The organism is Roseateles sp. (assembly GCF_049240545.1).
GTDB lineage: Bacteria > Pseudomonadota > Gammaproteobacteria > Burkholderiales > Burkholderiaceae_C > Paucibacter_A.
Window position 1 is genome coordinate 1 of sequence record NZ_JBMLSK010000049.1, and the last position, 114,564, is coordinate 114,564.

The 114,564-nt window shown below is 59.3% G+C and carries 95 protein-coding genes, 1 tRNA gene, 3 pseudogenes and 1 riboswitch (1 of these 100 only partly in view); of the genes and pseudogenes, 54 read left to right on the forward strand and 45 right to left on the reverse strand.

What is annotated here, in order from left to right; translation table 11 throughout:
• The 3 genes and pseudogenes from ACOVRJ_RS02885 to ACOVRJ_RS02895 form a co-directional block, all read left to right on the forward strand.
• Positions 1-618: pseudogene (locus tag ACOVRJ_RS02885) on the forward strand (hypothetical protein); the annotation flags it as partial.
• Positions 615-1,400: a S1 family peptidase gene (locus ACOVRJ_RS02890; protein WP_422042399.1), complete on the forward strand. Its 786-nt coding sequence runs from the start codon at positions 615-617 to the stop codon at positions 1,398-1,400. The pseudogene ACOVRJ_RS02885 and the gene ACOVRJ_RS02890, both read left to right, overlap by 4 nt.
• Before the next feature lie 103 nt (positions 1,401-1,503).
• Positions 1,504-2,703, forward strand: a complete 1,200-nt coding sequence (locus tag ACOVRJ_RS02895) for a glycosyl transferase family 1 (RefSeq protein WP_422042400.1) — start codon at positions 1,504-1,506, stop codon at positions 2,701-2,703.
• 104 nt (positions 2,704-2,807) lie between these two features.
• Here the strand turns inward: ACOVRJ_RS02895 and ACOVRJ_RS02900 are convergent, their stop codons facing one another.
• From ACOVRJ_RS02900 to ACOVRJ_RS02910, 3 genes are all read right to left on the reverse strand, one after another.
• Entirely contained in the window at positions 2,808-3,860 is a 1,053-nt protein-coding gene (locus tag ACOVRJ_RS02900; protein ID WP_422042401.1) for an EDSAP-1 family PEP-CTERM protein, read from the reverse strand.
• Between the two features lie 166 nt (positions 3,861-4,026).
• Positions 4,027-6,855, reverse strand: a complete 2,829-nt coding sequence (gene prsT, locus ACOVRJ_RS02905; RefSeq protein ID WP_422042402.1) for an XrtA/PEP-CTERM system TPR-repeat protein PrsT — start codon at positions 6,853-6,855, stop codon at positions 4,027-4,029.
• An 82-nt stretch (positions 6,856-6,937) separates the two neighbouring features.
• Positions 6,938-8,068, reverse strand: a complete 1,131-nt coding sequence (locus tag ACOVRJ_RS02910; RefSeq protein ID WP_422042403.1) for a nitroreductase family protein — start codon at positions 8,066-8,068, stop codon at positions 6,938-6,940.
• 94 nt (positions 8,069-8,162) lie between these two features.
• Here ACOVRJ_RS02910 and ACOVRJ_RS02915 point away from each other — a divergent pair, with 94 nt between their 5' ends.
• The 20 genes from ACOVRJ_RS02915 to ACOVRJ_RS03010 all read left to right on the forward strand — a co-directional run bounded on the left by ACOVRJ_RS02915 (position 8,163) and on the right by ACOVRJ_RS03010 (position 33,115).
• On the forward strand, positions 8,163-9,029 hold the full coding sequence (locus tag ACOVRJ_RS02915; RefSeq protein ID WP_422042404.1) for a ThiF family adenylyltransferase: 867 nt from the start codon (positions 8,163-8,165) through the stop codon (positions 9,027-9,029).
• A gap of 208 nt (positions 9,030-9,237) precedes the next feature.
• Positions 9,238-9,873, forward strand: coding sequence for an XrtA/PEP-CTERM system exopolysaccharide export protein (locus ACOVRJ_RS02920; protein ID WP_422042405.1), 636 nt, complete (start codon positions 9,238-9,240; stop codon positions 9,871-9,873).
• A 99-nt stretch (positions 9,874-9,972) separates the two neighbouring features.
• Positions 9,973-11,547, forward strand: a complete 1,575-nt coding sequence (locus ACOVRJ_RS02925; protein WP_422042406.1) for an XrtA system polysaccharide chain length determinant — start codon at positions 9,973-9,975, stop codon at positions 11,545-11,547.
• Position 11,548: 1 nt separating this feature from the next.
• Positions 11,549-12,532 carry an XrtA-associated tyrosine autokinase gene (locus ACOVRJ_RS02930; protein WP_422042407.1) on the forward strand — a complete coding sequence of 328 codons (984 nt, stop codon included), beginning with the start codon at positions 11,549-11,551 and terminating at the stop codon, positions 12,530-12,532.
• A gap of 160 nt (positions 12,533-12,692) precedes the next feature.
• Positions 12,693-14,192, forward strand: coding sequence for a TIGR03016 family PEP-CTERM system-associated outer membrane protein (locus ACOVRJ_RS02935; RefSeq protein WP_422042408.1), 1,500 nt, complete (start codon positions 12,693-12,695; stop codon positions 14,190-14,192).
• A 3-nt stretch (positions 14,193-14,195) separates the two neighbouring features.
• Positions 14,196-15,263, forward strand: coding sequence for an XrtA/PEP-CTERM system-associated ATPase (locus tag ACOVRJ_RS02940; protein WP_422042409.1), 1,068 nt, complete (start codon positions 14,196-14,198; stop codon positions 15,261-15,263).
• A gap of 158 nt (positions 15,264-15,421) precedes the next feature.
• On the forward strand, positions 15,422-16,288 hold the full coding sequence (locus ACOVRJ_RS02945) for an XrtA system polysaccharide deacetylase (RefSeq protein ID WP_422042410.1): 867 nt from the start codon (positions 15,422-15,424) through the stop codon (positions 16,286-16,288).
• A 6-nt stretch (positions 16,289-16,294) separates the two neighbouring features.
• Positions 16,295-17,341, forward strand: coding sequence for a FemAB family XrtA/PEP-CTERM system-associated protein (locus ACOVRJ_RS02950; RefSeq protein WP_422042411.1), 1,047 nt, complete (start codon positions 16,295-16,297; stop codon positions 17,339-17,341).
• A gap of 5 nt (positions 17,342-17,346) precedes the next feature.
• A complete protein-coding gene (locus ACOVRJ_RS02955; RefSeq protein ID WP_422042412.1) occupies positions 17,347-18,564 on the forward strand; it encodes a TIGR03087 family PEP-CTERM/XrtA system glycosyltransferase in 1,218 nt (405 codons plus the stop codon).
• 8 nt (positions 18,565-18,572) lie between these two features.
• The gene (gene xrtA, locus ACOVRJ_RS02960) at positions 18,573-20,171 is read left to right on the forward strand and encodes an exosortase A (protein WP_422042413.1); all 1,599 of its coding nucleotides are present in this window, start codon (positions 18,573-18,575) and stop codon (positions 20,169-20,171) included.
• Between the two features lie 48 nt (positions 20,172-20,219).
• Positions 20,220-21,395, forward strand: a complete 1,176-nt coding sequence (locus tag ACOVRJ_RS02965; protein WP_422042414.1) for a TIGR03088 family PEP-CTERM/XrtA system glycosyltransferase — start codon at positions 20,220-20,222, stop codon at positions 21,393-21,395.
• 1 nt (position 21,396) lies between these two features.
• Positions 21,397-23,343 (forward strand): XrtA/PEP-CTERM system amidotransferase, encoded by a 1,947-nt coding sequence (locus ACOVRJ_RS02970; RefSeq protein ID WP_422042415.1) that lies wholly within the window; start codon positions 21,397-21,399, stop codon positions 23,341-23,343.
• Between the two features lie 2 nt (positions 23,344-23,345).
• Positions 23,346-24,569, forward strand: coding sequence for a TIGR04063 family PEP-CTERM/XrtA system glycosyltransferase (locus ACOVRJ_RS02975; RefSeq protein WP_422042496.1), 1,224 nt, complete (start codon positions 23,346-23,348; stop codon positions 24,567-24,569).
• A 2-nt stretch (positions 24,570-24,571) separates the two neighbouring features.
• Entirely contained in the window at positions 24,572-25,678 is a 1,107-nt protein-coding gene (locus tag ACOVRJ_RS02980; RefSeq protein ID WP_422042416.1) for a glycosyltransferase family 4 protein, read from the forward strand.
• A gap of 217 nt (positions 25,679-25,895) precedes the next feature.
• Positions 25,896-27,035 (forward strand): phenylacetate--CoA ligase family protein, encoded by a 1,140-nt coding sequence (locus tag ACOVRJ_RS02985; RefSeq protein WP_422042417.1) that lies wholly within the window; start codon positions 25,896-25,898, stop codon positions 27,033-27,035.
• A gap of 24 nt (positions 27,036-27,059) precedes the next feature.
• Positions 27,060-28,370 (forward strand): putative O-glycosylation ligase, exosortase A system-associated, encoded by a 1,311-nt coding sequence (locus ACOVRJ_RS02990; protein WP_422042418.1) that lies wholly within the window; start codon positions 27,060-27,062, stop codon positions 28,368-28,370.
• A gap of 95 nt (positions 28,371-28,465) precedes the next feature.
• On the forward strand, positions 28,466-29,320 hold the full coding sequence (locus ACOVRJ_RS02995; protein ID WP_422042419.1) for a polysaccharide deacetylase family protein: 855 nt from the start codon (positions 28,466-28,468) through the stop codon (positions 29,318-29,320).
• Complete coding sequence (locus ACOVRJ_RS03000) at positions 29,317-30,480, forward strand: glycosyltransferase family A protein (RefSeq protein ID WP_422042420.1); 1,164 nt, start codon at positions 29,317-29,319, stop codon at positions 30,478-30,480. Before ACOVRJ_RS02995 ends, ACOVRJ_RS03000 begins: the two co-directional genes overlap by 4 nt.
• Positions 30,481-30,514: 34 nt before the next feature.
• Positions 30,515-31,807: a glycosyltransferase gene (locus tag ACOVRJ_RS03005; protein WP_422042421.1), complete on the forward strand. Its 1,293-nt coding sequence runs from the start codon at positions 30,515-30,517 to the stop codon at positions 31,805-31,807.
• A gap of 606 nt (positions 31,808-32,413) precedes the next feature.
• The gene (locus ACOVRJ_RS03010) at positions 32,414-33,115 is read left to right on the forward strand and encodes a glycosyltransferase family 4 protein (RefSeq protein ID WP_422042422.1); all 702 of its coding nucleotides are present in this window, start codon (positions 32,414-32,416) and stop codon (positions 33,113-33,115) included.
• A gap of 52 nt (positions 33,116-33,167) precedes the next feature.
• Here the strand turns inward: ACOVRJ_RS03010 and ACOVRJ_RS03015 are convergent, their stop codons facing one another.
• The 7 genes from ACOVRJ_RS03015 to ACOVRJ_RS03045 form a co-directional block, all read right to left on the reverse strand.
• Positions 33,168-33,998, reverse strand: a complete 831-nt coding sequence (locus tag ACOVRJ_RS03015; protein ID WP_422042423.1) for a glycosyltransferase family 32 protein — start codon at positions 33,996-33,998, stop codon at positions 33,168-33,170.
• Between the two features lie 292 nt (positions 33,999-34,290).
• Positions 34,291-35,757, reverse strand: coding sequence for an oligosaccharide flippase family protein (locus ACOVRJ_RS03020; protein ID WP_422042424.1), 1,467 nt, complete (start codon positions 35,755-35,757; stop codon positions 34,291-34,293).
• A gap of 2 nt (positions 35,758-35,759) precedes the next feature.
• The gene (locus ACOVRJ_RS03025) at positions 35,760-36,812 is read right to left on the reverse strand and encodes a glycosyltransferase family 4 protein (protein WP_422042425.1); all 1,053 of its coding nucleotides are present in this window, start codon (positions 36,810-36,812) and stop codon (positions 35,760-35,762) included.
• Positions 36,813-36,892: 80 nt separating this feature from the next.
• Positions 36,893-38,110 (reverse strand): GNAT family N-acetyltransferase, encoded by a 1,218-nt coding sequence (locus ACOVRJ_RS03030; RefSeq protein ID WP_422042426.1) that lies wholly within the window; start codon positions 38,108-38,110, stop codon positions 36,893-36,895.
• Positions 38,107-39,087 carry a glycosyltransferase gene (locus tag ACOVRJ_RS03035; RefSeq protein WP_422042427.1) on the reverse strand — a complete coding sequence of 327 codons (981 nt, stop codon included), beginning with the start codon at positions 39,085-39,087 and terminating at the stop codon, positions 38,107-38,109. The genes ACOVRJ_RS03030 and ACOVRJ_RS03035 overlap by 4 nt, the downstream gene beginning before the upstream one ends.
• Positions 39,088-39,151: 64 nt before the next feature.
• The gene (locus ACOVRJ_RS03040) at positions 39,152-39,817 is read right to left on the reverse strand and encodes a hypothetical protein (protein ID WP_422042428.1); all 666 of its coding nucleotides are present in this window, start codon (positions 39,815-39,817) and stop codon (positions 39,152-39,154) included.
• A 57-nt stretch (positions 39,818-39,874) separates the two neighbouring features.
• Positions 39,875-40,126, reverse strand: a complete 252-nt coding sequence (locus ACOVRJ_RS03045) for an acyl carrier protein (RefSeq protein ID WP_422042429.1) — start codon at positions 40,124-40,126, stop codon at positions 39,875-39,877.
• Positions 40,127-40,241: 115 nt separating this feature from the next.
• On the opposite strand from ACOVRJ_RS03045, the gene ACOVRJ_RS03050 reads away from it, so the two are divergent.
• Positions 40,242-40,988 (forward strand): GNAT family N-acetyltransferase, encoded by a 747-nt coding sequence (locus ACOVRJ_RS03050; protein WP_422042430.1) that lies wholly within the window; start codon positions 40,242-40,244, stop codon positions 40,986-40,988.
• 51 nt (positions 40,989-41,039) lie between these two features.
• Here the strand turns inward: ACOVRJ_RS03050 and ACOVRJ_RS03055 are convergent, their stop codons facing one another.
• Positions 41,040-42,713, reverse strand: coding sequence for an asparagine synthetase B family protein (locus tag ACOVRJ_RS03055; protein WP_422042431.1), 1,674 nt, complete (start codon positions 42,711-42,713; stop codon positions 41,040-41,042).
• A 229-nt stretch (positions 42,714-42,942) separates the two neighbouring features.
• On the opposite strand from ACOVRJ_RS03055, the gene ACOVRJ_RS03060 reads away from it, so the two are divergent.
• The 4 genes from ACOVRJ_RS03060 to ACOVRJ_RS03075 all read left to right on the forward strand — a co-directional run bounded on the left by ACOVRJ_RS03060 (position 42,943) and on the right by ACOVRJ_RS03075 (position 47,881).
• Positions 42,943-44,565: an acyl-CoA ligase (AMP-forming), exosortase A system-associated gene (locus tag ACOVRJ_RS03060; RefSeq protein ID WP_422042432.1), complete on the forward strand. Its 1,623-nt coding sequence runs from the start codon at positions 42,943-42,945 to the stop codon at positions 44,563-44,565.
• A gap of 63 nt (positions 44,566-44,628) precedes the next feature.
• A complete protein-coding gene (locus ACOVRJ_RS03065) occupies positions 44,629-45,906 on the forward strand; it encodes a pyridoxal-dependent decarboxylase, exosortase A system-associated (RefSeq protein ID WP_422042433.1) in 1,278 nt (425 codons plus the stop codon).
• Positions 45,907-46,006: 100 nt separating this feature from the next.
• A complete protein-coding gene (locus ACOVRJ_RS03070) occupies positions 46,007-47,551 on the forward strand; it encodes a glycosyltransferase family 39 protein (RefSeq protein ID WP_422042434.1) in 1,545 nt (514 codons plus the stop codon).
• 240 nt (positions 47,552-47,791) lie between these two features.
• Positions 47,792-47,881 (forward strand) — tRNA-Ser (locus ACOVRJ_RS03075).
• Positions 47,882-47,995: 114 nt separating this feature from the next.
• On the opposite strand, the gene ACOVRJ_RS03080 is transcribed toward ACOVRJ_RS03075, so the two are convergent.
• Positions 47,996-48,913, reverse strand: a complete 918-nt coding sequence (locus ACOVRJ_RS03080; protein WP_422042435.1) for an SPFH domain-containing protein — start codon at positions 48,911-48,913, stop codon at positions 47,996-47,998.
• Between the two features lie 34 nt (positions 48,914-48,947).
• Positions 48,948-49,397, reverse strand: coding sequence for an NfeD family protein (locus ACOVRJ_RS03085; protein WP_422042436.1), 450 nt, complete (start codon positions 49,395-49,397; stop codon positions 48,948-48,950).
• Positions 49,398-49,570: 173 nt separating this feature from the next.
• Between ACOVRJ_RS03085 and ACOVRJ_RS03090 the strand changes: the two genes are divergently transcribed.
• Positions 49,571-51,829 carry an Orn/Lys/Arg decarboxylase N-terminal domain-containing protein gene (locus ACOVRJ_RS03090; RefSeq protein ID WP_422042437.1) on the forward strand — a complete coding sequence of 753 codons (2,259 nt, stop codon included), beginning with the start codon at positions 49,571-49,573 and terminating at the stop codon, positions 51,827-51,829.
• Positions 51,830-51,933: 104 nt separating this feature from the next.
• On the opposite strand, the gene fabI is transcribed toward ACOVRJ_RS03090, so the two are convergent.
• Entirely contained in the window at positions 51,934-52,722 is a 789-nt protein-coding gene (fabI, locus tag ACOVRJ_RS03095) for an enoyl-ACP reductase FabI (protein WP_422042438.1), read from the reverse strand.
• Between the two features lie 330 nt (positions 52,723-53,052).
• Here fabI and rimP point away from each other — a divergent pair, with 330 nt between their 5' ends.
• From rimP to ACOVRJ_RS03160, 13 genes and pseudogenes are all read left to right on the forward strand, one after another.
• Positions 53,053-53,676 (forward strand): ribosome maturation factor RimP, encoded by a 624-nt coding sequence (gene rimP, locus ACOVRJ_RS03100; RefSeq protein ID WP_422042439.1) that lies wholly within the window; start codon positions 53,053-53,055, stop codon positions 53,674-53,676.
• On the forward strand, positions 53,673-55,151 hold the full coding sequence (gene nusA, locus ACOVRJ_RS03105) for a transcription termination factor NusA (protein WP_422042440.1): 1,479 nt from the start codon (positions 53,673-53,675) through the stop codon (positions 55,149-55,151). The genes rimP and nusA overlap by 4 nt, the downstream gene beginning before the upstream one ends.
• A gap of 68 nt (positions 55,152-55,219) precedes the next feature.
• On the forward strand, positions 55,220-58,252 hold the full coding sequence (infB, locus tag ACOVRJ_RS03110; protein WP_422042441.1) for a translation initiation factor IF-2: 3,033 nt from the start codon (positions 55,220-55,222) through the stop codon (positions 58,250-58,252).
• Between the two features lie 102 nt (positions 58,253-58,354).
• A pseudogene (rbfA, locus tag ACOVRJ_RS03115) lies at positions 58,355-58,717 on the forward strand (30S ribosome-binding factor RbfA); the annotation flags it as partial.
• A 96-nt stretch (positions 58,718-58,813) separates the two neighbouring features.
• Positions 58,814-59,782: a tRNA pseudouridine(55) synthase TruB gene (gene truB, locus ACOVRJ_RS03120; protein WP_263536546.1), complete on the forward strand. Its 969-nt coding sequence runs from the start codon at positions 58,814-58,816 to the stop codon at positions 59,780-59,782.
• 26 nt (positions 59,783-59,808) lie between these two features.
• Positions 59,809-61,632 carry a translational GTPase TypA gene (typA, locus tag ACOVRJ_RS03125; protein ID WP_422042442.1) on the forward strand — a complete coding sequence of 608 codons (1,824 nt, stop codon included), beginning with the start codon at positions 59,809-59,811 and terminating at the stop codon, positions 61,630-61,632.
• A 188-nt stretch (positions 61,633-61,820) separates the two neighbouring features.
• On the forward strand, positions 61,821-62,816 hold the full coding sequence (locus ACOVRJ_RS03130) for a DMT family transporter (protein ID WP_422042443.1): 996 nt from the start codon (positions 61,821-61,823) through the stop codon (positions 62,814-62,816).
• Complete coding sequence (locus ACOVRJ_RS03135) at positions 62,813-63,931, forward strand: enoyl-CoA hydratase/isomerase family protein (protein ID WP_422042444.1); 1,119 nt, start codon at positions 62,813-62,815, stop codon at positions 63,929-63,931. The genes ACOVRJ_RS03130 and ACOVRJ_RS03135 overlap by 4 nt, the downstream gene beginning before the upstream one ends.
• A gap of 95 nt (positions 63,932-64,026) precedes the next feature.
• On the forward strand, positions 64,027-65,703 hold the full coding sequence (locus tag ACOVRJ_RS03140) for a formate--tetrahydrofolate ligase (RefSeq protein WP_422042445.1): 1,677 nt from the start codon (positions 64,027-64,029) through the stop codon (positions 65,701-65,703).
• A 1,172-nt stretch (positions 65,704-66,875) separates the two neighbouring features.
• Positions 66,876-69,006 (forward strand): annotated as a pseudogene (locus ACOVRJ_RS03145) (diguanylate cyclase domain-containing protein); the annotation flags it as partial.
• Between the two features lie 117 nt (positions 69,007-69,123).
• Positions 69,124-70,140, forward strand: coding sequence for a tRNA dihydrouridine(20/20a) synthase DusA (dusA, locus tag ACOVRJ_RS03150; protein ID WP_422042497.1), 1,017 nt, complete (start codon positions 69,124-69,126; stop codon positions 70,138-70,140).
• Positions 70,141-70,301: 161 nt separating this feature from the next.
• Complete coding sequence (locus ACOVRJ_RS03155; protein WP_422042446.1) at positions 70,302-70,706, forward strand: methylated-DNA--[protein]-cysteine S-methyltransferase; 405 nt, start codon at positions 70,302-70,304, stop codon at positions 70,704-70,706.
• A 66-nt stretch (positions 70,707-70,772) separates the two neighbouring features.
• On the forward strand, positions 70,773-72,041 hold the full coding sequence (locus ACOVRJ_RS03160) for a DEAD/DEAH box helicase (protein ID WP_422042447.1): 1,269 nt from the start codon (positions 70,773-70,775) through the stop codon (positions 72,039-72,041).
• Here ACOVRJ_RS03160 and ACOVRJ_RS03165 read toward each other — a convergent pair.
• The 6 genes from ACOVRJ_RS03165 to ACOVRJ_RS03190 form a co-directional block, all read right to left on the reverse strand.
• A complete protein-coding gene (locus ACOVRJ_RS03165; RefSeq protein WP_422042448.1) occupies positions 72,027-73,904 on the reverse strand; it encodes a hypothetical protein in 1,878 nt (625 codons plus the stop codon). The genes ACOVRJ_RS03160 and ACOVRJ_RS03165 overlap by 15 nt on opposite strands.
• Positions 73,905-73,912: 8 nt before the next feature.
• On the reverse strand, positions 73,913-74,632 hold the full coding sequence (locus ACOVRJ_RS03170; protein ID WP_422042449.1) for a PilW family protein: 720 nt from the start codon (positions 74,630-74,632) through the stop codon (positions 73,913-73,915).
• A gap of 2 nt (positions 74,633-74,634) precedes the next feature.
• Complete coding sequence (locus ACOVRJ_RS03175; protein ID WP_422042450.1) at positions 74,635-75,063, reverse strand: type IV pilus modification PilV family protein; 429 nt, start codon at positions 75,061-75,063, stop codon at positions 74,635-74,637.
• The gene (locus tag ACOVRJ_RS03180; RefSeq protein WP_422042451.1) at positions 75,047-75,511 is read right to left on the reverse strand and encodes a pilus assembly FimT family protein; all 465 of its coding nucleotides are present in this window, start codon (positions 75,509-75,511) and stop codon (positions 75,047-75,049) included. Before ACOVRJ_RS03180 ends, ACOVRJ_RS03175 begins: the two co-directional genes overlap by 17 nt.
• A complete protein-coding gene (locus tag ACOVRJ_RS03185) occupies positions 75,505-75,924 on the reverse strand; it encodes a type IV pilin protein (RefSeq protein ID WP_422042452.1) in 420 nt (139 codons plus the stop codon). The genes ACOVRJ_RS03180 and ACOVRJ_RS03185 overlap by 7 nt, the downstream gene beginning before the upstream one ends.
• Positions 75,925-76,078: 154 nt before the next feature.
• Positions 76,079-77,755 carry a methyl-accepting chemotaxis protein gene (locus ACOVRJ_RS03190; RefSeq protein WP_422042453.1) on the reverse strand — a complete coding sequence of 559 codons (1,677 nt, stop codon included), beginning with the start codon at positions 77,753-77,755 and terminating at the stop codon, positions 76,079-76,081.
• Positions 77,756-78,137: 382 nt separating this feature from the next.
• Here ACOVRJ_RS03190 and ACOVRJ_RS03195 point away from each other — a divergent pair, with 382 nt between their 5' ends.
• Positions 78,138-79,358, forward strand: coding sequence for a sulfite oxidase (locus ACOVRJ_RS03195; protein WP_422042454.1), 1,221 nt, complete (start codon positions 78,138-78,140; stop codon positions 79,356-79,358).
• A 5-nt stretch (positions 79,359-79,363) separates the two neighbouring features.
• The gene (locus tag ACOVRJ_RS03200; RefSeq protein ID WP_422042455.1) at positions 79,364-79,705 is read left to right on the forward strand and encodes a c-type cytochrome; all 342 of its coding nucleotides are present in this window, start codon (positions 79,364-79,366) and stop codon (positions 79,703-79,705) included.
• Positions 79,706-79,735: 30 nt separating this feature from the next.
• Here ACOVRJ_RS03200 and xth read toward each other — a convergent pair whose 3' ends face one another.
• Entirely contained in the window at positions 79,736-80,500 is a 765-nt protein-coding gene (gene xth, locus ACOVRJ_RS03205; RefSeq protein ID WP_422042456.1) for an exodeoxyribonuclease III, read from the reverse strand.
• Positions 80,501-80,711: 211 nt separating this feature from the next.
• On the opposite strand from xth, the gene ACOVRJ_RS03210 reads away from it, so the two are divergent.
• Complete coding sequence (locus tag ACOVRJ_RS03210) at positions 80,712-81,599, forward strand: DMT family transporter (RefSeq protein ID WP_422042457.1); 888 nt, start codon at positions 80,712-80,714, stop codon at positions 81,597-81,599.
• 54 nt (positions 81,600-81,653) lie between these two features.
• On the opposite strand, the gene ACOVRJ_RS03215 is transcribed toward ACOVRJ_RS03210, so the two are convergent.
• Both ACOVRJ_RS03215 and ACOVRJ_RS03220 read right to left on the reverse strand, forming a co-directional pair.
• A complete protein-coding gene (locus ACOVRJ_RS03215; protein WP_422042458.1) occupies positions 81,654-82,937 on the reverse strand; it encodes a GAF domain-containing protein in 1,284 nt (427 codons plus the stop codon).
• Between the two features lie 185 nt (positions 82,938-83,122).
• A complete protein-coding gene (locus ACOVRJ_RS03220; protein WP_422042498.1) occupies positions 83,123-85,006 on the reverse strand; it encodes a GspE/PulE family protein in 1,884 nt (627 codons plus the stop codon).
• 850 nt (positions 85,007-85,856) lie between these two features.
• On the opposite strand from ACOVRJ_RS03220, the gene pcp reads away from it, so the two are divergent.
• Positions 85,857-86,504, forward strand: a complete 648-nt coding sequence (gene pcp, locus ACOVRJ_RS03225) for a pyroglutamyl-peptidase I (protein WP_422042459.1) — start codon at positions 85,857-85,859, stop codon at positions 86,502-86,504.
• A 19-nt stretch (positions 86,505-86,523) separates the two neighbouring features.
• Here the strand turns inward: pcp and ACOVRJ_RS03230 are convergent, their stop codons facing one another.
• Together ACOVRJ_RS03230 and ACOVRJ_RS03235 are read right to left on the reverse strand one after the other, a co-directional pair.
• Complete coding sequence (locus ACOVRJ_RS03230) at positions 86,524-86,736, reverse strand: zf-HC2 domain-containing protein (protein ID WP_422042460.1); 213 nt, start codon at positions 86,734-86,736, stop codon at positions 86,524-86,526.
• On the reverse strand, positions 86,733-87,311 hold the full coding sequence (locus tag ACOVRJ_RS03235) for a sigma-70 family RNA polymerase sigma factor (RefSeq protein ID WP_422042461.1): 579 nt from the start codon (positions 87,309-87,311) through the stop codon (positions 86,733-86,735). The genes ACOVRJ_RS03230 and ACOVRJ_RS03235 overlap by 4 nt, the downstream gene beginning before the upstream one ends.
• Before the next feature lie 169 nt (positions 87,312-87,480).
• On the opposite strand from ACOVRJ_RS03235, the gene ACOVRJ_RS03240 reads away from it, so the two are divergent.
• The 4 genes from ACOVRJ_RS03240 to ACOVRJ_RS03255 are packed head-to-tail and all read left to right on the forward strand — an operon-like array spanning position 87,481 to position 90,120.
• Positions 87,481-87,759 (forward strand): DUF2282 domain-containing protein, encoded by a 279-nt coding sequence (locus ACOVRJ_RS03240; RefSeq protein WP_422042462.1) that lies wholly within the window; start codon positions 87,481-87,483, stop codon positions 87,757-87,759.
• A 59-nt stretch (positions 87,760-87,818) separates the two neighbouring features.
• Entirely contained in the window at positions 87,819-88,814 is a 996-nt protein-coding gene (locus ACOVRJ_RS03245) for a DUF692 domain-containing protein (protein ID WP_422042463.1), read from the forward strand.
• A complete protein-coding gene (locus ACOVRJ_RS03250; protein ID WP_422042464.1) occupies positions 88,811-89,638 on the forward strand; it encodes a putative DNA-binding domain-containing protein in 828 nt (275 codons plus the stop codon). Before ACOVRJ_RS03245 ends, ACOVRJ_RS03250 begins: the two co-directional genes overlap by 4 nt.
• On the forward strand, positions 89,635-90,120 hold the full coding sequence (locus ACOVRJ_RS03255; protein WP_422042465.1) for a DoxX family protein: 486 nt from the start codon (positions 89,635-89,637) through the stop codon (positions 90,118-90,120). The genes ACOVRJ_RS03250 and ACOVRJ_RS03255 overlap by 4 nt, the downstream gene beginning before the upstream one ends.
• Before the next feature lie 6 nt (positions 90,121-90,126).
• On the opposite strand, the gene tolA is transcribed toward ACOVRJ_RS03255, so the two are convergent.
• From tolA to ACOVRJ_RS03350, 19 genes are all read right to left on the reverse strand, one after another.
• Positions 90,127-91,035, reverse strand: a complete 909-nt coding sequence (gene tolA, locus ACOVRJ_RS03260; RefSeq protein WP_422042466.1) for a cell envelope integrity protein TolA — start codon at positions 91,033-91,035, stop codon at positions 90,127-90,129.
• 8 nt (positions 91,036-91,043) lie between these two features.
• Positions 91,044-91,472, reverse strand: coding sequence for a protein TolR (gene tolR, locus ACOVRJ_RS03265; protein ID WP_422042467.1), 429 nt, complete (start codon positions 91,470-91,472; stop codon positions 91,044-91,046).
• A gap of 16 nt (positions 91,473-91,488) precedes the next feature.
• Positions 91,489-92,190, reverse strand: coding sequence for a protein TolQ (gene tolQ, locus ACOVRJ_RS03270; RefSeq protein WP_422042468.1), 702 nt, complete (start codon positions 92,188-92,190; stop codon positions 91,489-91,491).
• On the reverse strand, positions 92,187-92,636 hold the full coding sequence (gene ybgC, locus ACOVRJ_RS03275) for a tol-pal system-associated acyl-CoA thioesterase (RefSeq protein WP_422042469.1): 450 nt from the start codon (positions 92,634-92,636) through the stop codon (positions 92,187-92,189). Before ybgC ends, tolQ begins: the two co-directional genes overlap by 4 nt.
• Positions 92,633-93,820 (reverse strand): pyridoxal phosphate-dependent aminotransferase, encoded by a 1,188-nt coding sequence (locus tag ACOVRJ_RS03280; protein ID WP_422042470.1) that lies wholly within the window; start codon positions 93,818-93,820, stop codon positions 92,633-92,635. The genes ybgC and ACOVRJ_RS03280 overlap by 4 nt, the downstream gene beginning before the upstream one ends.
• A complete protein-coding gene (gene nusB / locus ACOVRJ_RS03285) occupies positions 93,817-94,359 on the reverse strand; it encodes a transcription antitermination factor NusB (RefSeq protein ID WP_422042471.1) in 543 nt (180 codons plus the stop codon). The genes ACOVRJ_RS03280 and nusB overlap by 4 nt, the downstream gene beginning before the upstream one ends.
• The gene (ribH, locus tag ACOVRJ_RS03290; RefSeq protein ID WP_422042472.1) at positions 94,356-94,829 is read right to left on the reverse strand and encodes a 6,7-dimethyl-8-ribityllumazine synthase; all 474 of its coding nucleotides are present in this window, start codon (positions 94,827-94,829) and stop codon (positions 94,356-94,358) included. Before ribH ends, nusB begins: the two co-directional genes overlap by 4 nt.
• Positions 94,830-94,841: 12 nt before the next feature.
• Positions 94,842-95,975: a bifunctional 3,4-dihydroxy-2-butanone-4-phosphate synthase/GTP cyclohydrolase II gene (gene ribBA, locus ACOVRJ_RS03295; protein WP_422042473.1), complete on the reverse strand. Its 1,134-nt coding sequence runs from the start codon at positions 95,973-95,975 to the stop codon at positions 94,842-94,844.
• Positions 95,976-96,015: 40 nt separating this feature from the next.
• Positions 96,016-97,131 (reverse strand): bifunctional diaminohydroxyphosphoribosylaminopyrimidine deaminase/5-amino-6-(5-phosphoribosylamino)uracil reductase RibD, encoded by a 1,116-nt coding sequence (gene ribD / locus ACOVRJ_RS03300; protein ID WP_422042474.1) that lies wholly within the window; start codon positions 97,129-97,131, stop codon positions 96,016-96,018.
• Positions 97,132-97,143: 12 nt separating this feature from the next.
• Positions 97,144-98,148, reverse strand: a complete 1,005-nt coding sequence (locus tag ACOVRJ_RS03305; protein WP_422042475.1) for a recombination-associated protein RdgC — start codon at positions 98,146-98,148, stop codon at positions 97,144-97,146.
• Between the two features lie 114 nt (positions 98,149-98,262).
• Positions 98,263-99,603 (reverse strand): type IV pilus modification PilV family protein, encoded by a 1,341-nt coding sequence (locus ACOVRJ_RS03310; RefSeq protein ID WP_422042476.1) that lies wholly within the window; start codon positions 99,601-99,603, stop codon positions 98,263-98,265.
• A 1-nt stretch (position 99,604) separates the two neighbouring features.
• Complete coding sequence (locus tag ACOVRJ_RS03315) at positions 99,605-100,906, reverse strand: pilus assembly PilX family protein (RefSeq protein WP_422042477.1); 1,302 nt, start codon at positions 100,904-100,906, stop codon at positions 99,605-99,607.
• Positions 100,903-101,640, reverse strand: a complete 738-nt coding sequence (locus ACOVRJ_RS03320) for a PilW family protein (protein ID WP_422042478.1) — start codon at positions 101,638-101,640, stop codon at positions 100,903-100,905. The genes ACOVRJ_RS03315 and ACOVRJ_RS03320 overlap by 4 nt, the downstream gene beginning before the upstream one ends.
• Positions 101,625-102,212, reverse strand: coding sequence for a pilus assembly FimT family protein (locus ACOVRJ_RS03325; RefSeq protein ID WP_422042479.1), 588 nt, complete (start codon positions 102,210-102,212; stop codon positions 101,625-101,627). Before ACOVRJ_RS03325 ends, ACOVRJ_RS03320 begins: the two co-directional genes overlap by 16 nt.
• Positions 102,197-102,730, reverse strand: a complete 534-nt coding sequence (locus tag ACOVRJ_RS03330) for a type IV pilin protein (protein ID WP_422042480.1) — start codon at positions 102,728-102,730, stop codon at positions 102,197-102,199. Before ACOVRJ_RS03330 ends, ACOVRJ_RS03325 begins: the two co-directional genes overlap by 16 nt.
• A gap of 118 nt (positions 102,731-102,848) precedes the next feature.
• Positions 102,849-103,385, reverse strand: a complete 537-nt coding sequence (locus ACOVRJ_RS03335; protein ID WP_422042481.1) for a GspH/FimT family pseudopilin — start codon at positions 103,383-103,385, stop codon at positions 102,849-102,851.
• 101 nt (positions 103,386-103,486) lie between these two features.
• Complete coding sequence (nrdR, locus tag ACOVRJ_RS03340; RefSeq protein ID WP_263536507.1) at positions 103,487-103,930, reverse strand: transcriptional regulator NrdR; 444 nt, start codon at positions 103,928-103,930, stop codon at positions 103,487-103,489.
• 21 nt (positions 103,931-103,951) lie between these two features.
• Positions 103,952-105,199: a serine hydroxymethyltransferase gene (gene glyA, locus ACOVRJ_RS03345; protein WP_263536506.1), complete on the reverse strand. Its 1,248-nt coding sequence runs from the start codon at positions 105,197-105,199 to the stop codon at positions 103,952-103,954.
• Between the two features lie 63 nt (positions 105,200-105,262).
• Positions 105,263-105,398, reverse strand: a riboswitch (ZMP/ZTP riboswitch).
• A gap of 48 nt (positions 105,399-105,446) precedes the next feature.
• Positions 105,447-106,325 (reverse strand): transglycosylase SLT domain-containing protein, encoded by an 879-nt coding sequence (locus ACOVRJ_RS03350; RefSeq protein ID WP_422042482.1) that lies wholly within the window; start codon positions 106,323-106,325, stop codon positions 105,447-105,449.
• A 264-nt stretch (positions 106,326-106,589) separates the two neighbouring features.
• On the opposite strand from ACOVRJ_RS03350, the gene ACOVRJ_RS03355 reads away from it, so the two are divergent.
• Complete coding sequence (locus ACOVRJ_RS03355) at positions 106,590-108,167, forward strand: UbiD family decarboxylase (RefSeq protein ID WP_422042483.1); 1,578 nt, start codon at positions 106,590-106,592, stop codon at positions 108,165-108,167.
• Positions 108,168-108,446: 279 nt separating this feature from the next.
• On the opposite strand, the gene ACOVRJ_RS03360 is transcribed toward ACOVRJ_RS03355, so the two are convergent.
• A complete protein-coding gene (locus ACOVRJ_RS03360) occupies positions 108,447-109,250 on the reverse strand; it encodes a YdcF family protein (RefSeq protein ID WP_422042484.1) in 804 nt (267 codons plus the stop codon).
• Between the two features lie 138 nt (positions 109,251-109,388).
• Here ACOVRJ_RS03360 and ACOVRJ_RS03365 point away from each other — a divergent pair, with 138 nt between their 5' ends.
• From ACOVRJ_RS03365 to ACOVRJ_RS03375, 3 genes are all read left to right on the forward strand, one after another.
• Positions 109,389-113,414, forward strand: coding sequence for a DUF748 domain-containing protein (locus ACOVRJ_RS03365; protein WP_422042485.1), 4,026 nt, complete (start codon positions 109,389-109,391; stop codon positions 113,412-113,414).
• 81 nt (positions 113,415-113,495) lie between these two features.
• Positions 113,496-114,053, forward strand: coding sequence for a peptide-methionine (S)-S-oxide reductase MsrA (gene msrA / locus ACOVRJ_RS03370; RefSeq protein WP_422042486.1), 558 nt, complete (start codon positions 113,496-113,498; stop codon positions 114,051-114,053).
• Positions 114,054-114,063: 10 nt separating this feature from the next.
• Positions 114,064-114,564, forward strand: the 5' portion of a protein-coding gene (locus ACOVRJ_RS03375) for an ABC transporter ATP-binding protein (RefSeq protein ID WP_422042487.1). Its footprint extends 189 nt past the window's final position; the window shows 501 of its 690 coding nt (coding positions 1-501); its start codon is at positions 114,064-114,066; its stop codon lies off the right edge, out of view.

The following is a 114,564-nucleotide window of genomic DNA, read 5'->3' on the forward strand; positions in this document are numbered from 1 at the left end:
GGGTTCTTGAAACAGGGATTTAAAGGGCGGCCGAGCAGGAGAAATTTGTATAAGTATTTTTATGAAATAATTTTTAACAATATATCCTGGCCGGCGAGAAAATACCACACGACCAATGATCCGGTCATGACGCCAGAACTTCTTGATTACTTTTTCAATAAAAGTTCAACTGTTCTTAATGACCTGGACGATCGAAGCAAGTCGCTGCTTTGGTCGATTTACGATCTGGCTGAATATCGCTCAGTGCTACCCATGCTCCAAGGGTCGGTAGATCATGGGCATCCTTTGCGAAAACATCAGCGATATTCATTGCGTTGCCCGGGAATCATTTCGATATCGACCGGTGGTGAGGTGAGGAAACTTATTATTGAGATCATTGAGGTTTCTATCTCAGGTTTCCAGGCGGAATGTAAGTTGCCAATTCCCGATGGGGTTGAAGGTCAAGCGGAAATAGACCTAGGACTTTTGCAAAGGTCTCGGTTGGAAGTGAAGTTGATGCGCCGCAGAGAAACAGATGCCGGGGTGTTTTTCGGTTTCCGGGTGATTGAGTCGGATCCGGTATGGCGTCAATGTGTCGCTTCTCTGGAGGTGGGAATCACTGCAGGAGACCTCAATTGAGCATTACACCTATGGCTGGGCTTTTTCTACGTGTCGCCTTTGGTTTTTTTGCTGTGTTTTCTGTCGGTGTTTCTGAAGCGCAGGAGTATCCGAAAGATTTGCCTGACTTGATTAGGAAAGCAAAGCCTTCGGTGGTGTTGGTTGGGACGTTTGGAGATTTAGATAGCCCACGTTTTACCTTCAGGGGTACGGGGTTTGTGGTTGGGGACGGTAGAAGAATCATCACCAACGCCCATGTGCTGCCGGAGTTCGAGAGCGCTAAGTCAAGATTTCTTGTGGTTCAACACAAGAATTATGCCGGGGATTGGCGTCCTCGAAGGGTCGAGCGAGTTGTTTCCGACAAGACCAACGATCTGGCTGTTTTGGATATCGAGGGGCCGCCATTGCAAGCACTGAGTCTGAAGTCTGGTGAAGTGGCGGAGGGAACTTCTGTTGCATTCATGGGCTTTCCCATTGGCGGGGCCTTGGGTTTTTCCCATGTAACCCACCGTGCAACCATTTCCGCATTGACTCCAGTTGCGCTACCGGCGCCTACCGGTTCGACCCTTAGTGCGCGAAACATTGCCCAGCTTCGCACTGGCGCCTTCAAAATCATGCAACTAGATGGGACCGCTTATCCTGGAAATAGCGGGGGACCCGTGTTTGAGATTTCAACAGGCGAGGTCGTTGGCGTTATCAACATGGTGCTGTTGAAGAGCACCAAAGAGTCTGCATTGAGTCACCCTTCAGGTATCAGTTACGCGATTCCCGTGGATGCGGTACAGCGAATGCTGATGCCTTGAGTCTGGCGTCATGGTTCTGTGCGGACTAAGTATTTGCGTTCAACGCATTGCGTTCCGCTGCCTTATTCGGCAGGAGTGGGCGCTGTGCCTCTGAGGTACTCAGATGAAAAAGATACTTTTTGTGGCGGAGGCGGTTTCTCTCGCGCATGTGGCCCGGCCCAGTGTTCTTGCTGGCGCATTGAGCACGGCGCGTTATGAGATTGTTTTCGCAAGCAACGGCGCGTATGGCTTGTGTACGGCGGGTTCTACATGGGCGAAATACAGGATTGAAGGCATTTCTTCCGAATTGTTCATGAAGCGTTTGGCCCAAGGGTCACCCGTCTACTCCGAAGAAGAACTACAGCAGTATGTTGAATCTGATCTCCGGATGTTGGAAGAGATCAAGCCTGATTTGGTTGTTGGTGATTTCAGGCTTTCGCTGGCGATTTCTGCCAGATTGTTGAAGATTCCATTGATTGTTATTGGCAACGCCTATTGGAGTGCATTTGCCAATGAACAACGAATGCTGGCCCCTGATTTGCCGGCCGCAAGACTGCTAGGCTTTACGGTATTCGACCCTATCTTCCGGGCGGCTTGGCCTTTCGCCAGTCGTTTGCATACTGCCCCCATCAATAGGGTGCGTAAGCGCTTCGGCTTGAAGCCTTATCGCTCGATCCGCGAGTATTACGGTGATGGGGATGTTGTGCTTTACTGTGACACGCCCGGCTTGGTGCCCTGTACGGCGGCGCCCGCATCGCATCACTTTATCGGTCCCGTGGTCTGGTCGCCCTCTGTTGAGCTTCCGATTTGGTGGGCAGAGGCCATGGCCGTCGACAGGCCTCGGGTCTACATCACTTTGGGTTCAACGGGCGATGTGGACTTGCTGCCCAAACTTGTCGAGGCCTGTGTCCGGCAAGGCTTGGTGTGTTTGGTCGCAACCGCAGGAAGAACGAAGTGGGTTTCCTCTTCGCAACTCGTCTTCAGTGCTGATTTTTTGCCTGGTAACTTAGCGGCAGCAGCGTCCAGTCTGGTCGTTTGTAATGGAGGCAGTCCAACTGCGCATCAAGCCTTGAAGGAGGGCGTTCCCGTGCTCGGAATTTGTTCGAATTTGGATCAAGTTCTGAATATGGTGGGTGTTTGCCGAGTCGGGGCGGGGCTGTCGATGCGGGCGGGCGAGTTTTCCGTGGAGCGAGTCAGCCGAGATATTGCATTGCTTCAAACGCAGGGCAGCTTCGCCTTGGCCGCTCAGCAGGTGCAAGGTCAATTCCGTGCCTTGAATGCGCTGGATGAGTTTCCTCGGCTGGTCGGTCAAATGCTCTGTTGAGTATTCTTGTCCCGCAAATAAAAAAAGGACCGCGAAGGTCCTTTTTTTGTTCGGCGGACGAAGATGGCAGGGATCAACCTGCCGTCTTTGTGCCGACTACTTCCTTACTTGCTGTTGCGAGCGCGGCGCTTGCCGGCCAAGCCCAGACCAGCCAAGGCCAAGCCAACCAGAGCCAGGGAGCCTGGCTCAGGAACGTATTGGCGGTCGACATACGAGCTGGTGGTCGAAGTCAGGTTGAGCGTGTACTCGCCACCGACCAGGTTCTTGATGCTCACGCCGAAATTCTTGAAGCCGCCCGACGAGAGGTCAAAAGATTCGGTGTTGCCGCCGATCTGGTTGCCGCCGCCCAAGTTCCAGGTGTCAGCGTTTTCCACGCAGGTGCTGCCGAAGCCAAAGCCACTGCCTGTGCAGCCAGTGGTGTTGTCGCCGTCAGGAGTCCAAGTCCAGTTACCGGTGGAACCCTTTTTGGTCAAGGAGACCAAAACATTGGAGTTGGCTTGCGATGTGTACAGGCCGCCAGGCAGTTCGCTGATGGCGCCGGTCATCTTCAGCAGGGCCTCAAAGCTGATGTTCAAGTCAGTCAAGCCGCTGAAGAACAAGTTGGTCACCAGGGTGGTGGTGGACTTGACTTCGGTATTGGCGAAGGCTTGGCCGTTGATGTTCAGCAAAGACTCGGCGATTTGCTGAGAGTTAGTCAGCTTGGTGGGGTCAACCAACTTGGCGGTGCTGATCTGCGAGTCTGCGTTCGAGAAGCTCTGTGTGCCGTTCGAACCCAGCTGGGCGAAATCATTCTCAGCGCGGGCGCTGGTCAAGCCTGGGGCGACCACGTTGGCCACGTTGGCATCCAAGACAACGCCGCCTTTGCCGCAGTTGGTTGTGTTGTCGCTGGCATTGCCCTTGCAGCCTTTGGAGCCGATAGCGCTGTAGGAGTTGCTGGCCTGATCGGAATAACCGGCGGTGTTGGTCAGGGTGAACGAATAGTTCGTTGCGGCGCTGACATCAATATTGGTGCCGGCGACCACGGAGGACACGTTCAGGTCCTTAATGTCCAGCTTGGAGACTGCATAGGTGTATGCCTGAGCAGAACCTGCGGCGAACAGAGCGGCGCAAGCGCCGGCGATGGCGCCGACCGCCTTCAGTTGTGTAAATTTCATCATGACTTTCATCCTTTTGCTTGGCCGAAGCGGACGTCGCCTCTGACACATCTCATTGTTAGCAGTAAGCGTGCCAAGTTTTTAAGTCTTTGATTTTGAAGGATAAATTTTGTTCTGATACTGGGGCGAGAGCTTGTGTGTAAAGTTTTCCGACAGTTTCTCCTGGGATTCACAAGGACTTGAGCAGCGCATCGACTTCGGACTGGGCGGGAAACTTAGCTCCCAGTTTCGCAAGTTCCTTCAGTTCGACCGAGGCTGCTTTTTTGTCACCGGCTTGGATATGCAGTTTGGCCAGGTGGAGACGGAGTGTTTTGTCGTCTGGCGCCAAAGCCAATGCCTGCTTTTGAATCGCCAGTGCTTGTGGAAGTTGCTTGTCGGCGGCCAGTGCTGTAGCGAGGGTGTCCATGAGTCCTGGATCCTTGGGGCGTAGCTTGAGTGCTTGCTCCGCAAAAGCGGTGGCGCCGGCCTTGTTTTGCTTGAACAGCGTGACGGCGATATTGTTCAGCGCGTCTGCGCTGTCAGGGCGAAGTGTGGCTACCGTGCGGAAGTGCTTTTCAGCGACGTCATATTGCTTTTGCAGCAATGCCAAGTCACCCAAATAGGCGGGGAAGCCGGCGTCTTTGGGGTGCTCGTTGATCCATGTCGCGGCGAACTTGTCTGCTTCAGCGTCTTGTTGGGCGCCTCGCAAAGCTGCGTGCAACTTGACGGCCATGATCGCGACGGGATACTTTTTGACTGCCCGGCGATAGACATCAACGGCAGCGGCCTTGTTGCCGCGGGTCATTTCAATCTCGGCTTCCAGGTCCTGGCCTGTGGTTTCATTTGGGCGTTGTTGCTGCACGGTGCGGGCCACCTGAATAGCAGCGTCGTATCGCTTGTCGGCCATGCTTGTTTTGATCAGCGCCTGCTGGGCAGGCAAGAAATTGGGCGACAAGGACAGAGCGCGGTTCAGGCTCTGCTCGGCTTGTTGGGTCGAGCCGTTGATCAGTTGTGCGGCGGCCAAGCGCATCAAGGGTCGGGTTGATTTGGGCTCGAGTGCGACCAGCTTATTGAAGGTTGAAATGGCTTGCTGTGTCTCTCCCGCTGCCATCTGGGTGCGTCCGAGTGCATCGACGAGATCCGGCTGATTCGCAATCTTTGCGTTGGCGTCTTGCGCGCTGGCCAAGGCACTCTTGTTGTCTTTGGTTTCGAGCTGGAGGTTGATCAGCATCAGGCGAGGTTCAGCTTCACCTGGGTTGAGTTGAACGGCTTTGGCCAAAAGGCTGGCGATTTCGGATGCAGGCGCGGCTTCAAGACCGCGGAGTTTGACCTGCGCCAGCAGGGCATCCAAGTTCCTTGGATCGGCCTTGAGGATGCTGTCGAACCGGCTCTTTGCCGAGGCGATGTCTTTGTTCAGCAAGTCCAGGTTGGCCAAGCTCGTTGCTGCTGGAATGAACAGAGGGTCAATTTTCAGTGCTTGCTCGTAGCTGGCGCGAGCCGCGGCGGTATCCCCTTGGAGCAGTTGAACATTGCCGCGCAAGTTTTTGGGCAGGGGGTTTTGAGGCAGCTTGACTTCGAGCGCCGCAACAGCCTTGACGGCACGGTCGTAAGCTTTTTGCTGGACCAAAACACTAATCAATGCCAAATCAGCACTTGTGTCTTTGTCTGTGGCGGCAATTTTCTGCAACTCGGTAACTGTGGCTTCAAATCCTACAGACGGCTGCTTGAAGACGGTCAGTTGCGACAAATTCTTGCTATTGCTTGGATCTAGCTTGACGGCTTTCTCGAAATTGTTCCGCGCTTGTTCAGTGTTGCCAGCCATTAACTGAGCTTCACCGGCCAAGGCAAAGTTCTGGGCGTTGTTGTCAGTGCCTGCGAGCAAGGGCTTCAAGACCTCCAGTGCCTTACTGGGTTGGCCCATGCGCATATGCAGGCGGGCAAGCTGGCGCCTTGTGACGGGAGCATTGGGGTTGATGTTCAGCGCTTGGCTGAATGACTTTTCAGCTTGAAGCAAAGAGCCGCTGGCCATCTGTATTTCACCGGCGAGTTGCAATACGCGCACCGTGCTGGGCATCGATTTCTGAGCGATCTCTATGGATTCAAGGGCCAACTTGGTGTCCCCCTTGAGGAGTCCGAGTTGCGCTTCAAAGTATTTGGTCAAGGGATGCTTGGGCTGTAGTTTGCTTAACTCCGCCACTTGTACCGTGGCACCCTTGAGGTCGCGCGCGCCAATCAGCAGTGAGATGAGTGCGTACCTGGCCTCGTGAAATCTGGGTTGTAGTTCAAGTGTTTTGCGGAAAGCCTCGGTAGCGCCTGCAAGTTCACCCTTGCTGAGCACCAGCAACTCACCTTTTTGAAACCATGCTTGCGCGTCGTTAGGTGTCGCCTTGAGCACCTTGTCCATGGTGGCCATCGCGGCATCGGGCTGCTTTTTGTAGCCTGCGATTCTGGCTATCAGAATCAGTGTCGCCGGGTAGTCTGGGACTGCTTTCTGTGCTGCGGCGATGGCTTCCTGCGCCAGATCGGATTTGTCAAGGTACTCGTAGGCGTAAGCCAACGAAGTCTTGAGTTGGGCGTTTGCGGTCGGTGTGGAGAGATTTTGCTTGGCGAAGTCATTGATCAAAACTTGGTACTGGCCAGTCGCCAAAAGTGCTTTCGCCAGTACGGGAACGGCCTCATCTATTGGGTGCCCCAACTCGATGGCCCTTCGTAGCTCAATGACTGCCAATTGCGCTTCGCCTGTGTCCAGAAGCAAAGCACCGAGGAGGTAACGGCCTTCCGAGATATCTGGCTGCTTTTGCAATGCTGTTTTCACTTGCAGCATGGCTGACTGATGTTCGTTCTTTGCCATGCGGGAACGAGCATCTTTCAGGAGCTCGTCCGGCGAAGATCCTCCGCAGGCGGTTAAGGCCATCAATGAAGAAAGAACGGTTGCAGCGATCGTGACTCGACGGTGAGCTTTCATGGGGTGAAAAAGTCCGCAAGGGATAAGGAAGCGTTGTTGGATGGTGTCGGGCACCTCAAGCAGTGCTTGGGCTACCTGATTTCGAAAAATATGTGCCGACGGTCGCAAAGAACCGGTTTTCTAGGCGCCGCGGCGCTTATGTCTTGTTGATTCTCATAAGGCTTTCCAGAGGGCGACGAAGCGAACGAGCGAAGGGTTGTTTGCCTTGTCCAATGCGCCCCATGAACACTGCGTTCTCGGCAGTGTGTCGACCAACTAAATGAACTAAACGCGTTTGCACCTCGTGAGCTAGCGGCATGGCTTGGCTCACTGTCGAAAACTGCACATTTCGTCGTGCGTATCGGCTGAAAACCAGGGGGGTAACTTCTGGCTGCATTAGCAGTCCGAGGTGGGTGCAAGTCAGCCAAAAGCGCTGCATCGCACGTCCAGCCGCGATGTAGTCGTCAATGGTGGCTGGGGGCTTATCGGCGACCAGCACGAAGTGCGAGGCGCAGGCCAGGCTGGGAATGAAGTCAAGTTGGATGCGGGGTGCCCAGGTTCCGGCGAGAAAGCGATTGAAAAACACAACCCGATCCCAGCTTTGCAAGATGTTTTGCATCAGCTTGGTGGTGAGTGGGTCAGTGCCCAAGGCTTGGTCTGGCACCCGGTCGGTGCTGTACCTTGAATTCCACTCGATGATTTCCTTGTGAACCTTGTAGGCCTCAGGAATGATCAATCGTATTCTCGCTGAATGAAACATGAGCTTCGCGGTTCGAACTCGATCCTTGAAACCCGAGATCCAATGGACTTTGTATCCAATACCCACTGCCGTTTGCAGCGCCTCTTGCTCAAACTCGGTGAGGGGGCGCATGCTCAAAGGGCGTCTTTGCACGCTCCTCTTTTCGATGCAAGGCAACAATGGGCTGGCTGAAATTGAGGAGTCTTTTTGAAAACGAAGGTCGATGAGTGGCGCATGCTCTAACGATTCTGGGCGTCGTGAGGCAACCATGCGCAGTCCGAACTGACTGGCTCCGATGGCGGCAGTTTCAAGCAGGGCGCCAACTGCTATCTGGCTTGGGTGTCCATCGAGGTCGTAGACGCAGTGCGTTCGGGTGTCAAAGGCATGAACGCAAACGTGGAGTGGATCAATGATCTCGAAGCGCCATGGCTGTGTGTTGTCCCCGCTAGGTGCCCAGCGTGCAGTATCGAGAATTTTCTTGATCGTATCGTCGGTACTCATTTTCTTGTGACTTTGAAGAGTTTCTGGAGGCTTTGCACGCTCAGCCATGTTTTGATATTTGGATCGGCTTTTGTGACTATTTAAGCGTCACTTCGCTTTAAGTTGGCAGTTAAACTTTGACGGTGAACTCTAGGGGTCTGAGATGGGACAAGACGGAAGCTTCGATTACGACCGAGCATTTTCAAGAAACATAGGATGGCTGACCCCAAAAGAGCAGCAAAAAATTCGAACGGCCAAGGTTGCCATTGCAGGTCTGGGCGGAGTGGGCGGGGCGCACTTGCTGACTTTGGCTCGCCTAGGGGTCGGCCGCTTCAGTATTGCAGATTTTGACGACTTTGAAGTCCACAACTTCAATCGGCAGGTCGGGGCTTTGATGTCCACGCTAGGTCGGCCAAAGTCAGAGGTCTTGGCGGAGCAAACGCGAGACATCAATCCTGAGGCGCAAGTCGATGTTTTTGGGGCTGGGGTGACGGCAGAGAACATCGAGGAGTTTCTCCGCGACGTCGATGTTTATGTGGATGGGATAGATTTCTTTGCCATAAAGGCGCGAAGAATGCTGTTTCAGGCTTGTTACGAGCGAGGTATTCCGGCATTAACCGCCGCCCCCTTGGGGATGGGCGTCTCTTTGCTTTATTTTGCGCCGGGCAGCATGAGCTTTGAGCAGTATTTCCGGGTTGAGGGGCATAGTGAAAAAGAACAATATGCTCGATTCATGGCCGGTTTGTCGCCTGCAATGCTCCAGCGCGGCTATCTGGTCGCCCCTGAGGCAGTCAACTTTAAGGAAAAGCGCGGGCCCTCGACCATGATGGCTTGTGACTTGTGTGCTGGGGTTATGGGGTCCTCTGTCTTGAAGGTTTTGCTGGATCGGGGGGCATTGCGCGCTGCGCCGTGGGCGATGCAATTTGATGCGTATAAGCAAAAGCTCCGTTTCACTTGGCGACCATTCGGGAATGCCAATCCCTTGCAGCAAGTCTTGTTGGCCATGATTCGCCCCTTGTTGAAGGGGTAGTCCGTCCTTGAGAGGGCTTCACTTCTGACTCTTGTGTGACCGATTTGCCAAGTCGCTGGTTTGCAAGTGAGTTTTGTGGTGATTACCCTCAAATTGGGCGGGTGACAGGCCGAAGCTTTGTGGGATGATCCCGGCGCGCTACATGGGCCGACCAGTGGATTTTGCCGCCGGCTTGAAGCACCAATTTTTAGACATTTGAGGAGTTGCCATGATCAAGAGCATTCAATTCACCTCGCGCAAGCTCGGCTTGGCTCTCGGTGCTGCGGCTTTAGCTCTGTTGCAGGGCTGCGCTAGTTCATCGGGTGGTCATCCGCCCGCTCCGATTTCGGCTGGCGTTTCCGATTACAGCTACATCGTTGGAGCTGGAGACAATATCAACATCATCGTCTGGCGCAACCCCGAGTTGTCCATGGCCGTACCTGTGAGGCCGGATGGCAAGATTGCCACGCCTTTGATTGATGAGTTGGTTGCGCAGGGCAAGAATCCTATCGAGCTCGCGCGTGAGATCGAGAAGCAGCTGGGTAAGTATGTTCGCGACCCGGTGGTGACGGTGATCGTGACCGGCTTTGTTGGGCCATACAGCGAGCAAATTCGGGTCATTGGTGAAGCGGCCAAACCGCAAGCCTTGCCGTACAAGCAAAAGATGTCGCTTTTGGACGTGATGATCACGGTCGGAGGATTGACGGACTTTGCCTCTGGCAATGAAGCCACCATTTTGCGCTCCAGCGAGGGCGGCAAGCAGTACTCGGTGCGTCTGAAGGACTTGATCAAGCGCGGCGATGTGTCCGCCAATGTCGAAATGCGTCCTGGAGACGTGTTGATCATTCCTCAGAGCTTTTTCTGATGGTTTGCTGGCGAGGCTGACAGCCTTTGCCTGATTTGTGCAGCTTGCTTTTTGTGTTTGGCCAAAGTTCTGGCCGCTTCTTCTTGAGATCACCCGCCGATGGATTTATTGATTGCCCAGGCTCTTGCTATCGCGAAGCGTAGCTGGAAGTACCGTTGGCCAGGCTTGGCAGTGGCATGGCTGCTCGGTATTGCTGGTTCAGTCTTTGTGATGACCATGCCCGATCGGTACGAGGCCAGTGCCCGTATTTATGTGGACACAGAGTCGATCTTGAAGCCGCTGATGTCTGGACTCGCGATTCAGCCGAACATTGAGCAACAGGTGGTGATGTTGAGTCGTACGCTGATCAGTCGGCCCAACGTTGAAAAGCTCATTCGTATGGCCGACTTGGATCTGAAAAATCAGTCCAAGGCGCAGCAAGAGGCCTTGATCGATTCGGTGACCAAGAACTTGTCGATTCAGAGCACGGCGCGTGACAACCTGTACACCTTGGCTTACCGCGACTCTGACAAAGAAAGTGCCAAACGGGTGGTTCAGTCGTTTGTGTCAATTTTTGTCGAGTCAAGCCTTGGGTCTAACCGCAAAGACTCCGCAACCGCAGCCACCTTCATTAATGAGCAAATCAAGAGTTACGAGGCTAAGCTTGAAGAGGCTGAAGGGCGGCTGAAAGAGTTTCGCCTGCGTAACTTGCAGAATGTCGACGCAGACGGCAAGGATTCGGCTTCCCGCTTGCGAGAGTTGAGCGTTGAGCTCGAGCGTGCTCGCTTGGAACTGCGGGAAGCGGTCAATGGTCGGGATGCGGCCAAGCAACAGTTGGAAGCTGAGCGCAAGGGCGCCATGAGCACGACGCAAAGCTTGCTTCAAGAATCGAATATGAGTTTGGCGACGCCAGAACTGGATGCCCGTTTGGACGCGCAACGCCGAAATCTGGATTCTTTGTTGCAGCGTTACACCGAGCAGCACCCCGATGTGCTTAGTGCTCGCAAATCCATCTCTGATATCGAAGATGAGAAGCGATTGAAGATGAAGGAATTGCGCAAGATTGCGCTGGCCTCGCCTTCGGGGGGCGGCAATGGCAGCGTTGCGGCTCAGGAGATGAGTCGTTTGTTGGCTTCGGCAGAAGTTCAGGTTGCAACCCTCAGAGCTCGCGTGGATGAGTACTCTGCCCGTTACGCCAAGGCATTGGCGGGTGTGCGGACAGCCCCCCAACTCGAGGCGGAGGCGGCGCAGCTGAATCGCGACTACGCCATTCACAAGAAGAGCTATGAAGACTTGGTGGCTCGTCGAGAGTCGGCGTCGATGTCGGGTGAGTTGGATCTTGCTGCTGGCGTGGTTGACTTTCGATTGATCGATCCGCCGCGTGTTTCACCGAAGCCTGTGGCGCCAAATCGGCTCCTTCTGCTTGCGGGTGTGATGGGCGCGGCTTTGTTTGCTGGTTTGGCAACAGCCTTCCTGGTGAGTCAACTCAGACCGGTGTTTCACGATGCGCTTGAGTTGCGTTCGCGAATTGACTTACCGATCCTTGGCGTCGTCACTCGGCTGACCTCCCCGGATGACATCAAGAGAAAACGAAAGGATTTGGTGTACTTTGGATCGGCAGCAGCGAGCTTGGTTGGACTGTTTGTGTTGGGACTGTCGGTAATGGCTTATTTGACGACAAGGGTGGTGGCCTGATATGACTAGCCTGATTGAACAAGCGGCTCGTCGATTGGAGCAGTTGCGGCAAGCCGGCGTTGTCCTGCCTGAAGACTCATCGCAGATGCCGTCTGACATGCTTGCTGGATCGAAAAAACCGGAGGATGCGGCGGCGCCTGAACTGGCTCGCGGAGAAGCGCATAGCACTGCCAGTAGCAGCTCAAGGCAAGAGAACCTGTCTTCGCAAGCTTCATCGCGGCGGGTCGACCTTGATTTGGACGCCTTGGCTGCTCAGGGTTTTGTGATGCCCAATGCCGGCCGAAGTCAGTTGGCCGATCAGTATCGGGTGATCAAGCGGCCTTTGATCAAGAATGCCATGGGTAAGGGGGCCGCCACACTGAATCACGCAAATCTGATCATGGTGACCAGTGCGTTGGCGGGGGAAGGGAAGAGCTTTACATCCCTGAACTTGGCGCTGAGTATTGCCGCCGAACTGGACAACACGGTGATGCTGGTGGATGCCGATGTGGCGCGGCCCTCAATGCTTCGCATGTTGGGTCTGCCGCAAGGCCCGGGTTTGCTTGACGTTCTGGAGCAGAAGTTTGACATGGCCGATGTCATGCTGCGAACCAATGTCGATAAGCTGACATTGCTGCCCAGTGGTACGCCGCACCAGCGTGCAACAGAACTGTTGGCCAGCGATGCGATGAGCAATCTGCTGGAGGATATGGCCAAGCGCTATCCAGACCGGATCATCATTTTTGATTCGCCGCCTTTGCTCTTGACTACAGAATCTCGCGTGTTGGCTTCGCATATGGGTCAAATCGTGGTGGTGATTCGAGCTGAGAGTACCTCTCAGACGGCGGTGCAGCAGGCCTTGGCGACCATTGAGTCTTGCCCCTTGAAAATGTTGCTGTTGAATCAGGCTTCTGACAATGCGCAAGGGAGCTATGGGTCGGGTTATGGCTACGGCTACGGCTATGGCTACGGCTATGGGGGCAGCCGTGACGCGTCCAAGGGCTGACGGCCGCCATTTGCCGAACAGCGGTATGGGATCAGAATCCATCCGCCAAGTGTCGGGTCATGGTCTCCATGGGCGCCTGATCCCCAGGCCGATGGCTTCAGCCCTTGCGGCAGCACTTTTGGGCTTGGTGCCAGGGCTTGCGCTGTCGCAGGCAGTTGGCATGGGTCTTGGAAGCGCAATTGGATCAAGTCCATCCGCTGATGCAGGTGGTGTATCGGGCGCTGGCTCTGGCGGCGCGGGGTTGCGAGTGCAGCCACGCGTCAGTTTGACCCAAACATGGACCGACAATTTGTCTTTGCAAGAGCGAGCCAAGGATCAGGCATTGATCTCGATGGTGGCTCCTGGCCTCACTGTGAACAGCAATAGCGGGCGTTTGCGAGGTAGCTTGGACTACGCCTTGAACGGACTCATCTATACCAAGACTGAGCGCGCCAACAACGTTCAACATGCTTTGTCGGCCAATGCGAGTTTGGAGTTGATCGACCGCCATTTCTTTGTGGATGTCCGTGCCAGTTACGGTCAACAACAGGCTTCCGCGTTTGGTCAGCAAACGTCCGCTGAAAACGCGATTCGCAATCCCAACAGCAGTGATGTTGCAAACTTGATCGTGACCCCGAGTTGGCGTGGGCGTTTGGCGGATTTCGCCCGATGGGAGGCCAAAGCGAGCGCCACGGAAACGCGAGTCAAGAACTCGGCCGTGGGTGATTCGCGGCAAGCAGACCTCTCTTTGCGCGCCGATGGCATCGCAACGGGGCCGCTGTCTTGGTGGAGTGCTGTGAGTTCGCAGCGGGCAAATGCCAGCTCGGGGATAGACAATGTCCGGTCGTCTGCGACGGCGGGTTTGAGTTACCGCCCCGATATTGAGTTCTCCATCGGAGTGAATGCCGGCTTGGAGCGTAGTGATCTCAAGACAGGCGCTGCGAAAAGCGGACCCACGGCCGGGTTCAATGCGGTCTGGACTCCCACCCCTCGCACCTCGTTCCAGGGGGACTATCAGCGTCATGATTACGGCGACAGCCATTCGCTCAGTCTGAATCATCGTTTTCAACGTTCGTCCATTCGATTCATGGACTCAACGTCCGTGTCGCAAGGGCTGAGCAGCGGTGCTGGTGGGCAGTTGACGAATTACCAGCTGTATTTCTTCCAGTTCGAGAGCCTCTATCCCGACCCGGTTGTTCGTGATGCGAAGGTTAGGCAGTTCTTGCAGGAAACCGGGCGTAGCCCGAATGCGCAAGCCAACTCAGGCTTTTTGTCCTCATCGCCCTCTTTGCAACGCCGGCAAGAGCTGTCTGCATCTTGGCAAGGCTTGCGTGCTTCAGCGACCGCGACGCTGAATCAAAGCGCAAGTAGTCGAATTGGTGGGCAGGTGCCAGGTCAGGGTGATTTGTCTCAGTCCTCGAAGGTCGTGCAGCGCGGCGCAAGTGCGAGTTTTTCATACCGCTTGACGCCCGATAGCTCCGCCAATCTGGCGATCTCAGAGCAGCAAACTCGCGGCGATCTGGCCAGTCAGTCGACCACACTGCGTAACGTGAATCTCAGTTGGAATGGACGATTGGGCCAGAAGGGCTCTTTGAATATTGGTACTCGGTATTCGCTGTTTGAAGGCACCTTGCCCTATCGGGAGAATGCCGTGTTTGCAACCTTGGTCCACCAGTTCTAGCAAATGTACGAAGCGTTCTATGGCTTGAGCAGCAAGCCTTTTCAACTCAGCCCGGATCCGAATTTCTACTTCGGGAGCAAGCAGCACCGGCGCGCCAAGGCTTATCTGGACTACGGCGTGCTGCGCAATGATGGCTTCATCGTCATCACCGGGGAAATTGGGGCAGGCAAGACCACCTTGCTCCGCGGGCTGTTGGACAGCCTGAATCGCAGCAATGTGGTGATCGGCAATTTGGTTACGACGCAGTTGGATGCCGAAGACACTTTGCGGATGGTGGGGTCCGCCTTCGGCGTGCGTGTCAAGGACTTGCCTAAGTCTGAGGTCTTGATGACTTTGGAGGCATTTTTTGTCAGCCAAACCAGCCAAGGTAAGCGCTGCCTGCTGATCGTGGACGAGGCTCAAAACCTGAGCGCTCGCGCAGTCGAAGAGTTGCGCATGTTGTCGAACTTTCAGTTCAGCAACCAGTCTTTGCTGCAGACCTTTTTGGTCGGTCAACCCGAGTTCCGAAGCATTTTGCAGCGCCCGGAGATGGAGCAGTTTCGGCAACGGGTTGCGGCCACCTGCCATATCGGTCCCTTGGATGAAGATGAAACGCAGCGCTATATCGAACATCGCTTGAAATGCGCGGGCAGCAGCGGAAAGCCAAGCTTCGCGCCTGAAGCTTTCCCCGCCATCTTCAAGGCCAGCCAAGGGATCCCTCGACGGATTAACTCCTTGTGCGACCGGCTCCTGCTCTTGGGGTTCATGGGCAGCAAGACGCATTTGGCCTTGCCCGATGTAGAAGAGGCCTTGCGCGACATTGCTCAAGAAATTGCAGTACCCAAGCCTGTGCATGGCGAAGGTGCGCAAGCTCTGGACGCACTGCCTGATACTGCAGGCTATGACTTGTCGCGGTTGAATCTGGGGGCGGAAGAAGCGGCAGCCTTGTCTTCCGAGTTTGGGAGGCTGGGCGAGGGACAGCAGGCCGATCGTTTGCAACGCTTGGAAGCCAGCCTGCTTCGCTTGGAGAGAATTAACTTGCAGACTTTGAAGTTGATGCAGCGCTTGCTGGCGTCGGTCAAGCAGGATTGAAACAACTGCCGGGGCCTTGGCTCCGGGGAATGGGGCAGAGGACCTTGCTCCGTGGAGTTCCCGTCGCAAAGTGCAAGCTTCTTTCGCTGAACTCTCTTTTGCATGCTGAATACAAACTTATGTTGATGCCGACCTTGTCAGTACCCGTTCGGAACGCCATGACCATTGATGTCGAGGACTACTTCCAAGTCTCGGCATTTGCGCCCTATATTGAGCGCAGCGATTGGGATCGACGTGAGTGCCGAGTCGAGCGCAATGTCGAGCGAATTTTGGCTTTGTTGGCCGAGCATAGAACCCAAGCGACCTTCTTCACGCTCGGTTGGGTGGCTGAGCGTTATCCTCAACTCGTCAAGCGGATCGTTGCCGAGGGGCACGAATTGGCGAGCCATGGCTTTGGTCACGAGCGTGTAAGCGATCTGACGCCAAAGACTTTTGCTGACGACATCGTGCGCACAAAGGCCTTGCTGGAAGACCTGGGGGGTCAGGAAGTGCTGGGCTATCGTGCCCCGAGTTTCTCGATCGGGCAGACCAATCTTTGGGCATTTGACACCTTGCTGGAGGCGGGCTATCGATACAGCTCCAGTGTCTACCCGATCCAGCACGACCATTACGGCATGCCGGATTCGCCTCGCTTCGCGTATCCCGTGCGTGAGGGCTTGCTCGAGATTCCAGTGACCACGGTTCGGATGTTCAATAAGAACCTTCCGTCCAGTGGCGGGGGCTACTTTCGTTTGTTGCCTTATGCCTTGTCGCGTTGGCTGATCCGCAAGGTCAATACCGTGGATCAGCAGTCTGCCGTGTTTTATTTCCATCCCTGGGAGATTGATGCCGAGCAGCCGCGTGTTGCCGGCATCGATGCCAAGACTCGCTTCAGGCATTACGTCAACATTGAGCGGACTCATGATCGGATTGCCCATTTGTTGAGTGATTTCGCCTGGGGCCGTATGGACGAGATTTTTCTTGGCCGCAAAGTGAAGGCCTTGGGGGATATGTCACAGCCTGCGACTCAAGTTCAGTTGGCCTGACCCCGAATGACATCCACGATCCAGATCAAGCGCTTGACGGCGCAAGACCAAGTCTTGGCTGCGCGCTGGGATGCATTTGTGCTGGCTTGTCCGCAGGCGAGCTTCTTTCACCGGGCCGGTTGGTTGCGCATGGTGGAGCAGGTGTTTGGCCATCAAGGCTTTTTCCTCTATGCCGAGCGCGACGGAGAAATCGAAGCCGTGTTGCCTTTGGCGCAGGTCAAGAGCCTGTTGTTTGGCCACTCTCTGGTGGCGCTGCCATTTGCTGTCTACGGTGGCGTTGCGGCCAACAACGAAGAGGCGGCTCTGGTTCTGGAGCAAGAAGCACAATCGATCGCGCAACGCTTGGGCGTCGAACACCTGGAGTTCCGCAATGTTCAGGCCAGGCACGCGGAGTGGCCTCGGCAAGACCTCTACGTCACTTTCCGAAAAGAAATCCTGCCCGATGAAGAGGCCAATATGCTGGCCATCCCCCGCAAGGCTCGGGCCAGTGTTCGCAAGGGCATCAAGAACAATCTGGTCGGGCACTTGGACGCCAATGTCGACCGTTTCTTCGCCCTTTATGCCGACAACACCCATCGGCACGGCACGCCGGCGATGCCCAAACGTTACTTCGCTGCCTTGCTGGATGAATTCGGTGCCGATGCCGAGGTGCTGACGGTGACAGATCCGGCCGGACGACCTCTCAGTTCCGTCTTGAGTTTTTACTTCCGAGATGAGGTCTTGCCCTATTACGCCGGCGATGATGAGGAAGCCCGCGACTTGGCTGCCAACGATTTCAAGTACTGGGAGTTGATGCGACGCGCGTGCGCACGCGGGCTCAAGGTTTTTGACTATGGCCGCAGCAAGCAGGGAACCGGGTCTTATGCCTTCAAAAAGAACTGGGGCTTCGAGCCGACACCGCTGCACTATGAGTACTGCCTTTACAAGCGCGACGATGTGCCTCAGAACAATCCGACGAACGCCAAGTACCAACTGATGATCAAGACTTGGCGCCGTTTGCCCCGAGGCTTCGTCAATTGGCTGGGGCCTTTTGTCGTGCGCAATCTGGGTTGATCGGCATGGCCAATATCCTGTATTTGGTCCATCGCCTGCCTTATCCGCCCAACAAGGGGGACAAGGTTCGGTCTTTCCATCTGCTGAAGCATTTGGCGGCGCGGCATCGCGTTTTTTTGGCGACCTTTGTCGATGATCCGCAGGATATGCAGTACCTGGATACGGTAAAGCAGTACTGCGTCGATATGTTTGCCGTTCAACTCAATACCCGTGTTGCGAAGCTTTGTTCGCTCACGGGATTGATGCGCGCAGAGGCCTTGAGCCTGCCTTTTTATCGTCATTCAGGCATGCAAGCCTGGGTTGACCGTATTGCGGCGGCCGAGTCTTTGGATGCGTCCATCGTTTTTTCTTCACCGATGGCGCAGTACGCGATGCGATTGCCTGAGTTGCCGATGTTGGTGGACTTTGTCGATCTGGACTCCGCCAAGTGGAGTGACTACGCACCCAATCATGTGTGGCCCTTGTCTTGGCTGTATGCCCGCGAAGGGCGAACCCTGCTGGCGTTTGAGCAGGCTGTTGCTTCTCAAGCACGTGCATCTTTTTTTGTGACCGACAAAGAAGTGGCGCTGTTTCGTTCGCGCTCGCCGGGGCATCAGTCTCCGGTGCAAGCGCTCGGCAATGGCGTCGATGCGGACTACTTTTCGCCGGATGGCAGCCGGGCGAGCCCGTTTCCTAAAGATCAGTTGCCTCTGGTTTTCACGGGGGCCATGGATTACTGGCCGAATATCGATGCCGTCACTTGGTTTGCTCGCGAGGTATTGCCTGATTTGCGCCTGCGTTGGCCCGCGGTTCATTTTCATATTGTTGGGCGTAGCCCCTCGGCAACGGTGCAGGAACTGGCAGGCGAAGGCATCAGTGTGAGCGGCACCGTGCCGGATGTCAGGCCCTACCTTCAGCATGCAGCCGTTGTGCTTGCGCCTTTGCGTTTGGCTCGCGGCATCCAGAACAAGGTTTTGGAGGCGATGGCCATGGCACGTCCCGTCGTCGCAGCGCGCAGTTGCGCTCAAGCCATTGACGCGCAAGTAGGGCTTGAATTGCTAGAGGCGGAGACGGCGGAAGACTTCGTTCGCGAGGTGAGTTCCCTGCTGGCGTCTGCAAGTCGATCAGAAGACCTGGGGCGCGCAGGCCGCGCCCGCGTATTGGCCAACTACAGCTGGGATGCCCACCTCTCTGGCATTGACCAACATTTGGCCGCCTTGCCTGCACACGGAGCTTCTCGGTGAAAGTGTTGATGACGATTCCCATTGCTTGGCGGCAGGCGCTGGTTTGCCTGCTCTTGTCCCTGGCGGCCGTTTTGCTGCTCTACAGCGATACCGCCCTTGCCATGGTGGAGATTTGGAATCGCTCCGAGACCTATGCTCACGCCTTCGTTGTGCCCCCCATCGTGATCTGGTTGGTGTGGCGGCAGCGCTCGGTGTTGGCACAGCAAGTGCCCAAGCCCGCCTTGGGCTGGCTTTTACCGTTGGTGGGCTTTGCCTTCTTGTGGTTGTTGGGTGACCTTGTATCCGCGAACTCCGTGGCCCAGTTGGCCTTGGTGGGCATGCTGGTCTGCGTCGTGCCGCTCATCTTGGGTTGGTCGGTAGCTCGCTTGATCGCGTTCCCTTTGGGGTTCTCGTTTTTTGCCGTGCCGATCGGTGAATTCATGACGCCCCAATTGATGGAATGGACCGCAGATTTCACTGTGGCGGCGATACGTTTGAGTGGCATCCCGGTTTATCGGGAAGGGCAAGACTTTGTCATCCCTTCTGGCAGTTGGTCCGTGGTTGAGGCTTGCAGTGGCATTCGCTATCTGATGGCTTCGGTGATGGTGGGAACTTTGTTCGCCTACTTGAATTTCAATTCGCTGAGGAAGCGCTTGATTTTCGTCCTGGTGGCTTTCTTGATGCCGGTGATCGCCAACTGGCTTCGCGCTTACTTCATCGTGATGCTGGGCCATTTTTCCGGCAATAAATTGGCCGTGGGTGCAGACCATCTGATTTACGGCTGGGTGTTTTTCGGCATCATCATGCTGGCCATGTTCATGATCGGCGCCAAGTGGAGCGACCCTGAGATTGTGCCGGCCAGTGTCCATAACAGCCTATCGCACCGGGCACCGGCAGCAACGCCTCAGTGGGTTCTTGCCGGAGTGGCTGTATTCATGGTGCTTTTGGCGCCCTTGGGGGCATTGAAGCAATTGGCTGTTCAAGCGACTGATGCTGAGCTTGTTTTGCAGGCGCCAGATTTGTCCAAGAAGGGCTGGCAGCAAGAACCCAAGGGGATTGACGAGTGGGTGCCGGCCTATGAGGGTTCAAAGGCCTCGCTTCAGTCGGCCTATCGCAAGTCTTCGGCTGACGCAGATTTGTCCGTCGTTGGCCTGCATATTGCCTATTACCGAGCCCAAAGCTATCAAGACAAGTTGATCAGTTCCACCAATGAACTGACCCGGACCACCGACTCTACCTGGGCCACGGTCAGCCGCAACGTCAGCAAGCTGGAATTGCCTGAAACGAGCTTACCGCTTCGTTCAGCAGAGTTGCGAGGCGGTGGCGTTGCTGGACATTTGGTCGGTCATGCCGGGCACGTGGGGCAGCAACGGCTTTCCGTTCGTTATGTGTACTGGGTGAATGGCCGGCTGACGACCAGCGACGCCATGGCCAAGTTGTATGGGGCTTTGGGCCTGCTGAAGGGGCAGGGCGATGATGCCGCTGCAGTGTTCGTGTCCGCGCCTCATACCGAAAAAGGCTCTGCAGACGCCTTGTTGGAAGAGTTTTTGCGCGACAACTGGCTCGATCTGGAGCAAAAGTTACGGGCGACCCGGGATTCGGTGCATAACCCAGCGCCTGCTCGGTGAGAATGACGCTTTTTGCCAGGACCGCGTTTGCACACCCCGCTTCAACCGATGTCTCAAGATGCCCGACCCTTGGTGCTCCATGTGGTGTACCGCTTCGACACGGGCGGCCTGGAGAACGGTGTTGTCAATCTGATCAACCACATGCCGGCGGATGCTTATCGGCATGCTGTGTTGGCCTTGACTGAAGTGACGGACTTTCGTTTGCGGGTGAAGGTCCCTGACGTGCAATTCATTGAATTGCACAAACCCCCTGGGCACGCTTTTTGGTTGTATCCGAGTCTGTATCGTCTGCTGCGTCAGCTCAAGCCTACGCTCATCCACACTCGGAATTTGGCCGCCTTGGAGGTCTTGGTTCCAGCATGGGCTGCGGGGGTATCGTGCCGTGTTCATGGAGAACACGGGCGAGAAGGGGCTGACTTGGCCGGTAAAAGCCGGCGGTATCAGTGGATGAGGCGTATCTACGGCCTGTTCGCGCACCGATTCGTTGCTCTCTCACGTGAGTTGTCCGACTATTTGACAGCCGCAGTCGGATTTGATCGGGGGCGAGTGTTAAGGATCTGCAATGGCGTGGATACGCATCGCTTTGCGCCAGCTCCGCATCGGCAAATCATTACCGAATGTCCTTTTGGCGACCCGGACCTGGTGTTGTTTGGGACTGTAGGTCGCATGCAAGCGGTGAAGGATCAGGCCTTGTTGGCACGCGCCTTCCTTTTGGCCTTGCAGCAGCGACCGGACTTGCGTTCGTGCATGCGTCTTTTGATGGTTGGTGATGGTCCCGAACTGCCCAAGGTCTCGCGTATTTTGGTCGAAGGTGGTGTGGCCGATCTGTGTTGGCTCCCTGGAACGCGCAGTGATGTTCCGGACTTGATGCGCGGCATTGATGTGTTTGTGTTGCCCTCGCTGAGTGAAGGCATTTCAAATACCGTGCTGGAAGCGATGGCCAGCGGTTTGCCAGTGTTGGCGACCCGTGTCGGCGGTACGGTTGATCTGGTGGACGACGGCGTTAGTGGCTTGCTGACTCCGCCGGCGGACGCGCAGGCCATGGCCACAGCTATGATCCGTCTCTGTGACGATGGCGCTGCGCGTCAGGCCATGGGACAGGCCGGTCGTAAGCGGGTGGAGCAGCATTTCAGCCTGGATGTCATGGTTGCTGCGTACCGTAGGCTGTATGACGAAATGACGCACAACCTGCCCGCGTGTCGGATGGCGTCGCGGGAGACTTGAAATGTGTGGCATTACCGGAGTATTTGACACGCGCGGCCAAAGTCTGATTGACGAGGTGAGCCTTCAGCGCATGAACGACTCGCAGTGGCATCGCGGCCCTGACGAAGGCGAGATCTACATGGAGCCCGGCCTGGGCTTAGGCCATCGCCGCCTCTCGATCATCGATGTCGCCACCGGCCAGCAGCCTTTGTTTAACGAAGATCGCAGTGTCGTTATCGTTTTCAACGGCGAGATTTACAACTATCAGTCGCTGATGACGGAGTTGCAGACCCTGGGTCATGTGTTTCGCACCAAGAGCGATACCGAGGTCATTGTGCACGCCTGGGAGTCCTGGGGAGAGGACTGCGTGCTGCGCCTGCGCGGCATGTTTGCCTTCGCACTTTGGGACCGCAATCGGCAGACTTTCTTCATGGCGCGCGACCGCCTGGGCGTTAAGCCTATGCATTACGCGTTGCTGGGCGATGGCCAACTGTTGTTTGGCTCCGAACTGAAGTCCTTGTTGGCTCATGGCGGAATGGACCGCAGCTTGGATCCTCTGGCGGTTGAGGAGTACTTCGCGCTGGGTTATGTGCCGGAACCGCGTTGCATCTTCAGCCAAGCGCGCAAGCTATCGCCAGGGCACCGCCTGAGCATTCGGCGTGGTCAGCCCATCCCAGAGCCTGAGGAGTATTGGGATCTGCGTTTTACGTTGGACCGCAAGATCGGTTTGGACGAAGCCTGCGCTGAGTTGCGAGAGCGCCTCGACGAATCGGTGCGCCTGCGCATGATCGCCGAGGTGCCGCTGGGTGCCTTTCTGTCCGGCGGAGTCGATTCCAGTGCGGTGGTGGCCACGATGGCGGGCCTTTCAGACGAGCCGGTCAATACCTGTTCGATCGCCTTCGACGACCCTGCCTTCAACGAGTCAGCCTTCGCGCAGATGGTGGCAGACCGCTACAAAACAAATCACCGAGTCGAGACGGTACGCAGCGACGACTTCGACTTGATTGACCTGCTGGCGCGCCTCTATGACGAACCCTACGCGGACAGCTCGGCCTTGCCGACTTATCGAGTGTGCCAGCTCGCTCGCAAGCATGTGACGGTGGCGCTTTCGGGTGATGGCGGAGACGAAGGTTTTGGCGGCTACCGCCGCTACCGCACCCACTTGGCCGAGGATCGACGCCGCGCGGCCTTGCCGGCCAGCGTGCGCGAACCGCTGTTTGGTCTGCTTGGGCGTCTCTATCCCAAGGCCGACTGGGCGCCGCGCGTGCTGCGTGCCAAGTCGACCTTTGAAGGCCTGGCCCGCAACAGCGTCGAAGCCTATTTTCACGAGGTATCTATCCTGCGGGGGGGCATGCGTCAGCGCCTTTTCAGTCCGGCGCTCAAGGCTCAGCTGGGCGGCTACGACGCCTTGAACGTTTTCCAAGGGCACGCCGCTAAGGCCGACACCGAGGATCCGCTGGCCTTGATTCAATACCTAGACGTCAAGACTTATCTGGTGGGAGACATCAACACCAAGGTTGATCGGGCGTCCATGGCGCATTCGCTTGAGGTCCGCGAACCTCTGATGGACCACTCGCTGCTCGAGTGGCTCGCTACTTTGCCCTCAGACCTGAAGATTCGCGGCCAAGAGGGCAAGTACCTCTTCAAGAAGGCCATGGAGCCCAGGTTGCCCGATGATGTGCTGTACCGTCCGAAGATGGGCTTTGCGGTACCGCTGGCGCGCTGGTTCCGCGGGCCGCTCAGGCAGCGTGTTCGCGATGCGGTGCTCGGGCCGCGCCTGGCCGCCACCGGCTGGTTCAATCACGACTACCTGCGTCATCTTGTCGATGCCCACCAGTCCGGTGCCCAGGACTACAGCGCCTCTCTGTGGAGCCTGATGATGTTCGAATCCTTCCTGCGTCAAGTGGTCGATGGTGAATCCACCGGACTGCCTGTTTCTGCCGTCGAGGAGGCGGCCTCCCTGTCATGAGCTTGCGCGTTCTCCATGTGCTGGATCACTCGATCCCGCTGCACAGCGGCTATACCTTTCGCACCCTATCGCTTCTGCGTGAGCAACGTAAGCTGGGTTGGGACACCCAGCACATCACCAGTCCCAAGCATGGCGCCGGTCTGAAGAATGGTGATGGAGGCTTGTTGGAAGAAACGGTTGATGGCTGGCACTTCTACCGCACCCCTGTGGCGCCGGCCGCGCGCTCGCTGCCGGGCCTGGGTGAGTTGCGCCTGATGCGCCAGCTTGAAGCCCGGCTGCAGAGCGTCGCCGAGCAGCTGCGTCCGCAGATCATCCATGCGCACTCTCCGGTCCTCAATGCGCTTCCCGCGCTCAAGGTGGGTCGACGCCTGGGGATTCCGGTGGTCTATGAGGTGCGCGCCTTTTGGGAAGACGCCGCCGTGGACCATGGCACCACGGCTGAAGGCAGCCTACGCTACCGCATCACCCGAGCGATGGAGACTCACGCGCTCAAGCGAGTCGACCATGTCTTCACCATCTGTGAGGGCCTGCGCAGCGATATCGTCGCGCGCGGCATTGCGTCTGACAAGGTGACGGTGATCCCCAACGCGGTCGACATTGATGCCTTCGAGCCCGGTGCTAGCCCCGATGATGCGCTTAAGGCCGAATTAGGCCTGACTGGCTGCACGGTACTTGGCTTTATCGGTTCCTTCTATGCCTACGAAGGCCTTGACTTGTTGCTGGATGCGCTGCCCCACATCGTGGCACAACGCCCGGATGTGCGAGTGCTGCTGGTTGGCGGCGGCCCACAAGATGCCGCGCTGAAGGCGCAGGCCCAGCGCCTGGGCTTGGCCGACAAAGTCGTGTTTACCGGCCGCGTGCCGCACGCACAGGTCAATCGTTACTACGACCTGGTGGATGCGCTGGTGTACCCGCGACACTCGATGCGTCTGACTGAGTTGGTCACACCGCTCAAGCCGCTGGAAGCCATGGCGCAAGGGCGCTTATTGGTTGCGTCTGATGTGGGCGGTCATAAAGAGCTGATTCGCCACGGCGAGACCGGCATCCTCTTCAAGGCAGGCAAGGCGCAGGCATTGGCCGAAGCGGTGCTGCAACTGCTGGCTCAGCCCGAGCGCTGGCCAATACTTCGCGCGCAAGGTCGGAAGTTCGTGGAGCAAGAGCGCAACTGGGCGAATTCGGTGGCCAATTACCCGGCGGTTTACGCGGCGCTGACGAATCGACAATGAGCGTGGCGCGACTCAACGATTTACGACTGGCGCTGGTCGGCCCGCTGCCACCGCCGGCTGGCGGCATGGCCAATCAGGTGCGACAACTCGCTGAGTTGCTGGCGGAATCGGGCGCGCACGTGGAACTGGTGCAAACCAATGCCGCTTATCGACCGAGTTGGCTGGGGCGGCTGCCGGTGTTGCGTGCGCTAGCCCGGCTACTTCCTTATCTTGCTTCCTTGTGGCGTGCTGCTGGTCGCAATCAACTGATGCATGTCTTGGCGAACTCGGGTTGGTCTTGGCATCTCTTCGCCGCACCTGCGGTCTGGATTGCCTACCTTCGCGGCTGCCCGGTGCTGGTCAATTACCACGGCGGTGAAGCGGAGGCTTTTTTGACTCGCTCGCGCGGCTTGATCTCCTTCAGTCTGTCTCGCACGGGATTGTTGACAGTACCCTCGGCCTTTTTGCAGCGGGTCTTCGCGGCGCAAGGTTTCAAAGCCTCCATTGTTCCCAATGTGGTGGATCTGGCCCTGTTTCGCTTCCGTGATGAGGGCGTGAGTACCGATGGTGACAAGCAAATTGCGCCGCACCTGGTGGTGCTGCGCAATCTCGAACCCATCTACGATAACGCGAGCGCCTTGCGAGCCTTCGCCCTTGTACGCGAGCGCTGGCCGCAGGCGCAACTCAGTGTGGCCGGCTCCGGTCCGGAACTCGCGGCCCTACAGGCTCTGGTGACCGAGTTGAAGCTGGACGAAAGTGTGCGTTTTTGCGGTCGCTTGAACCGGGAGGGTATTGCCCGCCTGCTGTCAGAAGCCGATATCAGTTTGAATCCAAGCTTGGCTGACAACATGCCAGTGTCTGTGCTGGAGGCGCTGGCCTGTGGTGTTCCGGTGGTGTCCACCCGTGTGGGCGGTATCCCTGATTTGCTACAGGACGGCGTTTCCGCCTTGTTGGTGCCACCGGCAGACCCGGCGGCGCTTGCTCAGGCCGCGCTTGAGTTGATCGAAGACGCGGCTTTGCGCCAGCGTTTGCGTGAGGGAGGGCGAGTTGTGGTCAATGGCTGCAGTTGGGCACTCGTCGGGCCGCGCTTGGCACAGTGCTACGAACGGACGCTCGCGGGCGCCCATTGAACGAGATACACGCATGTACACCCGATTTGTTTCAGGCTTGTTATTCCCGCTGCACGAGCGCTTGAAGAAGCACGATTCGGTGTCGATCCGCCAGAGCCTGGAGCGGAGCCAATGGTTATCTGCGGCTGAGTTGCAGGCCCTGCAACTGCAGCGCTTGAATGCACTGTTGGCTGAAGCAGGCCAGAACGTGCCCTACTACCGTGAGTTGTTTCGCTCCTTGGGCCTGCAGCCGGGCCAGTTCAAGGATTTGGCCGAGCTAAACCAGCTGCCTTTCCTGACCAAAGCGGGCATCCGCGCCAATACGGATGCGCTGAAGAACACGCAAGCCCAAGGTCTATCGCGCTTCAACACCGGAGGTTCCTCGGGGGAGCCGCTGGTCTTTTTCATCGGCAATGAGCGGGTCTCACATGATGTGGCGGCCAAGTGGCGTGCCACACGTTGGTGGGATGTGGATATTGGCGATCCTGAAATCGTCGTATGGGGCTCTCCCATTGAATTGGGCAGCCAGGACCGCGTACGTGCGATTCGAGATCGACTCATGCGGACCCAGCTGCTTCCTGCTTTTGAGATGAGCGAAGCCAAGCTGGACGGATTTGTCGCTGCCATTCGCGCGCGGCGCCCGAAGATGCTGTTTGGCTATCCGAGCGCCCTCAGTCACATCGCCCGCCATGCTGAAGGCCGCGGTCAACGGATGGATGATCTTGGGGTCAAGGTTGCTTTTGTGACCAGCGAACGTTTGTACGACGATCAGCGGGCCACCATTGAGCGGGTGTTTGGCTGCCGTGTCGCCAATGGTTATGGTGGGCGTGATGCAGGTTTTATTGCCCATGAGTGCCCGCATGGTGGCATGCACCTCACGGCGGAAGATGTGATTGTCGAGATTGTGGATTCCGAAGGGCGGGTGCTACCGCCTGGCCAGGCGGGAGAGATCGTCGTCACCCATTTGGCAACCAAGGACTTCCCGTTCATTCGTTACCGGACTGGCGACGTTGCCGTATTGGATGATCGAGCCTGTGCCTGCGGCCGCGGCTTGCCCCTGTTGAAGGAAATTCAGGGGCGAACCACCGACTTCGTTGTCGCAGCCGATGGCACGGTGCTGCATGGCCTGGCGCTCATTTATGTGCTTCGCGATCTCCCTGAGGTGCAGGCCTTCAAGATAGTTCAACACACGCGCCAGCATGTCTGTGTGCAAATAGTGCCGGCCTCCGGCTTTAGTGCTGAACAGGAGGCCCTCATCGTCAAGGGCTTTCAGCAGCGACTTGGAAGTTCTGTGCGCGTGGAAGTGCAGTGCGTGGATGCAATCGACCCTGAGCGCTCAGGCAAGTTTCGGTATGTTGTCAGTCATGTTGGCGCTTAGATTCACTGAGACTGAGGCCGTGTTGTGAGAGATATAGTCATCATTGCTATCGTCTTAGCTGCGGCCCTGATCGCGCTTCGCCGACCATGGATTGGTGTGCTGCTTTGGACATGGCTGAGTCTGATGAGCCCGCATCGGTATGCGTATGGCTTTGCCTACGATGCGCCCGTGGCAGCTATAGCGGCAGGCTCCACCCTCTTGGGATTCCTTCTGACCCGCGATCGGCAATCACCGTTTCTAGCGTCACCCCCCATTTGGCTTCTGTTGTTGACGATCTGGATTACCTTGTCCTGGTCCTTCGGGCTTGACCCGAGTGGTGACTATGCGATGTGGGATAAGGTCATGAAGATCAATGTCATGATTTTCGTGACGATTGCGCTTTTGAGAACCAGGCAACACATTTTGGCGTTTGCATGGGTTGTTGCTGGATCGCTCGCCTTGGTTGGCATGAAGGGGGGGCTTTTCACGGTGCTTTCTGGTGGCGGATACCGGGTGTATGGGCCTCCAGACAGCTTCGTCGAAGAAAACAACGCCTTTGGAATGGCCTTGGTGATGACCATTCCGCTGCTGCGCTTTCTTCAGTTGCAATTGACTCCGGGCTGGCGCCGCCATGCGCTGACCGTGGCTATGCTGCTCTGTGCCGCCTCAGCGCTGGGCTCGCATTCTCGTGGCGCATTGCTTGCAATTGCTGCGATGACGATGCTGTTGTGGTGGCGCGGTCAGAACCGATTGAAAAGCGGGCTTGTTTTGGCCGTTGTGGCTTCTTCCCTGGTTGCGTTTATGCCGTCGCATTGGACTGAGCGCATGGCAACGATCGACAATTTCCAGCAAGACGACTCCGCCGTGGGTCGATTAGATGCATGGCGGAATGCCTTGGGTGTAGCAAAAGACTACCCCCTGGGCGCCGGCTTTTCTCCGAACAAGCAAGAGTTCTTCAACCGCTACGCCACAGGAGCGCAGGCGCGTGCTGCTCACAGCATTTACTTTCAGATTCTGGGTAATCACGGCTTTATCGGCCTGTTTCTTTACCTTGGGCTCTTCTTCTCGACTTACGGTCTAGCGGGGCGATTGCGCAAACAAGCACTTGCCGAGCCCAAGGCGCAGTGGGTTGCACAATTGGCGGCGATGTGTCAGGTGTCCTTGGTGGGCTTCTTCGTCGGGGGGGCTTTTCTGAGCTTGGCCTATTACGACTTGGCTTACGACGTGATGGCGCTTGTGGTTGTCGCCCATATATGGTTCAAGCAGCAGTCTTGGACCACGGAGCCTGTCTATCCGAGGCGCTGGTGGAGCTTGCCCGGACTACCTACTGAGCCGACGACCAGGAAAAAAACGTGATTCGTAGTGCACTCTCCTTGCTTTCTCCGAGCGGAAGTCGGGGCCGTCTGTCCATTTTGATCTTTCACCGAGTCTTTGCCCAACGGGACCCATTGATGCCTGGCGAGGTGACGACGGCCGAGTTTGATTCCATTTGTAGTTGGCTGCGCCAGTGGTGTTCGGTGATGCCACTGCAGCAGGCGGCGGACGCCCTGCGTGAAGGAACGTTGCCAAGTCGCGCAGTTACCATCACTTTTGATGATGGCTATCGCGACAATCATGGCGAGGCTTTGCCGGTACTGAAGCGACATGGGTTGTCTGCCACGTTCTTTATCGCGTCGGGTTTCTTGGATGGAGGCCGCATGTGGAATGACACGGTCATCGAGTCCATTCGGCGTAGCCCGTCGTCTACCTTGGATTTGGCGGGGACGCCATTGGCAGATCTGGGCTCGTTTTCCTTGGACGATGATGAGGCGCGCCGGCGTGCAATCGCTGCACTTATCGGGCGAGTCAAATATCTACCCCCGGACGAGCGTCAGCGCTGCGTGACCATCTTGGCCGAGCGGGCCTCAGCCCAACTACCAACTGATCTGATGATGAGTCGCACCGAGGTTGCTGCCTTGCATGCCGCGGGTATGACGATCGGTGCACATACCCGCAACCATCCCATTTTGCGTGGCCTTGGCCGCGACGATGTAGCGACCGAGATCGAGGAGAACTGCAGGGATCTCCAGTCCATCACCGGTCGTCGCCCTTCCTTGTTTGCGTACCCGAATGGACGTCCCGGCGTTGATTACGACGACGCCACCCGCGATGTGGTCAAGGAGTTTGGTTTCAGCGCGGCGGTATCCACGGCTTGGCGTGCAGCTCGTGCCAGCGATGATCTATTGCAATTGCCTCGTTACATGCCTTGGGAGCGCACTCGGGCGCGCTTTGCGATCAGGCTGGCTCACACTCTGGCGACGACATGAGTACCGCTGCGTTGATGCCCCCGCTGAATGCAACCGTGTCGGTGATCGTGCCTACCTACAACCGGGCGCATTACTTGAGGGAGTGTCTGGACAGTTTGTTGACCCAGACGGTATTGCCGTATGAAGTGATCGTGGTTGATGACGGATCAAGCGACGATACCCCGCAGGTGTTGCAGTCCTATGGATCGAGAATTTGCGCCATACGCAAGGAAAATGGCGGAAAGCCGGTTGCGGTGAACCTAGGCGCCGAGCGGGCCGTGGGGCAATGGCTGTGGATCCTTGATGATGACGATGTGGCTTTGCCAGATGCAATCGAGACTCGGTTGCGAGTGCTGCAGGGCAGTCCTGATGCTGATTTCGTGTACGCGCCTCATTGGGTGGGTTCGGATGGCCAGGAGGGCCGGATCCAGCGCTCGCACGTGAATCAACCGCTGGTGCCAGCCGAGGATGCCTTCTTTTTGGATGTAATGCGTGCTTGCTTCTTCCACCTAGGCACCACGCTTGTTCGGCGTGAGCGCTTTCAAGACTTGGGTGGATTGGATCCAAGTTTGCGCGCGGGTGAGGATTACGACTTTCAGATTCGGCTGGCCCGCATGGCGCAAGCCGCGTATTGCCCGTCCCCAGCTTTCATCTTCCGCCAGCATGGTGGAGCGCGTGGTGCCACGGCTGACAGCTACAAGGCAGAGCAGCGCGAACGCGTATTTCGTGAGTGCAGCCAGGTCATTGGTCGCAGGCTGCGCCATCGGCTTGAACTTGGCGAGTATCTGGTGCCGCGAATCGGCGCAGAGTTGAACCCTGAACAGAGGGCAAGGGCGCTGCATCACCGCGCTCAAGTGATGGGCAATCATGGCTGCATAGCCGAATTGCTGGATGACGTCGAGCAGATTGCCGTATCGGGAAGTGACCTGGATTCTGCAGCTTTAGCTCGAGCCATACAGCGTGGCTGGGCCTACTCCGTGGTGAGGGAAGACTGGCCCGGTTTTTGGGGCCGGGCGCGTGTACTGCGAGCTACCCCTCGCGGTCGTGCTGCCCTGCGAGCGCTAGCTGGCGGCATTGCGGCCATGGCCAGGGGATATCCTGGTACACCAAGCCAACGTCTCCAGCAAGCACGGCATGCCGCCGTTCTCTGGCTATCGTCGCTTTCACTGACGGGGCTTTGAGCCCCATGTACGAGTTTTTCTTGGGAAATTACTAATGGCCAACTCCGAATCTTCGGAAAAAAACCGAAAGGTCCTATTCCTTACGTATCTGTTTCCCCCAATCGCGAACTCAGGTACTCGCCGTAGCTTGGAGTTTGCAAATCGTTTGCCGGACTTGGGTTGGACACCGCTGGTTGTCGCTGGAGTGCCCGAACCTGATGAGTACGAAGAAGGTTTGCTGAGCGAGGTTAGACCGGGTACCACGGTGAGGCGAGTGCCTTTGGGTGCGGACCAACTTGGCTTACGTATCGGGCGTTTTTTGCGCAGTGATCGAATCGGTGCGGGCCTGAGTTGGCGCATTCGGGCATTGTGGGCCATCCCTGACTACTGCATCTCTTGGCGAGCCGGCGCTATTGCCGAGGCGCTTGCTTTGCACAAGACTCACGGTTTCGATGTGATTTATGCAAGTGGTTGGCCCTGGTCTTCCTTCCTCATCGCGGAGGAGTTGAGCCGCCGCACTGGAAAGCCTTTTGTCATCGACTACCGCGATTTGTGGGGCGGGACGGGCGCAGACTTTGAGCGACCGCGAGGGATTCATCGCTGGATCAAGATTGGAAAAGACCAGCAACGGCGTGTGCAGGCACGGGCCGCTGCCTTGGTCACAACAACTTCTACCTTCGCGCAAATGCTCTCAGAAGCTTGTGGAGGGCGGCATGTTCACGCGATTACCAACGGTTTTGCAAAGGAAGACTTTCCTGGTTTCGCTCCAGTATGCGAATTGCCGTCAACTGGCCCGGTGAAGATCTCTTACACGGGTATTTGGAGGCCCGGGTATGGCCCGAATGATCTTTACTCGGCCATCGTGGCTTTAAAGGCGGAGATGCCAGATCTCAGCCAGCGGTTGCAGGTAACGATGGCCGGGTTCAAGCCTGGAAAAGCTGCAGAAGATGGAATCGAAGATGTCGTAACCGAGCTTGGCCGGGTCAGCCACGAACGTGCACTGGAGATCATGCGCGAGTCTGACGCGCTGTACTTGCCAGTGTCTGGCGGTGTTTACGACCTGGCCTCATTGCCTGGCAAGATTTTTGAGTACGTGGGGAGCGGCAGGCGCATCATCGCTTCTGCCACGCCGGGCAGTGAAGTTCGGCGGGTACTGGAAGCCGTCGGCCTTTACCGGGCGGTGGTTCCAGGTGATATCAGCGGGCTTTCGGGCTTACTCAAGGGGCTGGTGAACCGCACTGGGATGGAACAGTTCGGGCTGCGCGATCCGGCCGCCGTTGCACGGTATGAGCGGAGCAGTCAGGCAGCGGCGCTGGCCAAAGTTTTCGACGGGCTCGGTGGCAGTTGATCTCTTGTATTCTTGTAAGCCTCTCTGTTGATGCGCAAGCATGGATGCCACCTTGCAGTCGCGGCCTCTCCCGATAACGATGGTTGGCGTATGCAGGCAGCAGAGTGGGCAAAAAGGGCATTTATTGGCGCAAACATGATTTGCCTTGGCCCGTAGTTTTTTTGTTTCGGCTAATGTTTAGCCAAGCCAGGAAAACAAAGTGCGTGATACTCAAGCTGCGGTGTTTCGTTGGAGGTACCAAGCATGTTGCCAGATCTGGGGACAAATCTCGTGGGAGGTGTGTCAAGGTTCAGGCGAACGATGCTTCCCTTCCTTCCGAGCTTGACGCCAAACAAAGTATCGGTAGTCCACATTGTCAACCCCCTCATCAACGCATTCGGTGGATCGGAGAATCGCGCCATTGAGCTCAGGCGTCTCCTGGGTGGTCATGGCCAAGCAATTCTCTGGTCGGATCGTCGAGTAGATCCTCTCTTGCGACAAAGGGTTGACTACCGCGCCATCTTGCCCCCAGTTTCTTACCCCAGAGGTGGAAACTTGGTCTTCGTCGGGGTGTACTTCAAGCTGGGTGCTTGGGTAAGGTTTGCGAACCCACGGAGGGTGATTGCTGTGTACAACACCCCGGACTTAGCGGATCTGAGTCGTTTCCAGGAAGAGATGGGCAAGTACGGTCTCGAGAACCGAGTTGAGTTTGTTTTCGCATCGCAATGGCTTCGCGACCAAGCCGGAATCCCGGGGGAAGTTCATCCCTCAATCATCGATGTCAAGCGGTTCTGCCCTCGGCCAAAGCGTCCAACAAGTGAAAGTTTCGTTGTGGGCCGTTTAAGCCGCGACGTGCTTGAAAAACATCATCCGGATGACCCCGATTTGTGGATCGATCTCGCAAAGCGGGGCTTTAGGGTCCGATTGATGGGGGCGACTTGCCTTTTGGAGACACTGGGGAACCAATCTGGAATCGAAGTCCTGCCCGTCGGAGCAGAATCCGCCGAGTCCTTTTTGCAGTCCCTGGATGCATTTGTCTATCGAACGGACAGCAGTCGTTTCATCGAGCCTTCTGGGCGGGTTGTGCTCGAGGCGCTGAGCTGTGGTGTTCCCGTCGTCTGTGATCGTGAGGGGGGCTACCGCGAGGTTATCGTCGATGGCTCGAATGGTTTGTATGCAGACGACAGCGCCGAGATCATGACTCGACTCGAAGCGCTTAGGGCGAACAGCGACCTACTTCGAAGCCTGGCGAGACAAGGTCGTCGATACGTGGAAGACTTGTTTTCAGAGTCTGCGATGGCCGATATGAACAAGTTCTTTATCGAATGATGAGCTGATTCCCTGAAAAAAGCGTTTGAACGGGCACTCGAGCAAGCTGTCCTCAATTTGGCCAAAGCCTGCGCAGGCGCTTGGCGGATCTGAGCGACAGATCGAGGACTTTGCGTCGTAAGTCCATCTTCACAACGGGTTCAGTGATCACAGAATAGTGCTTTTTGAAAAGCTGGTGGTGAGCATCTGTGCCGCTAAGGTAGCTGTACTGCAAACCCAGGTCCGAGAAACTGCGGATGATTCGGTGAGGGTGTCGGTTTTGAATTGGGAGAATCGCATTCGTGTATGGGATCGGTCCGGTCGTTCTCAACACGCCCCCTCGACCCACGCCATGCACCGAGGGCAGATAGCTGTTGATGTTACCCACGACTGCGTGGAGCACTGCCTCCAAGAAAGGGTGCCTAGGGATTGCCGCCAGATACCATTGTTGGTATTCACCCAGGCCATCTTGTATTTCGGGATGCCGCCCAAATCCTTCATACTGCGCCTCACCACAGTCCGCCCAGCGGCCTAGTAGGTATTCGTCAGTTTCGTGGAGTACTTGTCCGAGTTCACGCGTAAAGTGGCTTTTAATATCAATGTAGAAGCCTCCGTACTTGTAGATCAAGAGGTACCGAAATAGATCCGCCCGGGCCGCTCCGTAGACGGGTGAAATCTTTCTGTAATTGGACAACATATCCGGGCCATACTCGGTCGTGATGAAGTCCTCGATGTCTTCATCGGAGTAAAGTCGAAATGTCCAGCCACTGGCCATTGTCTGGTTGTGGCGAAGATTTTGTGCCAAGTTTTCCGGCAAGCTGTTGGACGGCCAGGTCTGGTAGACAGTGCGCGGAATATTCATTGTTCGCTCCAGATGTCGTTCTTCATTATTCTCTAATGCCATCAAACCAAGCGCCTCGTCCCGCTTTTCGGCAAAACTAACCCTGACCTAATCTGTGCTCAGGGACAAGACAGGATCCCCCTTTGGTGAAGGTCATGTTTCCAGTCGCACGGACTTAGTCCAACTCTAGTGCGAGTTTGAAAACTGATCTCCCGCGGCTGATGGAGTGTTCGGGCCTAAGTTTGATGCCCAGAAACCCCGGAGCAGTGTAGTGGGCCAAGTTGGCGTAGCTGTGACAAACACGAAGCTCTAAAGTGGTATCCGGGCGGTAAGGGGGCTTGCCATCCTCTGGAATTCAGCGCGGTTCACGAGCGAGACCAATGAGGCGGAGGGATCGACGGTAGAGAACCTCCCCGCTCAGCGGGTGCTTGAACAAGCTGATGCCAACGAACCAAAGCAGTCCAGCGCTTGCGAGTGACGCAGCCAGCAAGGCCGGGCCAATCCTTCCGCCCTCGTCACGGTAGACAGTGCTGAACGTCAAGGCAATCAACAGTGGACCCAGGGTGCACGCCGCACTCTGCACCAAGCCCTTGCCCATGCTTCGGAATTGGATAGGCATTGCGCGCGCTTTGAACCAATAAATCAGCGGGATCGATGCAGTGTTTGCGAGAAGAAACGCGAATGCAAAGGCTGTCATGGATTGGGTGACCAGCAAGGTGGCGACCAAAATCGCAGCTTTGGCCGGCTGGACGATTAACTCGGTTCGAGTGACCAAGTCAATTCGTCCAATCGCCATGAGTTGCGATGAGGTGAGCGCGCTAAGAGCGGCAAACGCGCCGGCGAGGCAGAAGACCGGAACCAGGGGAGCAGCAGCTGTCCACTGCGCACCGAACATGATGTGAATGAAATCCGCCGCATGAATGCCCAAGAGGCCGTAGGCTGGCCATGCGAGGGCCGTCATATTGACAACAGATTGAACGTGTTGAGCCTCAACATCGCCACCCGCACGAAAGGTACGAGCGAATGCTGGGAATGCAACGCCACGCACCGCCGAAATCAAGTCGCGGTGAATCATGTTCATCAGGCCTTGGGCGCGGCTCAACATGGCTACGGGTGCGAAGCCGAGCACCTTGCCGGCAACCAGTTCTGGCATGTCCATCGAAACGGACGTGACTACGCTTGTCAGGGCGCTTTGCCCTCCAAAATTGGCGATCGGTCGCCAGTTGGACAGGCTTGGGAGCAGGCCTCGGAAGTCAGCGCGCGCAGCATACGTGCCAATCGCAGTAACCGTGCTCGTGACCAAGGCTCCGATGGCCATGCTGTTGGGTCCAGTGCCAATAAATGCAAGGCCGATCGTGGTCAGGGTGCCCAGAACAGCTGCTGTCAACGTAATGTAGACGAGTCGCTGGAACTGCATATCTCGCCGCATCAACGCACTTGGAACGCTGTTGAAAGGAAGGATCAAAAAGTTCAGTGCGCAGATTCTGAGTGTGTCCGTCAGCCGGGGGTCTTTGTAGAAATCTGCGATCAGCGGTGCAGCTAAACAGAGAGCGAGAAAGAGCAAACCGCCCAAGAGAAGCGAGATGCCAAAGGCAGTTCGAATCTCGGTACGTGAAATCACTGGGGCTTGAACCAGGAAATTGCTAATGCCAAAATCCCTCAGCATATGGGCCACACCGATGAAGACAAGATTCACCGAGTAAAGGCCGATCTCTTCAGGGGTAAGTAGCCGTGCGAGCAGCATGCTGCTGCCAAGAGAAACGGCGATAAGCAGGTAGCGTTCAATAAACGCAATGGCCAAAGACCTACGAACGGAGGACATGATTAGCGTTCGCTCACGCGTTCGTAAACGCGCACATGATCTTGGCTGCTGCGCGCCCACGAGAAGCGGGAGGCCCAAAGTCTGGCCGCGGCAGCTTTTGGCAGTCTCTCTTCGCCGAGTTCCAGCGCCCGCTTGACCGCAGCGACCCAGGCCGCCAAATCTGTAGGTGGAACGATATCGGCCAAAGGCCCAACCAGTTCCGCCAAACTTCCCAGGTCGCTAAAGATCGCGGGCGTGCCGGCCGCCTGAGCTTCGATGGCCGGAAAACCAAAGCCTTCGTAAAGCGTTGGATACAAGACAGCTGATGCGCCTCGATACAGTGCCAGCAAATGGTCGTCTGCCAGGAAGGGAGCGAAGCAAACCCGGTCCCGAAGTGAGGCTGGCACCAGCACTTCGGCGGCCGGTCGTGCCGCCGCGCCAAAGCCGCAGGCTACCAAATGCAGGTTGGGGATGTTGAGTGCCTGCAGCACTTTCAAGGCCCAGTCGAATCGTTTGCGGGGGAGTGGACCTCCCAGATAAACAAGGTAGGGGTGATCGCGTAACTGCAATTGCAGCTCGCTCTTGGTCGGTGTTGCGGCCTCGTCGAGGTAGGCCGCATTGATACCGTGAGGAATGACTGTTAGCTTAGGCTCAAGACTGGGCCAACGGGCCAGAATGTCTCTGCGTGAACAATCGCTGATGGTAATCACCGCCGCGCAACGCGCCAGGGCTCTCGGCATCAGTTGGTTCCAGTAGAAGCGAGACCAAGCGTCATTGTCATGCTCCTCCCAAGCCAAAGTGTCGTGCAAGGTAACCACCGTGGGTACGGGTTGCCACAAGGGCAGGGTGCCTTCGGTGCAATGCAAAAGGTCGACCTTCAGTGCCTTTGCTCTCTGGGGGAGGCCCAGTTGCTCCCATAGCTGGAAACGGTCACCGCGGAATGGAAAGATCTCAGAGCGCCCCTGCATGTTTGCTGGGGCGCTCATTGGATAGCGCTCATCATCTCCGAAAAGTACCCAGTCAACGTTGCTTGTTGCGCTGGCGTTTTCGATCATGTCGTAAACGTAGCGGCCCATGCCTCGCACATGGGCGGTATTCAGGCAACGTGCGGCGACCCCGACAGTTAGGCGCTTTCTAGCGCCATCATCTATATACGTCACGACTTGTTCTCGTTGTTGCTACTCTGCGCAGTTGCGCGCAGACTGCTTCGTAAGTGCCAGCGGTCACGGGCTTTGCGCAGATACATCTCTATGCCGAGGGGTAGTCTGCGCTGCTGTAGCTTGCTCCAACTCATCTCACCGGATGCGTTGCAAAGGCTTGGCTTGAAATGGTCGCCGCCCATGAGTAAGTCGTAGGTGGCAAGTCCCCGCTTCAGCGCTTCTTGCACGGCGAGGCAATGAATCACCAAACCTGGTTTCAACTTGTTGGACTCGGATATCGCATGCCCAGATTGGTAGTTGCTTGCAATGCCGTTACGTTCAAAGTTGTACAAGTAGCCAAGCAGTTCAGGCCCTGCCATCACGCGCAGAATCGACACGTTTCCCCGTTCCCATCCCCTAGTGATGAGCGTTGTGTGGAAGCTTCGGGTAAAGCTTGATGAAAAAGCGCCCGGCTCGCCTTTTGCGGTCCAGTGTGCTTGGTGAAGCCTCACCAAGTCTTCGAACCAAGTGAGTGCTTCGCTTGTCGAGGCAGCGCGTTCGCATGTCAACGGGCCAAAGGCCGCGTAGCCCTTGATTGCGCGCTTGGCCTGATAGCGGCTGTTGGAACTCAGACTGTCTAAATAGTCTCCCCCGACGTTTCGAACAGCTTCCAAATCTACGAAATGAAAGGCCTTGGTCCAGCGCCGCTGGTGCCACAAGCGCTCAAGTGGAGCGACTTCATCCAATTGCTTTGTCAGCCCATCATCAAGACCAGACAAAAAACACTCGTCCCAGTCTGGATGCTCCGCCAAATACTTGATTGCTGAGTTCAGCACGTTCACTTCATCGCCTGCTGCAGACAGGATGCCGTTGTGCTCCATGGTGATCCGGTCGAACTCGGGTCTGCCAGTTTCGTTGAGGTGTAAGGAGCGAGTGCGGATCAGACCGAGCCTGCGCTGATGGCCAGACCACAGCAGGGCGATGCCCTTCAGTTCGCCGCTGGCGTTGACCCGCAGTACTTGCGGGGTCTCGATCCCTTGGGCACTGTCAAGCAAGGCGCCCATCCAGTCCCAGCTAATGAAAAACGAGGCTTTTGAGCTTTGCTCGAGCACTCGCCATTGGTGCTCCAACTCGCGACGATCCTGGAGCGGCGTTAACGTCACCTGCCAGTCGGCTGGATCGATGGAGGTAGGTTTTGCGTGTTGCGCATCTGGCATGAGTTGGGAGCCTGTCATGGCCGTCGTGCTGGCAAACTAGGGAGGCGAGATAACGCCGATTTCAGCGAGGCCGCGGCCGCAAACAGCCACGGCTTCAGCCGCCAGGGATGGTGCTTGATGGCAGTACGAAAGCCACTGGCTGCAATGCGGGGATCTCCATGACGCAAATGTTGCAAGGCGTGGTCAAAGCACATTTTGTGCATACGGAGCTTGAGCTGCGATACGGCTAACTGCCGACCGGCAGGATTGGTGTTGCCGTATCGAGCGATGGCTCGGGACACCACGGTGTACTCATTGCTGACGGGTTGTGGCACCCGCGTGATGCTAGATGGATGCAAGCGATATCGCGCAACGACTGACTCGACATGACTGAAACGACAGTGGCGGGCGGCACGAATGAAAAAATCGTAATCCTCGCCGGTGCGCAGGCTCTTATCGAAACCGCCAATGGCATCGACTACCGACCGACGCACGATCGTGGCGATGATGTGCACAATGGGGTCGAGCAAGATTTCGGGGTAAACCCAGCCTTCACGAGTCGCGCTGAGGACAGAATCGGGCAACTGACACCGCACCTCCGATGCCGCCTCTTTAGTCGTGGCCACGGGCGTCCAATAGGAAAAGTCACCGAACACGACCCCCACTTCTGGATCTTTGATGAGGTGCTCGACTCGACTTTGCAGAGAGCCTGGTGTCCATAGATCGTCGGCGTCAAGAAAGGCCAGGACATCGCCGCTGGTGTTTTCCAATGCCAGATTTCGTGCTGCCGCTGGGCCTTTGTTTTCTTGTCGAATAACCGTCACGCGCTCGAAAGCTGACGCTAACTGAACAGATTTGTCGGTGGAACCATCGTCGACCACGACGATCTCAAGGGGACCAGGATACTGCTGAGCGAGGATGCTGTTGAGCGCGTCGGCGATAAAGTGCTCCGCGTTGAAGCAGGGCATGATGACCGACACGGACGGCCAAGCACTTTCCGGAGCAATGGATCTCATCTGAGGCTGATTGGGCTGGAACAATTGGCTAGGCGATCTGCGGATGAGACTCGGAACCGGTCGATCATTGTGGGGTTTCGGTCCACTTGTTGATGCTCTTCAGTCGGTCAATGAGCTCGGGCCTCGACAAGCCCAACTCCTGCGCCTGCCGCGCAGCAGCCGCTGCTAGCTCAAACTGGCCCAGCTCGAAATATGACACGCCAATGTTGTAGTAAGTCAGCGGGTTATCTTCGGCATCGGCTTCAGCGGTGCGAGTATGAAAGAGTGATTCCTCTGCACGACCTTTCTTGCGAAGCCAAAGTGCATACATCAGTCTCGTGACGGTGTCGTCTTTTGCGTAACGCAATGCCCGGTCGAACCAGCATTCAATGGGTAGGTCTGCGCCTCGAGGTTGTTCGGTCCCATCTTTTTCACCCATGCGCATCATGGTTAGTAAAGCGCGGTGATGATTGGGGAACACGCCCAACACATAGGCAACGTCCTTGCCCATGCCTTTGGCATCCGTGGTCACGCCTCGGATCAACTGTTCGACCTGCGGTGTGAAGTGGTGCGTTTCCACATTCGACAGTGCACTCTTAGGGGCCGACCGGTAGTCAAAGGGCCCGAACCAGCTCTTGAATGGATTCCCGCACATCGCTTCCCCGGTTTGCGCCATTGCAAATGAAGAGAAAAAGCACGTGAGGGCAATTGAGGGTAGAAGGAAAAGTCGACCGATTGTTTTGCGCATCATGTCTCGCTTGCAGGGTGCCGAAGTCGTCAGGTCCGAAGGCTTCACCATCTGACGAGATCAGGCGGAAGTCCGCTCTTGGACATAGTCCGTTAGTGAGCCCACAGTCGCAAAAACACTGCCATCGAAATCGTCGTAGTCGATCGAGATACCGAAGCGTTCCGTTAGTTCGGTGAGCAGGCTAACAACTGCCATTGAGTCTAGTTCGGGGACGGCGCCTAGCAAGGGTGTATCGCGCGTCCAATGCAAAGCCCGGCCGCCAAGTGTCAGCACATCGTCGAGGGTTTGCAGCACGTTCGAACAGATTTCCATTTCGATTTTTCCAAAGGAACTTAAGGTTAGGATTCTAGAAGGGCAAAGCTGGCGGTCCTGTGAAATACTTGTCGTCTTTCCCTTGGCTTGCCTGTATTCGGCAAATCTGTGACCTGTGACAGCAATTTTTAAAACCATTGTGGCATGCGCGAAGCGCCTTACTGCTCCTCTCAGAGAGTTCGGTTTTGGCTTAGGTGTGCTGTATTTGTTGGATCGTTCTTTGCGGGCGTTGTCATCGGCTTGGGGTATCTATCCCTATGCATTTGTGGTGCAGCCCATTCCTGAAAAGCCACTCTTGCCGCCCATGATGTCCAAGCATGGGCGTGCTGAGCGCTTGACGCCAAGCAGCCCTTGGTTGAGCGAGGCTCCGCTTGCTTCGTCGGTGTTTGCCGAGCGTCTCGCCCGTGGCGATTGTGGTGTTGTGGCGCTGCGCAAAGAACAACTCCTTGGCTACGCATGGTGGTCGGCGAAAGGTTACTTTGAACAAGAGGTACGTTGTACCTTTGAGGTAGAAGATGCGGCCCGCGCTGTGTTTGACTTTGATGTTTACGTGAGGCCTGAGCATCGGATGGGATTGGGCTTCATCGCTGTGTGGGACGCCTTGTCGGAAGAGCTTCGTCAAGGCAGAGTCGAGCTCACTTACAGCCGTATCTCGCGCTTCAACTTGGCTTCGTTGAGGGCGCACTCACGCTTTGGGGCCAAAGAAGTGGGGCGCGTGGTGTTCATGAGGGCTGGAGGTCTGACTTTGGCGGTGTCTGCCCAGTTTCCTTTTCTTAGGATTGGCATGGGTGATGGGCTTCAGTTGCGCCTGAGTTTGGGTAAGGCCGGCTTGACCTGGCTTACATCGCGCGGGCGGTCGTGACTCAGGCGGCAGCATGTGTTTTGGCCCCCGGGCTTGATGGCCATCAGGCGTTTACTTCACGCGATATTCCGGTGCATGGTGTTGCAACCACTGCTCCAGCATCATCAGAATCCACACCATTTCACCGTAAAAGCCGGCGTGCTCCTTGAGTCGGTGTGTGAGCAGTGCGTCGATAAACTCCTCGCGCACGATCCCGCGTGCTGCTACGCCTCTCAGAGATTCTGTGGCAAGCGCATTCAGAGCTGAGTCCTTCACAGCCCATGGACCAAAGGGCAGGCCAAAGCCTTGTTTCTTCTTGGTTAGGGTTTCGTCTGGCAAAAAGCCACGAAGTGCTTCCTTAAAGAACCAACGGAGTTTGAAGCCCTTAAGCTTGTAGTGGGTGGGAAGCTTCAGAGAGAAGTCAAGCAGTCGCGTATCAAGCAGCGGGAAACTCACGTCGATCCCCGCCAATGCAGTTGTACCAACGACTTTTGGCAAGTCGTTCTCAGCCAGCGTATAGCGCCAGTCGAAGGCCAGCATCTGATTGACAAGGCTGCTGCCGAGCGGCCCTGCCGCCCACGCGGCGCGTTGGTGGTTTCTGGGCGCGTTGGCGTCGACTTGAGCCAAAAAGTCTCGCGTAAACACCTCGTTGATGCCGAGTCGATCGAGCAGGTTGTACATCTGCGTGCGGTCAGGCATGGGCACTCGGGCTTGGCGGATGTAGCTGGTGCCTTTCTTTAGCAGAGGGATGCTGCCGGCAACAGGATTGGCAAACAGCGGTTCCAACAGGGCAGCGCGCAGCGGTGCTGGCACTTGGTTGTAGGCATCGAACACGCGCTCCTTGGCGTAACGCGTGTTGCCGCCGAAAAGCTCATCACCCCCATCGCCTGCCAAGAGGCGGGTGTAGCCGTCGCCGCGTGCCTTGCTTGCGCAATAGAAGGCAGGCAGGGCCGATGAGTTGCCAAAGGGCTGGTCATAGTGTGCTGCGACCCGGGGGATGGCCTTGACCAGGTCCGCTGGGGTGACGTAGTACTCGTGGTGCTCGGCGCCAAATGCCTTGGCGGCGATCCGGGCAAAGGACATCTCGTCGTAGCCTTCGGCTTCGAAACCAATGGAGTAGCTGGCGGGAGCTTTGCCTGTAGCCTCGCGCAGAAGGCCGCAAACAGTAGAGCTATCGGTGCCACCACTCAGGAAGCAAGCTGTTCGGCCGTCGGTAGACAGGCGTTCTTGAACAGCGCTGCGAAGAATGCCGCGGAACTCGTCGCGCAGCACCTCAAAGTCCGGGCGTTTCAGTTCCTCAAAGTGCGGCTGCCAGTATGGCGCCACCGTCAATTGACCATTCTCGAACAGTGCGTAATGCGCCGGTGGCAGGCGCAGGATGCCTTGGTAGATCGTGCGAGGCGAAGGAATGCAATGATGAAAGAGGTAGTCGAAAATTGCCTGGGTATTGATTTCAGTGATGCCGAGTTTGCGCGCCAACACGTCCGCTCGAGAGGCGTAATGCAAGTGGCCGCCGTGAACGGCGTAGCAAAGGCTATGCACAGCAAAACGATCTACGGCCAAGAAGGTTCCGCCTGCGGGCAACTGCAGCGCTACCGAGAAATCTCCCTGTACTTCACTTGCACAAAGCGCGCCCTTGTCAGCGTAAGCTTTTTGCCAGGCGGCCAAGGGGTCGTTCGCTGCTTCGTGAAAGCGGGGAGTACCGCTGGCGAAAGGTGTGTCGGGCGGCAGGGCTTGGGTATGCATGCAGTTTTTTTAAGTCTTTGATTTCTGAGACGCGGGTCAATTCGCCTAGGTCGGGCGCGACTTTTGCGGACAGATCCTCCCCACAATGCAGCGTGGTGGCTTCCGGAGGATGCTCCCTTGAGTGATATTGTTGCCCAGTTCCCGTTGCGTGTTCCGATAGGTCGCTCAGGGCTTGGGGATGTTTGCGATACATTTTCACTCAATGGCTTTGTTTCTGACCTACAACTAAATGCTTGAATCATCTCTGCTACACGAACTGGTGGTCATCGCTGCCGAGCGCACGCCCGAGGCTTTGGCCGTTACGGGGGGAGGGGAGCACTTCAGCTATGCAACATTGCAATCTTGCGTGCAGCACTTCGCAAGCGGGCTGTTGGTCGGGGGGCTTATTCGCGGTGAGCGGGTCGGCATCTATCTTGAAAAGCGCATCGAGACCGTGATCGCCAGCTTTGGCGCGCCTGCTGCCGGTGCCGTATTCGTGCCCATTAATCCGCTGCTCAAGGGTGAGCAGGTGGCCTTCATCATGAACGATTGCGATGTGCGGGTGTTGGTCACCTCGCCCGAGCGTTTCGTCGCGATGTCTGGCCATTTGGCGGGTTGCCCTTCGCTGCGCCATGTGCTCCTGACCGATCCCATATCAGAGGCCTCTGCGCCGGCCTTGCCTCAGTTACCTGAGGGTGTTCAGGTGCATCGTTGGAGCGAGTTCTTGCAAGCACCGTTGCGGGCGGGCCACCGGGTGATTGATACCGATATGGCCGCCATCCTTTACACGTCAGGCTCCACCGGGAGACCTAAGGGCGTTGTGTTGTCTCATCGGAATATGGTGGCTGGCGCAAAAAGCGTGGCCTCTTACCTTGAGAACGACAGTCAAGATACGTTGTTGGCTGCCTTGCCTTTGTCTTTTGACGCTGGTTTCAGCCAGTTGACCACCGCGTTCCATAGTGGCGCTCGGGTAGTTCTTTTGAACTACCTGATGCCCCGTGATGTGCTGAAGGCCATGGAACGTGAAAAAGTGACCGGACTCACTGCCGTGCCGCCTTTGTACATCCAGTTGGCTCAATTGGAGTGGCCGGCCGCTATCAATGAGAACCTGCGCTACTTTGCCAATACGGGTGGGCGTATGCCGCGGGAGACTTTGGATCAGTTGCGACTCCGGGTGCCGTCGGCTAAGCCTTTTTTGATGTATGGGTTGACTGAGGCATTTCGTTCAACGTACCTGCCTCCGAGCGAAGTTGATCGACGGCCAGATTCGATTGGCAAGGCGATTCCGAATGCGGAAATTTTGGTATTGAGGGAAGACGGCAGTCCTTGTGCGCCCGATGAAGCGGGGGAATTGGTGCATCGAGGTGCGCTGGTGGGTATGGGGTATTGGAATGACGCAGAGAAAACCGCCGAGCGCTACAAACTACTGCCTGCCGGCGCACCCGGTCGTCAAGCGGGGTTGCAGTTGCCTGAGTACGCAGTTTTCTCGGGCGACACTGTCCGCATGGATGCCGAGGGATTTTTGTACTTCATCGGGCGCCGCGACGAGATGATGAAGACCTCCGGCTATCGCGTGAGCCCGACGGAAGTGGAGGAGATTCTCTATGCGACCAAGCTAGTAGGTGAATGCGTCGCCTTTGGTGTGGACCATCCGACGCTGGGGCAGGCGATTCAAGTGATCGTGACCGCGCCTCCTGGCTTGGATGACATCGATTTGTCGGCCTTGCAGGCGGAGTGCCGCCAGCGGATGCCTGCGTACATGGTGCCGGCGGGTATTGAGGTGCAGGCCGGCCCCTTGCCCCGAAATCCTAATGGCAAGATCGATCGTAAGCTCCTCTCAACAGCTTGGCGCGAGAATACCGCCCGAGTGTGATTCGATTCCTTGCTCTTTGTCGCCGAGCAAGTCTTTGTTCTTCGTCCTTTGTTTTCAGTCCCCATGACCGATTCAGTTGCCCCGTCCCTTGTACCCAAACTCCTGCCGGTACATGCTCCCATGGCGCAGTTCCCGATGGTGGAGGGCGAGCTTTTTGTGGGCGGGCAAAAGCTCTCTGTACTGGCCGAGCGAGTCGGGCAAACGCCTTTCTTTGCTTATGACCGAAGCCTTTTGTGCAGACGTGTCGCCGAGTTGAGAGCCGCGCTTCCTGAACAAGTGAAACTTCATTTTGCGATGAAGGCCAATCCAATGCCGGCCGTGGTTGGCTTGATGGCAGGCTTGGTGGACGGAATTGACGTGGCCTCGGCCGGTGAGTTGAAGGTAGCTTTGGATGCTGGCGCGGATCCGGCTGAAATTAGTTTTGCTGGGCCAGGGAAACGCGATGTCGAACTGATCCAGGCTGTGGCGGCAGGCGTCCTCATCAATGTGGAGTCTTCGCGGGAACTGCCAGTATTGGCTGCCGCTTCAAAGCGCCTAGGGTTGCCGGCGCGGGTTGCCATTCGCGTCAATCCTGACTTTGAGCTCAAAGGCTCGGGCATGAAGATGGGGGGCGGGCCGAAGCAATTTGGCATCGATGCCGAGCAGATGCCAGAAGTAATGGCTGAGGTCGGGCGATTGGGCTTGGCCTTTGAGGGTTTTCATTTGTTTGCGGGTTCGCAGAATTTGCGTCCGGAATCGATATGTGAAGCTCAGCAGAAGTCCTATGAGCTTGCTTTGCGATTGGCAGAGTTAGCGCCGTCGCCCGTGAAGTTTTTGAATTTGGGCGGTGGCTTTGGCATCCCTTATTTTCCGGGGGAGCAACCGCTTGACTTGGCGCCCATTGGCGCCAATTTGCAGGCTCTGGTCAAGCGGGCAGCGAAGGAGCTTCCCGAAGCTTCTTTGGTCATTGAGTTGGGGCGCTATTTGGTCGGCGAGGCTGGCGTGTACGTTACGCGCATCGTTGACCGGAAAGTTTCACGGGGTCAGGTCTACTTGGTCGCTGATGGCGGTTTGAACCATCACTTGTCTGCCTCAGGCAATTTCGGGCAGGTGATCCGTAAAAACTATCCGGTCACCATCAGTAAAGCCATGGGCCGATCTGCGCAGTGTTCTGAAACTGAATCAGTTTCGGTCGTTGGTCCCCTGTGCACCCCGTTGGACCTCTTGGCGGACCGCATGGCACTGCCCGCCATTGCTGAAGTGGGGGACTTTGCCGTTGTCTTCCAGTCAGGCGCCTATGGGCGCAGTGCAAGCCCTGAAGGGTTTTTGGGCCACCCAGCGAGTGTCGAGGTCTTGGTCTGAATACTCAAATGAATGAAATTGGTGGGGGATGGGGATGGCTGGCGTGAATCGATCTGAGCCGGTATTGGCTTCTCCTCAATCTTGCTGGCGAGAGTTGACCTTGCTCGCTGCATGGCTGCTGTCCACCATTGGTCTTCGCACCTTGACCGTGCCCGACGAGGGGCGCTACGGCGGCGTCGCCCGTGAGATGTTGATCAGCGGCGACTGGATGTTGCCAACGCTGAATGGCATGGCTTATTTCCACAAGCCGATACTTTTGTACTGGCTGGACATCTTGGGCATGCGCTTGTTCGGCATCACGGAGTTTGCTCTTCGTTTGGCGCCCGCTTTGATGGCCTGGATGCTCGGCGTGGCCTTCTTTTTGCATCTGCGCCGCTGGCATGGCCTGTTAACCGCGCGCGTCGGTTTGGTCATGCTGGCCACCACGCCCTTGTACTTCTATGGCGCGCAGTTCAACAACCACGACATGGGGGTGGCCTCCTGCATTGGCATCGCTGTGCTGACCTTGGTCAGAGCCTTGGAGCAGGACCGTGCCAGTCGGGTCGACTCCAGCATCAGCCGCCGCAGCGCCTTGGCTTGGTTGGCATTGGGCTGGGCCTTTTGTGCCCTGGGGGTGTTGGCCAAGGGTTTGATCGGTGTGGTCTTGCCGGCATTGATCATCGGGCCTTGGCTTTTGGCGCAAGGGCGGTGGCGGCAGATTTTTTGGCTTTTGCACCCCGTGGGTCTGTTGGCTTTCGTGGCGGTTGCACTGCCGTGGATGTGGGCCATGCAGAGTCGTTTCTCTGGCTTCTTTGACTACTTCATCGTCGGACACCACTTCCGCCGTTTCTCTGGCAAGGGCTTCAATAACGCCCAGCCTTGGTGGTTCTTCCTGGCCTTTTTCCCGTTGGTCACTTTGCCGTGGTCCCTGCGGGTTTGGCCGGCCTTGCGTCAGGGTCTTTTCGCTTTCAAGAACTATCGCAGTGGAAGTCAGGACGCGGAGCGTTGGGGCCTGTATTTCTGGTGGTGTGTGGCCATCATCGGCTTTTTCTCCTTGCCCAATTCAAAGCTGCCGGGCTATGTGGCCCCAGCCTTGGCTCCTTTCATTGCCCTGATGGCCTTGACCTGCGTGAGGGGTACGGGCCATGAGGCGAAACTCCTGGCACCTAGACTTTGGCGCGGTATTGTCTTGTTCATGGCTGTGGCCTGCGTGTCGGCCATTGCCTTCGTTGCTTATCAGCAGCCCAAGTCGACCAAGCCTTTGGGGCAAGTTTTGCAGAAGGAGATGAAGGCGGGAGATCGAATTGCCTACCTTCAGAACTACCCCTTCGACTTGGCTTTTTATGCCGATCTGCGGCGCCCCATCATCGTGGTTGAAGATTGGGCCGATACGCAATTACTCAGACGCGACAGCTGGCGCAAAGAACTGCTTGATGCCTCCAAGTTTTCTCCGGATCGCGGGCGCGAAGTGCTGTGGCAAAAAGGCAAGGTCGGACTGCTTTGCCATCCAGGAACCGTCTGGTTGGTAGGCTCCCGTCAGGCGGTCGCGGCGATGCCTGAGTTCGTGGCGGCTCCGCAAGAACTCAAGAATGTGGAGCCCATGCTGGCTGGAGAGCGCGAGGTCCAGCTTTGGCGGACGGCAGGTCAAGCTTGCTCTTCTCGTTGAGGCGGCAGGCCGCATGATTTCGCGAATCATGCGTGTGCTTGCGTTGGGAAGACAGGCAATCTTCTAGAAGAACAACCCATTGCTTCAACGTCGTGCCTCTTTCCGCTTCATCTGGCTGGGTCTTGAACACGGCTCGAGTGAGTCCTCATCGCAGGATTTTCTTGTCGCGACAAGGTTTTTGCAGTCTTTGTCGTAGCTTTCCAAATACAGACGTAAAACTGCGCTATGATGGCGGGCTTCGGAGAGGTGGATGAGCGGTTTAAGTCGCACGCCTGGAAAGCGTGTGTGGGTTAATCCCCACCGCGGGTTCGAATCCCGCCCTCTCCGCCAGGAAAAAAGAAAACGGACCTTCGGGTCCGTTTTTCGTTTTTGATTCAGTCTTCGCTGCTGTGCGCCGGCTTGAGCTTGAGGAGGCGGCCGGCGCTCGCGCGGATCTGATGGGTCTCAACCCTTGTTTGCTGGCGTGCCCTTCATCAAGGCCATGGCGGTGCCGATCAAGCCCGAGACTTCGCTCATATTGCCGGGCACGATCATGGTGTTGTTCTTTTGGGCCAGTTGCGCATAGGCCTCAACGGCCTTTTCGGCAACCTTTAACTGGACGGCTTGATCGCCGCCGGGCTGCTGAATGGCTGCAGCGATCTTTCGGATCGCGTCGGACGTCGCATCGGCGACTGCGGTGATGGCTGAGGCTTCCCCTTGGGCCTTGTTGATCTCGGCTTGTTTCTCGCCCTCGGAGCGTGCAATCGCGGCTTCTCTTTCTCCGGTTGCGATGTTGATTTGCTCCTGGCGCCGGCCTTCAGAGGCCGCAATCAACGCGCGCTTCTCCCGTTCGGCGGTGATTTGCGCTTGCATCGAATGCAGGATGGCGGGTGGGGGGGTTAAGTCTTTGATTTCGTATCGCAAGACCTTAACGCCCCAATTCAATGCGGCCTCGTCCAGGGCTTCCACCACAGAGGTGTTGATGACGGCGCGCTCTTCAAAAGTTCGGTCCAGCTCCATGCGGCCAACCACGCTGCGCAAGGTGGTCTGGGCCAATTGGGTGATGGCGACGATGTAGTTGCTGGAGCCATAGCTGGCGCGCATTGCATCCGTCACTTGGAAGTACAAAATGCCATCTACGGTGAGTTGGGTGTTGTCCTTGGTGATGCAAACTTGGCTGGGCACATCGAGCGGGATTTCTTTCAGCGAGTGCTTGTAGGCCAAGCGGTCCACGAAGGGCACCAAGAAGTTCAGGCCCGGTGTCAAGGTGCCGTGGTACTTGCCGAGGCGTTCGACCACCCAGGCGTTTTGCTGTGGTACGACTTTGATCGATTGGATGATGAAGATTGCTGCAACAAAGAGCAGTACAACGGCGATTTCCATGATTTCTCCCTCGGCTATTGAAGTTTGCTGGCGTTTATTGGCGATGGCCCGGCGTGGGTTCTGGATGGTCCAGCAGCAGTTGATTGCCTTCCATCGCGCGAATGACATAGCGGCCGGGGTCGGGTTTACCTTCGCCCTGGAACCGGGCTTGCCAGAGGGCTCCGCGGTGTTTGACTTGGCAGCTGCCGTCGACCTGCCATTGATCGACTTGAACGAACTGGCCGATATCGAGATGTAAATCCGTGTTGGTGGCGGGCGGTGGCGCTTTGGGGTGCTTGCTGCGCCGAAGATGGCAAATTGCCACCGCAGCGCCGCCCACCACCGAAGCGCCGATCAGTTGCTGACTTGGATTTAGTCCCAAATGGGCGAGTAGGGCGCCTGTGGCGCAACCCAGGGCGAGCATCAGCAAATAGAAGGTTCCGGTGGCCATCTCGATGGCGATCAGGACACCGCATGCCACCCACCAGGCTGTGGCTAAATTCATCTCCATGTCACTCCCCGTGCCTCACGATGTTGTCAAATGAGTGTATCCGCCGGATTGGTGTCGTGTCGTGCGTCTGTTTCTGCAAAAACCTGCACCCAATCTGATCTGTCGTCGCGTCTTGGCCCTACACTTCGCGCCTTTCTTTTTTCTGTCTCAGCCCCTGGAGGCTCACGATGCTTCGTTTTCGTTTTCCCATCGTCATCATCGACGAGGACTATCGTTCCGAGAACACCTCGGGTTTGGGTATTCGTGCCCTGGCTGATGCGATCCAGAAAGAGGGTTTTGAGGTGCTGGGGGCCACCAGCTATGGTGACCTGAGTCAGTTTGCTCAGCAGCAAAGCCGCGCCAGCGCCTTCATCCTGTCCATCGACGATGAAGAGTTCACGCCGGGCCCAGAGCTGGACCCGGCGGTGCTGAGTCTGCGCAAGTTCATTGAAGAAATCCGCTTCAAGAACGCCGACATCCCGATCTATATCTACGGCGAGACGCGCACCTCCCAGCATTTGCCCAACGACATCTTGCGTGAGTTGCACGGCTTCATTCACATGTTCGAGGACACGCCGGAGTTTGTGGCGCGCCACATCATTCGCGAAGCCAAGAGTTATCTCGATGGCCTGGCGCCGCCGTTTTTCAAGGCGCTGATGGACTACGCGCAAGACGGCTCCTACAGCTGGCACTGCCCGGGTCATTCGGGTGGCGTCGCCTTCCTGAAGAGCCCGGTGGGTCAGATGTTCCACCAATTCTTCGGCGAGAACATGCTGCGCGCCGACGTTTGCAATGCGGTGGAGGAACTCGGCCAGTTGCTGGACCACACCGGCCCGGTGGCTGCCTCCGAGAAGAATGCCGCGCGCATCTTCAATGCTGACCATTGCTTCTTCGTCACCAACGGCACCAGCACCTCCAACAAGATGGTCTGGCACCACACGGTGGCGCCCGGTGATGTGGTGGTGGTGGATCGCAACTGCCACAAGAGCATCTTGCACAGCATCATCATGACCGGCGCTGTGCCGGTCTTCATGACGCCAACGCGCAATCACTACGGCATCATCGGCCCGATCCCTGAGAGCGAGTTCTCGCCAGAATCGATCAAGAAGAAGATTGCCAAGAACCCGCTGCTCAAGGGTGTGGATACCGCCGAGATCAAGCCGCGCATCATGACGCTGACGCAGTCCACCTACGACGGCGTGCTCTACAACACCGAGACCATCAAGAAGAAGCTGGACGGCTGGATCGATACCCTGCACTTCGACGAAGCGTGGTTGCCCCATGCGGCCTTCCACAACTTCTATGGTTCTTACCATGCCATGGGCAAGAACCGCCCGCGCCCGAAGACGGCCATGGTCTATGCCACTCAGTCTACGCACAAGCTGCTGGCTGGTCTGAGCCAGGCTTCGCAGGTCTTGGTGCAGGACTCACAGGACGTCAAGCTGGACAAGCATTTGTTCAACGAGGCCTACTTGATGCACACCTCCACCAGCCCGCAATACTCCATCATCGCCAGCTGCGATGTGGCGGCGGCCATGATGGAGCCCCCCGGTGGTACGGCGCTGGTGGAAGAGAGCATCTCCGAGGCTTTGGACTTCCGCCGCGCCATGCGTAAGGTGGATGAGGAGTACGACCAGGACTGGTGGTTCAAGGTCTGGGGTCCAGATCAGCTGGTGGAAGAAGGCTATGGCACACCGGCCGATTGGATGCTGGGTGCCAACGAAAGCTGGCACGGCTTCGGTGAGATTGCGGCCGGCTTCAATATGCTGGACCCGATCAAGTCCACCATCATCACCCCTGGCATGGACATGAGCGGCAAGTTTGCCGAGACCGGCATCCCAGCGTCCATCGTCACCAAGTTCTTGGCCGAGCATGGCGTGGTGGTGGAAAAGACAGGGCTTTATTCTTTCTTCATTCTCTTCACCATCGGCATCACCAAGGGCCGCTGGAATACGCTGCTGACCGCGCTGCAGCAGTTCAAGGACGACTACGACAAGAATGCGCCGCTGTGGCGAATCCTGCCTGAGTTCTGTGCTGCCCAACCGCGCTACGAGCGCATGGGCCTGCGTGACTTGTGCCAGAACATCCATGAGGCTTATGCCAAGGGCGACATCGCGCGCTTGACCACCGAGGTTTATCTGTCCGACCTGGAGCCGGCGATGAAACCCAGCGATGCGTTCGCGCACATCGCTCACCGCCGGACCGAGCGCGTTGAGATTGACCAACTTGAGGGTCGGGTGACGACCTCGCTGCTGACCCCTTACCCGCCGGGCATTCCCTTGCTGATTCCGGGCGAGCGCTTCAACAAGCGAATCGTCGACTATCTGAAGTTCACGCGCGATTTCAATGCCAAGTTCCCTGGCTTTGCTACCGACGTGCATGGCTTGGTCGAAGAGAAGGGCGAGGACGGCCGTTCGCGTTACTTCGTTGATTGCGTGCGCGACTGACCTTGAGCTTTCGGCTGAGGCCAAATGAAAAAACGGGACCCTTGGGTCCCGTTTTTGTTTGCAGGGCCGCAGCGTTTGCTGTGGCCTTTGGCTGGTAAGGCTCTTTAGCCTTGCTCCTCATCTGTGAGTGCGACATGACTGTATCCGCCGTCCACATACATGATTTCGGCGCTGACGCCGGCAGCCAGATCCGACAGCAAGAAGGCGGCCACATTGCCCACATCTTCAATCGTGATATTGCGGCGAATGGGTGTGTTGGCAGCGAACTGGGTCAGCAGTTTGCCGAAGTCCTTGATGCCCGAGGCGGCCAGGGTCTTGATCGGGCCAGCCGACAAGCCGTTCACCCGCACCGCGCGCTTGCCCATCGACTGCGCGAGGTAGCGCACGCTGGCTTCCAGTGAGGCCTTGGCCAAACCCATGGTGTTGTAATTCGGCACATAGCGTGCGGCACCCAGATAGGAGAGGGTCAGCAGCGAGGCGCCAGCGCGCAGGCGCGGTGCGGCCAGCTTGGCCATGGCCGGGAAGCTGTAGGCCGAGATGTCATGCGCAATGCGGAAGTTCTCACGCGTCAGGCCGTCCAAGAAGTCGCCGGCAATCGCGTCGCGTGGGGCAAAACCGATGGAATGCACGAATCCGTCAAATTCGGGCCAGGCTTGGCCCAGATCTGCAAACAGGGCTTCCAGCTGTTCGTCACTGGAAACGTCGCAATCAAACACCAGTTTGGAATCAAACTCGGCGGCAAACTCGCTGATGCGATCTTTGAATCGTTCGCCTTGATAGCTGAACGCCAATTCCGCACCCTCGCGGTGGCAGGCTTTTGCAATGCCGTAAGCGATGGATCGGTTGGACAGTAGGCCGGTGATCAGCAATCGCTTGCCTGCGAGAAATCCCATAGTGGCTCCTTTAATTTGAATCAGCTTCGGATTTTCGCATGGCATTGCAGGCTTGCAAGCTTCAAGCTTGTCGGCACGGTGCTTGCATAGTACAATCCTCGCTTCGCTAGGGCGGCTTGATCGGCTTTTCGGTCAATCAGGTGTCCAAAAGCAGATCGGACAGCTTCGGCGCGACGCGTTGAAATCTGGGGCGGTTGAGCGAGCAGGGTTGGGCGGATTCATCCAGCCCATTTTTTTTGCTTGAACGTTCTTTGCATAAAATTTGAGCCGCTGACCTGATTTGCGCGAGCGAGTCGTGAATAAGCAAGAGAGATCGAAGAAATACCACGCATGAATTGGCAAGAAGCTGTTGAAAAAACCGTAACCGGTCTGGGTTACGACTTGGTGGACTGCGAGCGCAGTCCGGCTGGATTGCTGCGTGTGTACATCGATAAACTGCCTGAGCAGGCTTTGGCGGGCGAGTTGATCAGCGTTGAGGATTGCGAGCGCGTGACGCGGCAGCTTCAGTATTTGCTCGAAGTTGAGGCTTGTGCCTATGAGCGGCTGGAGGTTTCCTCGCCCGGGTTGGATCGCCCCTTGAAGAAGGCCGCTGATTACGCGCGTTTTGTGGGCGAAGAGATCGAGCTGACCCTGCGCATGCCTTTTCAGGGGCGCAAGAAGTACCGGGGCGTCCTGAACGCCCAAGTCGCTTTGGATGCTGAGGCTGTTGAGTCGTCGGCTGAGGTTGAGGCTGCGGTACCAGCGTTAGCCCCCCAGGATGCCTGGCGTGTGGTTTTCAATGATGGCAAGGCCGACCAGGCCTTGGATTTTTCTCTTGAAGAGGTGCGTGAGGCGCGTTTGGTGCCTGCGATCAGCTTCAAGGGTCGCGGCGTGAAGCCGGCGCCTAGCAAGAAGCCGGCGCGGAGCAAGCCGGCGCGAAAAGATGACAAAGTAGACGGAGGTCCTGATCAATGAACCGCGAACTGTTGATGTTGGTGGACGCGATTTCTCGCGAGAAGAGCGTCGAACTCGACGTCGTGTTTGGTGCTGTCGAAGCCGCTCTGGCTTCGGCCACCAAAAAGCTGTGTGGTGGCGAAGCTGATATTCGCGTCTCTGTTGATCGCGAGTCGGGCGCCTACGAGACCTTCCGTCGCTGGCATGTGGTGCCGAATGAGGCTGGCCTGCAAAACCCCGACGCTGAAATCCTGCTGTTCGAAGCTCAGGAGCAAATTCCTGACATCGAGGTGGAAGACCACATCGAAGAGCCAATCGAATCGGTGCCTATCGGTCGCATTGGTGCGCAAGCCGCCAAGCAGGTCATTCTGCAAAAGATCCGTGACGCTGAGCGTGAGCAACTGCTGAACGACTTCTTGGCGCGCGGCGAGCAAATCTTCGTCGGCACCGTCAAGCGTCTGGACAAGGGCGACATCATTGCCGAGTCCGGACGTATCGAAGGTCGCCTGAAGCGCACCGAGATGATCCCCAAGGAAAACCTGCGCACCGGTGACCGGGTTCGCGCCGTGATCCTGGGTGTGGACCCCACGCAACGTGGCCCGCAGATCATGCTGTCGCGCAGCGCGCCCCAGTTCATGACCGAGCTGTTCGCCCAGGAAGTGCCTGAGATCGAACAAGGTCTGCTGGAAATCAAGAGCTGCGCGCGTGATGCCGGCTCGCGTGCCAAGCTGGCGGTGCTCTCTCACGACAAGCGCGTCGACCCAATCGGCACCTGCGTTGGTGTGCGGGGTTCGCGCGTCAACGGCGTGACCAATGAGTTGGCCGGCGAGCGTGTGGACATCGTGCTGTGGTCGGAAGACCCGGCTCAATTCGTCATCGGCGCTTTGGCACCGGCCAATGTGCAGTCCATCGTGGTGGACGAAGAACGTCATGCCATGGACGTGGTGGTGGACGAAGAAAACCTCGCCATTGCCATCGGCCGTGGCGGCCAGAACGTGCGGCTCGCTTCCGAGCTGACCGGTTGGCGTATCAACATCATGTCGGCCGAGGAATCGGCCGTGAAGCATGAGCAGGAATCGGAATCGGTGCGCAAGCTCTTCATCGAGAAGCTCGATGTGGATGCTGAAGTCGCCGATATCCTGATCGCCGAGGGTTTTACCAGCCTGGAAGAAGTGGCCTATGTGCCTATGCAGGAAATGCTGGAAGTTGAGGCCTTCGACGAGGACACGGTCACTGAGTTGCGTACCCGCGCAAAAGACGCTCTGCTGACCATGGAAATCGCCCGTGAAGAGAAGGTCGAGGAAGTTTCTCAAGACCTGCGTGATCTGGAGGGCATGACGCCCGATCTGATCGGCAAACTCTCTGATGGTGATATCCACACTCGCGACGACCTGGCCGATTTGGCCGTCGACGAACTCGTTGAACTCGCTGGCATGGACGAGGGCGCTGCCCGCACCATGATCATGAAGGCCCGCGAACATTGGTTCACGGCTTGAGGCTTTTGGGCCTCACCCTGATCCCGATCATTCGCCCAGCACCGACCGCATAAGTTAAGGATTCAACAATGGCTGTGACCACCGTCGCCCAGTTTGCCGCAGAGCTACAAAGGCCTGCGAGCACGCTGCTTGAGCAGCTTCAAGCAGCAGGCGTCAAGACCGCGTCTCCCGATGACGCTTTGAACGAAGCCGACAAGGAACGTCTGCTGGACTACCTGCGTACCTCGCACGGAACCGCTAGCGCCGACCGCAAGAAGATCACGCTGACCCGCAAATCGACCAGCGAAATCAAGCAAGCCGATGCCAGCGGCAAGGCCCGCACTATTCAGGTGGAAGTGCGCAAGAAGCGTACCTTCGTCAAGATGGACGGAGCGACCGGCGTCGATGAGGCCGCTGCCGCTGCCGCCGAGGAGGCGGACTTGCAGCGTCGCGAAGAGGAGGCCAAGGCCCAGGCCGCTTCGCTGCGCCAGCAAGAGGAGGAACTCGCCGCTCGCGTTCGTGAGCGCGAGGAAGCCGATCGTTTGGCGCGTGAAGCCGAAGAGAAGCGTCGTCAAGAGAAGGCAGCCGCTGATGCCCGCGCCGCTGAAGAGGCCGCTGCTCGCGCCGCTGCCGAAGCTGCCGAAGCTGCTGCTGCCAAGAAAAACAAAGCCCGCCCGACCGCAGAATCTGTGGCGCGTGAAGCGGCCGCTATCAATCGCGCCGCTGCTGCGGCTCGATCCGCCGCTGCGGCTCCTGCCGCTGCGCCGATTGCTGCAGCGCCTGTTGCTGCCCCGGTTGAGGCTCCGGCCCCGGTTGTAGCCGCCGCCCCTGCTCCTGCAACAGTTGCGCCGACCGAAGCGCCCAAGCCCGCATTGCGTGTGGTGAAGGCGGTGGATGTGGGTGCCGAAGAGAAGCAAAAGGCTGTTGATTTGGAGCGCCGCCGCAAGGCCGCCGAAGCAGAAGCTGCTGCCATCCGCGCGATGATGAACGCACCCAAGAAGGTGATGGTCGCGAAGAAGGAAGAGCCCAAGCCAGCCGAGGCCCCCAAGGAGGCCATCACTGGCACGATCCATAAGAAGGTCGGCGCCCCAGGCGCGGCTGCTCCGGGTTCGGCCACAGCGGCCAAGCCTGGTGACAAGAAGTCGGTCAAGTCCGAGAAGCTCTCTTCCAGCTGGTCGGATGACAAGAAACGTGGCGGCGCCAAGCCTGCCGGTGCTGCTGCACCTGGCGGTGCCCGTCCTGCCGCTGGCGGCTGGCGTGCGCCGAGCCGCGGTGCGGCCGGTGGCCGTCGTGGTGCCGCTGATCGCGGCGCCGATCGTCGTGGCGGTGCGCCTTCGACCTTTGTCGCACCGGCTGAAGTGCAGGTGCAAGAGGTCCACATTCCTGAGACCATCTCGGTGGCCGATTTGGCACACAAGATGTCCATCAAGGCCTCTGAGGTCATCAAGCACTTGATGAAGCTGGGCCAGATGTGCACCATCAACCAGCAGCTGGACCAAGAAACGGCCATGATTTTGGTCGAAGAAATGGGCCACAAGGCCTTTGCCGCCAAGCTGGACGATCCGGATGCCTTCCTCGAGGAAGAGGGCGCCGCTGCCGAGCAGGCCGAAGCCTTGCCGCGCGCGCCTGTCGTCACCGTCATGGGTCACGTCGACCACGGCAAGACCTCGCTGCTGGACTATGTTCGTCGTGCCCGTGTGGCTGCTGGCGAAGCCGGTGGCATTACCCAGCACATCGGTGCCTACCACGTGGAAACTCCGCGCGGCATGATCACCTTCCTGGACACTCCGGGTCACGCGGCCTTTACGGCGATGCGTGCTCGTGGCGCCACGGCCACCGACATCGTCATCCTGGTGGTGGCGGCGGACGACGGCGTGATGCCCCAGACCAAGGAAGCGATCCACCACGCCAAGGCGGCCGGTGTGCCGCTGGTCGTGGCGATGAACAAGATCGACAAGCCGGGCGTCAATATCGAGCGCCTGAAGGGCGAGCTGGTGGCCGAAGGCGTGGTGCCTGAGGACTTTGGTGGCGACACCCCGTTCGTGCCCGTCTCGGCCAAGACCGGCGAAGGCATGGATGCCTTGCTGGAACAAGTGCTGCTGCAAGCCGAAGTGCTGGAATTGACCGCGCCTGTGGCCTCGATGGCCAAGGGTCTGGTGATCGAAGCGCGTTTGGACAAAGGCCGCGGCCCTGTGGCCACCATCCTGGTGCAATCCGGTACCTTGAAGCGCGGCGACGTGGTGCTGGCCGGTTCGACTTATGGCCGCGTTCGCGCCATGTTGGACGAAGACGGCAAGGCTGCGACCGAAGCCGGCCCGTCCATCCCGGTGGAAATTCAGGGTCTGACCGAAGTGCCGCAGGCTGGTGATGAATTCATGGTCTTGGCCGATGAGCGCCGTGCCCGTGAAATCGCCACCTTCCGCTCGGGCAAGTACCGTGATGTGAAGCTCTCGCGTCAACAGGCCGCCAAGCTGGAGAATATGTTCTCCGACATGGCCGCTGGCGATGTGCAGACGCTGGGCATCATCATCAAGTCCGATGTGCAGGGTTCGCAAGAAGCGCTGGCTTCCTCGCTGCTCAAGCTGTCGACGCCCGAAGTCAAGGTTCAGATCGTGCACGCTGCCGTCGGTGGCATCAGCGAGTCGGACGTCAACTTGGCGATCGCCTCCAAGGCCGTCATCATTGGCTTCAACGTCCGTGCTGACGCCGGCGCTCGCAAGCTGGCCGAAGGCAATGCGGTTGATCTGCGCTACTACAACATCATTTACGACGCCGTGGATGAGGTGAAGGCAGCGATGACCGGCATGCTGGCCCCTGAGCAGCGCGAAGAAGTCATCGGTATGGCTGAGATTCGCACCGTGTTCGTGGCGACCAAGATCGGCACGATTGCCGGCTGTATGGTCACTGCAGGTACGGTCAACCGCTCGGCCAAGTTCCGCTTGCTGCGCGACAACGTGGTGATCTACACCGGCGAGATCGACACACTCAAGCGCATGAAGGACGATGTGCGCGAAGTCCGCGAAGGCTTCGAGTGCGGTATCAAGCTGAAGAACTACAGCGACATCGCCGAGGGCGATCAGCTGGAATTCTTCGAGGTCAAGGAAGTGGCCCGAACGCTGTAAGGCGGATTTGCCCTCATCCAGAGCAAACCCCGCCCTCCCAAGAGTGGCGGGGTTTGTACTTGTGGGTCAGGGCAATGAGTACCGAGCAAGGAGTAGCTGAATATGCGACATAAACGAGTCATCCCTAACCGCAGCTTTCGTGTGGCCGACCAGATCCAACGCGATCTGGCCGAGTTGATCCGCGAGCTGAAAGATCCCCGCATCGGCATGGCCACGGTCAATGCCGTCGAGGTGACGCCTGACTATGCGCATGCCAAGGTGTTCTTTTCGGTGCTGGTCGGCGACCCGGTGGAAACCGGCGAGGCCCTGAACGAAGCGGCGGGTTTCTTGCGTAACGGCTTGTTCAAGCGTCTGCAGATCCACACCGTGCCCAGCTTGCATTTCCATTACGACCGCACCATTGAGCGTGCGGCCGAACTGAGCGCCTTGATCAACAAGGCCAATGCCACACGGGCTTTGGATGACGAGGCGCAAGCTGAGGCTCAAGGTGAGGTGCCTGCCGCCGAGGGCGAAGCGCCATCGGCAGATGCCAAAGACCGCGCATCCGAGTAAATTCATCCGATGACGACCACCCAAGCCCCGCGCACCAGGATCCAGCGCCGTGCCGTGCACGGTGTGCTGCTCCTGGACAAGCCGCTGGGCCTGTCCAGCAACGACGCTCTGCAAAAAGCCAAATGGCTGTTGCGGGCGGAGAAGGCCGGCCATACCGGCACGCTGGACCCCTTGGCCACCGGCTTGTTGCCGCTGTGCTTTGGCGCGGGGACCAAATTCAGCCAGGTCAGCCTGGATGCCGACAAGGCCTATGAGGCTACGCTGTTTCTTGGTTTGACCACCACCACCGGCGACGCCGAGGGTGAAGTGCTGGACCGCCAAGAAGCCGCGGCCCAGGCCGTGACGCGAGAGCAGATCGAAGCCGCTTGCGCCCAGTTCACCGGTGAGATCGATCAGGTGCCGCCGATGTATTCGGCGCTCAAGCACGAAGGCCGGCCGCTCTATGAGTACGCCCGCGCTGGCATCCATATCGAGCGGCCTTCGCGCCGCGTCACGATTCATTCCATTGACATTTTGGGCTGGCAAGCTGAGCAGTTGACCCTGGCGGTGCGCTGCAGTAAGGGCACCTATATCCGCACGCTGGCCGAAGATCTGGGCCGTGTCTTGGGTTGTGGTGCCTCGCTGAGTGCGCTGCGCCGCACCGGTTCTGGCCCCTTGAATGTTGAGCAAGCCATCAGTCTGGACGCCTTGGCGGCCTTGACCGAAGTTGAGCGGGAGGCTTTGCTGCGTCCGCCCGACGCCTTGTTGGCGGATTGGCCCGAGCTGCGACTCAGCAGCGACGAGGCCGCCCGCTTCTTGACCGGTCTGCGGCGCCGTGTTGCCGCCCCCGATGCGCCGCAGGTGCGGGTTTACGGACCCGAACCGCAAGCCTTTCTAGGCAGCGCCCATATCCAGGCCGGTGACTTGATCGCCGACCGACTGTTGAGCCCCGCGGAGGTGCAAAGTCTTTGCACCGCAGACGCCGCCTCAACCGTTTGAAGTCCAGAATTTTTTGAAAGTGTCGTATGAGCAAGCAGATTCGTAATATCGCCATCATCGCCCACGTTGACCATGGCAAAACCACCATGGTCGACCAATTGCTGCGTCAAAGCGGCACATTCGCCGACCACGAAAAAGTCGTCGACACGGTGATGGACAACAACGCCATCGAACGTGAGCGCGGCATCACGATCTTGGCCAAGAACTGCGCCGTGTCTTGGGAAGGCACCCACATCAACATCGTCGACACCCCGGGCCACGCGGACTTCGGCGGTGAAGTGGAGCGTGCCCTGTCCATGGTGGACGGTGTGGTGCTGCTGATCGATGCGCAAGAAGGCCCGATGCCCCAGACTCGCTTTGTGACCAAGAAGGCCTTGGCCCTGGGTCTGAAGCCTATCGTCGTGGTCAACAAGGTCGACAAGCCGGGCGCCAAGCCTGACGCTGTCATCAACGCCGCTTTCGATCTGTTCGACAAGCTGGGCGCGACCGACGAGCAGCTGGACTTCCCCGTGGTGTACGCCTCCGGCATCAACGGCTGGACCTCGCTGGAAGAGGGCACACCCGGTGAGCAGTGGGGCCCGGACATGTCCGCCCTGTTCAACACCGTGCTGAAGCATGTGCCGGCCCAGTCCGGTGACCCGGCGGCTCCGCTGCAGCTGCAAATCTCGGCGCTGGACTTCTCGACCTTCGTTGGCCGTATCGGCGTGGGCCGCATTAGCCAAGGCACCATCAAGCCCGGCATGCAAGTCGCGGTGATGGAAGGTCCGGACGGCAAGTCCATCAACGGCCGTATCAACCAAGTGCTGACCTTCCAAGGTCTGGATCGCGTTCAAGTGACCGAAGCCGGCCCTGGCAACATCGTGCTGATCAACGGTATCGAGGACATCGGTATCGGCGTGACCGTCACCGACCAAGCCAACCCCAGCCCGCTGCCGATGCTGAAGGTGGACGAGCCGACGCTGACCATGAACTTCTGCGTCAACACCTCGCCGCTGGCCGGTCGTGAAGGCAAGTTCGTCACCAGCCGTCAGATCTGGGACCGTCTGCAGAAGGAACTGCAGCACAACGTGGCGCTGCGCGTGAAGGAAACCGACGAAGACGGTATCTTTGAAGTTTGCGGCCGCGGCGAATTGCACCTGACGATTCTGTTGGAAAACATGCGTCGTGAAGGCTATGAGCTGGCTGTGTCCAAGCCGCGCGTGATGTTCCAAGACATCGACGGCGTGAAGTGCGAGCCGATGGAGCTGGTGACTGCCGACGTGGAAGAACTCCACCAAGGTGGCGTGATGCAGGCCCTGGGTCTGCGCAAAGGCGAAATGCTGAACATGGAGCCGGACGGCCATGGTCGCGTGCGCCTGGAGTACCGCATTCCGGCCCGTGGCCTGATCGGCTTCTCCAACGAGTTCATGAACTTGACGCGTGGTTCCGGCCTGATCTCGTCGATCTTCGACGGCTACGAAGCCCACAAGGGCGAAATCGGCGGCCGCAAGAACGGCGTGCTGATCTCCATGGACGACGGCGAAATCTTCACCTACGCCCTCGGCAAGCTGGACGATCGCGGTCGTATGTTCGTGAAGCCGAATGACCCGGTGTATGAAGGCATGATCGTCGGCATCCATAGCCGCGACAACGATCTGGTGGTCAACGCCACCCGTACCAAGCAGCTGACCAACTTCCGCGTCAGCGGCAAGGAAGACGCGATCAAGATCACGCCTCCGATCGACCTGACCTTGGAATACGGCGTTGACTTCATCGACGACGACGAACTGGTCGAAATCACACCGAAGAGCGTGCGTCTGCGCAAGCGTCACCTGTCGGAAAACGAGCGCAAGCGCGCGTCGCGCGGCTAAAGCCTTGCTCCGCGCGCTTGCTGCGCGCAGTGTTTGGCTCCATCCAGCCAGGTCCGGAGGCCCTGGCCTTCGCCAGGCAGAAACAGTCCTCAGGACTGTTTCAGTCCGGGCTCAGCCTCCCTCCAAGAGGGAGGCTCTAGTCAGACAGACACATGCGGCCCCTTGGGGCCGCTCTCAATTCAACGCCCATGACGCATCGACGTGCTGTAGCCCTGATGTTGTTGGTCACCCTGCTGTGGAGCACGGCGGGGGTGGTGACGCGTCATCTGGAGGCGGCGCAGGGCTTTGAGCTCACTTTCTGGCGCAGCGGCTTCAATGCCCTGGCTTTGCTGCTGGGCTTGTATTGGCTGCGCGGGCCGGCCCTGTGGTCGCAACTGCGTTCGGCGCCGGCTCTGGTGTGGGTTTCGGGCCTTTGCTGGGCGGTGATGTTCACCGCCTTTATGGTGGCATTGACGCTGACCACGGTGGCGAATGTTTTGGTCACCATGGCTTTGGGGCCATTGCTCACCGCGCTGCTGTCTCGCCTGGTCTTGAAGCACCGGATGCCAGCGCGCACCTGGTGGGCGATTGCTCTGGCCAGCATTGGCATCGCTTGGATGTTTGGCCATGAGATGGCTGCTTCTAATGCTTCACCCACAGCCAGTGCGTCAGGCGTGCTCGGCATTTTAGTGGCAATGGGCGTGCCCATGGCCGCGGCGGTGAACTGGTGTGTGCTTCAACATGTGGGCCATGCCAGTGCCGCGCTGCCTGAGTCAAACCTTGCTGCGCCGCAGCTTCGTTCTGCGGTGGACGATATGCCTTTGGCGGTGCTCTTTGGCGCGCTGATCTCCACGGTGGCCATGCTGCCGCTGGCCTGGCCTTTCCAGGCCAATGGGCACGATCTGGTCTTACTGGCCGGCTTGGGCGTGTTCCAGCTGGCGATTCCTTGCTTGCTGGTGGTGAGCCTGAGCCGTGTGTTGATCGGCCCTGAACTGGCCTTGCTGGCCCAGTTGGAAGTACTGCTGGGTGTTCTGTGGGCCTGGGCCTGGGCCGGTGAGACGCCCTCTGCTGCGGCCTTGTTCGGCGGGAGTTTGGTGCTGCTGGCCTTGATCGCCAATGAGCTATTAGGATGGCGGTCCGAGCGCCGTCAAGCAGTCGCGCTTGATTCCAATTCAACAACTCAAACTTCGCGGAGAGAGGCATGACGCCCCCGATGATTCCTGCATTGTGTTCTGGTGGCCAGATCGTGGCCGAGGTCAATGGCTGCCTGGGTCTGATCACCTTGAATCGGCCGGAGGCTTTGAACGCGCTGTCTTTGCCCATGATTCGGGATTTGAGTGCCTTGCTTTTGCATTGGGCCAGTACGCCGAAGATTGAAGCCGTGGTGGTCATGGGTGCAGGGCGTCCGGGCAAACCGGCGGCGTTTTGTGCCGGCGGCGATATTCGCTTTTTCCATCGCGCGGCCTTGGCCGGCGATGCGTCCTTGGGCGACTTTTTCACCGAGGAGTACGCGCTCAATCACCTGATTCACAACTACGCCAAGCCCTATATCGCCCTGATGGACGGCGTGGTGATGGGCGGCGGCATGGGCATCAGCCAAGGTGCCAAGTTACGTGTGCTGACCGAGCATTCCAAGCTCGCCATGCCGGAAACCCATATTGGCCTCTTCCCCGATGTGGGCGGCGGCTACTTCCTCAGCCAATGCCCGGGTCATGTGGGTGAATGGTTGGCCTTGACGGGGCAGCCGATTGGCGCCGGCGATGCGATCGAGTTGAGCTTGGGCGATGTCTATGTCCAAAGCTCGGCCATGCCGGCCTTGATCGAAGCCTTCAAGCAAGGCGAGCAATCGAGTGCCGAACATGTGGTCGCCACGGTGATGGAGCATGTGGATCTGGCCCCTGCGGCCGACCACGTCAGCCTGCGCAGCCGTATCGATCGTCACTTTGCTCATGCCGATGTAGCGGCCATCATGGCCTCGCTGGCCAGTGCGGACGATGAGTGGGCGCAGCATCAATTGGCCACCTTGAAGAAACGCTCGCCTTTGATGATGGCCGTGACGCTGGAACAGTTGCGCCGTGCCCGCAAGCTCAGCCTGGCCGAAGACCTGCGGATGGAGCGCGATATCGTGCACCACTGCTTCCATCTGCGTCCAGCCGACCAGAGTGAAACGGTGGAAGGCATTCGCGCTTTGGCTGTCGACAAAGACCATGCGCCGCGCTGGAACCCAGCCCGCATCGAAGACGTCAGCCGCGAAGAAGTGTTGGCCTTCTTTGCCTCGCCTTGGACCGCAGAGTCGCATCCGCTGCGAGACCTGAAGTAGGCAAATACAGCTCGCGGCTGCACTCCATAATGACGGCAAGGTCTTACCGGACCTTGCCGTTTTTTCATCCGCAACCGTTCCATGAGGATGCCCTGATGCCCACCGACATCGAGATTGCCCAAGCCGCGACCCTGAAGAAAATTCTCCCTTTGGCCAGTCAAACGCTGGATCTGCAAGAGGAGGCATTGAGTCCTTTCGGGCACTTCAAAGCGAAACTGAGTCTGAGCGAGCTTGATCGTTTGCAGAGTCGCCCGAATGGGCATTTGATCTTGGTGACCGCGATCTCACCGACGCCGCCGGGTGAGGGCAAGACCACCACCACGGTGGGCCTGGGCGACGGGCTGAACCACATCGGCAAGAAGGCCATGATCTGCCTGCGCGAGCCTTCACTGGGTCCGTGTTTTGGCATGAAGGGCGGTGCGGCCGGTGGTGGCCGGGCGCAAATCGTGCCGATGGAGGACATCAATCTGCACTTTACCGGCGACTTCCATGCCATCGCCCTGGCCAACAATCTGCTGGCCGCCTTGATCGACAACCACATCCATCACGGCAATGCGCTGGGCATTGATGTGCGCCGCATCAGCTGGCGCCGCGTGGTGGACATGAACGACCGGGCGCTGCGCGACATCACCGTCGCACTGGGTGGCCCCGGCAATGGCTATCCGCGCCAGGATGGCTTTGACATCGTGGTGGCGTCCGAGGTCATGGCCATCCTCTGCCTGGCCACATCGCTGGAGGACTTGAAGCGCCGCCTGGGCAATATCGTCATCGGCAGCACGACCGACAAGCGCCCGGTCACCGCACGCGAGCTCAAGGCCGATGGCGCCATGGCTGCCTTGCTCAAGGATGCGCTTGCGCCCAATCTGGTCCAGACCCTGGAGGGCAACTTGGCCTTCGTCCACGGCGGCCCCTTTGCCAATATCGCTCACGGCTGCAACTCGGTGATCGCGACGCAAACGGCACTGAAGCTGGCCGACTATGTGGTGACCGAAGCCGGCTTTGGCGCCGATTTGGGCGCCGAGAAGTTCATGGACATCAAGTGCCGCAAAGCGGGCTTGCGGCCCAGCTGCGCCGTCATCGTGGCCACCGTGCGGGCACTGAAGTACCACGGTGGTGCGGATGCGAAAAAGCCCGGCAGCGACACCATCGATGCGCTACAGACCGGCCTAGCCAATCTCGGCCGCCATATCGAAAACGTCCAAACCCATTACGGCCTGCCAGCCATCGTTTCCATCAATCGCTTTGACGCCGACACCGCCGAGGAGATCGCCCTGATCGAGGCCTATTGCCAGGCTCGTGGCGTGCGCTGCGTGCTGGCCACGCATTGGGCCGAGGGCGGCGCTGGTGCGGCCGAACTGGCCCGCGCGGTGGTGGCGCAATGCGAGCAGGGCGGGGCGCGCTTGCCCAGTGTTTATGCCGACGACTTGCCCCTGGCCGACAAAATCCGCGCCATCGCTGGCAAGATCTACCGCGCCGGTGAGGTGGTGTTCGAGCCCAAGGCCGCGGCCCAGCTGCAGGAGTGGCAGAACGTCGGCTGGGGCGAGTTGCCGGTCTGCATCGCCAAGACGCAGTATTCCTTCAGCAGCGATGCCAGCTTGCGCGGTGCGCCTGAGGGCCATGTCTTGCGCGTGCGCGAAGTGCGGCTGGCGGCGGGCGCTGAGTTCATTGTGGCTATCTGCGGTGACATCATGACCATGCCGGGTCTGCCCAAAGTGCCCTCGGCGGAGCGCATTGATGTGGATTCGACCGGGCGCATCAGCGGGCTGTTCTGAATGGAGCTACCCCCAGGCGGGGAAGGTTCAAGCTCAGTCCAAAACTCAGGGCCATGAAAGCGGCCCTGCTCGTTATTTGCTAGCTGCCTGCCCAGGACTATGATGGTCTGAAGTGCCCATTGCTGCATCCCGCAGCCTGCACCACGATGCCCGCCATCAGCCAATCTTCCATCAGTCAGCCTGCTCGCGCGTCTGCCATGTCCGGTCATGGCTTCAATGCGGCGCTGCGCCTTGGGGCCTTGTTGGTGTTCATATTGTTCGGCGTCTTTGCGGCCTATGTGCTGTCAGAGAAGCAGGTCGACCGGGCCAATGAACAACGGTTCCGGACCGTTCAGGTCGGCGAAGAGTTGCGCCAGTCTTCGGATGATCTGACGCGCATGGTTCGCACCTATGTGGTCACGGGGGACTTGGCGTTTCGGCAGCGTTATCTGGACGTTTTGGCCATCCGCGATGGGCGTAAGCCGCGGCCAGCGCCCATCGGCAGCATTTACTGGGACTTGTTGGATTTGCCCTCTGGCGCACCGACCTCCGCCCAGTTGCCTGCCAAACCCCTGATGGAGCTGATTCGTGAGCAAGGCGTCAGCCCTGAGGAATTGAACCATCTCACTCAGGCCAAGCAGCGCTCGGACGAGCTGGCCAAAATTGAGTTGCAGGCCATCGGGATGGTGGACGGTTTGCATGACGATCAATTGGAACGACGCCAGCGCGCCAGCCTGATGCTCAATGACGCCAGCTATTTGCAGACCAAGGCGGAAATTTTGGGCCACATCCAGGCCTACTTCCAATTGATTGACGGGCGCACCTTGCAGCAAGTGGAGGTCGCCGAACAGCGCGCCCGGTTGATGTGGATCTTGCTCAGCATCATCTCTCTGAGCCTGCTCGGCACTTTGCTTTGGATTTACCGGGCACTGTCGCGGACCTTGGGCGGCAGCCCGCTGGAAATTCAGTCACAAATCATGCGCATCGGGCAGGGCGACTTTTCTCAGCCCATCCAGGTGCCCTTGCGTTTGAGTCAAAGCGTGTTGGGATGGCTGGCGCAGATGCAGGCGCAGTTGCACAAGGCCGAGCAACACAAGGCCGAGGCGCAGTACCAGCGGGATCAGGTCTTGGCCTTGGACGCGCTGCGCGCTTTCATGATGGAGCAGCTGACCAGTTCGGCCGCCTTGGGCGAGGTGCTGGAGGCCTTCATCCACCGCATCGAGGCCATGTTGCCTGGCACCTTGTGCAGCATCTTGCTCTTGGATGAAGAAGGCCAGCACCTGAAAATGGGGGCTGCTCCCAGCCTGCCTGTGTTTTACAACAAGGCCATCGATGGCGTGCGTATCGGCCCCAATGTGGGCTCTTGCGGCACGGCGGCCTACACACAGCAGCGTGTCATTGTGGAAGACATCGCCCAGCACCCCTTGTGGCGGGACTTTGCAGCTGCGGCGGCCAAAGCGAATCTGGCGGCCTGTTGGTCCGAGCCGATTCGATCGGGCGCGGGGCCTTTGCTCGGCACCTTCGCGATGTACCGCCAGCAGCCCAGCTCGCCCGCTTCATTTGAAATCACCATCATCGAGAGTGCGGCCCGGCTGACGGCCTTGGCGATCGAACGCAAACGGGCCGAGATGCAATTGCAGTTGCTGGCCAATGTGTTTGAGCATGGCAATGAGGTGATCATGATCACCGACCGCGACGGATTCTTGGTGCGGGTCAACAAGGCCTTCAGCACCGTCACAGGCTTCACTGAAGCCGAGGCTTTGGGGCGCAATCCCCGCATGCTGGCCTCCGGGCGGCAAGACAAAGGCTTTTATCGCCAGATGTGGGAGACCATTCAGCGCGAGGGCCAATGGTCGGGCGAGGTCTTGAATCGTCGCAAGGGCGGCGGGACCTATCCGCAATGGCTGTCCATCAGTGTGCTGCGCAATGCCCAAGGCGAGGTCAGCCACTACATGGCCATCGCCACGGACATCAGTCAGCGCAAAGAAGCTGAGGAGCGCATCCGCCTGCTGGCTGAATTTGACCCCTTGACCCAATTGCCGAATCGGCGGCTGTTGCAAGACCGGGTGCAAAACGCGATTCACCATGCGCGCCGTCACCACGAACCGCTGGGCCTGATCTATTTGGACTTGGATCGTTTCAAGAACGTCAATGATTCGCTGGGGCACCATATCGGCGATGCCTTGCTGATCGCGGCGGCCGCTCGCTTCAGCGCTGCGCTGCGCGAGGAGGACACGGTCAGCCGCGTGGGCGGAGATGAATTCGTGGTGCTTTGCCCCAACACCGATGCCAATCGGTGTCGCGCATGTGGCGGGCAAACTCTTGGCCGCATGCCAGCCGCGCTATCAGCTGGGCAGCCATGATTTGGCCGTCAGCTGCTCGCTGGGGATCGCGATGTTCCCGGGTGATGGCGACAGCTACGCCAGCTTGTCCATGTGTGCCGATACCGCCATGTACCGGGCCAAGCAAGCCGGGCGCAACACCTATCGCTTCTTCACGCCGGAGATGCAGTCGCAGTCGGCACGCATGCTCTTGCTGGAGAACGAATTGCGTCAGGCCTTGGAGCTGGGGCAACTGCACCTGGTCTATCAGCCACAAGTCGATTTGGTCCAAGGTCAGCTGCGCGGCGCTGAAGTCTTGCTGCGTTGGACGCACCCGACGCTTGGGGTGGTCAGCCCCGCCGAGTTCATTCCGATTGCCGAGGAAAGCGGCCTGATCGTCTCCATCGGCAACTGGGTGATGCGCAGCGCCTGCCAGCAGCTCTGTGACTGGCGAGCTGCAGGCCTGGCTTTGCCGCTGGTGGCGGTCAATTTGTCGGTTTTGCAGTTCCGCGAGATGGGCTTGCCTGAAATGGTGAGCGCCACCCTGAAAGAAACCGGCCTGCCGCCCGAGTGTCTGGAGTTGGAACTGACCGAGGGCATCGCCATGGATCATCCCGATGATGTGGTGGCGGCCATGAATCAGTTGCATGCGCTGGGCGTTTGCATCGCCATCGATGACTTTGGCACCGGCTATTCGTCGCTGAGTTATTTGAAGCGGTTTCGCATGGACAGGCTCAAGATCGACCAGTCCTTTGTGCGCGACATCCACAGCGATGCCGATGACCGCGCCATCGTCGCCACCATCATTGGTCTGGCGCGCAGCTTGGGTTGCGAAACGATCGCCGAAGGGGTGGAAACCGAGCAGCAACTGGCTTTTCTGCGCGAGCAGGGTTGCAATCAGGCGCAGGGCTATTTGATCAGTCGCCCTTTGCCCGGCCCGGAGTTCGAGCGCTGGGTGCGAGAACGCCCCTCGCTTGCTGAGCCGCCTTACTCGCCGGTCGATTGAACCCAGCAAGGGCCGCAGGAGTTGCCCCCTTCTCCAAGTGGCAAAGTCTGGGCCTGGGATAATGGCAGCGTGCAACAAGACCTGAACAACCCCTGGCGCCTCTCGGTGGCCCCCATGCTCGATTGGACCGACAAACATTGTCGGTACTTCCATCGTTTGCTGACTCAAAAGACCCGGCTGTACACCGAGATGGTGACAACCGGTGCGCTGCTGCACGGCGATCAGCCTCGCCATTTGGACTTCAACCCGGAGGAGCATCCGGTCGCGCTGCAGCTGGGCGGCTCCGAGCCGGCCGATCTCGCCGCCTGCGCCAAGCTGGCGCAGCAGTGGGGCTATGACGAGGTCAATCTGAATTGCGGTTGCCCCAGCGAGCGGGTGCAGCGCGGCGCTTTTGGCGCTTGTTTGATGGCCGAGCCCACTCTGGTGGCCGATGGCGTCAAGGCCATGCGCGATGCGGTGAGCATTCCTGTCACCGTCAAGCACCGCATTGGCATCGACAAGATCGAGAGCTACGAGTTTGTACGCGACTTTGTCGGCCAAATCGCCGAGGCGGGTTGCGAAGTCTTCATCGTTCATGCCCGCAATGCCTGGTTGCAAGGCTTGTCTCCCAAAGAGAATCGCGAGATTCCACCGCTGCGATATGAGCTGGTGCATCAACTCAAGCGCGACTTTCCGCAGCTCACCATCGTCCTCAACGGCGGTGTCAAGACAGATGATGAGATCGCTGAGCAGTTGCAGCATGTAGACGGTGTGATGGTGGGGCGGCAGGCTTACCACGAGCCTTGGCAGATGGTGGACTGGGACCATCGCTTCTTCGGCACGCCCAATCCGGCGCATTCGCGTGAGCAGGTGGAGTCGGTCTGGCTGGACTATCTGGAGCGCCATGTGGCGGCGGGTGCCTATCACCACTGGACTCAAGCCATGCGCCATGCACTCGGGCTTTGGAACGGTCAGGCGGGCTCGCGGCGCTGGCGCCAGATTTGGTCGGACCATCAATACAAGGCCCTGCCGCCTCGCGCTGTGGCGGAGCTGGCGAATCAGTCCCGGCAAGGCATTGCGGCGCATGTGGCCGAACACCAAGCGCAGACCCTGGCGCAAAGGGAATCGCAAACGAGTGATCACGCGGGCTGAGGATGGCCCCTCAGCTCTATTTCCATTGCTATCAGACCGCCTTGGGCTGCTGTGCGATTGCATGGAGTGAGTGGGGCGTCAGGGGCTCTCAGCTTCCGGAGGCCACAGCGGCTCTAACGCGCGATCGCATCAGAGCGCGCTTCCCGAATGCGCTCGAAGCTTTGCCGACACCGCCTATCCAACAGGCGATTCAAGCCATTCAGCGACTCTTGGCTGGCGAATCTGCCGATGCCGCTGAGCTCTTGGCCGTGCAATTGGATGAGTCAGAGATCCCCGAGTTCAAGCGGCAGGTGCATGCCATCACACGAGGTATTCCGGTGGGCCAGACCCTCAGCTACGGCGATATTGCTCAGCGCTTGGGCCTCGCCGGTGCGGCGCGGGCGGTCGGGCAGGCCGAGGGCAGCAATCCCTTTGCGCCCATCGTGCCCTGTCATCGGGTGCTGGGCGCGGGCGGCAAGCCGGTGGGGTTTTCGGCCCATGGGGGTGCCGACACCAAGTTGAAGCTGCTGGCGATTGAAGCCCGCGCAAGTGGGCAGTTAGCGGCCGAGCAGGGCGATTTGTTCTGATGCCTGCCCTGCGCGCTTGAAGCCCGGCCTTAAAATCTCCCCCTGTTCTCTGCCCAAGGCCTTGCCATGTCTTTCGCCACCCTGGGCCTATCGCCCGCTCTGATTCGCGCTGTGCGGGAGCAGGGCTACCACGCGCCCACCGCCATTCAAGCGGCCGCCATTCCCGTCATTCTGCGCGGCGCCGATGTGCTGGGCCTGGCCCAGACCGGCTCGGGCAAGACCGCGGCCTTCGCCTTGCCTCTCTTGCAATTGGTGCTGCAGCAGCGTGGCAGCGGCGTGCGCCAGACGCGTGCCTTGGTGCTGGTGCCGACGCGGGAACTGGCGGTTCAGATCGGCGAGGCGCTGCAGGCTTTGGCCCAAGACCTGCCCGTTTCCTTGAAAGTGGCAACGGTCTATGGCGGTGTTTCGATCAACCCGCAAATGATGGCTTTGCGCGGCGGAGCTGACCTTGTGGTGGCCACACCGGGCCGCTTGCTGGACCTGCTGGATCACAACGCCTTGCGCTTGTCCGCGCTCAGCACCCTGGTCTTGGATGAAGCGGACCGTCTGCTGGATTTGGGCTTTGCCGATGAATTGCAGCGTGTCTTGGCCTTGTGCCCCAAGAAGCGCCAGAACTTGTTTTTCTCAGCCACGTTTGCGCCCGCGGTGCAGGCCTTGGCCAATGGCTTGCTGAATGCGCCCGAGCGTATCGAAATCGCGGCAGAGCCAGAGCGCAGCTCGGCCATCCATCAGCGATCCATCCAAGTCGATGAGAGTCGCCGCACCCCCTTGCTGCGCCATTTGTTGGGGACCGAGGCCTGGACGCGTGTGTTGGTGTTTGTGGCCACCAAATACGCCACCGAACATGTGTCCGACAAGCTCTGGAAGCAGGGCATCAAGGCGGCGGCTCTGCATGGGGAGCTGAGCCAAGGCGGGCGCGCCAAGGTGCTGGCCGCCTTGAAGAATTCGGAGATTCAAGTGCTGGTGGCCACCGATATTGCGGCGCGCGGCCTGGATATCCCCGATCTGCCGGTGGTGTTGAACTACGACCTGCCTCGCTCAACCGCCGACTACACCCACCGCATTGGACGCACCGGCCGGGCCGGGCAAAGCGGGGTGGCCATCAGCTTTGTCAGCGGCCACAGCAGCAATGGCGAGGCGCACTTTCGCTTGATCGAAAAGCGCCAAGGGCAAAGAGTGCCGCGCGAGCAGATTGCCGGTTTTGAGCCTACAGATCTGGCCACTGCGCCTGCGCCCACCGGCGGCGTCAAAGGCCTGCGCAAGAGCAAAAAGGACAAACTGCGGGAGGCCGCCGCGCTGGCTGCGGCCCGCCAAGCTGGCTCAGCGGTAGCGTGACCAAAGCAGCGTAGCCGAGAGGGGTTCGGCCGCGACCGGGTCGGTGTTGCCAGGGTCAAAGCCCGAGGGCAGATTGCGCAGATCGATCTTGGTGCTGGCACCCAGGGTGCTGTTGCCGGTGTTGCTGCCCAGGCGACCGGCCGACACATAGCCGTGCACGATGGTGCTGCCGCCGGTGATCAGAATGTCGCCGGCCAATACGGAGCCATAGATGTCGTTGGATGCACTCAGATCGATACGCCCGCCGCTGTAGGTCGATCCCACCAAGCCGCCTGCGCCGAAGGCGATATTGCCGCTCGGCACGGATTGCAGTTTGCTTTCGCCCGCTTTGCAGAAATTGCTCGGTGCCAAGGCCGGGAAGCGGCTGTTGGTGCAGACATTGGCATAACCGGCGTAATTGACGGCCCAGGTCACATTGTTGCCGCCGGTGTTGATATTGCCCGTGGCAATCCAGCTGTTGTAGTAATTGCCGGTACCGGTCTCGAGGTCGCCCTTGAACCAGGCGACACCGGGCGCCATCGTCGTGCCCGCGATGCTCCATTTGCCGTTGTTGTAGGCGAAGCAGCTGTTGTAGTCGGAGTAGCCGGCGCAGATCTTGACCTTGCAGCTGGCTGCGCTGTAGGTGCTGGTGGGGCAGAGGTAGTCTCGGTTGCCGCCGCCGTCATGTTCCAGGAAATAGGTGCCGTTGGCGACGCCGTTCACATTGTTGACCGTGACCTTGATCTCGCCGCTGACCCATTCAAACGCATAGTTCGCAATCGCCTTGTAGGCATAAGCATCGAACTTGGGTGAGCTGACGGTGCCGGCTGTCAGCGGCGTCACGTTCAGGCTCAGACCGGCTTGCCGCGTCATCTTGATCTGTGTGTTCCAGGCCGGTGAGATCAGGCTACCGCCGTATTTGCCGCCGGCCACGCTGCCATTACTCTTTTCTTCGTAGTTGCCAACGACCAGGGCCTGTCCGCTGATTTGGGAGTTATTGCCCACGACATTGCCGCCGCTCTTCAGATTGACGAGTTTGGCCGCGCTGTTCATGGTGACATTGCCTTGCGCGGTCAGGTCGGTGACGGTGTTGCTTTCGAGGGTGACCGCGCCGTTTGCCGTCAAGCTGCCTACGCCCACGCCGCCCTTGAGCGTCACGTTCTTCATCGCTTGCACACTGCTGTAGATGCCGCTGCCGCTCAGGTCGATATTGCCTTCGGAGAACAGCACATCAAGGTTGTTGCCTCCACCCAGACTGATATCGCCGGTGGCATACAGATCATTGATACCGCTGAGGCTGCCGCTGCCGGTGACCTTGCCATCCACGACTACCTTGGTGTCGGCGTCACCCAGCACGTCCAGCTTACCGCCTAGATCCAAATTGCCCTTGATGTTGACGGCCGGCGGCTTGCCGCCACCGCCAGGTGTGCCGCCATTGCCTTTGGCGCAAAAGGTCGCTGCGAGCAATGCGTTGGCGCCGCCGCTGCTGCCGGTGATGTTGAAGCCGACGCGTGTGCCGCCGCCGCAATAGGTGGTGTCAGAGGCCGTCACGTCGACCACGCTGGCGGCAATACCGCTGACGCCGGCGAAGCTCACCGCCTGGTTGGGGCTGAGCTTGGCGGCCTCAGCGGCACCGAGTTGGAACAGGTATTGCCGCACCGCCTCGACGCCGCTCCAGGCCTTGAGTTGAGCCTGCGTCAGCGCATGCACCGTGATGGATTGCGACTGCAAGCCCCGCACATAGTAGATGGCGCCAAACACCATAGCACCCAAGGAAAGCCCGCTCAGCAGCATGAAGAGCACGGAGGAAATGCCGCGCTGCCGGTACTGGGGTCGCAGGCCTCCTGGGCTTCGATGCCGCGGTATCCGGGCTTCTTGGGGCATGATGGGTCTCAGGAACTGAGGTTGGCTAGGCAACTGGTGTAGGTGTTGCTGCTGCCGGTGACGCTGGAGCCGTAGCCGATTTTGACCATGACCGAGGCGGTTGGCGCCGCCATCTTGCTGATGGCCTGCGGCACTGCGCCAAAAGGCCAGCATGCACTGTCTTTCTGTACGGTCAAGCTGACGGCTTGTGTGAGCACGCTGCTTTCAACCAAGGTGCGGCGCAGCCAGGTGATCTTGTCCCATTGGGTGAGCAAAGGGCTGCAAGCACCGCTGGACTGAATCAAATAGAGCGCGCGCGTGGACGGGTCCGAGACTAGGCCGCTGCAGCGGTAGTCGGCGCTGTTGGCGGCGACATTCGGGTTGCTGATCCAGACCACGGCATTGCCGGTCTTTGCTGCAGCCGTGATGCTCACCGGCGTGCCGCTCAGGGTAAGTGCATCTGGGTTGAGCAAGGCGTTGGTGAGCAACAAGAAGTGGGTGCCGCTGCTGGGGGCAGCCAGGCCAAAGCCTGCACCTTGCAAAGCGATCTGGGCACTGAGAAGACCCGAGGCCAATTGCCCATCTTGCATCGAACTGCGCACCAGCCCGCCGTCGCCAAACACCGTTTGTGTGGTGCTGCGGTACAGCGCTAAGGCGCCCAACACGGCCATCAGCGAGATCACCATGCCGACCATCAGGCTGATCAGACTCAGGCCGGCTTGTCGGTGGCGCATTGTCCGAGGGCTCATCGTCAGTTCCCGACGGTCAGGGTGCCTGGACCCAGCAAGGTGTCGGCTTCGACCGCGTACTGCACGATTGGCAGGCTGGTGGCCTTGGCGACGCCGTTGACGGTGAGGGTGACGGGCGTCACGGTGCAGGTCTTTTGCAAGCCCTGCAGTTGCAGGTCCGTGCCTAGGCTCAAGACGCTGGTGACGGTGGCATTGCCACTGGCAGGGCAGCCGTTGGCGACGCCGTTGCCTTGCAGGTCGGCGCGTATGCCTTGCACCGCCAGGCTTTGGCCTTTTTGATACTTTTGCGCCACCATGGCGCGCCCGACGGCGTAGACCTGCCCCAGGCCAATCACGCCCAGCAAGACGATGGCCACCATGGCTTCAATGAGCGCATCGCCCCGTTGCGAGCGCGGGCGGCGGCAGGCGCTGGGCTTAGTTGAGCGTGCCATTGCTGCTCTCCGTGCCCTTGCTGATGCTGAAGCTCATCAAGGTGCTGCAATTGACCGCACCCACCGTCGCGTTGACCGGCATGCCGCCGCTGTCCAAGGCGACACATTGGCTCAGTGCGCCATTGAGTGTGATGCTGGCGGGCGGCTGGGCCGTCCAAGCGCTTTGATTGCAATGGAGCCCCGCGGGCAGTCCGTTCACCACACACAACTGCCCCGGCACACTGACCAACACCGCGGCCGCGCCGGCGCTGACGCCATTGGCGTTGCGCAAGGCATTGGACTTCAGTTGGCTCATCCCTTGCTGCAGCATGTGTTGAGTCTGGCGTACTGCGGCTTGGCTGCCCCAAGAGGAGGCAAACGGCGCCACAGCCAGGGCGAGCAGCATCATGATGGCAATGCTGACCATCATCTCGATCAAACTCAGCCCTGATTGCGCCGGTATCACCATGTCGTGAAGCCGCAAGAGCTGCTGGCCGTGCGGGCGTTGAGGTTGTCCAGGGTCAGATTGCAGCCGCTGAGCTTGTCTTTGCCTGTGGCTGTCAAGGTGTAGCTGCTGGCGGTGCTGACCAGGGTGTAGTTGAAGTGGGCGCTTTGGGTGGGCGACCAGGCCTTGAAGTTGGTGTTGCTGGCGACCGTTACGGCGGGATTAACCGGGTACTTCAGCTGCAACTGGAAGCTGTTTTCCATGTTCAAGGCCAAGGCTGACAAGTCGGCGCTCGCCCCACGTGCTCGGCTCTTGTTCACATAGCTGGAGTAAGAGGGCAGGGCAATCGCCGCCAGAATTCCGGCCACGGCCAAGGCCACCATCAATTCGATCAAGGTGAAGCCACGCGGCGAGCTCGCCTTGTTGCGGTATTTCACTGGTATCACTCGATCTCCTTGTTTGAGGCATCTAGAACCACATTGCTACCAATTCTAACAATTGGTATTAAAAGCGGCTGTGACTTATGTCACTTCAAGCCCTGGCTTCTATCGATCAAGCGCGTTACTCGGGTTTGTGATGAGGGCCTAGGGTCTAGGGCTTTGTCTGCGTCGTTGAATTCTTGAACTGGCGGCGCAGGCTGACAGCATCAGGCAGGGTTCTTGAATTTCTGGAATCATCGGCATCACCCACGCCGCCCAAGCCAGTCAACCGGTCCGCGCGATCCAGTCTGAAAATCCGCACCGAGTCATGCACCTCTTGAACCTGGGCCAGCATCTCAGCAGCTGACTGGGCCAGCGTGGCCACCATGGCTGCGTTTTGCTGGGTGATGGCATCCATGTGGTTGATGGCCAGATTGACTTGCGAGATGCCGCTGAGTTGTTCGTCGGCGCTGTGATGGATGTTGGCAATCAGATGCCCGAAGTCTTGGACAGACTTCAAGGTTTCATCAATGCTGTCCTGCGCCTTGCGGGTTTGCTGCTCGCCGGCGCTCACTCGGTCGGCGGATTCCTGGATCAGCTGTTTGATTTCACGGGCGGCGGTAGAACTGCGTTGGGCGAGGGCCCGCACCTCGCTGGCCACCACGGCGAAGCCGCGACCATGTTCACCCGCCCGAGCCGACTCCACGGCGGCATTCAAGGCCAGGATATTGGTCTGAAAGGCAATGCTGTCGATCACTTGAATGATCTCGCCAATGCGGTGAGACGAGTTGGAGATGGCGCCCATGGTGTCGGTGACATGGTGCACCACTTCAGCGCTGCGCGTGCTGACGGCCCCCAGATCGTTGGCGACCTTGGAGGCTTGGTGAGCGATGTCGGTACTGCTGCGAACGGTGCCGGTGATTTGCTCCATGGCGGCCGCGGTTTCCTCAAGGCTGGCGGCCTGCTCATTGGTGCGCTGGGAGAGGTTTTGGTTGCCGGTCGCAATCTCGGCAGTGACCGCGCGCATCAGGCCCAACTCATGGCGCGTGTCGGCCACGATGGCGCAGATATTGACACCCAGTTGGTTGAGCGCCACTTCCAAGGCCGCTGTTTCTTCATTGCCGCTGGGCGGCAGTCGCTGGCTGAGGTCGCCTGCAGCGATCTTGTTGGCATAGGCCTGTACCGGAGCCAAGGCCGCCTGCCGCTTGCGACGAACCCCCCAGGCCATGGCTGCTGCAAGCAAGGCCAAACCCACCCAAGCGAGTGCTCCGGCTTGGGGCCAAAGCAGACCCAGGCTCAGACCGAGCGTGCCGATCAAGGCGTAGCCAGCCCAGCTTTGGATCCAGGGCCAGGCGCGAGTTGCTTGGTTCAGTCGCCCACGCCAGTCGCGGCGCAAGACCTGACCCCGGCTCAGTACTTGAACGAGTCGACCGCGTGCTTGCTCCGCCCGCATCTCGGCATACAGGGCTTCACAAGCATCGATTTGCGCTCGACTCGGCTCGGTGCGCACCGACAAATAGGCAATCGGACGCCCGTCTTCGGTCAAGGGTGTCACATTGGCCTGAACCCAGTAGTGGTCGCCATTCTTGCGGCGATTTTTGACGACCCCGGACCAGGGCAGGCCTGCACCGATGCTGTCCCACATATCGCGAAACGCCTCTTCGGGCATGTCGGGATGCCGAATGAGGTTGTGCGCTTGACCCAGCAACTCTTCTTTCGTGTAACCGCTGAGATCAATGAAGGCCGGGTTGCAGTGCAAGATGCGACCCTTCAGGTCGGTCAAGGACACCAAGGTATGACCGCGCGGAAACGGATGCTCGCGTTGGCTGACGGGCAAGTTCAATCGCATGAAGACCTCTCCGCATGAACAATGCAAACAAGGCGGCTACCGGCCAAGACCCCTCGTGCCGCGGCCTGCGGGTGACGCTTCTAGATTTGAAGCCAAGAAACGTCAATGGCGAACACTTCAATCGGCGTAGCTTAAGCCCTTGTTGCGGGATTCGGACTCCCCGGACTGCAGGGCTGCGAGAAGTATGACTTTCATGACAGTTTCGTGAGCACAGAAATGCGGGTTGACCACGGTTCAAAACGTCAATTCAATTTGAATCTGAGCGGTCTGGGCGTTCTTTGAACGCAGCACCGGCTCGGGTCGTGCCATGCTTGGAAAATTGGCGTTCTAATGCGGCTTCGCGCATAAGCTTGCGATTGATCAATCTGATGGAGAGATGAACATGTCCAACAAGTCAGCAGCTTCGGGTCTGGATCGGCGTCAGTGGTTGTCCGGCAGTGCCGGCACTTTGGCGATGTTGGGTCTGGGTGCTTCAGCGCCTGCATTGCGAGCCCAGACGCCTCCCGGCAGCCCTGCCAAGACCTTGCCGCCCTATGCGGCCTGGAAGGACAGCCAAGCGATGGTGATCCACAGTAGCTCCACCATCGAGACCAAACGCCAAGCCTTTGGCGCAGGGCTGATCACTCCGGCCGAGCAACTCTATGTGCGCAACAACTTGGCTGCGCCGCCTGCCAGCATCTTGGATGACCGCGATGCATGGGAGATCAGCATCGAGGGGGTGAAGAACCCTCGCCGCATCAGCTTGCGCGAGCTGAAGACCTTGGGGATGGAAACCACGCCGATGGTGCTGCAGTGCTCGGGCAATGGGCGCGGTTTCTTCCCGAGCAAGCCGAGCGGCACGCCCTGGTTGGTGGGCGCGGCGGGTTGCGTGGTGTGGACCGGCGTGCCGGTTCGGGTGGTCGTGGAGGCCTTGGGCGGCGTCTTGCGTGGTCACGATTTCATGACCGGTACCGGCGGTGAAGTCTTGCCCGAGGGGCTGGATCCCAAGAGCATCATGGTGGAACGCTCGGTGCCGGCCAAGGCCATGGGCGACGCCTTGCTGGCCTGGGAAATGAACGGTGTGCCGATCACTTTGGCGCACGGGGGGCCTTTGCGTTTGGTGGTGCCGGGCTATCAGGGCGTCAATCAAATCAAGTATGTGAAGCGCCTCGCCTTCACCCAGCAAGAGTCCGACGCCAAGATCATGGCGCATGGGTACCGGATTTCTCCGCCCGGCACCAAGGCCGATGCGAGCCAACCCTCGGTGCTGGAAATGAACGTCAAAAGCTGGATCAACTCGCCGCTGCCCGAGCGGCCGGGGGGCGCTGGTCAAGTGCAGATCCATGGGGTGGCGTTCAGTGGCCTGCATGCGATCAAGCGGGTGGAAGTGTCGGTCGATGGTGGCAAGAGCTGGAAGGACGCGCGTCTGGTCGGCCCTGATTTGGGCAAGTACGCCTGGCGTCAGTTCGTCTTGGCGGTGAAGCTGCCCGCCGGCAGCCACACGCTGGCCAGCCGTGCCACCGATATGGCCGGTAATGTGCAACCCGAGCAGCGCGTGGAGAACGTGGCCGGCTACAACAACAACAGCTGGGCCGATCATGCGGTCACGGTCACGCTGGCATGACGCGAATGAAGGTCCTGGGATTGCAGGGGGTCTTGCTGGCGGGGTTGGTCTTGCTGGCTCGACCTGCCTTGGCAGCGGATGCTGAATGGGAATTGGGCAAGCGCTTGTTCAACAAGGGCTCGGTGCCGGCCTGCGCCATCTGCCACACCCTGCGCGATGCGGGTTCAGAGGGCACGGTGGGGCCGATCTTGGATGAGATCAAGCCTGACGCAGAACGGGTGGGCAAGGCCTTGCGCAACGGTCTGGGGGCCATGCCTTCGTTTGCCAAGTCGCTGACCGAGGCAGAAATCAAGGCCCTGGCCCGCTATGTGTCGCAGGCCAGTGGCGGGGCGGCTCCGACCCAGTAAGTCAAGCACCTGAGCGGTCGAACCGGGCTCTCAGCCCAGTTCGACAATCACGGGCGCATGGTCGCTGGGACGTTCGTTCTTGCGCGTCAGCTTGTCGATGCTGCAAGCCCTAACGCTCTCTTTCAGCGCCTGGCTGACCAGAATGTGGTCGATGCGCAGGCCCTGGTTTTTGCGGAAGGCCAGATTGCGGTAGTCCCACCAACTCCAGCTCTTGGGCGCCTGCTCGAAGAGGCGAAACGCGTCAATCAGTCCCAGATCCAGCAGGGCTTGAAAATGCGCTCGTTCTTGGGGTGTGCAGTGGATCTGGCCGGCCCAGGCCACCGGGTCGTACACATCGGCATCGGTGGGCGCGATGTTGAAGTCGCCCATCAAGACCAGCTTGTCATGGGACTTCAACTCTTCGGCCAGCCAGCGCTGCAGCCCGTCCAGCCAAGCCATTTTGTAGACAAATTTGTCGCTGTCGGGGGCCTGGCCATTGGGGAAGTAGGCCCCGATACAGCGCACCCCGGCGACGGTCGCAGCGATGACGCGGGCCTGCTCGTCGACAAAGCCGGGGATGTTCTTCACGACTTCGGTGGCTTCCGAGCGACTCAGCAGCGCCACGCCGTTGTAGGTCTTTTGGCCAAACCACTGCACTTGGTAGCCGGCGGCTTCAATCTCGGCGACTGGAAATTTGTCATCGGTCAGCTTGGTCTCTTGCAGCACCAAGGCGTCGACCGGATGCGCCCCAAGCCAATCGAGCAGCTGCGGCAGTCGGACATTGAGGGAATTGACGTTCCAAGTGGCAAGGCGCATAGGGCTAAGTTTTCTTTGTAAATCAATGGCTTGGTTTGTTGGGGGCTTGTCTAGCTACGCAGCTAGCTACGCGACAGGAGTGTCGTGCCTCCAATTGTTAGATTGTGGCCTGTCCTTGGTCCTGCTGCCGCTGAGGCTTGGCGTCCGTTTCGTCGCTATGCTGTGCTGCTTTTGTGGCACCGAATTGGGCCGATGAAATTCATAGGACGCGATGAAACCATTCGATCTGGGTGAGTTGTTCTTGTTGGCCGCGATTTGGGGCGCATCATTTTTGTTCATGCGTTTGGGTGCGCATGAGTTTGGGCCTGTGGCCATGGCGGCTTTGCGTGTGGGCGGTGCCAGTTTGATGCTCTTGCCCTTGTTGGCCATGCGCCAAGGTTTGCAGGAGTTGAGGCGCGAATGGCGTGCCTTGCTCTTGATTGGCTTGCTCAACAGTGCCATTCCCTTTGCCCTGTTCAGCTTTGCCGCGCTGTCCATCACAGCGGGTTTCTCCAGCATTCTGAACGCGACCACGCCGCTTTGGGGTGGCCTGATCGCGTGGCTCTGGTTGGGGCAGCGTTTGACGCCCTTGCGTTCCTTGGGCCTGGCTCTGGGTTTTGCAGGGGTGGTGTATCTGGCCTGGGACAAGGCCGGCTTCAAGCCGGGGGCCGATCATGCGGCTGAGATCCGCGCTGTCTGGGCGGTGTTGGCCTGTCTGGGCGCCACCTTTTGTTATGGTCTCGCCGCCAATTTCAGCAAGCGCTACACCGCGCATATCGCACCGCTGACGGTGGCCACCGGCAGCCAGTGCTATGCCGCCTTGCTGCTGGTCTTGCCTGCCCTTTGGATGTGGCCGGCCGAGCCCCCAGGCGCGCAGGCTTGGGCTTCGGTGACGGCCTTGGCACTGCTGTGCTCGGCCCTGGCCTACATCTTGTACTTCCGTTTGATGCAAAGAATCGGCCCCACCAACACGATTGCGGTGACCTTTTTGATTCCCGTTTTTGCGGTGCTGTGGGGCTATTTGTTCTTGGGTGAGGTGTTCACCGGGCAGATGGCTGCGGGCTGTGGTCTTGTGCTGATCGGAACGGCTTTGGCCCTGGGCTTGGTCCAGCGCAGGTGAAGGGCCGCTCGAGATGCAGCCCTGCCAGCGGAGTCTGAAGCGAATCCTCGCCGACTAAAGCGAGGACTTCAGCTTGTTGTCCGTGCTCAGCTCGGTCGCGCTCTTGAGCTTGCGGTACAAGGTGCTGCGGCCTATGCCCAGTTTGCGAGCGGCCAGGGCCAGATTCCCTTGGCAACCTTGCACGGCCGCTTGAATGGCCTGCAACTCGGTTTGCCTGAGGCTGAGCAGTTCGGCGGTCTGCTCGCACGAGCCTCGTCCCGTCGGGCCAAGACCTGCGCTGACGGGCTTTTCGGTTTGGCTTGAAGGGATGGGCTGGCTCACAGCATAGGCTGAGCTCTTGTGGCCTTCTTGGGCTGCAAAGGTTTGTGAACCGATCGGGCCGTGCTGGGTCGTGAAGGCAGATACCGCTTCATGGCCGGCTTCTGCCAACCCTGGATGGGGAGACGGCGGGGTCGACCGAGCCCTGCGCTCATGCCCCAAGCTCAGGCTGGCATGCACCTGCATGTCGGCGCCTATCTTGGTGAGTTGCAGTGCTTGCTCGGGCTGTTGACGGGTTTGAAGCAGCAATTGGTTCAGGTCGGCACCGAACAAGGATTGCAAACCGGTGCGACGAAGTTGAGCCGCGTTCTCGCCCAGGATGTCGATGGCGCTGCGGTTGGCACCGAGGACACGCCCCTCTTCATCCAAGGCGAGCACACCTTCTTGCAGGGTGCCCAGGCTGAGCGGATGGGGATGGAGGTGCAAGCGAAAGCTGTGTCTGAATTGCTCGTTGAACCACTGGGTTTCAATCAAGCGCGCCGACAAGGTCGCCAAGGCCAGGGTGTGGGGGTGGTAGCTGCGCCGATCACCCGAGACATTGATCACCCCCAGCAAACCGCCCTTGTGGTCGAAGATGGGGGCGGCTGAACAGGTCAGGAACTGGAACTCGCGCAAGAAATGGTCGTGCCCATTGACCACGGTGGGGGCTTCGTTCATCAAGGCGGTGCCGACGGCATTGGTCCCCTTGGCCGCTTCAGACCATACGGCACCCGGCGCCAGGGACACCTGTTGTGCTCTTGCCAAGAAGCCCGCATCACCGCCCGCATGCAAGACCACGCCACTGGCATCGCTGAGCAGCACCATGCTGTGGGAATGAGTCAGCTGTTGGTAGAGCATGTCCATCACCGGCAAGGCCTGGGCGCAAAGCCGCTCATTGCGCGACTGCAGGTCTCGCAAACTGCTGGGACTCAGGCAAGTCAAGTCGGCTTTGGCATGCGGGCTGAGGCCGAACACTTGGCAGCGCTCGTGTGAGTTCATCACCAAGCGCTGATGGTCGCTATTGCCTTGCACGGCAGACATTGCCGCAGGTCGTGAAGCTGCGCCCTTGGATGGGTAGCTTGTTGTGATCATCCATTCCTCCCCGTCGAGTCTTGAGCCTAGCATCCGGGGCAAACGCCAAGCTTGCGGACTTAGGGGGCCTGTGATCCAGATTTGCCCTAATGCCTGATCGTCACGGATCGGGCTAGCCCGGGCTCAATGACCCTTCAAGCGTTGCTGGTGGCACGCACTTCGCCCATGGTGGTCACGCCTTGCAGCACCTTGACGATCCCGTCTTGGCGCAGCGAGCGCATGCCTTCGAGCAAGGCGGTTTGCAGCAACTCTTCGGCGCGGGCGCCGGTTTGAATCTGCCGCCGCACGCCCTTGGAGACCATCAACAACTCATGCAAACCGGCGCGGCCCTTGAAACCCGAGTAGTCACAGGCTTCGCAGCCTGGGCTGTGAAAGTGCATCAGCCGGCCGTTTTCCCCGTAGTTGCCCAACCATTCGGCCAAGACCGACTCTCGAGTCGGTGCTTGCTCGCCGCTGAAGATGTGCAGGTAGTCATCCACCCATTCGTCTTGATCCGCTTCGCTCAGCGGGTTGCTGACCCGGCATTGGGGGCACAGCCTTCTGACCAGACGCTGCGCCAGCACCGCCAGCAAAGAATCGGCAAAGTTGAACGGGTCCATGCCCATGTCCAACAAACGAGTGACGGTTTCGGCGGCGCTGTTGGTGTGCAGCGTGGACATCACCAAGTGACCGGTCAAGGAGGCTTCAACCGCAATCTCGGCGGTTTCTTCATCGCGGATTTCACCCACCATGATGACGTCCGGATCGGCACGCAAGAAGGCGCGCAAGGCCTTGGCGAAAGTCCACTCAATGCGTGGATTGACCTGCACCTGACGCAAACCGTTCTGGGTGATTTCGATCGGATCCTCGGCGGTCCAGATCTTGCGCTCCGGCGTATTGATCTGTGCCAGCGCGGAATGCAAAGTGGTGGTCTTGCCGGAACCGGTCGGCCCCACACAAAGCACCATGCCGTAAGGGCGGTTGATGGCGTACTTGAGTTGCTTCAAGTTATTGGGTGACAGCCCCAACTTCTCCAGCGCGATCGGCTTGCTGGACGACAGCAAGCGCATGACCACATCTTCCAAACCGTTGTTGGTGGGGATGGTGGCCACCCGCAACTCCAGGCGGTGCTGTGGCGAAAAACGCGCGAAGTTGATCTTGCCGTCTTGCGGCTTTCGACGCTCCGAAATGTCCAGATCGCACATGATCTTGATGCGAGCGATCATCGCGTTACGGTAGGTGTTGGGCAGCTCCAGATAGGGCTTCAGCACACCATCACGGCGAAAGCGGATCTTCAGCTTCTCTGTACCTGGATGGGTTTCGATGTGGATATCGGACACCCCTTGGCTGCTGGCGTCGATGATCATGGTGTTGATCAGCCGCACCAGCGAGTTGTCACTTTGCTCGATCGGTGTGTCGTCTTCGCGCAGGCTCAACTCCTGGCCCTCGCGCTCCAGCGTCTCCATCAGCTTGTCGGCCTGATCGAGTGCGAAGTCCGATTGGAAGGAGGGGTTGTGCAAGTCGCGGCCGACGGCATCATTGCCGTAGCGTTCGTAGGCATTGGGAATCGCGAACTGCAAAGAGCCTATCTTTGTCAGCGTGGGGGTGACCTTGAGCTGCGAGATGAACTCGATTTCATCGAGCGCGTCGCGCCGGGTGGGGTCCTCCATCGCCACGATCAGGCGGCCGTCTCGCACCAGCAAGGGCAGCACTTCCAGCCGCTTGGCCACCGCATGCGGCAACTTGGCGATGGCATCGGGCTCAATCGAAAAATGCTCCACGTCCACCAAGGGGTAGCCCATCTTGCGAGCCAAGGCCGACTGCAGGGCCTGGCGCGTGACCACACCTCTGCGCACCAGCAATTCGCCCAAAGGCACCGAGCGGTCGCTGCGCTGCACCTCCAGCGCTTGGTCCAACTGCTCTTGCGTGATCAGATCCAGCGCCAGCAGAGCCTCTCCAATCCGAACCATCGGCATGCGGGCTTGCTGCTCAATGGCCAAGACCAGTTGCTCGGCGTTGACAATTTGTTGAGACACCAAGATGTCTCCCACGCGCCGGTTGCGCAGGCTTTGCTGCTCGGTTGCGGCCTCATTGATCTGCTCCGGCGTGACCAGCTTTTCTTTTACCAGCAAGTCACCAATGCGCTCGCCGATCTCGAAATGAGCCAAGACCTCGCGCGGCACAAAGATGCGCAACACCGAGTCATCGGTGTCACTCAGCGGGGGGAATAGGAACAAGCCCAGATCGTCTTGGCAATGACCGATGGTCATCCCTTTCAACTCGCCACCGCCGACAAAAAAGAGCTTGAACTCACTGCGTGGCCGGTGGTCGAGTTGCAAACCCAGTCCGCCCGTATCGGGTTCCCGTGGGGGGACCATGATGGGGCGCAACAGCTTCAGCGCCCGAAACTGGCTGAACTTCAGCTGCATTGCGCTGCGGGCCGGCGGCACCAGAATCTGGGCGCATCGCTCAGCAGCTGACATCAAGGTGATCTGACCCGCGCTGCGGCTGTTGTTCAGTCCCAGCACCTCGGCCGGCTCAGGGGCCGTTTGCACTTGTGGGCGGGGATAGGCGGCGTAGGGGGGCAGGGGCCAGCAAAAGCCGTGCTCGGCGCCCGCGGCGTCTTTCGGGGCGTACATGCTGGCTGACGGACTGTTGTCGTCATAGGGCCAGCTCAGCGGGGTGGACAAGTCGGGCATGCAGTTCTCCGGATTCGTGGGAGCAGGGCCAAGCAGCGCGGCGCAGACTCCTCGTTCCCCGCATGCTAACGTCCGCAGCGGCGCGCATTGCTTTGAAATGAGCGCGGCGCACCGTTCAAATAGGCGCAGCTGCCATGCGGCTGAGCTTGAGTCCGGCCCATTGCCTTGAAAACCATCTGCTGAGTAATCTGTGAAGCACAAGAAGATTTTGTTGACCGGCTTTGAGCCCTTTGGCGGCGAGTCCATCAATCCTGCATGGGAAATCGCGCGGGCCTTGGAGGGTGAGCGCGTGGCCGAAGCCTCGGTCGTGTCGCACTGCTTGCCTTGCGAGTTTGGGACGGCACTGGAGAGCTTGCGCGCCGCGCTAGCGACGCATCAGCCGGTGTTGGTGCTGGCGCTGGGCCAAGCCGCTGGCCGCGCCAGTTTGTCGCTGGAGCGGGTAGCCATCAACCTCGACGATGCGCGCATCCCCGATAACGCAGGCCGCCAGCCGATTGATGAGCCGGTGCTGCAGCAAGCGCCGACCGCCTACTTCTCGACCTTGCCCTTGAAGGCCATGGTGGCCGGTTTGCAAGCGGCCGGCTATCCGGCGGAGGTGTCACACAGCGCCGGAACCTTTGTGTGCAACCACCTGTTCTTCGGCCTTCAACACCAGCTTCACGGACAGGGGCTCCGGAGTGGCTTTATGCATGTGCCGCTCTTGCCGCAGCAAGCCAGCCACAAACCCGGCCAAGCCAGCATGAGCTTGCAAACCATGGTGGAGGGTGTCCGTTTGGCCTTGGCATTGGCCATGACGACCGGCACCGACCTGCGCCAAAGCGCGGGTACTTTGAACTGAGCGCAGGAGCGCAGAGGGTTCAAGTGCCCTGATCGGTCTCGGAATAGCGCCGCCAGCGCTGGCTGGCTTGGCGCATCAAGGCCAGTTGGTCGACAAAGACGGGGCAGGCCTTGCACATCAGCAGATGCACACGGGTCTTGACGCGCTCGCCCAAGGTCAGCGACCGGTCCTCGCCTTGCAGGACCAGTTGGGTGATCTCTCTGCAACTCGGAAACACCTTCTTGAGGCTCATGCTTTGGCTCCGACTTTTGCAGTCTGGGCATTCTGCTCAAACCAATTCTGTTGCAAACACTCACGCAGCCTGAGCCGGGCGCGGTGCAACATGACCCAGAGATTGGTCGGACTGAGCCGCAGTTCCTTACAGATCTCCTCGGTGTCCAGTTCCAACCACTCGCGCATCATGAAAAGCCGCCCTTGTTGGCCGGGCAGGTGTTCGACACAGGCCTCCAGCACGCGCATGAAGTCCAACTGCGTCAAGCAGTGATCGGGGTCGCCCCAATGCTTGGGGCTGTCGCGCCAATGACCATCGGGCGTGAAAAGGTCCTCGTCCAAGTCTTCACCGTCTTCAGCTGTCGTGGACATTTCGCGGCAGTTGCGACGAATCTGGTCGATCAGCTTGTGCTTCAGGATGCCGATCAGCCAGGTTTTCAGCTGTGAGGTGCCACTGAAGCTCTGCGGCTTCTCAATCGCAGCCAGCAGAGTCTCCGACACCGCATCTTCGGCCCATGCTCGATTGCGCAGCTGCAACTGTGCGTATTTCAGCAGTTGCGGGCGAAGCGCGTTCAAGGCTTGGGCATATTCGGCCATGAGAAAAAAAGATGGAGTTTTGAGCCCGCAGTGTAAGGACTGAGGCTTGTCTTGCGACAGACCCCTCGTCGGCGGCATGATCCGTCGGCCTGGCCGACAAGGTTCAATCGATGGCCTTGTCGGTGAGGGTCTCAAACTTGCGTTCATTCACTGTTACACAGGAGTTTTTATGAGTTCAAAAACCATTGTTTCTTCCGCAGTTGCTGCCGCTTTGTCCATGGGCCTGATGGGCGGGGTGTCCGCGCAAGAGTCTGGCGCCAAGGAAAAGTGCTACGGCATTGCCAAGGCCGGACAAAACGACTGCGCCAGCCTGAGCGGTAGTCATTCCTGTGCCGGTCAGTCCAAAGTGGATATGGCACCCGATGAATGGAAGTATGTGAGCAAGGGCACGTGCAAGAGCATGAAAGGCATGACGGCCGAAGAAGCCAAGGCCAAGTTGAAGAAGTAAGGCCTGCTGTTGCCCCACGACAGCACGAAGATCAGGCGATAAGCATGAAAGCCCAAGGTATGGCAGCGAATTCAGTGCTGGCTTTGACCGCGTCTTTGCAGATGCCGCAGGGATCCGCTTGGAGTCCGATGCAGCGTTCACGCCATTGGCCAGACTTGGGCCTTGGTGGCCCGGGTCTTCAAAGCCTGTTGGGGATTGGGTGGCGTCAAGCTCACTATGAGGAACTGCTGGCAAGCCGTCCTGCGCTGGGCTTCTTGGAGGTGCACTCCGAGAACTTCTTTGCTCAGGGTGGGGCGGCGCCCGCGGTCTTGATGGCGGCTCGCGAGCTTTACCCGATCAGCTTGCATGGCGTCGGCCTGTCCTTGGGTTCAGCTTGCGGCTTGGATTTGCTGCACCTGGAGCGCCTGGCTGCCTTGGTGGAGCAAGTCGATCCGGTCAGGGTCTCCGACCATGCCAGTTTTGCGCGCGTGGCTGCCGCTTGGCCTGGGGGCGCTGGTTTTGTACATGCCAATGATCTGCTGCCGATTCCTTTCAATGAGGCCAGTCTGGCCTTGATGGTCAGCCATGTTCAGCAGGTGCAGGAGCGTTTGCGCCGCCCGATCTTGGTCGAGAACCTCAGTGCTTATCTGGCCTGGGAGGGCGACACCCTAAGCGAGCCGGAATTTTTCAGTCAACTCTGCCAGCGCAGTGGTTGCGGGCTGCTTTTGGACGTGAACAATCTTTTCGTCAATGCGCGCAACCAGGGGTTTGAGAGGGCGCGAGCCGTCGATCAAGCCTGCGCCTGGGTGGATGTTTTGCGGCCCGGCTTGGTGGGTGAGTTTCATCTGGCTGGGCATGCTGAGCTACCGGGCATCGTGATCGATGACCATGGCAGCCGGGTCGCTTCGGAGGTTTGGCAGGTTTATGCCCATGCGCTGCGGCGCTTTGGGCCAATGCCCAGCTTGATCGAGTGGGACAACGACTTGCCTGCCTTGTCGCTGCTCTTGTCGGAGGCGGAAATGGCGGGCGCCGTGATGGCGGAAGTCTGCCCTCATGCCGCAGGGCTTGCGTCATGAAGGCCCAACAAGAAGCCCTGGTCGCTGCCTTGATGGCTACGGGGCCGGCTGAGTTGGCCGGTTTGAAGGCGCTGCCCGGCGTGCAAGCGCCGAACGCGGACCAGTCGCGAGATCCCGGCTTGGCGCGGGGGCTGCAAGCGTATCGACTCAATCAGCAGATCATGTCTGCCAAGGTGCTGGGCAGTGTGTACGGACGTGTGCAGCAAGAACTGGGCGAGGCGTCTTTTCGTGCGATGGCCTGGACTTTCTGGTGCGGTGCGCCGCCAGTCCAAGCTGAGCTCGGCCAGTGGGGATCAGGTCTTGCCGCCTTCTTGGATGCACAGGAGGGCATGGATGCTTGGTTGAGCGATCTGGCGCGATTGGAGTGGGCGACCCATGAGTTGGCGCAGGCCGCCGATCACGAGCCCGATGCGCAGTCTTGGCAGCTGCTGGCAAGACGTGACCCTGCCAATCTGGGGTGGCGTTTTCAGCCGGCAATGCAGGTGATGAGGGTTGATGCGCAGGCTTGGTCGCTCTGGCAGGGCCAAAACGAGTCAGGCTTGTGTGAATCGGGCCTCGTTTCAGTCTGCCTTTGGCGGCAGGGCTGGCGAGTGCAGTCTCGCCCTATGTTGGCGGCTGAAATGGCGTTCTTGCAGGCCATGCTTGCTGGCTTGAGCCTGGAAGACGGTTTGGCCCAAGCCGGCGCAGACTTTGACTTCTCTTTGTTTCTTCAGGATGCTTTGCGCTCGGGGCTTTTGCATTCGGTGCATGAAATGGCTTTTTCCCAGCAGGGTGCCCCAATGCATTCAATGACCGGCGCCCACGCCATGAGTGATACCTTATGAAAAATCTGGCCGTGCTTGTTTGGCGAGCCTTCTCTGATCCGGGCTTGGGTCATGCACCGCACAAGCTGCAGCAACTCTTCAGCCAGTCTCAAGCCATGGGTCTTGTGTTGGCCCGGCTCTATGTGGCGCAGGTTTTCTTTCTGTCGGGCCTGACAAAAATTCGAGATTGGTCCATCACCTTGGCCTTGTTCACCGACGAGTACCAAGTGCCTTTGCTCTCGCCCGAAGTGGCCGCCTACGCGGGCACGGCAGGGGAGTTGCTGCTGCCCCTGTTGCTGGCACTTGGCTTGGCAGGGCGATTCGCGGCCCTGGGCTTGTTGGTGATCAACGGGGTGGCTGTTTTGAGCTTGGCCGAAATCGCGCCCGCAGCCTTGCTTGGGCATCAACTCTGGGGCGTGCTGCTGCTGCTTGTGGCGCTCTGGGGGGCGGGCGCGTGGTCGCTTGATGCTTGGATTCGCAGGCTTGGCTCTTCGCCCCGCTGAGGCAGGCTACAAGGTTTGCTCTCGGGGGTCGAAGCTGAACACCATCAGCGGTGGCACCCGGCCGTCCGTATCGCGGGGCAGCGTCTCGGTTTTGTCGATGGCGCGCAGCACGGCTTTGTCCCACTCGGTGTCACCGCTGGCCTTGAGCAAACGCCGCGAGATGATGCTGCCATCGGGTGCCACGCGCACCTCAACCTCGGCCACCGGGTTGGCGCTGGGCGCCCCGTTGTAAATGATGTTCGGCCGGATGCGCGCCATGATGCGGCCGGCATAACTCGCTGAAGGCCCGGAACTCTTCAAGGCCGTACCGGTGGCATTGGCGCCGCCGCTGGCACCGGCCATACCCTGGATGCGCTTGAGGTTCTCTTGCCGCTGGGCTTCGAGCTTGGCCTCGCGGCGGGCTTCGGCTTCCTTGTTTTCCCTGGCCTGTTTGAGCTTGTCTTGTTTTTCTTTCTCCAACTTGGCTTGCTTGAGCTTCTCTTCTTTTTCTCGTTCCAGCTTTTCCTTGGCGGCCAATTGCTTCTTGCGCTCGGCCTCTTCGGCCAGGCGCTTGGCCTCGAGCTCGCGCTTGAGTTTTTGCTCGCGTGCTTTGTTCAGGGCGATCTCGGCATCACGCTCGGCCTGCGCCTCTTCGGGCGGCGGCGTCGGCTTGGGCTGAGGTTTGGCCACTTCAGGTTCGGGCTCGGGCTCGGGTTCTGGTGGGATCACTTCCCTGGGCGCGGCCGCCTGAGGGACGGCCGACCACAGCTCGGCCTCAAAAGCGGGCGGCGCTTTGGTGCGCCACTGCACGCCCGCGCTCAGCGCCGCCAGCAAGGCCGCATGGGCGACGAGGGCAAGCAGCAAGCCGCGCCCCAAACCGGGCGCTTCGGGCGGGCGAAAAGGATCGGCCTTGCGTAGGAAAAGCGTCGATGCCATCGATTCAATCAGCCGCCACTGTTACGAACTGCCAGACCCACGCGCTGCACGCCCGAGCTCTGCAAAATGTCCATCACCTTGACGACGGCTTCGTACTTGACCACCTTGTCGGCCGAGATCACCACCGGCGTGTTGGTCTGGCCGCCTTGCGCTTGTTTGACCCGTTCGGCCAGTTGTTTGAGCGCGATGGGCTGGGCTTCTTCCTTGTCCAGCTTCAGCTTCAGCTGCTCGTCAGCACCGACGATCACATGAATCACATGATCGGGCTGCGCGCGGCTCTTGCCCACGCTGGGCAGGTCAACCACGCCGGTCGTGATCATCGGTGCGCTGACCATGAAGATGATCAAGAGCACCAGCATCACGTCGATGAAGGGCACCATATTGATTTCATTGATGGTGCGGCGACGGCTTGAGCCGCGGGGGCTGATGGAGGCCATCTGCTAGTCCTGTTCTTCAGCGCACCGAGCCTGCGGGCGCGGCCGGGGGCTGGCTGGCATTGCGCTGCAGGATGTTGGAGAACTCTTCGATGAAGGACTCCAGCGTGATGGCGCTGCGGTCGATCTGGCGCGCAAACCGGTTGTAGGCGAGCACCGCAGGAATCGCCGCGAACAAGCCAATGGCGGTGGCCACCAGGGCTTCGGCAATGCCGGGAGCCACGGTGGCCAGGGTCACTTGCTGCACATTCGACAAGCCCACGAAGGCGTGCATGATGCCCCAGACGGTGCCGAACAGGCCCACGTAGGGCGAGACCGAGCCGACCGAGGCGAGGAAAGAGAGGTTGCTTTCCATGGCATCCAGTTCACGTTGGAAGCTGGCACGCATGGCGCGGCGCGCACCGTCGAGCAAGGCGCCGGGCTCGGTGACGCGGCGCTCGCGCAGCTTGAGAAACTCTCGCATGCCGGAGGCAAAAATGCGTTCCAGCGGTGCGCCATCGGTTTTGGTGGACACGCCGTTGTAGAGCTCGTTCAGGTTCTTGCCGGACCAAAAATCCTGCTCAAACGTGTCGTTACCGGTCTTGATGCGCGACAGCGAAATCAGCTTGCCAAAGATCACGCTCCAACTTGCCAGCGACATGATCACCAGCGTTGCAATCACCAGCTGTACGGTCAGGCTGGCATGAGCGATCAAGGAAACAATCGATAAATCTTGGTTCATGAATCCGAACAGTCTTGGTTGATGGCCTCGATCAGCGAGGCAGGAATACGGGTGGGCTTCAGATCGGCGTGAGCCGACCCCATGATGTCTGCGCTGCTGACGCAGCCAATGCGGATTTCACCTTCGGCCAACAGGCGCTCGCCGCAGAAGGCTTGCTGAAACAAGAGCATGCTGGCGCGACCGAGTTCGCGAACCTCGACCGTGACGCGCAGCAAGTCGTCGAGCCGTGCCGGGCGACGGTAGCTCACCTGCGTGTGGCTGACGACAAACATCACGCCAGTTTGCAAGCGCATCGCTTCTTGCGAAAAGCCCAGCGCGCGCAGCCACTCGGTGCGTGCGCGTTCAAAGAACTTCAGGTAGTTGGCGTAAAACACAACGCCGCCCGCGTCGGTGTCTTCCCAATAGACGCGCATTTCCTGCGCGAAACGATGCGGTCCTTGGCTCATGGTCTTTGCAGAAACTGCCCCAAGCGATCGATGGTTTCGCGCAAATCATCCAGGCTGGAGGCGAAGGACAGGCGCATCCAGCGCTGTGCGCCGGCTCGACCGAAGTCGCGTCCCGGCGTCAAGGCAATCTGAGCCTTGTGCATCAACTCGAAAGCGAAGTCCCAGCTGTTGTCGCACACGCCAGACACATCGATCCAGGCGTAAAACGCGCCATCGGGCATGACGGGAACCGGTAAACCCAGCGCCTGCAAGGCCGGCACGAGGTAGTCGCGGCGTTCGCGAAACGCTTGTCTGCGACGTTCATACTCGGCCAAGGATTCGGCATCGAAGCAGGCCAGGGCTGCATGTTGCGCAATGCTCGATGGGCAGATGAAGAGGTTCTGACTCAACTTCTCGATGGGAGCGACCAAGTCGGGCGGCAGCACCATCCAGCCGAGCCGCCAGCCGGTCATGCCAAAGTATTTGGAAAAGCTGTTCACCGAGATGACATCCGAGCCGAGCGCCAAGGCGCTGTGTTCGAAGCGACTGTCGTAGCTCAGGCCCAAATAAATCTCGTCGACCAGGGTGATGCCTCCCTTGGCGCGCACGGTCGTGACGATGTCCGCCAATACGGCCGGATCAATGGAGGTCCCGGTGGGATTGCTGGGCGAAGCCAGCAGCACGCCCCGTGTGTGGGTATTCCAGGCGGACTCGATTTGCTCGCAACTGGGCTGGAAGCGCTGCTCCGGGCCGCAGGGCAGCAAGACCGCCTCGGCATCAACCGCGGCGACGAAATGGCGGTTGCAGGGGTAGCAGGGGTCCGGCATCAGGACCTGATCACCGCGCTCAAACAAGGCCAAGCAGGCCAGTTGCAAGGCGGCGGAGGCGCCTGCGGTGATGACGATGCGCTCAGCGGCGACGTCCAGTCCGAATCGCTGGGCGTACCAGCGCGACAAGGCCTGTCGCAACGATGGCAGGCCGACCGCCGGCGTGTATTGGGTTTGGCCGGACTCGATGCAGGCCTGAGCCGCGGCTTGAACCGCGGCGGGTGCCACAAAGTCGGGCTCGCCTATGTTCAGATAAATCATTCGCCGGCCACCCTGTGCCGGGTCGCACAAAGGGCCACGAGCGATTTCCGCTGCGGCCTTGGCGCACTCCATCACATAGAAAGGCTCAATCTGCTCGAGCCGGCCGGCCAGCCTCATTTGGCCTTGCTGTCGCCGCTGTCTTTGCCGCTGTTGCGGGCCGCAACTTCGGTGGGGCGCAGATCATTGGCCGCGCGGTCGAGCACGCCGTTCACATATTTGTGACCGTCGGTGCCGCCAAAGGCCTTGGCCAATTCCACCGCCTCGTTGATCGCGACGCGATAAGGAATGTCGATGCAGTGTTTGAGTTCATAGGCGCCGATCATCAGCACCGCATGCTCGATGGGCGACAGGTCGGTGGTCTTGCGGTCGACATGGCGAGCCAACACCGCATCGAGGTCGGCGGCCTCCAGAATGCAGCCGTTGAGCAAGGCATCGAAATGGGCTTGATCCACCTTGCTGAAGTCGTCTTGCTCGCGCATGTGGGCGTCGATGGTGGCGACATCGTCGCCGGTGATCAACCACTGGTAGAGGCCTTGCAGTGCGGCCTCGCGCGAGCGCCGACGTGCCGACTTGGCTTGGCTGCGTTTGGCCACAGGCTTGGTCTTAGTGGCGGCTTTGTTCTTCGGGCTGGCCGGGGCGTTCTCGTTCGTGCTCACTGCAGTTCTTCCATCAAATTGGCCATCTCGACCGCCACACGCGCCGCGTCGCGGCCTTTTTCCTCAGCACGCGCCCAGGCTTGATCTTCGTTTTCTACCGTCAGGATGGCGTTGGCGATGGGAATGCTGTGATCCAGCCCCACGCGGGTCACCGCGGCGCCACTCTCATTGGCGACCAACTCGAAGTGATAGGTTTCACCGCGGATGATGCAGCCCAAGGCGATCAAGGCGTCGTAGTCTTCGCTATCGGCCATGGCTTGCAAGGCAATTGGCACCTCCAATGCGCCCGGCACGGTGACGTGGCGGATATGACGATCGGTCACGCCGAGTTCTTGCAGTTCGGTGATGCAGGCTTCAGCCAGTCGGCTGGTGATGGCGTCGTTGAAACGGGCTTGCACGATGCCGATACGCAGTTCTTCGCCATTCATTGAGGCCTGGGCCTTGCCATGGCCCTTGTCGGATCCTTGCATGAGCTTTGTCCTTCAGTTCTTGTTGTTGGTTTCGGGCTTGCCGGCCGAGTCGGCCACCTGAAAGCCTGTCACTTCCAGACCGTAGCCGGTCATGCTGGGCATGCGCCGCGGGCTGCCCAGCAGTCGCATCTTCTGAACACCCAAATCACGCAGAATCTGCGCGCCAACGCCGTAGGTCCGCAGATCCATGATCTTGGGTGCCGGCGCCGAGGCCGGGCGCGCCGGCGTGGACTTCAGCTGAGACAACAAGGTCGATGCTTCTTCGCCGCAGTTCAGCAGCACCGCGACGCCGCAAGGGGCGCGCTTCAACTCGGCCAAGGCCGCAGGCAAAGGCCAGGAGTGCGCCGAAGGGTTGGCATCCAGCAGATCCAAAATCGACAAGGGCTCGTGGACGCGCACCAGCACCTCGTCGCTGGGCGTCCAGCTGCCGTGGGTCAGGGCCAGATGAACCGCTCCGGTGCGGTCGCGGAAGACCTTGCAATCGAACTCTCCCTGGGCGGTCTGCAGCTTGCGCTCGGTCTCGCGGGTGACCAGCGATTCATTGCGGCTGCGGTGTTCGATCAAGTCGGCAATAGTGCCGATCTTCAGGCCATGTTCTTTGGCGAACTCGACCAGGTCCGGCAGGCGGGCCATGGTGCCGTCGTCCTTCATGATCTCGCAGATCACGGCAGCAGGCTCCAGGCCGGCCATGCGGGCAAAGTCACAACCGGCTTCGGTGTGACCGGCGCGCATCAGCACGCCGCCGTCTTGGGCTTGCAGCGGGAAGATGTGGCCGGGTTGCACCAGGTCGCGGGCTTCAGCGCCACGGGCCACGGCCGCTTGCACGGTGCGGGCCCGGTCAGCGGCAGAGATGCCGGTGGTGACACCGGTAGCGGCTTCGATGGAGACGGTGAAGGCGGTGGCGTGTTTGGTGCCGTTGCGGCTGGCCATAGGCGGCAGCTGCAGGCGTTCGCAGCGGTCGCGGGTCAGCGTCAGGCAGATCAGGCCACGGCCATACTTGGCCATGAAGTTGATGGCTTCCGGTGTGACATGCTCGGCCGCGAGAACCAGGTCACCCTCGTTTTCGCGATCTTCTTCGTCAACCAAGATAACCATGCGGCCGGCCGCGAGTTCGGCGACCAGCTCGGGAACAGATGATATGGGCATACCCCGATTGTAGAGGTGCGGGGTCAGGCTTTGCTTCAACTCAAAGCGGACGGGCACGCAAACGAAGGTCTTCACCCACCATTTGCGTGTCGATCCAGCGCCATTGCAGGGCCTGATCGAGATGCTCTAGCGGACCCAATGCGGCCATATCGCGGCCTTGGCCGAGTAGTTTGGGGGCCAGATACAGCAGCAACTCGTCGACCAGGCCTTCGTGCAGCATCGAGCCATTGAGTTTGTGGCCGGCTTCGATATGCAACTCATTGATGCCGCGTCGTCCCAGGTCCAGCATCACGGCGTCCAAATCAACCTTGCCTTGCGGACCGGCCAATTGCACGAGCTCAGCGCCTTGCGCGCGCAGGGCGGCTGCATGGTCTGCTTTGCTGAGTGTATCAAGCGCACAGTAAATCAAGACCTGACCGGGCGGCGCCAGTAGGCGTGCATCAGCGGGCGTTTCCAAACGAGAGTCGATCACCACCCGCAGCGGCTGCAGCGAGGTTTCGACCAGCCGCACATCCAGGCGCGGGTCATCGTCCTTGACGGTGCCAATGCCGGTCAGCACGGCACCCGCGCGCCGCCGCCAGGCATGGCCATCAGCGCGTGCCGCCGAGGCGGTGATCCATTGGCTCACGCCGTTGAGCAGGGCGGTGCGGCCATCCATGGACGCCGCCACTTTCAGCCGCACAAAGGGGCGGCCGCGCTGCATGCGGGCGAAAAATCCTAGATTCAGCTCTCTAACTTCATCTGCCAGCAGGCCCAGTTCGGTGTCAATACCGGCGGCGCGCATGCGCGCCAGCCCTTGGCCGGCCACCAAGGGGTTGGGGTCTTCATTGGCTGCGATCACGCGTTTCAGCTCGGCAGCGATCAAGGCGTCGCAGCAGGGGGGTGTGCGCCCGTGGTGAGCGCAGGGCTCTAGGGTGACGTAAGCGGTGGCGCCGCGCACATCGGCGCCGCGCGCTTGCGCATCGCGCAAGGCCATCACCTCGGCATGAGCCTGGCCCGCCGCTTGGGTGTGGCCTGAGCCCAGCAATTGCCCCTGAGCATCCACGATCACACAACCCACGCGGGGGTTCGGGTCGCTGAGGCCGATGGCCTGCTCGGCCAGGGCCAGCGCATGGCGCATGGCGCTCAAGTCATCAAGGAAAACGCGAGGCGCCATCTGCGCTGACCCTCAGTCCCAGGGCGCCGGTTCGGCGGAGCTGCTGGTGGACGCTGCAGCCGCACCGGGCAAGGTCAGCTCGGCTGGCTGAGGCAAAGCGGCCAAGGCAGCACCAGCGGCCAAGAAGTCGTGTTCGCCGCCCAGGCCGTCGATCAACTCAGGGATCAGCTTGCACAACTCGCCGGTGGCCAGGGCCGCGTCGGCGTCGAAAGCTTCATCCTTCTCAGGCGAATCGCGGCCCTCGAACACCAGGTCCAAGAAGCTGATCTTCTTGATCTGCAGCGTGTCGGTCAACATGAAGGACACACGGTCGCGCCAGGTCATGGCCAAACGGGTCGGGGCCTTGCCGCCGGTCAGATGCTGGCGCACCTCTTCGATATCGAGCGCATGGCGGGCGTAGCGCACCACCGACTTCATTTCGTCCGCGCTCTTGAGCTCGCATTCACGGTCGATGCTGAAACCTTCGGGCGGCACGCCGTCCATCAGCCAGGCGGCCATGCAGGTGGCAGGCGCCTCGGCGGTTTGAATCAGGTGCAGGTTCAGGCCTGGCAATTCCTTGATCAAGAGGGTTACGACCTCTTCAGCGCGGCTGGCACTGCCGGCGTCGATCATCAGCAGGTGTTGCGCGGGAGCAATCCAGACGCGAATCGCTGACTGCTTGGTGAAGGCCATCGGCAGCAGCTCCAGCGTGGCCTGTTCTTTCAGGTCTTTGGTCTGCTTTTTGCCGGGCTTGCGGCCGGTTTCCGCTTCGATGCGTGCGGCCAGTTCTTCGGTCTTGCGTTTCACCACCGAGCCGGGCAGCACGCGTTGCTCGATTACCAGCTTGAGCAACCAATGGCCGCCAACGTCTTCGATCAAGGGCGCGTGCTCAATGCCGCGCGGCGGCGCCCAACCCATGGATTGCTGCTGCGTAGCGCCACATTCGACAAAGACCGTCTTGGCCAGTTGGTCTTCAATTTGCTCTACCGTGGACTTCCAGTCGGGCCCGACCCGGTACACCATCAAGTTCTTGAACACTGCAATCCTTGCTCGCTGAGCCCGCCGCTTGGTCTCGTTTCGGCGGGCAAAAAGAGGATTGTCTCAGGCTTGCGGACGACTTCGGTCGCTGAAGTGAAGCAAGACCTTGGTTGACTACTGCGCGATCGGCGTTTCACTGCCCAAGGGCTGATGCAAGGCGGTGGCGTTGTTGCTGAAGATGCCTTGCGTTGGATCGATCGCACTGCCTATTGGGCAGTTAGCCGATGCGCTCAGCACTAAAAAATTCTGCCGTAGCAAAGGACCGTTGACTCGGGCGTAGTCCAGGGGATGCTCAGAATTGTCGATCTTGCGATCGCCGCTGTAGTCGGCGCTGTAGCGACAAACGGTGATGGGGATGTTGAGCTCGTTGGGACTGCTGGGCGGCTGCGCTGGCGAACGCAAGACCAATTGGGAGGCGAGCAGGTCGACTGGTTTCGCCGGTGCTGGCACTTCATCGGCAAGGTTTCGCAGAATCAGTCGAGCGGACCACGTGGTGTTGTTTTCGGCGTTGGGGTAAACGATGCAATGAAAATCAATCCGCTTGACCGTGCTCGGGTTCAAACCCAACGGGTAGCACTCATGCGCTGGCGCGGGGGGCGGTACAGCTCCGGGCGGTTTTTGCGGTGAGTTGGCGAGGCGAAGGGCAAATGGCAGCGAGGCCAAGGCCGGCTGGCCGGGGTAGGGCGGCGTGCTGAGCGCAAAGCTGACGGTGCCGCTGAGCAGGTAGGCAAAGGTCGATTGGCAATTGATCAAGTCTGTAGCCACGATCTCAGCGTTCGGCTTGCCCATGGCGACGCTGCATTTGCTGCTGATGGTGCCGGTCAGATTGTTGAAAACAAAGGCGACCGTGTCGACCGGGGAGGGCGCAAAAGCGCTACGGCCATCGCCCAAGTCCTTGGCAAGGAGCGGAATCGAAGCTTCGCGCCCACCGGGGCGCTGCGTCGTGAAGGAAGCCGGCGCGATGCCCAGAGACCCACTCAGGCTGGGATCGGCCGCGGCGATGAAGCTGTCCAGCAGCACAAACTGAGCGCCCTCGGTGCGGTCCTTCCAATCCACGCGAATGCGTACCGAAGCCAGCGCCGAAATGCCCGCAGGCGTATCGGTCACCGTGCGCGACAGCATGAAGGTGGCGTTGCTGTTGGCGTCCCCCGCATCCGCATTGGGTTCCATGGTTTGGATGTCGCTAAATGCCATGACGCCGGCCGCGGGGTTGGCGGGATCGGGGTGTGTCAGCAAGGAATAGGAGCGCAGGGTTTCCATTTGTTGTTGTGCTAGTCGGATCGCCTCGCCTCTTTGCTTGGATAGATCCGAGCCTCGTCGCAAGCTGCTTTGCAGGCCGACCAAGGCCACCATGCCGAAGGCCATGATCAATAGCGCTACCAGGGCTTCGAGCAGTGCGACGCCCTTGAGCCTGCCTGCCCAGGCGCGTGTTGGCACAAGGTCTTGGGGCCGCATGTCAGTTCCACCAACTGCCGGGCACACGCACAAAGCTGCCGGTGGCATTCTTGAGTTGCTCCAGCACGTCCCAGCGGTACCAGAGGTCGACGTTGCCGCTGATGGTCAAGTCGCCTTCAACGACCAGGGCACCGCTCAACAAAGCTTGCAGACCGCTGGTGTTGCTCCAACTGACAGGGCCTCGGCCGTACAGCAGCCCGCTCATTTGCAGTGCCGCATCAATGGTGCTTGGGCCGTCCACGACCACCACGATCGGGCTGCTGGTCGTGCCAAGCACCGTGGTGGTGTTGATGCTCATTGGCCCTTGGACCCACAGCATGCGTGCACCTTTGGCATAGGCTGCGGCCAACTGAGGTCCGCAGTCCCCGGCGCAACGAATCCTTCGCATGGCCGGTTGCTGGCTGTATTGGGCAGCGGACATGCCGAAAAACATCCCGAACAGCCGGGCCGCATCTGCGGATTGGAGCAAGGGGTCGCTCAAGAGCAGCGCCTGATGGACCGGCGTGCCAGGGATGCTGTCGAGTCGGCTTTCTTGCAGATTCGGAATGTCGCCATCCCCGGTTTGCAGCAGCAGACCGTAGCTGTTCTTGGCTTCACTGTTGTGCAAGCCAATGCCGTTGGCATCCAGAATGACTTGGCCCTTGACCGTCAGCGGCATCGCGGGGGGCACCTTGAGTGCGCTGACCAGGGCAGCATCCACTGCGACCACCGACTGGCCCACCACGGCGTCACGGGCAATCTCCACACCTTCGCAGTCCGACAGCGTGCTGCTGGTGCAGGCGGTAGCGATGATGCGAACGATGCCGGGTCGGTTGCCAACAATCGGTTTGGGGAACGTGACTTGGAAACTGGGCTGCATATGGGCAGCTGCAGCGGGTGCGGCGGCGGGAGGTGTCCAGGCCGTGGTGGGGCACCGGCAAACCCAGCCTTGTGCTTCGGTGCGGACACAGTCTGCGGCCGGCTTGTTGTCGAGTCGAATCGGGCTGACGACCCGGGTCGAGGCGCTGATGCTCAGGTAACGCGACCTGAAGCTGTTGGTGACGCCTGCATCGGTCAAACAGGCCTGATTGACAGCGTCGCTATTGAGCATGGCCAAGGCCCATTCGGCGCCTGCTTCGGCGGTCTCAAGTGCGACACCGGCGCGGTAGTAATTGCTGCCGATTCGCTGCTCAAACACCATGTTCCGGTTGGCAAAGGCGGCCATCATGGCCATGATCAAGAACAGCACCATGACGACGACCAAGGTGGCGGCGCCGCGTTCGGCCGGCGGCCTCGAAACCCGGCGATGGTTGCTGGGTTTCATTCGCAAGACCCCACGATTTGGTCATTGCGCATCCGGCTGGATAGCCGCAGGGTTCGAACCACATTGGCGTCGTGAGCCGCTTGCCCGGTTAGCAGGATGTCGAAACGCCGCAGCTTTTGCTGGGGAGGGCAATTGGCATTCCCGACCTCGCAGGGTTTGCTGCAGTAGTCCAGCAGCGGCAGGGTTTGCTCGTTCATCACAACATTGAATGCCGTGATGCGCAGGGTGTTGGGGTCAGTCAGCGGTTGATAAACATCGCCCAGGCGGAACTTCAAGATGCCACCTTCCAGCTTGAAGCCGAAACGTTCGGTGCTGGAATTGACGGTGTTGTCTTCGGGGGAGACAGCCGGTGGGTTCACGGGGCTGAGGCGGTCTTGGTGCCGAGAATAGCTGTATTCGAGCACCGGGCCCGTCTGAGTTTGCGTCAAGGTGCTGGTGGCATAGGCGTTGGCGAGCGGTGCGGGATCGTTGGGTGACGGACTCCACACGCCGCGCATCGGTACGGCCCAAGACCCGCTTCGGCGCAAGTCGCGCAACATCAAGTCAGCGGCGGCGCGCAGGTCTTGCTGCACCTGGGTCTCCAGCATCAGGCGTCGGTGGTCGGCCAGTTGTCCGGTCATCATCAAACTGGCGCCTGCCACCACCACCATGCCGACCGTGATCCCAACCATCAGCTCAATCAAGCTGATGCCTCGGTTTTTGCTGCGGGAGTTGCGGTCTATGAGCTTGCGCACGTCGGCACTCCACTCATGGTGCTGCCGCTGGGCGCACAGGTCGAAACCCGGCCCATGGTATTGACCTGAACCTGCAACTGCGCGCCTCTGAGGCCGATCACCTTGACCGCAAAGCCGGCCACGGAGTTCGTCATGCGCGGGTGCTGAAAGGAAATGCTATTGGGCTCGAAGGGGTCGAACTGTCCTGTCAAACGCAGGTGCACGCCCTTGCTGCTGGGGATCTGCACTGTGCGCAGTTCTGCCGTCTGGCCTGTGCAGGCATTGCCGGGCGGGCGACTGCAATCACAGCCACCGCTGGCGCCGAAGTAGCGAATCGTGTAGCAACTCATGCCCGCCGGCTGGCCGAAAGAAACGATCACATCGTTGCGTTTGCCTCCCAAGCCCGCTTCGGCCCGAGCGAATGCCAGATCATTGCTGAGTTCAGCGGCCACCATTTGCACCCGTTGGCGGTTCAGGATGTCAGCAAACGAAGGTGCAGCAACGGCCGTCAGAATGCCCAGAACCGCCAGGACAACCAAGACTTCGATGAGTGTCACGCCGAAAGCCCAGCGAGTCTTCATTGCGGCCAGCATTGGGTGGATGTATTGGCGGCGCCGCTGTCTTTGGCTTCATAGAAGATGTTGCCGCCATCGACGCGGATCGACAGTTCTGCGCACTGGCTATCGCGCGCTTGTACGCTGCTCGAGTTGGGGGTCGCCTTGGCAATGTAGCCAAATGCGAAGCTTGCGGGCTGCCGTATGCCTGCCAGGCTGATCTCGTAATGGCCGCCGGCAGACTGCGAACCCAGCTTCAACCCGTCATCGCCCAAGGACGCAGCGTAGCTGCCACGATTGCTGCGCCACCGCTCCTGGGCTTGCACGACGGCGGTCAAGGCGGTGATGGCGTCAGCCCGGCGACCTTTGGCGACTTGCTTCTGGTAAGCGGGCAATGCCACCAGGGCCAAGATGGCAACAATCACCCCGACCAGCACCAACTCGATCAAGCTGAAGCCTTGGCACGCTCGGCAAGCTCGGCAAGCTCGGAAAGCAGGCTGAGCGGCGCCCCGCCCAGCCCGGTGTCTCTGGCAGTCCTTTTGAGCCTCTGATCTCATGGCCTGATTATGGAAAACGGTCGAGCGGCGAGTAGTGGCGCCCTGCCACCGGTCGGCGCCGAAAAGCCGCCGGTCGGCACCCACTGAATTAGGCGGAGGGTAGGCTGTAGTCCGGTCTTCAGCAACGAGGGTAATGCCGGATGCCCCCGCTCGGTGAGCAAGTCCGCACGCGACCGGCGATGCTGACGATGTGGCGAATTGATTCGCCGTCGACGCTTTGGATGTCAATACTGCCCGTGCTCGTGACCGCGCCTTGGCGAGCCTGGAAGCTGAAGCTGGAAACATTGGACCTTAACTCCAGCTTTTGGCTGCTGGGAATCCAAGTCCGTTTCAGTACCCGGTCGTCGTTGCTGCAGACTGTTTCCCCGTTCGCGTTGCACTGGCATTCTCCGGTGCTGCCCGTGTGAACGATGTAGCAGGATCCGTTGGGGTGGCGATTGAAACGGACTTGAACCGAGTCGGCGCGACTGACGGCCAAGCTTCGTGCCTCTTGTAAATCGGTCATCAGGGTTTCGGCTGCGGCAGCCAGGCGCTGCCTTTGCTTGATGTGCTCGATCGAAGGGAGCGCGAGCCCCAGCAAGACGCTGGATACGGCGGTGCAGACACACAACTCAATCAAGCTGTAGCCGCGGTTCTGAGTGTTAATGCTTGCCATGGTGCCCCCTTGCTTGCTGCCGTCTAAGCACAATTTAGGTGGGGCAGGCGAGGCTTGCTGTCCCGCTCTGGTGGGACGGGGATCCCTCTAAAGGGGGGGGGCTAAATGTCGCGGATCAGCTTTCTGAACTCGTCAACATCCTCAAAGCTTCGATAGACCGAAGCGAAGCGTACGTAGGCCACTTTGTCGATGCGTTTGAGTTCTCGCATCACCAACTCGCCGAGTCGGTTTGAGGGCAACTCACGAGCGCCGCTGGTCAGCAGCGTTTCTTCGATCTTGGCCAAGGCGGCGTCGATCTGTTCAATGCTGACCGGACGCTTGCGCAAGGCCAGTTGCATGGAAGCGCGCAACTTCTTGGCGTCGAAGTCGGCGCGGGTTCCATCTTTCTTGACGATCACTGGCAGGGCGATTTCCGCCCGCTCGTACGTGGTGAATCGTTTGTCACAGCCCAGGCACCGACGCCGGCGCCGCACCACATCGCCTTCGTCGGATTCCCGCGTCTCGGCGACCTGGGTTTCGGCGTGGCTACAAAAGGGGCAGCGCATGGCGTCGGGGGTTGGGTTGGTTTAGCGGTAGACCGGGAAGTCGCGTGTCAAGGCGGCAACCTTGGCGCGCACTGCTTCCAGATTGGCTTCGTCGTTGGGATTGTCCAAAACGTCGGCAATAAGATTGGCGGTCAAACGGACTTGTTCTTCCTTGAAACCGCGCGTGGTCATGGCCGGCGTACCCAGACGGATGCCGCTGGTGACCATGGGCTTTTGCGGGTCGTTGGGGATGCCGTTCTTATTGCAAGTCATGTGGGCGCGGCCCAGAACGGCTTCGGCTTCCTTGCCGGTCATGTTCTTAGGACGCAGATCCACCAGCATCACATGGCTTTCGGTGCGGCCGGAGACGATGCGCAGACCGCGCTTGGTCAGCTCTTCAGCCAGCACCACGGCGTTCTTCAGCACCTGCTCTTGATAGGCCTTGAACTCGGGCGTCAGTGCTTCCTTGAAGGCCACGGCCTTGCCGGCGATGACATGCATCAGCGGTCCACCTTGGATACCCGGGAAGATGGCGCTGTTGATCTGCTTGGCGACATGGTCCTTCATCAGGATGATGCCGCCGCGCGGGCCGCGCAGGCTCTTGTGGGTGGTGGAGGTAACCACATCGGCGTGGGGCACCGGGTTGGGGTACACGCCCGCGGCGATCAAGCCGGCGTAGTGAGCCATGTCGACCATGAAATAGGCGCCGACTTCCTTGGCGATCTTGGCGAAGCGCTCAAAGTCAATGCGCAGGCTGTAGGCCGAGGCGCCGGCAATGATGAGCTTGGGCTTGTGCTCGCGCGCGGTGCGCTCCATCGCCTCGTAATCGATTTCTTCGCGCTCGTTCAGGCCGTAGCTGACGACCTTGAACCACTTGCCGCTCATGTTCAGAGGCATGCCGTGGGTCAGGTGACCGCCTTCCGACAAGCTCATGCCCATGATGGTGTCGCCCGGTTGCAGCAGGGCGAAGAATACGCCTTGGTTGGCCTGCGAACCCGAGTTGGGCTGCACATTGGCGTTCTCGGCACCGAACAGCTGCTTCAGGCGGTCAATGGCCAATTGCTCCACCACGTCCACATACTCGCAGCCACCGTAATAGCGCTTGCCTGGATAGCCTTCGGCGTACTTATTGGTCAGCTGGCTGCCTTGGGCCTGCATGACGGCCGGCGAGGTGTAGTTCTCGGAGGCGATCAGCTCGATATGCTCTTCTTGGCGCTGATTTTCGTTTTGAACGGCGGCCCAGAGATCGGGATCAACAAGGGCGAGGGTGGAAGTGCTACGGTCAAACATGGTGGATGGCAGTGCTCAAAGTGTGGAGTCCCAGTGACAACTCAGCTGGGTCACAGTGAGTCGCAGGGCTGCCCAGGCGAACGGCTGGATACCGCCGAGGTCCGAACCAGGACCTCAGCGATTCGCGCTCCCCGGTGGTCAACCACCTCCGACCACCCTTCAAGCTGGGCAGCCTTCATCGCCAGTCGCGCGAAGTTTGCAGTGTAGCGTCAGCCCGAAGCGCTCAGCCGGACCGACTGCGTCCGATTCAACGCGCCATTGCAACGCGCTGATCTTCTTTGCCGGTAGTTTCCAGGTCGACAGGCATCATCCCCGGGCTGGGCGCCACGGCTTCCCGCAGCGGCTTGATCACCGGCGCCGTTGGCACGGGGCGGCCGGCAACCACGGCCTTCATTTGCTCATGAATGGTCAGTACACGGACGGTGTAGCCGGCGTCGTCCCCTAAATTGGCGGCGCCGACGTAATAGCGCAAGCCGTCTTCAACGCTGCCAGCGCGTTGAATGCACTCCTTCAGGACCTGAACCCCGACTCGAAGATTGGTGACCGGGTCAAAGGCAGCCAGATTGCCCCCAAAGGCTTCGTACTTGTCGTTGTGCACCCGGGTCATCACCTGCATCAAACCTTGTGCGCCCATCGTGCTTTGGGCAAAAGGGTTGAAGCTGGATTCAATCGCCATGATGGCCAAAATCAAGGTCGGCTCCACTTGAGCGCGCTGACCGACCGCCCAGGCTTCTTGTACCAAGCGGCTGATAGGTTCTGGCGCGACTTTGTAGCGGTTGGCCAGCCAATGCGCGACGGCGGCTTGTTGGCGGGGCAAATCTTTCGGGTTCGATGCGGTTGCCCGAGTAATGGCGTCCGGATCGCTGTTGTTGAACAGGGTATTGCCTTGCGCCAAGGCGCGGGCTTCTTCGCGCTCATGCAGCCAACCGAGTGCCTGCCCTTCCAGACGATGGCGCAAATCTGATTGGCTGACAAAAGTAAAAATGACGGCCACAACGGCCAATCCAAGCAGGGCCAAGGTGTTGTGGCTGACCACCAGCAGGCCTTGGCCGATATCCTTGAAGAACAAAGATGTAGCGGCTCCGGTACTGCGAGCCAGGGACAAAAGATCACGACGCGCTGTCATGCGACTCCTTTCTTCTCTGCAGCACCGAGCCATTGGGCGATGAAGCCCAGGGTCTTCGGTGCGACAGTGATAATGGGCCGGTCCGTTAAGTCAGCGCCCGCCAGAGGTGGGGCTTGCTTCGGAACGCCGTCCATCGGCAGCGGGGCGTCACCACCCTCCCAAGGCGGCGACACGGGTAAACCCTGAATCAACAGGATGGGCGGATTTTAGGTGTCAAAAATAACCCGTCAAGCTTATAAATACAATTCGATATAACTTATAGCTATGAAGTACCGAGATCTGCGTGAATTCATCCACGGTTTGGAGGGCATGGGGGAGTTGCGGCGTGTCCAAGAAGCGGTTTCGCCGGTGCTCGAAATGACGGCCTTGAGCGATCTGGTGCTGCGCCAAGAGGGCCCTGCGCTTTTGTTCGAGAAGCCGCTCGGGCATCGCGTGCCGGTGTTGACCAATTTGTTCGGTACGACGCGGCGGGTGGCCCTGGGCATGGGGGCGCAAAGCCTGCGGGAGCTTCGCGATGTAGGGCATGTGCTGGCCAGCCTCAAGGAGCCAGAGCCGCCCAAGAGTTTGAAAGATGCAGGGCGCTTGATGCATATGCTCAAGTCGCTCTGGGACATGAAGCCGAATGTGCAGCGACGCGGCGCTTGCCAGCAAGAGGTGTTGGAAGCGTCTGATGTCAATCTGAAGGATTTACCTATTCAGACCTGTTGGCCAGGCGATATCGGACCTCTGATCACCTGGGGTCTGGTGGTCACGCGTGGGCCGCAATCGGGCCCGAATCCGCGCTTGCGTCAGAACCTCGGCATTTATAGGCAGCAACTGATTGGTCGGAATCAGCTGATCATGCGCTGGTTGGCCCATCGTGGTGGCGCTTTGGATTTCCGCGAGTTTGCGCTCGCCAATCCTGGTCAAGAGTTCCCCATCGCGGTGGCCTTGGGTGCTGACCCGGCCACGATTCTGGGCGCGGTGACGCCGGTGCCTGACAGCCTGTCCGAGTACCAATTCGCAGGGCTCTTGCGTGGTTCCCGAACCGAACTGGTCGAGAGTGGCGTGGGTGAGTCGGGGCGCATGCTTCAGGTGCCCGCCAGTGCGGAGATCGTGCTGGAGGGCTACATCCCGACCGCGCCTGCCGGCTATACCGGGTTCAGTGAAGACGGCATTCCGGTGAAGGAAAAGGGCGGCTACCTGCATGCGCAGGAAGGCCCATTTGGCGACCATACGGGCTATTACAACGAGCAAGACTGGTTTCCGGTCTTCGAGGTACGCCGCCTGACGCGTCGCAGTGACCCGATTTATCACTCCACACACACCGGCAAGCCGCCAGACGAACCCGCCATCTTGGGCGTGGCGCTGAATGAAGTGTTCGTTCCGATACTGCAAAAGCAGTTCACCGAGATCGTTGATTTCTACCTACCGCCCGAGGGCTGTAGCTACCGAATGGCGGTGATTTCGATCAAGAAATCCTATCCCGGTCACGCAAAGCGACTGATGTTCGGTTTGTGGAGCTATCTGCGCCAGTTCATGTACACCAAGTTCATCGTGGTGGTGGACGAGGATGTGAATATTCGCGATTGGAAGGAGGTGGTCTGGGCGATCACCACCCGAATGGACCCTGTCAGAGACACGACCTTGGTGGATGGTACGCCGATTGATTACTTGGATTTCGCCTCCCCTGTCAGCGGTCTGGGTGGCAAGATGGGCCTGGATGCGACCAATAAGTGGCCGGGAGAGACCAGCCGTGAGTGGGGACGGACCATCACCATGCCTGCGAATGTGCAGGCCAAGGCCAACGCTCTGTTCACTGAGCTGTTTGCAAACTCGGCTTCGGATTCAATCCGGACTTGAAAGCGTCGCTGGCGTCGCCTAGAGTCTAGAAGCCTTTAGCAGGCAACACTACTGGCGCAGTCTCTGCGCGCCAGGAGCCCTAGAGCAAATCGCCCTAGAGCCCCAAAGGTGGCGTAAGCCATCAACCCCCCGCAGCCTCTCCGGCTCCGGGGGGTTTCTCATTTATTCGGTGGATTTTTCGGTCGACAAGGAGTAAATAGGACTTTTGATCCGCCTTGACCTGCATCGATCTGTATTGATCCAGTTGCAACGATCAGAAGCCTGGCATGGCGCCACTGATCAGTGGCCAGCCCACAGACCAATCAACTCGTAAGTGGCATAACTGACCCGCTGAAAGCCCGAGGCGCTGGGGTACCAGTCATGCAACTGCGACATCGCATCGCGCCGCAAACCCACCGGGGCAGCAATGATCTTGATGTCTTGTCCGGCAGCGTCCCTGAAGGCTCGCAAGGAGCGGGGCATGTGGAGGTCATGGGTGACCAACACCAGGGTTTTGACCCCGTCGTTCTTCAAAAGGGGAACGGTGAGGCTCGCGTTCTCGCGCGTGTCGCGCGATCGGCCTTCGATCCAGCGCAAGGGCTGCCCGTAGTCATCGCGGGCCATTGCGGCGGCCACTTCGGCTTCGGTGGCTATTTGCCGCTTGGCGGTCCAGCCAATGCCGCCGGAGAAAGCCAGTGGTGCTTGCAGTTGCTTGGCCAGCCAGACGCCATACTGAAAGCGTTCTTGCGTGATTGGATTCAAACGTGGGCTGCCGTATTCCGGCACGTCCTGGCGAATCCCACCGCCGAGGACGAGCACGGCCAGCGTGACTTGCGTCGCGGCCTCAGCGCGCAAAGCCTCCATCTGCGTGTGACTCAAAGCCGGCGGTGTCTTGACCGCATGCAGCGCCATCAACTGCCCCATACCTTCGGTGCAACTGAGCCAAGCGCCTGCAAAGCCGATCAAGAGCAATCCGCGCCCCCAAGCTTGACGTTGGCGCAGCACTGCGGCGCCCAGCAGCATCAGACCCCAGAAAGGCACAGGGGGTAGGGCCAGGGTGAGTGCAAACGGCTTCAGGGCGTAAAGAAAGGAAGTCAGGTCCAAGCGGCGGTCCATTCAAGGCGATGTGAGTGCGGCATCATCGCTGCTTCTGGGATGTCCCTTGGTGCCACCTTGTCTTCAGCCTCATGGGGTCGACTGATAATGCCGCCAACTGAGATTGGCGGGGCGCTAACTTTGAATATGACTGCAACACCTTCCCCACGTGCGCATGCAAGGCCGCGGCGCTGGCCAGTCTGGGTGATTTCGGGCTTTGCTGCCTTTTTGTTGTTGCTGCTGGCCCTGTGGTTCTGGCTGCCGAAATGGGTTCAAGGCAGTGGTGCTCGCATGGCTTCCGAGGCTTTGGGGCGGCCGGTGAGCATTGCGGAGTTCGAGTTCTCGCCCTGGCGTTTGGGTGTCATGGTGGGGGGATTGAGGGTCGCCGGCGCCTCGGCGCAATCTGAGCCCTTGCTCGAAGTGGAGCGTATTGAGGCGGCGCTTTCGCTGCGCTCGCTTTGGTTTCGCAGTCCGGTTTTGGAATCCCTGAGCGTCACGCGCCCGGTGCTGCGCTTGACTCGCGTGGCAGGCGGCCAGTACGACATTGATGATCTTTTGCAGCGCTTTGCAGCTTCTGGGTCACCCAAGAAGCCGGATTCCGAGCCTGCTGAGCTCGCCCTCTACAACATCAGCCTTCAACAAGGTCAGGTGATTTTCAATGACCGACCCGTCGAGCGGCAGCATGTGCTGAGTGACTTTTCCTTGGAGATCCCGTTCATCTCCACCTTGGATGCTGACATCAAGGTTCAGGTGCAACCGCAGCTCTCCGGGCGATTCAATGGGGTTGCTTTCGGCGGCCAAGGCAAGGGCTTGCCCTTCGCTGAACGACGTGAAGCCAGCTTGGATTTCGAGCTTGCGGGCTTTGATCTCTCGCCCTATGTGGACTACATGCCGAACAGCCTGCCCCTTCGTTTGCAGCAGGGAAAAATCGACGCCAAGCTCTCCATGCAGTTTCAGCAGCCTCGCGGCGAGGCGCCTTGGTTTGCAATCCGCGGGGCGCTGGACTTGAAACATTTCAATTGGAGCAAGCCCAGCGGCGAGCCCTGGTTGGCGTGGCGAGGGCTGCACATCGATTTGCAGGATGTTCAGCCGCTGCGTCGCCTCGTCAGCCTCGGGGGTGTTCAGTGGAAAGGGCTCGACTTGGCCATGGCGCGGGACGCGCGGGGGCAGGTCTGGTTGCCAGGGCAGGGCGATCAAGCGGCATCAGGTCAGCAGCGCTCAGCAGTCCGACAAGCTTCTCAAACAGAGCTCGCTGCGCAGAAAAAGCACGAAGCAAAGGTTGGGGGCGCAGCTTCTTCGCGCCTTTCTGAAGACGGGGCTTGGCGAGTCTCCTTCACCGGTTTTGACTTGAGTGAGGGCCGCATCAGCTGGCAAGACGCTGCGCTCCCATCCCCGGTGGCTTTGAACGTCTCGGATCTGCGCTTGAAGCTCGGGGCCGGTGCTTGGCCGCTGAAGAAGGACCTGCCCATGGAGTGGTCCTGGTCGCTTCAAGCGGACGAGCGTGCGAAGGTTCCCAGCCGAGCCGCTGCGAAGCGTGCGCCAAGTGGCATGAAACAGGCCGCTTTAGCCATCGCACCCGAGCCCACCCTGATGTCGGGTGAGGGCAGCGTGGGTCCTGAGGCTTTGCGCATGTCTCTTCAGGTGGCCGGGCTGGACTTGCTGGACTTTGCCCCGTATCTGCGGCCTTATGCGGCGGCGCAACTCGGTGGACGACTCGGCTTCTCCGCTCAACTGAATTTGGCCGATCCCCTGCAAGCCGAGCCGGCGTCACGTCTTGTGTTGGGTGTGCGTGACCTGGCCTTGAGCGGCTTGACCCTGAGCGAGCTGGATCGCCGTGATGCCTTGTTGCGCCTCGGGACCCTGGCTCTGGACCGCTTGGACATCGAGCCGGGAAAGCAGCGTTTGGAGGCCGGCACCTTGAAGCTGGTCCGGCCTGCCCTGGCACTTTGGCGCAACCCTCAAGGGCAGTGGAGCTATCAATCGCTGTTGCCGAAGGAGCCCACCAATGGCCGCCACTCAGCATCAAAGTCTGAGCCTGTGGTCGCAGTTCCTGTATCCGCAGCGGCGGTGAATGAGCGCAAGGCATCGCGACCTTGGTCAATGAGCCTGCAGCGCCTGACGGTGGAGCAGGGTTCAGTTCGTGCCACAGATGAGGCGGCACCCAGCTCGGTCGTGGCCCTGCGTATCGATCAGATCGGCCTGAATATGGCGGATTTGGCGTGGCCGGCCTCAGGTGGCACCATGCCTCTCAGTTTGAATCTGAAGCTAGGGGCGCTTTCCGAAGCGGGCACTAAGTCGGGGCGCTCTAAAGATGAGGGGAAGTCGAAATCCGATGTGGATGCCAAGGCCATGGGCAGCCTACAGTGGCAGGGGCAAGTCAGCTTGGAGCCCTTGAGTGCCAAGGGTCGTTTGCGATTGGATCGCATGCCCTTGCAACTGGCGCGGGGCTATCTGGATCCAGCCTGGGGTCTGCATTTGCAGCGACTTGAGCTGGGCTTGCGCAGCCAATTGCAAGTGAAGCTGCTGCCCGCCGGTTTGCAGGCGCAGGTGAGTGGCGATGTGCTGCTGGCTGAACTTAAGTTGCAACAGGCGCGTCAGGTCGACGGAGAGCTGCGCATCGGCGAAGACCTGCTGGACTGGCAGGCCTTGAAGTTGAATGGCTTCAATCTCGGGGTTCAGCCAGGACAGGCACCGCAGCTGTCGGTGGCCGAGGCCGGCTTGAGCGACTTTTATGCACGCATCATCATTGATGAGGCTGGGCGTATCAATCTGCGCGAGTTGGGGGCGGGCGAGTCAGACGGCAAGATGCCTGCATCTCAGGCCGCAGCTTGGCCTGCAGCAATCCCGGCTTCCGGCGCTGCAAGTGCTGCGGCCAAGGAGCGTTCGATAGCGACAGCGGCAGTGCAAGCGCCGGGTAGCGCGCCGACCTCTCCGGTTTCCTTGAGTATTGGCCAGTTGCTGATCGACAAAGGGCGCGTCGACTTTACCGACCGCTTTGTGCGACCCAATTACAGCGCGCGCTTGACCGAGCTTCAGGGGAGTCTGGGCGCGGTCAGCTCCAGCAAGGCCGAGTTGGCCCCTCTGAACCTGCGCGGGCGGGTGGCTGGGACGGGCTTGTTGGACATTTCGGGCCAGTTGAACCCTTTGGGCAAGCCCTTGATGTTGGACATCACCGCGGCAGCGACTGATATCGAGTTGGCGCCCATGTCCCCTTATGCGACCAAGTACATCGGTTATGCCTTGGAACGTGGCAAGCTGTCCAGCAAAGTGCATTACAAGGTGGATGCGGCCGGTGCGCTCAGTGCTAACAACCAGATCATCCTGAATCAGCTGACTTTTGGCGAAAAAGTCGACAGTCCAGATGCGACCCAACTGCCGGTTCTGTTTGCCGTGGCCTTGTTGAAGGACAAGAATGGGGTCATCGATGTGGACCTGCCCATCAGCGGCTCTATCAATGACCCTCAGTTCAGCGTGGGCGGCTTGATCTGGAAGGTCATCGTCAACTTGTTCAGCAAGGCCATCAGTGCGCCCTTCTCTTTGTTGTCGGGCAGTGGCGAGACGGATCTGAGTCGCTTGGAGTTTGTGCCGGGCTCCGCGCAAGCGGCTTCGGCCGAAAGTCTGAACAAGGTGGCCCAGATGTTGGCTGACCGACCGGGGCTTGCCTTGACCATCACCGCATGGGCCGACCCACTCGCCGAACGCGGGGCCTTGCAAGAGCGCCAGTTGAAGGAGGCGCTGTTGGCCGAGCGTCGGCGCGAGTTGCAGCGCCAGCGCACCACCTCGACCTTTACTGCCACCCAGGAAGAGTCCGGTGAGTTGGGGCCCTTGAGTGAGGCTGAAAGCACGCGCCTGCTGAAAGTGGTTTATGGCAGCAGCAAGCTGCCCAACAAGCCGCGCAATGTGCTGGGCATGGCCAAGGACATTCCGACGGCTGAGATGCGCCGTTTGCTGCTGGACAGCATGGTGGTCAGTGAAGAGCAGGTGCGTCAGTTGGCTTTGGATCGGGGTATCTGGACTCGCGACGCCTTGATTGCCAAGGGCTTGAGCAATGAGCGCTTGTTCTTGGGGGCGCCCCAGTTGGTTCGCGCCAAAGCTGACGCGGTGCAAACCGCCACGCCATCCGGCCCTGCGGCATGGGCGCCCTATGCGGAGTTGAAGCTGAGTGGGCGATGAACACGGGTGTGGCTTCAGCTATGCTTGTCTCCCACCGACGGCGGCCCTGGCGCCGCGATCCACATCCCTATCGAATCGATCATGAGCAGTCCCGAATCCAAGGCCCAAACCTTTGAAAGAATCACCCTCGGAGGCGGCTGCTTCTGGTGTACCGAGGCTGTGTTCGAGCGAGTCCGGGGCGTGCACAGGGTCGAGTCTGGTTATTGCAATGGCGATGTTTCTCAGCCGGCCTACGAGCAGGTGTGCTCAGGCAGTACCGGTCATGCAGAAGTGGTGCGTGTGGACTTTGACCCCGAGGTCCTCAGCCTGCGAGATTTGTTGGAGGTGTTCTTCACCATCCATGATCCAACCAGCTTGAATCGGCAGGGCGCGGATGTGGGGACTCAGTACCGCTCTGGCATCTATTTCCATGATGCGGAGCAAGAGCTGGTAGCCCGCCAGGTCTTGGGTGAAGCCCAGGTCGCTCACCGGGGGCAGGTTGTGACCGAGTTGTTGCCTGAGCGCAATTACTGGCCGGCCGAGCCTTATCACCAGCACTATTACGCCCGCAATCCAGATCAAGGCTATTGCGCCTTTGTGGTGGCGGCCAAGGTTGATAAGTTTCTGGCCACCTTTGCGCGCTTGACTCGACCCGCTTGAGGCGCCCACGATGTTGTTGGCATGGCGCGGTTTGCGCTACCGCTACGCCCAGGGGCTTGAACTCTGCTTCGAGGATTTTGAGCTTCCATTGGGCGCGCATTTGTTGCTGCGCGGCAAGTCCGGTAGCGGTAAGTCAACGCTCTTGGCCTTGATGGCTGGCTTGCTGAGCCCCGAGCAGGGGCAGATCAGCATGGCCGGCGTGGCTTTGCAGGACTTGAGTGCTCGCCAGCGCGACGCCTGGCGCGGCGCTCACCTGGGTTTTGTGCCGCAACGCTTGCACCTGAGCCCGTCCTTGACGGTGCTGGAGAACCTGGCCTTGCCATTTATCGGCGCCGGTTTGCCCGCGGATGAGGGGCGGGCGCGAACGCTGCTGGGCCGTTTGGGTCTGGAGGGTGACGAGTTGGCGCGGCGCCGCCCGCACCAACTCAGTCTGGGTCAGGCCCAGCGGGTGGCTTTGGCACGTGCGCTGATACGCCGGCCACAGCTCTTGTTGGCGGATGAGCCCAGCGCC

Excerpts from the sequence above, each read along its gene's own strand:
- ACOVRJ_RS03255 (WP_422042465.1), top strand. The coding sequence starts at position 89,635 with ATGAAAAATCTGGCCGTGCTTGTTTGGCGAGCCTTCTCTGATCCGGGC.
- glyA (WP_263536506.1), bottom strand. The coding sequence starts at position 105,199 with ATGTTTGACCGTAGCACTTCCACCCTCGCCCTTGTTGATCCCGATCTC.
- ACOVRJ_RS02895 (WP_422042400.1), top strand. The coding sequence starts at position 1,504 with ATGAAAAAGATACTTTTTGTGGCGGAGGCGGTTTCTCTCGCGCATGTG.
- tolA (WP_422042466.1), bottom strand. The coding sequence starts at position 91,035 with ATGGCATCGACGCTTTTCCTACGCAAGGCCGATCCTTTTCGCCCGCCC.
- ACOVRJ_RS03000 (WP_422042420.1), top strand. The coding sequence starts at position 29,317 with ATGAGTACCGCTGCGTTGATGCCCCCGCTGAATGCAACCGTGTCGGTG.
- ACOVRJ_RS03355 (WP_422042483.1), top strand. The coding sequence starts at position 106,590 with ATGAAGTACCGAGATCTGCGTGAATTCATCCACGGTTTGGAGGGCATG.
- ACOVRJ_RS03210 (WP_422042457.1), top strand. The coding sequence starts at position 80,712 with ATGAAACCATTCGATCTGGGTGAGTTGTTCTTGTTGGCCGCGATTTGG.
- ACOVRJ_RS03005 (WP_422042421.1), top strand. The coding sequence starts at position 30,515 with ATGGCCAACTCCGAATCTTCGGAAAAAAACCGAAAGGTCCTATTCCTT.
- ACOVRJ_RS02965 (WP_422042414.1), top strand. The coding sequence starts at position 20,220 with ATGTCTCAAGATGCCCGACCCTTGGTGCTCCATGTGGTGTACCGCTTC.
- ACOVRJ_RS03240 (WP_422042462.1), top strand. The coding sequence starts at position 87,481 with ATGAGTTCAAAAACCATTGTTTCTTCCGCAGTTGCTGCCGCTTTGTCC.
- ACOVRJ_RS02900 (WP_422042401.1), bottom strand. The coding sequence starts at position 3,860 with ATGATGAAATTTACACAACTGAAGGCGGTCGGCGCCATCGCCGGCGCT.
- nusA (WP_422042440.1), top strand. The coding sequence starts at position 53,673 with ATGAACCGCGAACTGTTGATGTTGGTGGACGCGATTTCTCGCGAGAAG.
- ACOVRJ_RS03160 (WP_422042447.1), top strand. The coding sequence starts at position 70,773 with ATGTCTTTCGCCACCCTGGGCCTATCGCCCGCTCTGATTCGCGCTGTG.
- ACOVRJ_RS03310 (WP_422042476.1), bottom strand. The coding sequence starts at position 99,603 with ATGCGGCCCCAAGACCTTGTGCCAACACGCGCCTGGGCAGGCAGGCTC.
- ribD (WP_422042474.1), bottom strand. The coding sequence starts at position 97,131 with ATGGCGCCTCGCGTTTTCCTTGATGACTTGAGCGCCATGCGCCATGCG.
- ACOVRJ_RS02995 (WP_422042419.1), top strand. The coding sequence starts at position 28,466 with ATGCCTGGCGAGGTGACGACGGCCGAGTTTGATTCCATTTGTAGTTGG.
- ACOVRJ_RS03250 (WP_422042464.1), top strand. The coding sequence starts at position 88,811 with ATGAAGGCCCAACAAGAAGCCCTGGTCGCTGCCTTGATGGCTACGGGG.
- ACOVRJ_RS02930 (WP_422042407.1), top strand. The coding sequence starts at position 11,549 with ATGACTAGCCTGATTGAACAAGCGGCTCGTCGATTGGAGCAGTTGCGG.
- ACOVRJ_RS03090 (WP_422042437.1), top strand. The coding sequence starts at position 49,571 with ATGCTTCGTTTTCGTTTTCCCATCGTCATCATCGACGAGGACTATCGT.
- rimP (WP_422042439.1), top strand. The coding sequence starts at position 53,053 with ATGAATTGGCAAGAAGCTGTTGAAAAAACCGTAACCGGTCTGGGTTAC.
- ACOVRJ_RS03030 (WP_422042426.1), bottom strand. The coding sequence starts at position 38,110 with ATGACAGGCTCCCAACTCATGCCAGATGCGCAACACGCAAAACCTACC.
- ACOVRJ_RS03195 (WP_422042454.1), top strand. The coding sequence starts at position 78,138 with ATGTCCAACAAGTCAGCAGCTTCGGGTCTGGATCGGCGTCAGTGGTTG.
- nrdR (WP_263536507.1), bottom strand. The coding sequence starts at position 103,930 with ATGCGCTGCCCCTTTTGTAGCCACGCCGAAACCCAGGTCGCCGAGACG.
- ACOVRJ_RS02910 (WP_422042403.1), bottom strand. The coding sequence starts at position 8,068 with ATGGCTGAGCGTGCAAAGCCTCCAGAAACTCTTCAAAGTCACAAGAAA.
- ACOVRJ_RS03325 (WP_422042479.1), bottom strand. The coding sequence starts at position 102,212 with ATGCTGGCCGCAATGAAGACTCGCTGGGCTTTCGGCGTGACACTCATC.
- ACOVRJ_RS03135 (WP_422042444.1), top strand. The coding sequence starts at position 62,813 with ATGACGCCCCCGATGATTCCTGCATTGTGTTCTGGTGGCCAGATCGTG.
- ACOVRJ_RS03130 (WP_422042443.1), top strand. The coding sequence starts at position 61,821 with ATGACGCATCGACGTGCTGTAGCCCTGATGTTGTTGGTCACCCTGCTG.
- ACOVRJ_RS03245 (WP_422042463.1), top strand. The coding sequence starts at position 87,819 with ATGGCAGCGAATTCAGTGCTGGCTTTGACCGCGTCTTTGCAGATGCCG.
- ACOVRJ_RS03060 (WP_422042432.1), top strand. The coding sequence starts at position 42,943 with ATGCTTGAATCATCTCTGCTACACGAACTGGTGGTCATCGCTGCCGAG.
- ACOVRJ_RS02955 (WP_422042412.1), top strand. The coding sequence starts at position 17,347 with ATGGCCAATATCCTGTATTTGGTCCATCGCCTGCCTTATCCGCCCAAC.
- ACOVRJ_RS03045 (WP_422042429.1), bottom strand. The coding sequence starts at position 40,126 with ATGGAAATCTGTTCGAACGTGCTGCAAACCCTCGACGATGTGCTGACA.
- ACOVRJ_RS03085 (WP_422042436.1), bottom strand. The coding sequence starts at position 49,397 with ATGAATTTAGCCACAGCCTGGTGGGTGGCATGCGGTGTCCTGATCGCC.
- ribBA (WP_422042473.1), bottom strand. The coding sequence starts at position 95,975 with ATGCCCATATCATCTGTTCCCGAGCTGGTCGCCGAACTCGCGGCCGGC.
- ACOVRJ_RS03080 (WP_422042435.1), bottom strand. The coding sequence starts at position 48,913 with ATGGAAATCGCCGTTGTACTGCTCTTTGTTGCAGCAATCTTCATCATC.
- ACOVRJ_RS03330 (WP_422042480.1), bottom strand. The coding sequence starts at position 102,730 with ATGAGATCAGAGGCTCAAAAGGACTGCCAGAGACACCGGGCTGGGCGG.
- ACOVRJ_RS03315 (WP_422042477.1), bottom strand. The coding sequence starts at position 100,906 with ATGAAACCCAGCAACCATCGCCGGGTTTCGAGGCCGCCGGCCGAACGC.
- ACOVRJ_RS03055 (WP_422042431.1), bottom strand. The coding sequence starts at position 42,713 with ATGCATACCCAAGCCCTGCCGCCCGACACACCTTTCGCCAGCGGTACT.
- ybgC (WP_422042469.1), bottom strand. The coding sequence starts at position 92,636 with ATGAGCCAAGGACCGCATCGTTTCGCGCAGGAAATGCGCGTCTATTGG.
- truB (WP_263536546.1), top strand. The coding sequence starts at position 58,814 with ATGACGACCACCCAAGCCCCGCGCACCAGGATCCAGCGCCGTGCCGTG.
- ACOVRJ_RS02945 (WP_422042410.1), top strand. The coding sequence starts at position 15,422 with ATGACCATTGATGTCGAGGACTACTTCCAAGTCTCGGCATTTGCGCCC.
- ACOVRJ_RS02950 (WP_422042411.1), top strand. The coding sequence starts at position 16,295 with ATGACATCCACGATCCAGATCAAGCGCTTGACGGCGCAAGACCAAGTC.
- msrA (WP_422042486.1), top strand. The coding sequence starts at position 113,496 with ATGAGCAGTCCCGAATCCAAGGCCCAAACCTTTGAAAGAATCACCCTC.
- xrtA (WP_422042413.1), top strand. The coding sequence starts at position 18,573 with ATGACGATTCCCATTGCTTGGCGGCAGGCGCTGGTTTGCCTGCTCTTG.
- xth (WP_422042456.1), bottom strand. The coding sequence starts at position 80,500 with ATGCGCCTTGCCACTTGGAACGTCAATTCCCTCAATGTCCGACTGCCG.
- ACOVRJ_RS03065 (WP_422042433.1), top strand. The coding sequence starts at position 44,629 with ATGACCGATTCAGTTGCCCCGTCCCTTGTACCCAAACTCCTGCCGGTA.
- ACOVRJ_RS03230 (WP_422042460.1), bottom strand. The coding sequence starts at position 86,736 with ATGAGCCTCAAGAAGGTGTTTCCGAGTTGCAGAGAGATCACCCAACTG.
- ACOVRJ_RS02915 (WP_422042404.1), top strand. The coding sequence starts at position 8,163 with ATGGGACAAGACGGAAGCTTCGATTACGACCGAGCATTTTCAAGAAAC.
- tolQ (WP_422042468.1), bottom strand. The coding sequence starts at position 92,190 with ATGAACCAAGATTTATCGATTGTTTCCTTGATCGCTCATGCCAGCCTG.
- ACOVRJ_RS03020 (WP_422042424.1), bottom strand. The coding sequence starts at position 35,757 with ATGTCCTCCGTTCGTAGGTCTTTGGCCATTGCGTTTATTGAACGCTAC.
- ACOVRJ_RS03140 (WP_422042445.1), top strand. The coding sequence starts at position 64,027 with ATGCCCACCGACATCGAGATTGCCCAAGCCGCGACCCTGAAGAAAATT.
- ACOVRJ_RS03280 (WP_422042470.1), bottom strand. The coding sequence starts at position 93,820 with ATGAGGCTGGCCGGCCGGCTCGAGCAGATTGAGCCTTTCTATGTGATG.
- ACOVRJ_RS03190 (WP_422042453.1), bottom strand. The coding sequence starts at position 77,755 with ATGCGATTGAACTTGCCCGTCAGCCAACGCGAGCATCCGTTTCCGCGC.
- ACOVRJ_RS03335 (WP_422042481.1), bottom strand. The coding sequence starts at position 103,385 with ATGGCAAGCATTAACACTCAGAACCGCGGCTACAGCTTGATTGAGTTG.
- tolR (WP_422042467.1), bottom strand. The coding sequence starts at position 91,472 with ATGGCCTCCATCAGCCCCCGCGGCTCAAGCCGTCGCCGCACCATCAAT.
- ACOVRJ_RS02920 (WP_422042405.1), top strand. The coding sequence starts at position 9,238 with ATGATCAAGAGCATTCAATTCACCTCGCGCAAGCTCGGCTTGGCTCTC.
- ACOVRJ_RS02935 (WP_422042408.1), top strand. The coding sequence starts at position 12,693 with ATGGGTCTTGGAAGCGCAATTGGATCAAGTCCATCCGCTGATGCAGGT.
- ACOVRJ_RS03025 (WP_422042425.1), bottom strand. The coding sequence starts at position 36,812 with ATGGGCCGCTACGTTTACGACATGATCGAAAACGCCAGCGCAACAAGC.
- ACOVRJ_RS03170 (WP_422042449.1), bottom strand. The coding sequence starts at position 74,632 with ATGAGCCCTCGGACAATGCGCCACCGACAAGCCGGCCTGAGTCTGATC.
- ACOVRJ_RS02970 (WP_422042415.1), top strand. The coding sequence starts at position 21,397 with ATGTGTGGCATTACCGGAGTATTTGACACGCGCGGCCAAAGTCTGATT.
- ACOVRJ_RS03015 (WP_422042423.1), bottom strand. The coding sequence starts at position 33,998 with ATGGCATTAGAGAATAATGAAGAACGACATCTGGAGCGAACAATGAAT.
- ACOVRJ_RS03165 (WP_422042448.1), bottom strand. The coding sequence starts at position 73,904 with ATGCCCCAAGAAGCCCGGATACCGCGGCATCGAAGCCCAGGAGGCCTG.
- ACOVRJ_RS03175 (WP_422042450.1), bottom strand. The coding sequence starts at position 75,063 with ATGGCACGCTCAACTAAGCCCAGCGCCTGCCGCCGCCCGCGCTCGCAA.
- ACOVRJ_RS03180 (WP_422042451.1), bottom strand. The coding sequence starts at position 75,511 with ATGGTGATACCGGCGCAATCAGGGCTGAGTTTGATCGAGATGATGGTC.
- ACOVRJ_RS02925 (WP_422042406.1), top strand. The coding sequence starts at position 9,973 with ATGGATTTATTGATTGCCCAGGCTCTTGCTATCGCGAAGCGTAGCTGG.
- ACOVRJ_RS03200 (WP_422042455.1), top strand. The coding sequence starts at position 79,364 with ATGAAGGTCCTGGGATTGCAGGGGGTCTTGCTGGCGGGGTTGGTCTTG.
- ACOVRJ_RS03215 (WP_422042458.1), bottom strand. The coding sequence starts at position 82,937 with ATGTCTGCCGTGCAAGGCAATAGCGACCATCAGCGCTTGGTGATGAAC.
- ACOVRJ_RS03035 (WP_422042427.1), bottom strand. The coding sequence starts at position 39,087 with ATGAGATCCATTGCTCCGGAAAGTGCTTGGCCGTCCGTGTCGGTCATC.
- dusA (WP_422042497.1), top strand. The coding sequence starts at position 69,124 with ATGCTCGATTGGACCGACAAACATTGTCGGTACTTCCATCGTTTGCTG.
- fabI (WP_422042438.1), bottom strand. The coding sequence starts at position 52,722 with ATGGGATTTCTCGCAGGCAAGCGATTGCTGATCACCGGCCTACTGTCC.
- ACOVRJ_RS03040 (WP_422042428.1), bottom strand. The coding sequence starts at position 39,817 with ATGATGCGCAAAACAATCGGTCGACTTTTCCTTCTACCCTCAATTGCC.
- ACOVRJ_RS03365 (WP_422042485.1), top strand. The coding sequence starts at position 109,389 with ATGACTGCAACACCTTCCCCACGTGCGCATGCAAGGCCGCGGCGCTGG.
- ACOVRJ_RS03350 (WP_422042482.1), bottom strand. The coding sequence starts at position 106,325 with ATGACAGCGCGTCGTGATCTTTTGTCCCTGGCTCGCAGTACCGGAGCC.
- typA (WP_422042442.1), top strand. The coding sequence starts at position 59,809 with ATGAGCAAGCAGATTCGTAATATCGCCATCATCGCCCACGTTGACCAT.
- ACOVRJ_RS03235 (WP_422042461.1), bottom strand. The coding sequence starts at position 87,311 with ATGGCCGAATATGCCCAAGCCTTGAACGCGCTTCGCCCGCAACTGCTG.
- ribH (WP_422042472.1), bottom strand. The coding sequence starts at position 94,829 with ATGCAAGGATCCGACAAGGGCCATGGCAAGGCCCAGGCCTCAATGAAT.
- ACOVRJ_RS02940 (WP_422042409.1), top strand. The coding sequence starts at position 14,196 with ATGTACGAAGCGTTCTATGGCTTGAGCAGCAAGCCTTTTCAACTCAGC.
- infB (WP_422042441.1), top strand. The coding sequence starts at position 55,220 with ATGGCTGTGACCACCGTCGCCCAGTTTGCCGCAGAGCTACAAAGGCCT.